Below are 111,873 nucleotides of genomic sequence, written 5' to 3' on the forward strand. Positions count from 1 at the left end.
GCATCCCCGCGTCCGCGTCCTCGCGCTCCACATCGATCGCGTACGTGTCCCGCATCCGGAACCACTTCCGGGAGATCCGCGCGAGCCGCTCCCCCTCGTACTCGATGTCGAACTCCTTGTCGACGATGTCCCCGCGGACCTCCAGCTCCTCCCCCGAGGCCAGCTCCGCCCGGAACACGTCCCGCAGCAGCGTCAGCCGCTTCTTCCGGATGGTGACCAGCACGTCCCCGCCGCGCTCCACCGTCATGGTGTCCCGCAGGCTCACCAGCTTCTTCCGGATCACCGCGACCTCGTCCCCCCGGGCGTCCCGCAGCTCCAGCGTCTCCCGGATCCGCAGGACCTTCCCGTCGACGTAGAACGCCCGATCGCCGCGTTCGTCCTCGATCCAGTAGTCGTCACCGATCGCGAACAGCTTCTCCCGCACGAGGTATTTCATGGAGGAATGTCTACCCCGGGCGTGCTGTTGGATGGGGGTATGACTGCACGTGCGCGCGTCCGGGCCCCAGAACTCATCGGCAAGGGCGGCTGGCTCAACACCGGTGATCACCAGCTGACCCTCGCTGACCTGCGAGGACGCATCGTCATTCTGGACTTCTGGACGTTCTGCTGTGTGAACTGCCTGCATGTGCTCGATGAGCTGCGGGAGCTCGAGGAGAAGCACCGGGACACCGTCGTGATCATCGGGGTGCACTCGCCGAAGTTCGTGCACGAGGCGGAGCACCAGGCGGTCGTGGACGCGGTGGAGCGGTACGAGGTGCATCATCCGGTGCTCGACGATCCGGAGCTCGGGACGTGGAAGCAGTACGCGGTACGGGCGTGGCCGACGCTGGTGGTGGTCGACCCCGAGGGGTACGTGGTCGCACAGCACGCGGGTGAGGGGCATGCGCACGCGCTGGAGGCGCTGGTCACGGAGCTGGAGGCGGAGCACGGCGCCAAGGGGACGCTGCGGCGGGGCGACGGGCCCTATGTGGCGCCGGAGCCGGTGGCGACGCATCTGCGGTTCCCGGGGAAGGCGCTGGCGCTCGCCGACGGCGGTTTTCTCGTCTCGGACACGACCCGGCACCAGCTCGTCGAACTGGGCGCGGACGGCGAGACCGTCGTGCGGCGGTTCGGCGACGGGGAGCGCGGGCTGGTGGACGGCGGTCCTGAGGTGGCGCGGTTCAGTGAGCCGCAGGGGCTGGCGCTGCTGCCGGACGGTTCCGTCGTCGTCGCGGACACCGTGAACCACGCGCTGCGGCGGCTGGATCCGGCGACCGGCGGCGTGACGACGCTCGCCGGGACCGGCGGCCAGTGGTGGCAGGGGTTCCCGACGGCGGGGCCGGCCCATGAGGTGGCGCTGTCGTCGCCGTGGGACGTCGCGTGGTTCGCCGGCCGGGTGTGGATCGCGATGGCGGGTGTGCACCAGCTGTGGGCGTACGACCCGGCGACCGGGACCGTCGAGGTGGCGGCCGGTACGACCAACGAGGGGCTGGTCGACGGGCCCGCCGACGAGGCGTGGTTCGCGCAGCCTTCGGGGCTGGCGGCCGCGGGGGACCGTTTGTGGGTCGCGGACTCGGAGACGTCGGCCGTGCGCTGGGTCGAGAGCGACGGTGCCGGCTTCGTGGTGCGGACCGCCGTCGGTACCGGGCTGTTCGACTTCGGGCACCGGGACGGCGCCGCGGAACAGGCGCTGCTGCAGCACCCGTTGGGCGTCACCGCACTGCCCGACGGATCGGTCGCGATCAGCGACACGTACAACAACGCGCTGCGCCGCTTCGACCCGGAGACCGGCGAGGTGACGACGCTCGCGACCGATCTGCGGGAGCCGTCCGACGCGGTGTTGGTGGGCGGGGACGTCATCGTGGTCGAGTCGGCCCGGCACCGGCTCACCCGGCTGAGGCTGCCCGAGGAGGCGGTGCGGGTGGAGTCGGCCGCGCACCGCACGCAGCGGCCGGCGACGGAGGTGGCCGCGGGGCCGTTCCGTCTCGACGTGGTCTTCACCGCGCCCGCCGGACAGAAGCGCGACGAGCGCTACGGCCCCTCGACGCGGCTGCTGGTCAGCTCGACCCCGCCGGAACTCCTGCTGGAGGGCGAGGGGAAGGGCACCGACCTGGGCCGGGACCTGGTGCTGAATCCCGAGGTCGCGGAGGGCGTCCTGCATGTGTCGGCGATGGCCGCCTCGTGCGACGACCCCGATGGGGGCACCTCCCAGTCGGAGACTGGGGGAGAGTACCCGGCCTGCCATATGCACCAGCAGGACTGGGGCGTCCCGGTCCGGCTGGCCGCCGCCGGCGCGGGCCGGCTGGCGCTCGTGCTGGCAGGGATGGACGAGCCGGGCGAGTGAGGGAGTGGCGTCGGCGGGGCCGGAGCACGGCCCCGCCGGTCGTCACTCGTAGTAGCGGCGCTCCTCGACCATCGGCTCCACGCCGCCCCGTACGGTCTGCAGCCGGCGCCGCTTGAAGATGCTCACGTAGGCCGCGACGCCGATCGCCCCGACGGCCATCATGATCAGGCCCACCAGGTCGACATTGACGCCCGACATGTGCCAGTCGGTCGCGAAAGTGAGGATCGCGCCGATCGCGATCAGTGCGATGCAGCCGCCGATGCCCATGATGTCCGCCTCCGTCGTGCGTTGGCCGTTCCGGTCGGTTCCGATCCGGTTGGTTCCGAGGGGGCGTCTACCCCCGACCGGAACGGCCATGCGCGGCAGCGGAGTTGGCGGGGCACCGCCGGACCCGCCGTCAGCTCTCGATGAAGGACTTCAGCGCGCTCGCCAGCAGGTGCGGGTCGTCCGCGCCGCTCAGCTCGCGGGCGGAGTGCATCGACAGGATCGCCACACCGACGTCGACCGTCGTGATGCCGTGCCGGGCCGCGGTGATCGGACCGATCGTCGTGCCGCACGGCATCGAGTTGTTGGACACGAAGTGCTGGAACGGCACCCCGACCCGCTCGCAGGCGGCGGTGAAGATGCCGCGCCCCGAACCGTCGGTGGCGTACCGCTGGTTGACGTTGGTCTTGAGGATCGGACCGCCGTTGGCCCGCGGGTGGTGCGTGGGGTCGTGGCGCTCGACGTAGTTGGGGTGCACCGCGTGACCGGAGTCGGACGAGACGCAGACCGTGCCGGCCAGCGCGCGCTGCCGGTGCTCGTAGTCGCCGCCGCGCGCGTGCACGGACCGCTCCAGGACGTTGCCGAGCAGGGGGCCCTGCGCGCCGGTGTCGGACTCGCTGCCGTTCTCCTCGTGGTCGAAGGCGGCGAGGACGGGGATGTACGCGAGGTCCTGGCCGGCGACGGCCGCCAGAGCGGACGTCGCGGCGTGCACGGACAGCAGGTTGTCCATCCGGGGCGACGCCAGCAGCTCGCGGTCGCGGCCCAGGTAGGCGGGCGGCTGCACGTCGTGCGCCATCACGTCCCAGCCGGTGACCTCGGACCCGGTCACCCCGGCCTCCTCCGCGAGGAAGTCGATCAGATCGCCGTCGGTCACCTTGCCGAGGCCCCAGACGGGCTGCATGTGCCGCTGCTTGTCCAGCGTGAGGCCGTTGTCGTTGACGCCCCGGTCCAGGTGGATGGCGAGCTGGGGGACGCGCAGCAGCGGCCGGTCGACGTTGACCAGCCGGGAGGTGCCGTCGCGCAGCGTCAGCCGGCCGGAGAGCCCGAGGTCCCGGTCGAGCCAGCTGTTCAGCAGCGGGCCGCCGTAGAGCTCCACGGCGATCTGCCGCCAGCCGGCCGAGCCCATGTCCGGGCGCGGCTTCACCCGCAGGTTCGGTGAGTCGGTGTGCGCACCCATGATCCGGAACGGTGTCTCGGGACGTGCACCCTCGGGGACGTACCAGGCGATGATCGCGCCGCCGCGCAGCACGTACTTGCCGCCCTTCGCACCGTCCCAGGACTCGGTCTCCTGGACCTGCCGGAACCCGGCCTTCTCCAGCCGTTCCGCAGCGCTCGCCACGGCGTGGTAGGGCGACGGGCTGGCCTGCACAAAGGCCACCAGGTCATCGGTGTGGGCACGGGTGAAGTGAGGGTGGACGCTCATGGGGCCAGCATAGAAGTCCGCCGTCGCGGGATGCCGTCGGCGGGGTGCCCGGGGCACTTTCAGGGGCCCCTACCTACCGGGACGTCCGGATCCGGCCCGGTCCCGACCGGATCCGGCCGAATCGGACCGGACCATGGCGCTACGGATGGATCCGGAACAGTACATTCCGGCGCAGCGGGCCTTCGGGGAAGTCCGGATCGTCGAAGTCGTCGGCCGGGTCGCTGGTCATGCCGATCCGGCGCATCACCGCCTGGGAGCGCACGTTGGTGGCGGTGGTCACCGCGAGGATCTCCGGCAGGGCGAGGGTCCTGAAGCCGAAGTCCAGGACGGCCAGGGCGGCTTCGGTGGCGTAGCCGTGGCCCCAGGCCTGCCGGGACAGCCGCCAGCCGATCTCCACCCCGGTGAAGGCGAAGCCCTCGTCGACCGGGTCCAGCCCGGCGAAACCGATGAACCGGCCGGTGTCCGCCACCTCGACCGCGAACCAGCCGTAGCCCCGCTCCTCGAACCCCTTCTCGAAGCGGGCCACCGAGGCCGCGCTCTGTTCGGGGGTGAGCAACTCGCCCAGGTGCTCCCGGACCTCGGGATCGGCGTTCATCTCCGCCCACGGCGCGAGGTCGGATTCCCGCCAGCGGCGGAGCAGGAGGCGGTCGGTACGCAGTTCAGGCATGGTGCGACGCTAACGCGGCGACGCCGGCGGAAGCGATCGGTTTTGACTCCGGTAGGTTACTCAAAGTGCGGTATCGATGACGGAAGGTAAGGATGGGCCTCGGTCGCTCCGGAACCCGTGGGCGACTCCCTTCCCTTCTCTCACAAAGGTGAGCTGATGAGCGAACGATCGAGGCACGCCATATCCAGTCGCGCACGTCGTCAACGGCTGTGGGGTCTGGCCGGCGGAGTGAGCATCGTGACCGTCCTCTTCGCGGGCACCGCGTCCGTCGGGTCGGCCAGCGCGGCGACCGGACACGGTCTGTCTTCCGCCGGGACCAAGGGGGCTGTCGCAGCGTGCGACAACAGCTACGGCTGCGACCACGAGGGCGGCCCTGAGACGGGTCCCCCCGGACCGCAGGGACCCCCCGGCCCGCAGGGACCGCAGGGTGACCCCGGTCAGCCCGGCCCCGCCGGCCCGCCCGGTGCTGACGGCGCTGCGGGCGCTGCGGGTGCTCCTGGCGCCCCCGGTGCTCCGGGTGCCACGGGTGCCGCGGGCGCTGACGGCGCTCCGGGTACCGCGGGTGCGCCGGGTGCCGCGGGCGCTCCGGGCCCGGCCGGTGCCGATGGCGCTCCGGGTGCCGCTGGTGCTCCGGGCGCCCCGGGTGCCGCTGGTGCCCCGGGTGCTCCGGGCCCGGCCGGCCCCGCCGGGCCGGTCACCAGTCACCAGGTCGTCGGCACGCCGGTGAACACCCTGCTGGGCTCGGTCACCGCGACCGCGACCTGCCCGGCGGGCACGGTGCTGCTGGGCGGCGGGTACCGCATCGGCGGCCTGGTCACGCTGCAGGTCCTCGACAACAGCCGCGACGCGACCAACACCAACCAGTGGAACGTCACCGCCTTCGGCGCTCTCGGCGACACCATCACGGCCGTCGCGGAGTGCGCTCCGTAACGCCGGATCACGGTGTGAACGGCCCTTGAGGCCCATTCGCCGGCCCAGGTCACGAAGCCTCCGCGCTTGGTGACCCGGGCCGGCTTCGCTGTGCGGCGGGCGGTCGTCCGCGACGGCGGAGAACGCGAGGAGAACGCGAAAGGCCGCGCCGCCCGCCCGGGGAATCGGGAACGGACGGCGCGGCCTGTCACAGGGTGCGGGCAGAACGGGACCCAGGGCGGGTCCCTGGCGTCAGAACGCCTCTTCCGGCAGGTCCATCACGTCGAGCGTGACGGTCTCGGCCAGCGACCGCTGGACGCCGACGTTCGGCAGGATGTTGGCGGCGAAGAACTTCGCGGCCGCGATCTTGCCGGTGTAGAAGGCGGTGTCCTTCGCGCCGGCGGACGGCAGCTTCTCGGCGGCCACGGCGGCACCGCGCAGCAGCAGGTAGCCGATGACGACGTCACCGGAGGCGAGCAGCAGGCGGGTGGAGTTCAGTCCGACCTTGTAGATGGACCGGACGTCCTTCTCGGTGCCGGCCAGGTCGGTCAGCATGGTGCCGACGATGGCCTCGAGGTCCACGGCGGACGTGGCGAGCTGCTCGCGGGCGGCGGCCAGCTCCTCGCCGCCGACGGCCTCGGCGAGGAACTTCTTGATCTCCTCGGACAGGGTGGTCAGCGCCTGGCCCTGGTCGCGGACGATCTTGCGGAAGAAGTAGTCCTGGCCCTGGATCGCGGTGGTGCCCTCGTAGAGGGTGTCGATCTTGGCGTCCCGGATGTACTGCTCGATCGGGTACTCCTGCAGGTAGCCGGAGCCACCGAAGGTCTGCAGGGACTGGGCGAGCTGCTCGTAGGACTTCTCGGAGCCGTAGCCCTTGACGATCGGCAGCAGCAGGTCATTGAGGCCGATGAGCGCCTTGGCGTCCTCGCCCGCCGCCTCCTGGACCGCGATCTGGTCCTGGACGGAGGCGGTGTAGAGCACCAGGGCGCGCATGCCCTCGGCGTACGCCTTCTGCGTCATGAGCGAGCGGCGCACGTCCGGGTGGTGCGTGATGGTGACCTTCGGCGCGGTCTTGTCCATGAACTGCGCGAGGTCCGGGCCCTGCACGCGCTCCTTGGCGTACTCCAGCGCGTTCAGGTAGCCGGTGGAGAGGGTCGCGATGGCCTTCGTGCCGACCATCATGCGGGCGAACTCGATGATGCGGAACATCTGGCGGATGCCGTCGTGCTTGTCACCGAGCAGCCAGCCCTTGGCGGGGTGCTGGTCGCCGAAGGTCATCTCGCAGGTGTTGGAGGCCTTGAGGCCCATCTTGTGCTCGACGTTCGTGGCGTAGGCGCCGTTGCGCTCGCCCAGCTCGCCGGTCTCCCAGTCGAAGTCGTACTTCGGCACGATGAAGAGCGACAGGCCCTTGGTGCCGGGGCCGGCGCCCTCGGGGCGGGCCAGCACCAGGTGGATGATGTTCTCGGACATGTCGTGCTCGCCCGAGGTGATGAAGCGCTTGACGCCCTCGATGTGCCAGGAGCCGTCCTCCTGCTCGACGGCCTTCGTGCGGCCCGCGCCGACGTCGGAACCCGCGTCGGGCTCGGTCAGCACCATCGTGGCGCCCCACTGGCGGTCCACCATGAGCTTGGCGACCTTGGCCTGCTCCTCGGTGCCCTCCTCGAAGACGACGCCGGCGAACGCCGGGCCGGAGGAGTACATCCAGATGGCCGGGTTGGAGCCGAGAATCAGCTCCGCGTACGACCAGATGAGGGAGGCGGGGGTCTTGGTGCCGCCGATCTCCTCGGGGATGCCCAGACGCCAGTACTCGGAGTCCATGTACGCCTGGTAGCTCTTCTTGAAGGTGTCCGGCACCGGCGCGGTGTTGTCCGACGGGTCGAAGACCGGCGGGTTGCGGTCGGCGTCGGTGAAGGACGCGGCCAGCTCGTTCTCCGCGAGGCGCGAGACCTCGCTGAGGATGGTCCTTGCGGTCTCCACGTCCATCTCGGCGAACGGGCCGGTGCCGTAGAGCTTGTCGCGGCCGAGCACCTCGAAGAGGTTGAACTCGATGTCGCGGAGGTTGGACTTGTAGTGGCCCATGACGACGGCTCCGTATCGCACTCGATCAGTTACGTGGCAGTACTACAGCAAGCAGTAATACAGAATGATGCTACCCGCCGGTAATAAGAAGCAACCCCTTCCCGCCCGGATGTGACGGGACACTCGCTAGTCTTGGGTACGTGTACGGCTACGACCAGACCTCGCATCCCGGCCCACCGCCCGGCGCTGCCCCGATGCCGGGGGTGTACCCCGAGCCGTCCCCACCCTCGCTCGCGGACGCCGTACGGGCCTTCACCACGGGTTCGCTCTCCGCCGAGGACTTCCAGGCGATCTTCTCGACGTCGAAGGTCTACTGCCCGCGCGGCGAGAACCCCGGATTCCTCGCGCTGCACGACACACAGCAGCCGGTGATCCCGATGTTCACCTCGCTCAAGGAGCTGCGGCGGTACGCGGGCAAGGAGTCCAAGTACTTCGTCATCACCGGCGCCGAGGTGCTCGACCTGCTGCCGACCGGCTACGGCTTCGTGCTCGACATCGACGGCCAGCACCGGATGGTCTTCGACGCCAAGGCCGTCGAACAGATGGTCGAATTCACGATGCGCCGCATGTATGGCTGACGCGAGCTGATTCCACCCGCTGAGCTGGGGGAATATCGCACGCCTTGCCGAATGTTCAGTATTCAACTAAGTTGGATCCAGAACACGAGGAGGACCGCCATGCCCGCCGTGACCGTCGAGAACCCGTTGACCCTGCCGCGCGTCTCCGCGCCCGCCGGTGCGGTGCCGCGTCCGGCGCTGGCCGTGTCCACCGCGCCGAGCGGTTTCGAGGGCGAGGGCTTCCCCGTCCGCCGCGCGTTCGCGGGCATCGACTACAAGAACCTCGACCCGTTCATCATGATGGACCAGATGGGTGAGGTGGAGTACGCGCCGGGCGAGGCGAAGGGCACCCCCTGGCACCCGCACCGCGGCTTCGAAACCGTCACCTACCTGATCGACGGCACCTTCGTGCACCAGGACTCGCACGGTGGCGGCGGCGTGATCAACGGCGGCGACACCCAGTGGATGACGGCGGGCAGCGGCCTGCTGCACATCGAGGCGCCGCCGGAGGAGCTGGTCGTCACCGGCGGGCTCTTCCACGGGCTGCAGCTGTGGGTCAACCTGCCGAAGAGCGACAAGATGATGCCGCCCAAGTACCAGGACATCGGCGGCGGCCAGGTCCGGCTGCTGACGTCCGCCGACGGCGGCGCGCTCATCCGGCTGATCGCGGGCGACCTCGACGGCCACGCCGGTCCCGGGGCGACCCACACCCCGATCACGATGATGCACGTCTCGCTGAACCCGGGCGCCGAGGTGACGCTGCCCTGGCGGCCGGACTTCAACGCTCTCGCCTACGCCCTCGCCGGGCGTGGCACCGCCGGCCCGTCGGGCCGCCCGTTCAGCACCGGGCAGACGGTCGTGTTCGGCAAGGGCGACTCGCTCACGATCAAGGCGGATGAGAAGCAGGAGTCGCGCAGCCCGAACTTCGAGTTCGTGCTGCTCGGCGGACAGCCGATCCGCGAGCCGATGATGCAGTACGGGCCGTTCGTGATGAACACCCACGCCGAACTGGCGCAGGCCTTCGACGACTTCCAGGCCGGCCGCCTCGGCCGGATCCCGGCGGGGGCCTGACCCCGGACCGGTGACGGCGGCCGGCCGACTACGGCCGGCGGCCGCCGGACGCCGCGGCCTCGTGGATCTCGAACCAGATCGCCTTGCCGTCGCCCCGGGGATCGACACCCCAGGCGTCCGCCAGCTCCTCGATCAGCAGCAGACCGCGCCCCGACGAGGCCATCTCGCCGGGGCTGCGGCGATGCGGCATGTCGTCGCTGCGGTCGCCCACGTCGATCCGCAGCCGGCGCTTGGCGGGCACCCCCATCAGGCGCGCGGTCAGCACCGCGTCCTCGTCGGTGTGCACCAGCACATTGGTGATCAGCTCCGAGACCAGCAGCACCGCCGCGTCCACCTGGTCCGGGACGGTCCAGTCGTGCAGCAGCGCGCGGATCTCGTGGCGGGCCTCGCGGATCTGCCGCGGCGCGCTCTGCGAGATGGTCAGCACCGTCCGGCGCACCGGAACGTCGCAGCTCGGCCCGTCCAGGTCGCGGCGCAGCAGCATCAGCGCGATGTCGTCCTCGCGGCGGTCGGCGAGCGGGCCGGTGGTGTGGTGCGACGCCGGCCCGTGCACCGCCCGCACCAGATGGTCGGCGAGCGCCTCCAGATCGTCCGACGGCGCGGTCTCCAGGGCGGCGCGCAGCCGCTGCCAGCCGGTGTCCAGGTCGTGGCCGCCGGTCTCGATCAGCCCGTCGGTGCAGATCAGCAGTACTTCGCCGGGTTCCAGCACCAGCCGGGTCGTGGGGTAGTCGCTGTCGGGGGCGATGCCCAGCGGCAGGCCGCCCGCGGTGCGGCGGATGATCGTGGTGCCGTCGCCCATCCGGATGGCGGGCTCCGGGTGCCCGGCCCTGACCACGTCCAGGGTGCCGGTCGCCGGGTCCGCCTCCAGGTACAGGCAGGTCGCGAACCGGTCGTCGTCGCCGTGGTCGGGGTCGCTGAGCCCGGCGAGGAACCGTGAGGTGCGCGACAGCACCGCGTCCGGGTGGTGGCCCTCGGCGGCGTAGGCGCGCAGCGCGATCCGCAGCTGGCCCATGAGGCCTGCGGCGCGTACGTCATGGCCCTGCACATCGCCGATGACCAGCGCGGTGCGGCCGGACGGCAGATCGATCGCGTCGTACCAGTCGCCGCCGACCTGCAGCCCGCCGCCGGTGGGCACGTAGCGGGCGGCGACCGTCATGCCCTCGATGCCGGGACCCCGGGTGGGGAGCATGGTGCGCTGCAGGCCGTCGGAGAGCTCCCGCTCGGATTCGTGCAGGTGGGCGCGGGAGAGCGCCTGGGCGAGCATCCGGGCGACGGTGGTGAGGACGGAGCGCTCGTCGGGGGTGAAGGCGACCGGTTCACGGAAGGCCGCCATCCATGCGCCGATCGTGTTGCCCGCGACCACCAGCGGCAGAAAGGCCCAGGAGGAGCGGCCGAAGGGCTTGGCGAGCGGCCAGGTCGCCGGGAAGCGCTGTTCGTACGCCTCGGGGGTCGGCAGATAGACGGCCCGGCCGGTGCGGACCACCAGCGTGGCCGGGTAGTCGGTGGCCATCGGCATGTCCGTGAACGGGCCGTCGGTGCCGACGGAGTGGCCGTGGTGCCCGATGATCGCCAGCCGGTCGCCCCGGACGCCGAAGACGGCCAGTCCGTCGGGTGAGAACCCCGGCATCGACAGCGTCGCGGCGACCCGCAGCACCTCGGCCGTGCTGTCCGCCTCCGCCAGCGCCCGTCCGGCGTCCAGCAGGAAGGCCTCCCGGGCCCGCCGCCAGTCCCCGGAGTGCACCGCACCGCCCGAGGTCGCGGCGCGCGCTTCGTGCAGCGTCCCGGCCATCGTGAGCCGGCCGGTCGGCCGCATCCGGATGCGTACGGTCCGCAGGATGCTGCCGTCGTCGCCGATCACCCGCATCAGGGACTCCACCACGGTGCCCTCGGCGCGGGCGAGGGCGAGCCCGCCGTTCAGCGCCACGAAGTCCTCGGCGTGCAGGCACGCGCGCACGGCGGACGACCGGGACGTGACCGGGTCCGCGGGAAGCCCCAGCAGCGCCGCCGCCGTCGCGTTCATCGCCACGGTGCCGGCGGTCTCGTCCCAGTGCCACAGCCCCGTGCCGACGGCTGCCAGAACGTCCTCGGTGCGCATTCGGACATTTTATGAGGGTTTGGCCGACTCATACGAATGGGGGTGGACGTCCTGGCGCCGGTAGGCTGTGACGGGCCCCTTCCGGGCTCCTTCACCGAAATCCGACGACTTGGATGAACGATGCATCGGTACCGGTCCCACACCTGCGGCGAGCTGCGCGCCACCGACGTCGACACCGACGTCCGCCTGTCCGGGTGGCTGCACAATCGCCGCGATCTGGGCGGCGTACTCTTCGTCGACCTCCGGGACCACTACGGCTTCGTCCAGCTGGTCGTCCGGCCGGGTTCGCCCGCGTACGAGCAGCTCAGCAGCCAGTCCAAGGAATCCGTCGTCCGCGTCGACGGCCGGGTGCTCGCGCGCAGCGCGGAGAACGTGAACCCGGACCTGCCGACCGGCGGGATCGAGATCGACGTCACCTCCTTCGAGGTGCTCGGCGCCGCGGACCCGCTGCCCTTCCCGGTCTTCCCGGAGGACAACGCCAACGAGGAGGCGCGGCTCACCAACCGCTTCCTGGACCTGCGCCGGCAGCGCATGCACAAGAACATCATGCTGCGCTCGGACGTCATCTCCTTCCTCCGCAAGGAGATGACCGCGCTCGGCTTCAACGAGCTGGCCACCCCGATCCTGTCGGCGACCTCCCCCGAGGGCGCCCGCGACTTCCTGGTGCCCTCGCGCGTGCACGCCGGCAAGTTCTACGCGCTCCCGCAGGCCCCGCAGCAGTTCAAGCAGCTGCTGATGATCGCCGGCTTCGACCGCTACTTCCAGATCGCGCCGTGCTTCCGCGACGAGGACTCCCGGGCCGACCGCTCGCCCGGGGAGTTCTACCAGCTCGACATCGAGATGAGCTTCGTCGAGCAGGAGGACGTCTTCGGCGTCATCGAGAAGGTCATGACCGACCTCTTCACCCAGTACGGCGGCGGCCGTGAGGTCACCTCGCCGTTCCCGCGCATCCCGCTGCGCGAGTCGATGCTCAAGTACGGAAACGACAAGCCGGACCTGCGCGCCAAGCTCGAACTCGTCGACGTCTCGGACGTCTTCGCCGGCTCCGGCTTCAAGGCCTTCGCCGACAAGCACGTCCGCGCGCTGGCCGTGCCGGACACCGCGGCCCAGCCGCGCAAGTTCTTCGACCAGATGGGCGAGTACGCGGTCGAGCAGGGCGCCAAGGGCCTGGCCTGGGTCCGCGTCGGCGAGGACAACGCCCTCACCGGCCCGATCGCCAAGTTCCTGACCGAGGACGACGTCAAGGCGCTGCTGGCCGCCGTCGACGCCAAGCCCGGCCACGCGATCTTCTTCGGCGCCGGCGAGTTCGCCGAGGTTTCCAAGATCATGGCGGCCGTCCGCGTCGAGGCCGCCAAGCGCGCCGGCCACTTCGAGGAGAACGTCTTCCGGTTCTGCTGGGTCGTCGACTTCCCGATGTTCGAGAAGAACGAGGACACCGGCGCGATCGAGTTCTCCCACAACCCGTTCTCCATGCCGCAGGGCGGCCTGGAGGCGCTGGAGACCAAGGACCCGCTCGACATCCTCGCCTGGCAGTACGACATCGTCTGCAACGGCATCGAGCTGTCGTCCGGCGCGATCCGGAACCACGAGCCCGCGGTCATGTACAAGGCGTTCGAGATCGCCGGCTACGACCAGGCGACCGTGGAGAAGGAATTCGGCGGCATGCTCCGCGCCTTCCACTTCGGCGCCCCGCCGCACGGCGGCATCGCCCCGGGCGTGGACCGCATGGTCATGCTGCTCGCGGACGAGCCGAACATCCGCGAGACGATCGCCTTCCCGCTCAACCAGCACGCCCAGGACCTGCTCATGGGCGCGCCGAGCGAGGTCGAGGAGAGCCGGCTGCGCGAGCTGCACATCCAGCTCCGCAAGCCGCAGCCGAAGGTCTGACCGGCGGCCCCCGGTCCCGGACGCGTTCCGTCCGGGACCGGGGGCAACCCGGAAGGAGTGCCATCGCGTTCCACTGATGTGGAAGGGACACGATGGCGAGCAGACGATGCTGACGCCCCCGGACTTCGAGGAGTTCGTGGCGGCGCGCGGCCCGAGGCTGCTGCGCGTCGTCTGGCTGCTGACCGGCGACGCCCATCTCGCGGAAGACCTGCTGCACGTGCCGACGGGGGTGGGCGCAGCCGTGGGCGGAGGAGCCGGGTACCGCGCGTCCGCTCCCGGGAACTCCCCGACCGGGCGGCCGGGCGGGACTACAGCGCCAGCTGACGGCGGAGGGCGTCGTCCAGCGATTTCAACGTCACGGACGGCACCGCTCCGAGACGTCGTACCAGCCGCTCCACGGCCACGGTCCGTACCTGCTCGCACTGGGCCTTGGCGTCCTTGACGAGTCCGGACCGCCCGGCATCCAGGAAGACTTGGAAGGCGTAGACCCGGTCGGTGTTGGAGGTGACCGGGACCATCGTGATCACGCCGCGGCCCTGGGTCTCCACGGACCGGTTCGCGGCGTCGTTGGAGACGATCACAGCGGGCCGAGCCTTGATCGCCTCGCTGCCGCGGACCGGATCCAGGTCCACGAGGTAGATGTCACCGCGCCTCATGGACCACCCCGTCGGCCGTGGCCGCCTCCCAGAGTCCGGCGTCCTCCGAGCCGTCCCACTCGTCCCAGGCGGCGGCCTATTCGTCTTCGAGGCGTGCCGTGCGCAGCATCTCGATCGCTGCGTGTATCACAGCGGACCGCGATTCGGCGGCGGTCGCCGACGCATACCCATCGACGAACGCCACATCTGCCTCGGGCAGGCTGACACTGATCTTCATGACCATCGGTACTACTCGGCGGTGTCCGGGTTGCCGCCGAAGCGCTCGCGGTAGGTGTCGAGGTCCTCATCGGTGATCTTGGCGAAGAGCACCGGCGGGACGGTGAACGGGATGCCGGGTGCCAGGAAGGACAGGGACTTGGCCTCGTCCTGGCTGACCCAGGTCCGGTTGTCGTCCGGAAGGGCGAAGGCGCTGCGCATCGCGGCGGACGAGGACGGGATGAACGGCTCGGAGACCACCGCGTACAGGTGGATGAGGTTCATCGCGGTGCGCAGGGTGAGCGCCGCGCCGTCCGGGTCCGTCTTGATCTCCATCCAGGGGGCCTTCTCCTCCAGGTAGGAGTTGCCCGCGCTCCACAGGGCGCGCAGCGCGGCCGCGGCCTTGCGGAACTGGAGGGTGTCCAGGTGGCCCTCGTACTCGGCCAGCAGTCCGGCGATCTGCTCACCGAGCTTCGCCTCGGCCTCGCCGGCCGCGCTGCCCGCCGGCACGTCGTCACCGAAGCGCTTGCGGGAGAAGGACAGGACGCGGTTGACGAAGTTGCCCAGGGTGTCGGCGAGGTCCTTGTTCACGGAGGAGGAGAAGACCTCCCAGGTGAACGAGGTGTCGTCGGACTCCGGGGCGTTGGCGATCAGGAAGTAGCGCCAGTAGTCGGCCGGCAGCAGGTCCAGCGCGGCATCGGTGAAGATGCCCCGGCGCTGGCTGGTGGAGAACTTCCCGCCGTAGTACGTCAGCCAGTTGAAGGCCTTGACGTAGTCGACCTTCTTCCACGGCTCGCGGGTGCCCAGCTGGGTGGCCGGGAACATCACCGTGTGGAACGGGACGTTGTCCTTGGCCATGAACTCGGTGTACCGGACGTCGTCCGCCTCGTACCACCAGGACTTCCAGTCCCGGGTCTCCCCGTCGGGAGCGGCGTCCGCCCATTCCTTGGTGGAACCGATGTACTCGATCGGGGCGTCGAACCAGACGTAGAAGACCTTGCCGTCCGCGGCCAGCTCCGGCCAGGTGTCGGCCGGGACCGGAACGCCCCACTCCAGGTCGCGGGTGATCGCGCGGTCCTGGAGGCCCTCGGTGAGCCACTTGCGGGCGATGGAGGAGGCGAGGGTGGGCCATTCGCCGCCCACCTCGTCGATCCACGCCTCGACCTCGCCGGCCAGCTTCGACTGCAGGAGGAACAGGTGCTTGGTCTCGCGGACCTCCAGCGCGCTGCTGCCGCTGATCGCGGAGCGCGGGTCGATCAGGTCCGTGGGGTCCAGCACCCGGGTGCAGTTCTCGCACTGGTCGCCGCGGGCCTTGTCGTAACCGCAGTGCGGGCACGTGCCGACGATGTAGCGGTCGGGCAGGAAGCGCTCGTCGGCGAGCGAGTAGACCTGGCGGATCGCGCGTTCCTCGATGAAGCCGTTGGCCTGGAGGCGGCGCGCGAAGTGCTGGGTCAGGTCGCGGTTCTCCGGGGAGGAGCTGCGGCCGAAGTAGTCGAAGCGCAGCGCGAAGCCGTCGTAGATCGCCTTCTGCGCCAGATGCTGCTCGGAGCAGAAGGTGTCGACCGGCAGCCCGGCTTCCTTGGCGGCGAGTTCGGCGGGGGTGCCGTGCTCGTCGGTGGCGCAGATGTAGAGGACGTCGTGCCCGGTCTGGCGCAGGTAGCGGGCGTAGACGTCGGCCGGGAGCATCGACCCCACCATGTTGCCCAGGTGCTTGATCCCGTTGATATAGGGCAGGGCGCTGGTGATGAGGTGTCGAGCCATTGCAGGCTGCTCCCAATTCGTTACGCGGGGTGAGTGATTGATCTACGGACCGTCAATATCGTATCCGACCCCCCGGGCACCCCTTCTTGTTTTCCTCTGGGGGCGGCATCGGGCGGGCAGGCGGCAGGCGCAGCCCGGGAGCACCGCGCGGGGGGACGGCCCGGAACATGCGGGGCCGGCGCCCCGTTGTTGATCACGGTGGGTGACTGCACGTGCGCATGCACGTGCACATGCACGTGCTGGTGCAACCGGTTATCATCTGGCTTACCCAGTAGGGCAGTTACGGGGAATTTGGGGAGCGTCTTATGAGCCGGACACACAATGGCATGGCCTCGACAGATCTCCAGGGAGTCGTCTGGCAGAAGAGTTTGCACAGCAACGCGAACGGTACGTGCGTTGAGCTGGCGCAGCTGCCCGGCGGTGAGGTGGCAGTACGCAATTCACGCTTTCCGGACGGACCGGCGTTGATATATACGCGGGCCGAGATCGAATCACTGATTCTCGGGGTCAAGGATGGCGAGTTCGACCACCTCATGTGACCGTATATGAACCTATAGCGACGGGTCTTCGGCCATTCCGATCGGTGAATGGAAGAGGGCCCAGACGACTTTTCCCGCCCCGGTGAGCGGATGCCAGCCCCAGGTCTCGCTGTAGGACTCCACCAGGTGCAGCCCCCGTCCGGACTCCGCGACGAAGTCGGGCGTCCTGGCCACCGGACCGATGGCGCTGGGGTCGCGTACGGCGCAGACCACCCGTGAGGTCCAGCGCACCAGACTGAGATGGACCGGGGCACCGCCGGTGCCGGGGGGTACGCCGTAACGCAGCGCGTTGGTGACGAGTTCCGAGGCGACCAGCTCGATGCTCTCGAAGAGTGGTGCCAGATCCCAGCGCTGAAGTGTCGCCCGGGTGAATCTCCGGGCGTCGCGGACGGCTTCGAAGCGTCCCGGCAGCTCGCACGTGGCGCCGCTGGACGCGGCCAGGCCCCCGGGGGCGAGCACTCCATCCCATAACGGCTCAAGCACAGTTGCGGCCTCAGTCCTCATGCGCGCCCACTGGGTATCTGCACGAACCCCATGGTCCCCAACGCCCACACGGTATGCAAGGGCGAATGCACGTGCAGATGCAAGGAATGATGCACGTGATGTTGCTGTGTGACCGGGTGAGTACTCAACGCAGCGCAACCGTGGCAGACTGCTGACGACCTAGGGGCGGAGCGTGACGTAAATGACCACAGGGCAGCCGGGAGGCGGGTCCATCGTGCGACGTATTCTGCTGGGAGCTCAGCTGCGGCGGCTTCGCGAAGCGGGAGGAATCACCCGTGAGGCCGCCGGTTATTCGATCCGCGCGTCCGAATCGAAGATCAGCCGCATGGAGTTGGGACGCGTGAGCTTCAAGGAACGGGATGTTGCCGACCTCCTGACCCTCTACAACGTGGTCGACGACGAGGACCGCGCGGCCCTCCTCGGGCTCGTACGCGAGGCGAACGTGGCCGGCTGGTGGCACGGGTACGGGGACGTCCTCCCGGCCTGGTTCCAGACGTATGTGGGTCTCGAGGAGTCCGCCTCACTGATCCGGACCTTCGAAGTGCAGTTCATCCACGGCCTGTTGCAGACCGAGGACTACTCCCGTGCGGTCGTCGAGCTCGGCCACCCCGGCGCGGCCGCGTCCGAGATCGAACGCCGGGTCGGCCTGCGGATGGAGCGGCAGAAGCTGCTGGTCTCGGAGCGGGCACCGCACTTCGTCGCCGTCATGGACGAGGGCGCGCTGTACCGGCCGTTCGGCGGACGGGACGTCATGCGCGGGCAGTTGAGCCATCTGATGGAAGTCGCGCAGCAGCCGAATGTGACGGTCCACGTCCTGCCGTTCGAAATCGGGGGCCATGCGGCGGGCGGCGGTGCGTTCACCCTGCTGCGATTCCCGGAGTCCGACCTGTCGGACCTCGTCTATCTGGAACAGCTCACCAGCGCGCTGTACATCGACAAGCGTGAGGAAGTGGACTTCTACGACAAGACCATGGAAAGGCTCTGCGTGGACAGTCTTTCCGCCGAGCGTTCGCTCGAGCGACTCCGCAAGATCCATCAACAGGCTTGATACGAAGGTAATATGACGCCGCATCACTAACGCGTGCCGCATCGGCCACCGCGAAAGGGATAAAGTGTCGTACTTCTCCGAGTTGGCTCTTCAGTACATCGACGGTGAGTGGCGCTCCGGCTCCGGCTCCTGGGACATCGTCGATTTCAATCCCTACAACGGGGACAAACTCGCCTCGATCACGGTGGCGACGAAGGCCGAGGTGGACCAGGCGTACCGGGCTGCGGAACGCGCTCAGACCGCCTGGGCCGAGACCAACCCGTACGCCCGCCGGCTGGTCTTCGAGCGCGCGCTGAAGGTCATCGAGGAGCGCGAGGCGGAGATCACCGAGGCGATCATCGCCGAGCTGGGCGGCACGTACCTCAAGGCCGGCTTCGAGCTCGCCCTCACCAAGGACATGCTGCGGCAGTCGATGCAGCTCGCGCTGCACCCCGAGGGGCGGATCCTGGCGTCCCCGGTGGACGGCAAGGAGAACCGCCTCTACCGGAAGCCGGTCGGCGTCGTCGGGGTGATCAGCCCGTTCAACTTCCCGCTCTTCCTCGGTCTGAAGTCCATAGCCCCGGCGCTGGCGCTCGGCAACGCCGTGGTGCTCAAGCCGCACCAGAACACCCCGGTGGTCGGCGGCACGCTGATCGCGAAGATATTCGAGGAGGCGGGCCTGCCGGCCGGTCTCTTCAACGTCGTCATCACGGACATCGCCGAGATCGGCGACAGCTTCATCGAGCACCCGGTGCCCAAGGTCATCTCCTTCACCGGTTCCGACCACGTGGGCCGGCACGTGGCCACGGTCGCCGCCTCGCACTTCAAGCGGACGGTGCTGGAGATGGGCGGCAACAGCGCGCTCGTCGTCCTGGACGACGCCGACCTGGACTACGCGGTCGACGCCGCGGTCTTCAGCCGCTTCGCCCACCAGGGCCAGGTGTGCATGGCGGCCAACCGGGTGCTGGTGGACCGCTCGGTGGAGCAGGAGTTCACCCGGAAGTTCGTCGCGAAGACCGCCTCGCTGATCGTCGGCGACCCGGCCGACCCGGCCACCCAGATCGGCCCGCTGATCAACACCCTCCAGGCCGAGCGCATCACGGCCGAGGTCGCACAGGCCGTCGAGGCGGGCGCCACGGCGCTGCTGCTCGGTGAGGCCGACGGCGCCGTCGTGTCACCGACCGTGCTCGGCGACATCCCCGCGGACGCCGCGATCCTGCGCCGTGAGCTGTTCGGCCCCGTGGTCCTGGTGGTGCCCTTCGATGGTGAGGAGGAGGCGGTCCGGATCGCCAACGACACCCCGTTCGGGCTCAGCGGCGCCGTCCACACCCGGGACATCGAGCGTGGTGTGCGCTTCGCCCAGCGCATCGACACCGGCATGATGCACGTCAACGACGGCACCATCGCGGACGAGCCGATCGTGCCCTTCGGCGGTGAGAAGGCGTCCGGTGTGGGGCGGCTCAACGGCGATGCCACCGTGGACGCGTTCACGACCGTGAAGTGGATCTCCATCCAGCACGGACGCAGCCGGTTCCCGTTCTGACCCGCGCTCCGATCGCTTTCTGACCAGCACTCCGACGTCCGGTAGCCCGGCTCATCACGGTCGTCAGATCGATCTTCACTCCAACGGGTGAAGATACGTATCTGTTCCGGGCTACCGCCTCCCGTGTGCGAATTCCCGCCGGATACGGTGACCGTAGGTCACCCAGGCCCCGGTGGTCGCTCGCACGGTCGACCGCGGGAGGGGACACCGGTGCAGGATGATGCCCGCAGTGATCCGCCGATCGGCCCGCCGAATCTGGTCCCCCCGGCCAATCGGTATGCGCGCACCTACCGGATCGACGCGTTCACCGTCGTGGAGCTGCGCGGTGAACTGGACATCGACACCGCGCGGTTCGTGGCTCCGCATCTGGATCTCGTCTCCGGCGGTCCGCCCCCGCTCCGGGTCGTCGTCGATCTGTGCCCGCTGGAATTCGTCGACTGCTACGGCCTGTCCCTGCTCTGCCGTGCCCGCCGCCGTGTCCAGGTCCGGGGCGGGGAGCTGAGAACGGTCTGCGACCGCCCGTCGACGCTGCGGCTGCTGCGGTTGACCGGACTGGCCGAGGCCTTCCACCCGGTGCCGAACCTCGCGCGCGCCATGGGGGGTTGAGCGCAGCTCGCCCCGGTAGCGGGTCCTGAGGAATGGTGTTTGCCTGAGATGGTCCGAATTGGACACCTTTCAGGAGGAAATGGCCATGTCCAAGCACACAGCCCGCAGCGCCCACTCCAAGGGCATGAGGCATACCGAGCAAGTGGATGCCGCGCAGGCGAAGCACCGCGCCAACGAGGTGCGGGAGAACCTGGACGCTTTCGAGTACACCGAGAGCCCCGAGGCGGAACGGCAGCACGCGCACGAGCCCCAGGAGTAGCGGCCGGTGCGTGAGGGGCGGGCCCGCGACAGGGCCCGCCCCTCATCCGGTCGGCGGACATCCGAGTGCGGGAGCGGACAAACCGGGTGATCCTGTGCCGGACAGCTCAGCGGGCGATCGGAGGGTCATCAGCATGGCGTCGATGGATGTTCCGGCCGGCGGGAGAGACGCGGCGAAAGCCGCTTCGCCGGCCACCAGCGCGGCGCGGGTGCCCGGCAAGCAGTACATGTCGTGGCTGACGCTGGCGTTCATGACCACCAGTTCGGTGGCGAGCCTGCGCGCGGCGCCGTCCATGGCCGTCTACGGCCTCGCCGCGGTCTTCCTCTACGTCGTGCCCGCGATCGTCTTCCTGATCCCGACGGCGCTGGTCTCGGCCGAGCTGGCGTCGGGCTGGAACGGCGGTGTGTACCGCTGGGTGAGCGAGGGGCTGTCGAAGCCGATGGGCTTCCTGGCGGTGTGGTGCCAGTTCGCGATGACGATCTTCTACTACCCGAGCCTGCTGGCCTATGTGGCGAGCACCTTCGCGTACATCATCGATCCGCGGCTGGCGAGCGACGGCCTCTATGTGGCCATCGTGATCGTGGTGCTGTTCTGGACCGGTGTCTGGGTCTCCTCGCGCGGCACGAAAGCCGTGGCGGGCCTGGCGAGCGGCGGCCTGATCATCGGCACCCTCATCCCGGGTGCGGTACTGGTGATCCTCGGCTTCGTCTTCCTCGGCCAGGGCAACCCCTCGGCCGCGCCGATGGACGCCTCGCACATCCTGCCGCAGTGGACCGGACTGGCGAGCCTCGTGCTGATCGTCAACAACTTCCTGTCGTACTCCGGCATGGAGATGAACGCGGTGCACGTCTCCTCGCTGCGGAACCCGGACAAGGAGTTCCCGAAGTCGATGTTCACCGCGATGGGCCTGGTCCTGCTGATCTTCATCCTGCCGGCCCTGGCGGTCAGCTGGGTCGTCCCGGCCCATGACCTGAGCCTGACAGCGGGGGTCATCCAGGCCTTCGACGCCTTCTTCTCCTACTTCAACGTCGGCTGGCTCACGCCGGTGTTCGGCGTGATGCTCGTCGCGGCGGCGCTCGGCGGCATGCTGACCTGGCTCGCCGGACCGTCCAAGGGGCTGCTGCTGATCTCCCGGCAGGAGGGCTATCTGCCGCCGTTCCTGCAGCAGCTCAACAGGTTCGGCGTCCAGCAGAACATCCTCGTCGCGCAGGGCCTGATCACCACCGTCATCGCGCTGCTCTACGCGTTCATCCCCAACGTGTCCAGCGCGTACTGGATCTTCTCCGTCATCACCACGCAGATCTACCTGATCGTCTATCTGCTGATGTTCGCGGCGGCGATCCGCTTGCGGAAGACCCAGCCGGACCATCCACGCGGCTACCGGGCGCCCGCGCTGCACGTGCTGTGCGTCGTCGGCCTGCTGTCGTCGCTCGCGGCGCTCGTCATCGGCTTCGTGCCCTCCTCGCAGTTCGGCGGCGGCAGCGTCCTCGCCTACGTGGGCATCGTCACGTCCGGGCTCCTCCTGCTGGGGCTGCTGGTGCCGTACCTGTTCTACACACTGCGCAAGCCCAGTTGGCGCCAGCACGTGGACGAGAACCCGGCAGAGGCGGGAGTCGACGCATGAAGCGCACCGCGGGGAACATGAAGCGCACCCTGATGGCGTCCGAGCACCGGTGGATCTACATCGGCTCGATCGTGCTGCTGGTGGTGTTCGCCGTCATCGGGATCATCCAGTACACGACCCTGCGCGAGACGGCCAAGGCCAACGACAAGGCCGACCAGCTCTCCAAGCAGCTCGCCGACGCCGGCTATCCGGTGCCCGACCACGACCTGATCGTCCGGACCCTGGGCGACGACGGCGCGTCGCTGTGCAGGGACCCGGGCAACGCCCTGGTCAAGGCCCAGGCGAAGGCGGCCCTCGTCAACGGCGCGAGCGGTCCCGGTACGCGCCCGGTCATCGCCGACAGCGAGGCGATCAGCGCGGCCTCGCTGGCCGTCTCCGTCTACTGCCCGGACAAGCTCGGTGAGTTCGAGAAGGCGTACGGCGGCCTCAAGTACGACGACACCGTCAAGAAGTGACCGCCGCCGCAACCCCGCACCCTCCAGGAGCCGTGTGATGTCCGACGACCTCAAACAGCGCATCAGCGGCCTGATGCCCCGCGCCAAGGCCGATCTGACGGAGCTGGTCGCCATGACCTCGGTGGCCGACCCCCGCCAGTACCCGGTGGAGGAGTGCCACCGCACCGCGCAGTGGGTAGCGGACGCCTTCACCGAGCTGGGCTTCACCGACATGCGGCTGGCCGACACCATCGACGGCAGCAAGGCCGTGCTCGGCCACCGGCCGGGCCCGCCCGGCGCGCCGACCGTGCTGCTCTACTGCCACTACGACGTGCAGCCGCCGCTCGACGACGCCGCCTGGACCAGCCCGCCCTTCCGGCTCACCGAGCGCGACGGGCGCTGGTACGGGCGAGGCACCGCGGACTGCAAGGGCAACATCGCCATGCACCTCACGGCGCTGCGGGCGCTCGGCGACGACATCCCCGTCACCCTGAAGTTCATCGCCGAGGGGTCGGAGGAGCAGGGCACCGGCGGCCTGGAGGACTTCGTCCCCAAGAACGCCGAGGAGCTGCGCGCCGACGCGATCCTGGTCTGCGACACGGGCAACGCGGCCGTCGGCGTCCCCGCCGCGACCGTCACGCTGCGCGGGCTCGCGAACGTCGTGGTCACCGTCACCGCGCTGGACTCCGAGATGCACTCCGGGATGTTCGGCGGTCCCGCCCCCGACGCGCTCGCCGCGCTCATCCACATGCTGGCGTCGCTGCGCGACAGCCGGGGCAACACCACCGTCGACGGCCTGGACAACACCAGGACGTGGACCGGCGAGGGGTACGACCCGGAGCAGTTCCGCACCGACGCGCACATGGTGGAGGGCACCGAGCTGCTCGGTGACGGCACCGTCTCCGACATGCTGTGGGCCCGCCCGGCCCTCACCGTCCTCGGTATCGACTGCCCGCCCGTCGTCGGCTCCTCCGCCGCGATCCAGGCCACCGCCGCCGCCCGCCTCAATCTGCGGGTGCCGCCGGGCACCGACCCGCGAACGGCGCAGGACGCGCTCGCCGCGCACCTGGAGAAGGCCGCGCCCTGGGGGGTGCGGGTGGAGATCGAGCGGGAGTCGTCCGGTGCCCCCTTCGAGGCCGTCACCACGGGGCCGGCCTACGCCGCGCTGGGCGCGGCCATGGAGGAGGCGTACGGCAAGCCCATGACGACCCTCGGGCAGGGCGGCTCGATCCCGCTGTGCAACGTCTTCGCGGACACCTACCCCGATGCCGAGATCATCCTGATGGGCGTCGAGGAACCGCTGTGCCTCATCCACGCGCCGAACGAGAGCGTCGACCCGACCGAGATCGCGAACATGGCGCTGTCCGAGGCGCTGTTCCTGCGGAGCTTCGGGAAGAAGAAGTAGCCGCGGCGGGAACGGATCACGCCGCGGAGCCGGCCACGGTCGGCGCTACCGGTGGGGCCGGGGTACCCAGCCGCCGGGCCACCGGCTCCTCCTGCGCGATCACATGGCCGACGCAGATACCGATCGTGATGACGGTGAAGAGCACGATCAGCCAGGACAGCAGGACGAAGAGCGACCCGAACGGGCCGAACTGCCGCAGGCTGCGGTCGACGGCCCCCGGCATGTAGATCGCCGACCACGCGACGACCCCCAGGACGCCCGCCGACACCAGCATCGCCCCCGGCAGCAGCGGCAGCCAGGGGATCCGGGAGCCCAGCAGGAAACGCTGGGTCCACCACCACAGGAGCGTCCCGGAGAGGAGCTGCAGCGGGACGCCGAGGGCCGTGCCCACGCCGAAGCCGTCGTGCAGCGGGCCCTGGAGCAGCAGGTCGACGAGCCAGACCACCCACCGCCACGCGACCAGCCGGGCGCCGGCCCTGGGCATCCGCCAGGCCCGTTCGCAGGTCCGCTGCAGGCCGTCGCCGAGAGGAGGGTGACGATGATGCCGACGATGCCGATGGAGTTGGTCTCGGTGGTGTCGTCGGCCGCGTAGACCTGCCGGACCTGGTCCAGCGCGTCGTGGTGCAGCCCGAGGACGGAGTGCAGCGAGGAGACGAGCTGGTCGCGGACGCCCTGGGGCGCGAACGCGGCGATCACGAAGAGAGCGGGCAGGGCCCCCAGGAAGGCCTGGGCGGCCAGCCGGGTGGCGCAGTCCAGGACGTTCACCGCGGTGAACTCGTGGACGAGCCGCCCGATGAAGGGGGCCCTGCGCAGTACCCGGTCGAGCACGGTCACGGGCGAGGGGGGTCCTCGTAGTACCGCTGCTCGTAGACGCGCTCGGATTCGTAGCGGCGGTCGGTACGCCGGCGGCGGCCGAAGGCCAGCAGCATGCCGATGAGAAGGCTCGCGGCTCCGCCGAGCATGCAGATGGTGCCCAGGACGCCGATGTCGATCCACCGGGTCTGCCAGGTGATCGCGTATCTCAGGATCGCCCCGATGATGATGAGGGCGAGCCCACCGGCTGCGGTCATGTCGAGGTCCCTTCCGGGGCATGGACGGCGTCGGTCGTCACCGGCTCTCCGCCCAGCCTGCGGGGCCCGGCCTCCGCTGTCCTGTCGGGAGCCGTCACGTTGGGCCGTTGGGGGACCGGAATGTCATAGTCTGAATGCAGACAAATACTCCCAAAGTTATGCTGGCGATCCGATTCCGGTAGCGGACTCGGACACCGCACCCAGGAGAGGACGGACCGTGGGAATCGGACCCGTCGAATACCTTGTCGTCGCATTTCCCGGCAGCCGGTTCACCGGCCGCATCGCACCCGCGCTCGCCGACATCGTCGCGTCCCGCACCGTACGGATCCTCGACATCACCTTCGTCCGGCGGGAGGAGGACGGGACGATCGAGTGTGTGGAGCTCCAGGACCTCGACCCCGACGACCTGGTCGCCTACGACCCGGTGGAGGGCACCATCGCCGGGCTCTTCAACGACGCGGACATCCAGGCGCTCGCCCGGAGCGTGCCGCCGGGCAGCTCGGCGGCGCTCATCGTCTGGGAGGACCTGTGGGCGGTACCGCTCACCGATGCCGTCCGCGGTGCCGGCGGGATCACCGTGGCCCACGAGCAGATCCCGGCGGAGATCGCGGAGCGGGCTCTCGCGGAGGCCCGCTGACCGTCCGCCCGCCGGTCCGACGACTCGGAAAGGACGTCCTGACATGCCGTTTCGCAGAGGAGCCATGAACCGCAGGGGGCCCGGGCTGCTGGGTGCCGTCGCGCGCACCGCCGTGGTGGCCGGCACCGCATCCGCCGTCAGCGGCCGGGTGCGGCAGCACCAGCAGGAGAAGTTCGCCGGGCAGGAGGCCGAGCAGGCCGCGCAGGCCCAGGCGGCGCAGCAGCAGCCCGCCGCGCCGGCGGCGCCCGGCGACGACACCATCAGCCGTCTGGAGCGGCTGGCGGGACTGAAGACCCAGGGAATCCTCACGGAAGAGGAGTTCGCCGCCGAGAAGGCGAAGATCCTGTCGGGTTGACCGGCGGGAAACGCGACACCCCGGAGTACGGATATGCCCGAACAGGACCGGCCGCCCGACGGCGGCGAGCTCCCGGGCACCGGCACGCCCCGTACCGGTCTGGCCGAACGCCTCGCCCTGAACCACATGGGCAGCTTCGACTGGGACCTCAGGATCGGCACCCTGGAGCTGGACCCGGCCGCCCTGGAGGTCTTCGACCTGCGGCCGGAGGAGTTCAACGGCCGGCCCAACTCCCTGTACAGCCGGGTGACGCCCGAGGACGGCGCCCGGCTCGACGCGGTACTCAACCGGGCCCTGCACGAGCGGGCGTCGTCGTACGGCATGTACTTCCAGGCGTTCCTCCGGGACGGCACACCGCGCTGGACGCACACCCAGGGCCGCATCCTGCGCGACGAGGACGGCAAGGCCGTGCGCGTCATCGGCATCGTCCGTGACGCCACCGCCGAACTCACGCACTCCACCTTGCTGCGGACCCTGGAGGAGGACCGCAAACGCCAGACGTCCATGGTGGAACGGACCACGCAGGCTCTGTCGCGCGCCGTCACCGTCGACGACGTCACCGCCGCGCTGACCGGCAGCGGCGGGCTGGAGCGGTTCGGGGCCGACGGCCTCGCGCTGGGGCTGGTCGACGGCAGCATGCTCAAGATCATCGCGCTCACCGGCCGGTCGATGGAGGTCCTGTCCGACCTGCGGCTCACCCGGATCGACGACGACCTCCCGCTGTCCGTTGCGATCCTGAAACAGCGCCCGCGGTTCGTCAGCTCGCTGTCGGAACTCGCCGACCGCTACCCCCGGCTGCGGCCCTACACAGGGGAGATGGAGATCGAGGCGGCGGCCTACCTGCCGCTGGTGGCCCAGGCGCGCTCCATCGGCGGCCTCTGCCTGTTCTACCGGGACCGCACCCACTTCACCGCCGAGGACCGCAACCTCTGCCTCGCCCTCGCGGGCATCGTCGCCCAGTCGCTGCAGCGCGCCATGCTCTTCGACCAGGAGCGCGAGTTCGCCACCGGGCTGCAGGCCTCGATGCTGCCGCGGCGGATCCCCGAGGTCACCGGTGGGGAGATCGCCGTGCGCTACCACGCGGCCTGGAGCGGCCGGGAGGTCGGCGGCGACTGGTACGACGTCATCCCGCTGCCGCAGGGCCGCATCGGTGTCGTCGTCGGCGACGTCGAGGGCCACGACACCCACGCCGCGGCCATGATGGGCCAGCTCCGGATCGTGCTGCGCGCCTACGCCGCCGAGGGCCACGCCCCTTCCACGGTGCTCGCGCGTGCCTCGCAGTTCCTCGCCGAGCTCGACACCGAACGCTTCGCCACCTGCACCTACGCCCAGGTCGACCTGGCCACCGGCGACGTACGCGTGGTGCGGGCCGGCCACCTCGGGCCGCTGATCCGGCACACCGACGGGCGGACCGGCTGGCCCAACGTCCGCGGCGGACTGCCGCTCGGCCTGGCCACCCACTTCGAGGACCACGAGTACCCGGAGACCCGGCTGGACCTGGTGCCGGGGGAGACCCTGCTGCTGTGCACCGACGGGCTCGTCGAGCAGCCGGGCAAGGACATCGGCGAGGGCATGGACGAGCTCGCCGACGCCGTACGGCACGGACCGCACGGCGCGGCCGCGCTCGCCGACCATCTCTCGGACGGCCTGTGGGCCCGGCCGGGCGCGGAGGACGACATGGCGCTGCTCCTGCTGCGCCGGGCGCCCGACCCGGGCACCGCCAAGGCCCCGCGCATCCACCAGTACGTCCACCAGGCCGACCCGGAGGGGTTGGCCGAAGCCCGCGCGGTGCTGCGCCAGGCGCTGTTGGACTGGGGTGCGGGCGAACTGGTCGACGATGTCGAGCTGGTGGCCGGCGAACTCCTCACCAACGTCCTGCTGCACACCGAGGGCGGTGCCGTGATGACGCTGGAGATCGTCCCCTCGGTACGGATCAAGGGGCCCCACCGGGTGCGGCTGGCCGTCCAGGACCGTTCCAGCGTCTGGCCGCGCCGCAGGACCCCGGGCGAGGCCGCGACCTCGGGCCGCGGTCTGCTGCTCATCGACTCCCTCGCCACCCGCTGGGGCGTGGAGCCGCGCGGGGAGGGCAAGTCGGTGTGGGCCGAGTTCCGGTGGCTCCCGGCGGAGGACCGGGGGGAGACGGGTTCCCCGGCACCCTGACCCCGGCGCGGTGGTTCCCGGCTGTCGGCGTCAGAAGGCCGTCGGCGTCAGAAGGGTTCGTGCACGCCGGGCGGCAGGCCCGGCAGTCCCGACGGGCCCGCCCGCTCCTGGAGGTACAGGGCGCGGAGCACGATCTCGGTCGCGAACCGGGCGTCGGGATCGGAGAGTTGGTCGCCGAAGGCACGGTCGAGGATCCGCATGCGGTAGCGCACGGTCTGCGGGTGCACTTCGAGGAGTTCGGCCATCTGGGCGGCGGTGCCGCGGGTGGTGAGCCACGTGCGCAGGGTGTCGACGAGCCGGGTGCGCTGGGTGGGGGTGAGGCCGACGAGCGGGCCGAGGTGCTTCTTGCTGAGCTGGTTGATCAGGGCGGGGTCTCCGAGGAGCCATAACGGCAATAAGTGGTCCTCGCACAGCACCACCGGCCGGTCGTCGATGATCCCGGCGTCGGCCAGTGCGAGGGTCTGCCGCGCCCAGCGCAGCGAGTCCGCCGCGTCCCCGAGCGGGGTGGTCAGCCCGACCGCCGCCCGGCTGCCGGTCAGCGCGGTGTCGAGGGCCGCGCGCCGGACGTCGTCGAGCGGGCCGGGGACCAGCAGATGGGGTTCGGGTCCCGACAGGTCGACGAGGATGTCGCGGTCCAGGGCCGCCCGCGTCAGCTTGGACTCCGGGCCCAGGGCGACGAGCGTCACCTCGTCCGGCAGCGGCCACGCGGCGTGCTCGGCGAGTTCGGCGATCGCGGCGAGCGAGACGGACGGGGTGGCCAGAATCAGCCGCAGCACCCGGCGGCGGCGGTTGTCCGGTTTCTCACCCAGCTCGGCCATGGCTTCCAGATAGCCCTCGCGGGAGAGCGACGCGAGCTCGCCGACATAGGCGAACAGCGAGTCGGCGAAGGTCATCATGACGGAGGGCGGGAGCTTGTAGCGCTCGGAGACCTTCATCGCCCGGCGCAGCCCGACCCGGGCGCCGATCCGGTACGCGGCCTGCAGGCTGTCCAGGCTGCGGCCCTCGTACGCCTCGAAGCGGCCGAACCTGCGGCACATGTCGTCGCGGAGCGTGGAGGTCGTGGAGGGGGCGGCGATCTGGTCGACGAAGGTGGCGATGTTCTGCTCGATCCCGATGCGTATCGCCTGCCCGTAGGGCCCGTCCAGAATGTGGGAGTACTCCGGTAACGCCCCGATGATCTCGGCGGACATCTCCTGGAAGAGGCTGGGCAGTTCGGGCCACATGATCGCCGCGAGCTCCTGCGGGATCGGTCGCAGCGGCTCGGCCGGTCCCGCGGCCCGTCTCGCTCCGGACACGCTCGTCCCCCCTCAACTAGGCGGCGCAGGGTGGGGCATCGGACATGCCGGGAGTGACGTACGACACGTCGTAGCTCGTCGAAACATAGACCAACGGCGGCCGGAGCGCAGCACCCAGGGGCCGTAAACGTGCACGGGGCATGTGACCGGCGGCCGGTCCCCGGGGTGCGTGCGTGCTCACTTCCGGACAGTTCTCAGCCGGAATCTATTGCTCCAGAGATAAGAAAATACTCGGGAGTAAGGTCGTTCTCCCAATCTCTGACTGGAGTATTGCGCCACCCTGTTACCGATGCGTAACGTGCCCATTCGCAAGGGCAGCCGAATTTATTCGGTGCCGCGTTCCAGGTATTGAGCCGCAGTCGCAATCCCCGCCTGAACAGCGTGGATCGCGGTTAATCAGGTACGCCAACTCCTTGAAAGGATCAGCCCGTGCGCAAGCTGACCAAGAGCACCATCGTCGTCGGTGCGGCCCTCGCCGCCGCCGTCGGATTCTCCACCTCTCCCGCCTCCGCGGCCGGCACCTGGACCGTGACCGGCGGTGGCTCGTTCACAGCGGTGGCGACCAGCCCGATCCTGACGGACACCAACACCGGCACCCAGCTCAAGTGCACCAAGTCCAACGCCGCCGGCAGCGCCGCGAACGGCACCGGGCTCTCCGGTACCGCCATCGCGAGCATCTCCTCCGTCACCTGGACCAGTTGCTCGGGTCCCGCCGGCATCTCCTTCACCGTCACCGCCCAGGGCCTGCCCTGGAAGCTCAACGCCGCGACGTACTCCGCGGGCGTCACCACCGGCACCATCACCGGCGTCAAGGCCCACATCAGCGGTCTGTGCAACGCGGACTTCAACGGCCCGACGGCCGGCAGCACCGCCACCCTCACCGGCAAGTACACCAACTCCACCCATGTGCTGACGGTCAGCGGCGGGAACCTGAAGGCGTACAACGTCTCGGGCATCTGCCTCGGTCTGATCAACAACGGCGACAGCGCCGTCTACAGCGCCAACTACGTCCTGAGCCCCGCCACCCTGCAGATCACCTCCCCGTGAGCCAACCCGCTGTGCGGACCCCGGCCCGGAGCCACGGGCCGGGGTCCGCACAGCGGAGCGCGCGCCCAGCGGCGCCCGGCTGCTCACCGGTACTCAATGGAATACAAAGCTCCGCTCCGCATTTATCACTCAGTGACAAAAAATCCGATGGCCGCGAGATCGCGGAACATTCCTGTGTTCGATCACTTGTCCTCGTTATTACCCGCACGTAGTGTCCTGCGTCCCGACCGAGTTCGTGATTCCCCGCAGGTATGCGCCGAGCCAGTCCGAGGAGTGCCGCAATGAGGGGTGCAGGTGTTCCACGCCGTACGGTGCGGCTGGCGGGCCTCGCGGCGGCGGCGCTCGTGGCGGGGCTGTTGTCCGGATCCGGCTCCGCGGCGGCCGGACGGGACGGACCGCTGACGATGGCCTACCGGTGCGCCTTCCCCGGCGGCGATCAGCCGGTGCACGTCGTCCTGACCCAGCTCTTCCCGGACACCGGGGCGGTCAACAGGCCGATCCAGCCCGGTGATCCGACCATGGCGGTGACGGTGCCCCGCGCCGCCGTCGACGGGCTCGTGCCGGACACCACCGGAACGCTGGCCGGCACCGGAAGTCTCACCGCCCGTGTCACCCAGGGCACTTCGGCCGCCGACGCCCCCTGGCCGGGACTGCGGGCCCCCGCCGTTGCGGTGGCCGGCAAGGACGACCTGGTGCTGACGTTCAAGGGCGAGGTGCCGCCGGTGACCGTCACCGCGGCGGGCGAGGTGAGCTTCGGCGCGGGTGCGCTGGCCCTGGAGCTCACACCGGGCAAGGCCGCCGCGACGGACGCGACGCCGTCGCCCGTACCGGCCACCGCCGCCCCCGTGAAGGTGGCGTGCACTCCGGAGGCCGGGCAGAACACGCTGCTGGGCGCGGTGCCGGTGCCCGTTCCGGACCCCACCCCGTCAGGCTCCCCTTCATCCTCACCCTCTTCATCGGCACCGGCCTCACCGTCCTCCCCCACGACGCCTTCCGCCCCCGGTACGTCACCGGGTACGTCGGCGGGTACGTCACCGGGTGCGTCGCCCAAGCCGGGCGCGCCGCACAACAGCACCATCAAGGTCGAACCGCCGGTGCATTCCGGCACGTACGACTGCGACGTACTGCCCAAGGGGAAGCTGGACTTCGATCACATTCCGCTGAAGGACGAGCAGGATGCCGGCGCGACGGTCACCGAGACCACGTTCGATCTCGGCTCGTGCGCCTACGCGACCGGATTCTCCAACGTCCACAAGCTCAGCGGCGCCGCCGTCATCAATGACGCGCACAGCGCCAAGGGCCCGTCCCTGACCTACATCAACATGAACGTGCGGATGGCGGTACAGCCGAATCCCCCGCAGTACTACGAGTTCGACTCGCTCGGTTCGATGACGCTGCCGGTCGCCGATTCCACGTTCCTGACCTACGGATTCGTGCCCACGACGGCGAAGATGGCGCTCACGCCCGACCCGGTGAAACCGCTGCTGACCATCGTCACGACGGGTACCAACTTCGTCGAGCAGAACGTCATCACCACGATCCACGGATATCAGTGGCTCCGGCTCTACGACGTCAGGATCAACGGCACACCGCTCGATGTGGGACCCAACTGCCGCACCAGAGCGCCGATCCAGCTGGCGCTCGTCGGGCTGCAGGACGCGCACATGCCCGGCGGCGGTGACGGCAAGCCGGACTACACCATCCTCGACGGCGGGCCGCTGCACCAGGAGAACCTGACGATCCCCGCCTTCACCGGCTGCGGGACCCACGGCGAGAACCTCGACGCGCTCTTCACCGCGGCGGTGTCCGGGCCGGGGAACTCGCTCAACCTCAACCAGGGCAGGCTCTGCGCGCCCTGGGCCGGACTCGGCTGCGACGCCTCGACCGGTACCGAGATCCAGATCCCGCCGCTGCCGCACCGCTGACCAGTCCGCCACCGGCGCCGCGGACGGCGCCGGCCAACCATCCCGGGAGGTGCAATGGGAATCGAAGTGGTCGTCGAAGGCCTCACCAAGTCGTTCGGCAGTCAGACCGTCTGGCAGGACGTGACGCTCACTCTGCCGCCCGGTGAGGTCAGCGTGATGCTGGGCCCCTCGGGTACCGGAAAGACCGTGTTCCTGAAGTCGGTGATCGGGCTGCTCAAGCCCGAGCGCGGGCGGGTCATGGTCAACGGCGTCGACATGGTGAACAGCCCGGAACGCGATGTGTACGAGGCGCGCAAGCTCTTCGGCCTGATGTTCCAGGACGGCGCGCTGTTCGGGTCGATGTCCCTCTTCGACAACATCGCCTTTCCGCTCCGCGAACACACCAAGAAGAAGGAATCCGAGATCCGCCGCGTCGTGATGGAGCGGATGGACATGGTCGGACTCCTGGGCGCCGAGGGGAAGTTACCCGGCGAGATATCCGGCGGCATGCGCAAGCGCGCCGGACTGGCCCGCGCGCTGGTGCTCGATCCGCAGATCATTCTCTGCGACGAGCCGGACTCCGGGCTCGATCCGGTCCGCACCGCGTACATCTCGCAGCTGCTCATCGATCTGAACGCGCAGCTCGACGCGACGATGCTGATCGTCACGCACAACATCGACATCGCCTCCACCGTGCCGGACAACATGGGCATGCTCTTCCGCCGCCGGCTCGTCGCCTTCGGCCCGCGCGAGGTGCTGCTGACCAGCCAGGAACCGGTGGTGGCGCAGTTCCTCGGCGGGCACCGGGCCGGTCCGATCGGGATGTCGGAGGAGAAGGACGAGGCCACGATGGCTTTGGAGGAGCGGCACGGCGTCACCGGGAGCAGTTCGGTGCCCCGCGCCATCGAGCCACAGCTGGAGCCGACCCCCGGGCTGCCGGTCCGGCGGGCGGTACTGCGCCGCAGGGAGCGGGTGCTCGGTCTGCTGGACACGCTGCCGCCGGCCGCGCGGCACGCGATCGAGTCCAGCTTCGACCGCACCGGGCACGTCGTCGCCGGGCAGGCCGCACCCGCCGGCCGCGCGGGCGGAGGGCCGTCATGACGGCTCCCCCGCTGGATCCGCCCCTGGATCCCGCACCCGCGCCGCAGCCGGCGGCGCCTCCCGTGCGGCGGCCGGTCCCGGGGCTGGGCGCGCTGCGCGAGACCGGCCGGCTCTTCTCGCTCGCCGTGACGACGGTCGGCGCGATGTTCCGCAGACCGTTCCAGGTCCGGGAGCTGATCGAGCAGTTCTGGTTCATCGCGAGCGTGACGATCCTGCCCGCCGCCCTCGTGTCGATCCCGTTCGGCGCGGTGATCGCGCTCCAGGTCGGATCGCTGACCCAGCAGCTCGGCGCCCAGTCGTTCACCGGCGGCGCCAGCGTGCTGGCCATCATCCAGCAGGCGAGCCCGCTGATCGTCGCCCTGCTGATCGCGGGCGCGGGCGGTTCCGCGATCTGCGCGGACCTCGGGTCGCGCAAGATCCGCGAGGAACTGGACGCGATGGAGGTCATGGGCGTCTCGCCGGTGCAGCGCCTCGTCGTCCCCCGGGTGCTGGCCGCGATGTTCGTGGCGGTGCTGCTCAACGGACTGGTCTCGGTCGTCGGCACGCTCGGCGGCTACTTCTTCAACGTGATCATGCAGCACGGCACGCCGGGCGCGTATCTCGCCAGCTTCTCGGCCCTCGCCCAGCTCCCCGACCTCTACATCAGCGAGCTGAAGGCGCTGATCTTCGGCTTCATCGCGGGCATCGTCGCCGCCTACCGGGGCCTCAATCCGCGCGGCGGTCCGAAGGGCGTCGGCGACGCGGTGAACCAGTCGGTGGTCATCACCTTCCTGCTGCTGTTCTTCGTGAACATGGTGCTCACGGGGATCTATCTGCAGATCGTCCCCGCGAAGGGATCCTGACCGATGGCCCTTCTCGACAAGGACGCGCCGCAGGACGCCCCCGTCCCGCCGGACCGGAGCGGACCGGCCGCGTACCGCCCCGGCGCCCGGTCCGACCGCTGGTTCGGCTGGCTGGACCGGCTCGGCGACCATCTGATCTTCCACATCACCGCGCTGCTGTGGATCCCCAAGACCCTGCGCCGCTACCTCAAGGAGATCCAGCGGCTGCTGGCCGAAGTGGCGTTCGGCAGCGGCGGGCTCGGGGTCATCGGCGGCACCGTCGGCGTGATGATCGCGATGACGCTCTTCACCGGCACGGTCGTCGGACTCCAGGGCCACGCGGCGCTCAACCAGGTCGGCGCCGCCGCGTTCACCGGCTTCGTCTCGGCGTACTTCAACACCCGGGAGATCGCACCCCTGGTGGCGGGCCTCGCCCTCTCGGCCACCGTGGGCGCCGGCTTCACCGCGCAGCTCGGCGCGATGCGCATCAATGAGGAGGTCGACGCCCTGGAGGGGATGGGCATCCGCAGCATGCCGTACCTGGTGACGACCCGGATCATCGCGGGCGTCGTCGCGATCATCCCGCTCTACGGCATCGGCCTGGTCAGCTCGTACCTCGCCTCACGGCTGGTCACGGTCTTCGTGAGCGGCCAGTCGTCGGGCACCTACGACCACTACTTCCACACGTTCCTGTCGCCCGACGACGTCCTGCTGTCGTTCCTCAAGGTGATCGTCTTCAGCGTGACGGTGATCCTCGCGCACTGCTACTACGGCTTCCACGCCGAGGGCGGCCCCGCCGGGGTCGGGGTGGCGGTCGGCCGGTCGGTGCGGAACGCGATCGTGGTGATCAGCGTGACCGACTTCTTCCTGAGCCTGGCCATCTGGGGCACCACGACGACGGTGCGGGTGGCCGGATGAACGCCCTCACCGTGCGACGCCGCTTCGCGGGAGTGGTCTTCCTGCTGGTCCCCGCGCTGCTCATCTGGCTCTCGGTGGCGGTCTACGACAAGGAGTTCTCCGACGACGCGACGGTGACCGTCAGGACCGGCAGCGTCGGCAACGCGATGCACCTGTACGCGGACGTGAAGCTGCGCGGGGTGGTCGTCGGCCAGGTGCGCGGCATCACCGCCGACGGCGACGGCGCCCGCGTCACGCTGGCCATCCAGCGGGACAAGCTGAAGGGCATACCGGCCGACGTCACCGTGCAGATGCTGCCGACGACGCTGTTCGGGGAGCGGTTCGTGGCCCTCGTACCGCCGGCGCGGACCACCTCGGGCCCGAAGCTGCTGGCCGGCAGCACCATCGCGCAGGACCGCTCCAGCAACGCCATCGAGCTGGAGCAGGTGCTCGACAACGTGCTGCCGCTGCTGACCGCGGTGCAGCCGGAGAAGCTCTCCGCCACCCTCAGTGCCGTCTCGCAGGCCCTGCAGGGCCGCGGTACCAAGCTGGGCGACAGCTTCGTCACCCTCGACGCCTATCTGGCGAAGCTCAACCCGAACCTGCCGACGCTCAACCGGGACATCCAGGAGTTGGTGAAGGTCAGCCGCGTCTACGGCGACGCCGCCCCCGACATCCTGCAGGCGCTCACCGACTTCACGACGACCAGCGGCACCATCGCCGAGCAGCGCGCCAACCTCAGCACCCTGTACGGGTCGACGACCAGCACCTCCCAGGACCTGACAGCGTTCCTGCGGCAGAACCAGGACACCATCATCCGGCTGTCGGCGGACAGCAGGGGAACGCTCCAGCTGCTCGGCGAGTACGCGCCCTCGTTTCCCTGCACCCTGCGCACGCTGGCCAACTTCGTGCCGGCGATGGACAAGGCGCTCGGCAAGGGCACGAGTGAGCCCGGACTGCATGTCACCGTGCGGACCGTGCCCTCCCGGGGCAAGTACCTGCCCGGCAAGGACAAGCCGTCGTTCACGGCGAGCACCGGGCCCAACTGCTACCCGGTGCCGTACCTCGGCCGGCCGACCCGGACGGACGACACGGTGGCGCCGGGGCTCACGGGCCCGTTGGCCACGGCGCCCCCGACAGCCACGACGGGCCTCACCGTCACCGGTGCGGGGAGCGGGAACGGCGGTCTGGGGCTGCCCAACTCGCCGCAGGAGAACGAACTCGTCAACGAACTGCTGGCACCGGCGATGAACGCCTCGCCGCAGTCCCTTCCCGACTGGAGCAGCCTGCTGGCCGGACCGGTCTTCCGCGGGGCGGAGGTGAGTCTCAAGTGAGGCGCCGGAGCATCGCGGGCCCGCTCATCAAGTCGATCGTCTTCATCCTCGTGACGGCCCTGGCCACCACGGTGCTGGCCTTCAGCATCGCCAACACCGGGATCGCGGACACCGTCGGCTACAAAGCGCGGTTCACCGACACCACCGGGCTGATCACCGGCGACAGCGTGCGGATCGCCGGGGTGAAGGTCGGCCAGGTCGAGGACATCCGGGTGGTGGACCGGCGGCTCGCCCAGGTGACGTTCTCGGTCGAGAAGGGCCGGGCGCTGCCCGCCTCGGTGACCGCGTCGATCAAGTACCTGAACATGGTCGGCCAGCGCTACATCGACCTGCAGCAGGGCACCGGGCCGATGGACCGGGCCTTCACACCCGGCTCCACCATCCCGCTGGACCGCACCTCGCCCGCCCTCGACCTCACCCAGTTGTTCAACGGGTTCCAGCCGCTCTTCGAGGGGCTGTCGCCCAAGGACGTCAACCAGCTCGCCGGGGAGATCATCCAGGTGCTCCAGGGCGAGGGCGGCACCGTCAACAGCCTGATCAGGAACGTGGGTTCGCTGACCACCACCCTCGCCGCCAAGGACAAGGTCATCGGCGAGGTGATCGACAACCTCACCACCGTCCTGACCAGCGTCAACACCCGTGAACAGGGCTTCAACGAGCTGGTGGGCACCCTCCAGACCCTCGTCACCGGCTTCGCGGGCGACCGGCAGCCGATCGGGGACGCGATCACCGCGATCTCCCAGCTCACCACCAGCACGGCGGGGCTGCTGGACGACGGCCGGGCGCCGTTGAAGGAGGACATCCACCAGCTCGGCCGGCTGTCGTCCAACCTGGCCGCGAGCACCCCGCAGATCGAGAACTTCCTGCAGAAGACGCCCGTCAAGATGCGGACGATCGCCCGCCTCGCGTCGTACGGGTCCTGGCTCAACCTCTACCTCTGCGAGGCCAAGGTGTCGGGCGTGACCACTTCGGACGGCAGCAAGGCGCCGACCGGTATCGCGATCACCGAAGCGCGGTGCAGGTCATGAGCGGGCGGGTGGCGCGGCTGCGCCGGCGGGCGGCGGGGCGGCGCCCGAAGCCGATGGCGGAGCGCAACCCCGTCACCGTCGGCATCGTCGGGCTGCTCGTCCTCGCCCTGCTGGGCGTGGTCGTCTACAACGCCGACGCGCTGCCGTTCATCGGCGGCGGCACCACGTACACGGCGGACTTCACCGAGGCGGCGGGGCTCGACCCCGGCAACGAGGTGCGGGTCGCCGGGGTGAAGGTCGGCAAGGTCACCGGCGTGGGACTCGACGGCGGCAAGGTGAAGGTGACCTTCAAGGTCAAGGACACCTGGATCGGCGACGCCAGCCGGGCCGCGATCGGCATCAAGACGCTGCTCGGCGAGAAGTACCTGGCCCTGGACCCGCTCGGCTCCGCCGCGCAGAACCCCGGCCGGCGCATCCCGGCCACCCGCACCACCTCCCCCTACGACGTGACGCAGGCGTTCAACGGGCTCGGGCAGACCTTCGGGGAGATCGACACCGCGCAGCTCGCCAAGAGCTTCGACACCATCTCCGCCACGTTCAAGGACACCGCGCCCCAGGTGCGCACCGCCGTCACCGGGCTCTCCGCCCTGTCGAAGACGATCTCCGACCGCGACAGCCAGCTGGCCAAGCTGCTGGCGGGCAGCAAGCAGATCACCGCGACGCTGGCCGGACAGCAGAGCAGGTTCGAGAAGCTGATCACGGACGGGAACCTGCTGCTGGGCGAGTTGCAGAAGCGGCGGGACGCCATCCACGGGCTGCTGACCGGCACCCAGGACCTCGGCACCCAGCTGACCGGCCTCGTCGAGGACAACAACAAGCAGCTGGAGCCCACCCTCAGCGCGCTGAGCCGCGTCACCACCGTGCTGCTGAAGAACCAGAAGAGCCTCGACGCCGCCCTCGCCGCGATCGGGCCCTACTACCGGCTGGTCGGCAACACGGTCGGCAACGGCCGTTGGTTCGACAGCTACCTCTGCGGGCTCGTCCCGCGGAACTACCTGCCCGCCGGCACGCCTCCCACCACCGGATGCATGCCACCCAAGTCCCAGGGCGGTCGCTGATGACGGCACACCTGTCCAGAAGGCGCCGGATCGCGCTCGGCACCGTCCTGCTGCTCGTCCTGGTCGCGGTCGCCGGTGGCGTGTACGTGTTCGGCGGCAGCGGCGGCAAGCGCATCACCGCCTACTTCGACCAGGCCGTCGGCGTGTACCCCGGCTCCGATCTGCGGGTCCTGGGCGTGAAGGTCGGCAGCATCGACTCGGTGACCCCCGAAGGCCGCCAGGTGCGGGTGAACCTCACGCTGGACAAGGGCGTGAAGGTGCCGGCCGACGCGGGCGCCGTCGTCGTGGCCCCCAGCATCGTCTCCGACCGTTACATCCAGCTGAGCCCCGCGTACACCGGCGGCGCGCAGATCGGCGACCGGGCGACGATCCCGTCGAGCCGCACCGCCGGCCCGGTGGAGGTCGACCAGCTCTACGAGAGCATCACCAGGATCAGTGACGCGCTCGGCCCCAAGGGCGCGAACTCCACGGGCTCGCTCTCCGCACTGCTCGACACCGGCGCCGCGAACCTCGGCGGCAACGGCAAGCTGCTCGGCGACACCATCGAGCAGCTCGGCAAGGTCACCAAGACGCTCTCGCTGAACAGCGGCACCTTCTTCGACACGATCACCTATCTGCAGTCCTTCACGACGATGCTGAAGAACAACGACGGCAACGTCCACCGGGCCGCGCAGCAGCTCTCCGAGGTCACCGGCTTCCTCGCCGAGGACAAGGAGAACCTCGCCGGTGCGCTGAAACAGCTCGCCACCGCTCTGGGCGAGGTGAAGGGCTTCATCCACGACAACAGGACCCGGCTCAAGTCGGTCGTCGACCAGCTCGCGCCGCTCACCCAGTCCCTCGTCGACCAGCGGGCCTCCATCGCGGAGGCGCTCGACACCGCGCCGCTCGCGGCCGACAACGTCCTCAACGCGTACGACCCGGCGCACCGGACGATCGACGGCCGGGCCGACATCAACGAGCTGAGTTTCCCGCTGCCGACCGTCGGCACCGTCTACGGCACGCAGGGAGCGACCCGGTGAGACGTACGGACCGGGCCGCCGCCGCGCTGGCCCTCACGCTCGTCCTGGCCGGCTGCTCGGCGCCGGGGCTCGGCGGGATCGACAGCCTGCCGCTGCCGGGCGGCGCCGACCTGGGCAGCCATCCGTACACCGTCACCGCCGAGTTCGCCGACGTCCTGAGCCTCGTCCCGCAGTCGGCGGTCAAGGTCAACGACGTGGCCGTGGGCCGGGTCACCGCCATCGACCTCGCGCCGAACGGCTGGACGGCGAAGGTCACGATGCGCGTCAACGGCAAGGTCGTGCTGCCGGCCAACGCGTACGCCCACCTCGAACAGTCCAGCCTGCTGGGCGAGAAGTTCATCCAGCTCGCCGCCCCGGACCGGCGGACGGGCGGGGAGACCGGCACCGGCCGGCTCGGCGACGGCGCCCGCATCCCGCTCGACCACACCAACCGCAACCCGGAGGTCGAGGAGGTGTTCGGCGCGCTGTCGATGCTGCTGAACGGCGGCGGCGTCAACCAGCTGAAGACGATCACCGTGGAGCTCAACAAGGCCCTGCAGGGCAACGAACCGCAGGTGCGTTCCATGCTGACCCGCGTCAACGCCCTCGTCACGGACCTGGACGGCCACAAGCAGGACATCACCGCGGCGCTCGACGGCGTCAACCACCTCTCCGCGACCCTCGCCACCCGCGATCGGCAGATCGGCACGGTGCTCACCGGGCTCAGCCCCGGCCTGAAGGTGCTGGAGGAGCAGCGCGGTTCGCTCGTGACGATGCTCCGCTCGCTCGGCACCCTGTCCGATGTCGCGGTCACCACCGTGAACAGGAGCAAGGACGACATGGTCGCCGACCTCAAGGCGCTCGCGCCCACCCTGCAGCGGCTCGCCGACTCGGGGAAGGCGCTGCCGGACTCGCTCCAGGTGCTGCTCACGTACCCGTTCACGGACGAGGTGCTCAGCGGTGTCAAGGGCGACTACCTCAACGTCTACCTGGACATGACGGCCGCGCCGGGCACGCAGATCGTCCCGGAACTCGACTTCGCCGACAATGTCTACCCGCCGCCGACCAGCGACCCGGGCGAGGACGTGGGAGGCACGGACGCGGGGACGGACGCGGGTACGGACGCCGGGACCGATGCGGGAACGGACGCGGGGACGGACGCGGGTACGGACGCCGGGACCGACGCCGGAACGGATGCGGGCACGGACGCCGGAACGGATGCGGGAACGGACGCCGGAACGGATGCGGGCACGGATGCGGGCACCGACGCAGGCACCGACGCCGGTACCGATACCGGCGGTACGGACGCGGGTGCCGACGTCGGCGGGACGGACGGCGCCAGGTCGTCGCTCTTCCCGCTGCCGTCCGTCGGACCGGTCAGGACCGTGCCGTCGCCCTCGGCGGGGGGGCACTCATGATCACCCTCGGCACCCGGCTGAAGAACGTCGCCTTCCTCGTGATCGCCGTCCTCGTCCTCGGCTTCATCGGCGCCCGGTACGCCGACCTCGGCCACTACTTCGGCATGCGCGGCTACTACGTCGTCAAGGTCCAACTTCCGGAGGCCGGCGGCCTGTTCACCCACTCCAACGTCACCTACCGCGGAGTCTCCGTCGGCCGGGTCGGACCGATCACGCTCACCGACGACGGTGTGGAGGCCGAGCTGCGGATCAACGACTCGGCGCCGCCCATCCCCTCCCGGCTGCAGGCCGTGGTCGCCAATCTGTCCGCGGTCGGCGAGCAGTACATCGACCTGCGCCCGACGGCGGACGGCGGGCCGTATCTGGCGGACGGCTCGCGCGTCCCGGTGTCCGACACCCGTACCCCCGCGCCGGTGACGAACCTGCTCACCAGCGTCGACACCCTCGCCTCCTCCGTGCCGCTGACATCGCTGAAGACCGTGGTCGACGAGTTCGGCAAGGCGTTCCAGGGCCAGGGGGACAACCTGCAGTCCCTCGTCGACAACAGCACCGACTTCATCCAGGCCGCGAACCGGGCCGAGCCCACCACCACCAAACTCATGATCGACGGGGCGACCGTGCTGGGCACCCAGGCGCAGGAGGGCGACGCGATCCGGTCGTTCGCCATCAGCGCCAAGGACCTCGCCGCCCAGCTGAGTGGCTCCGACGCCGATCTGCGGCGGCTGATCACGGCCGCGCCTGAAGCCGCGACGCAGATCAGCGCGCTGCTGCGGGACCTCGACCCCAGCCTCAGCGTGGTGCTCGCGAACCTGCTGACCACGTCGGACGTGGCCGTCACCCGCCAGCACGGCATCGAGGAGCTGCTGGTCCGGCTCCCGGCGGTGGCCGCGGCCGGTGCCACGGCCATCAACGGCAAGGGCGCCAACCTCGGGATGTCGGTGACGTTCTTCTCCCCGCTGCCCTGCACCGCCGGATACGGGGGGACCACGTACCGCAACGGCCTCGACCTCAGCACCGCGCCGGCCCTCAACACCGGGGCGCGCTGCACCGCTTCACCGGGCAGCGGCATCAACGTCCGCGGTTCCGCCAACGCCCCGAAGGGCGGCGTACCGGCCGCGACCCGGCCCGGTGCGCTGCTGCTGGGCACCGACGCGGGCGGCACCCTCCCCGCGGCCCTCGGCCTGCCGTCCCTGCCGGCCGCCGGCCCCTCCGGCATGAGCGGACTGCTCGGACTGGAGCCGCGCCCATGACCGGCCGACGGATGACCCTCCCCACTCCGCCGACGGTTCCTGCGGCGGTCAGAGGAGCCGTCGCCTGGGCGGTGGCGGCGGCGATCGTGGTGTTCTGCGCCTTCGCCGGCTGGTCGTACCGGCAGGCGCGGACGGACGAGTCGCTCGCCTACGCCAAGGCCCGCGACGCCGTCCTCGCCGACGGGCGGCAGAACATCGTCCGTCTCAACAGCATCGACGGCACCGATGCCCAGCACGTCCAGGCCGGTCTGCGGCAATGGCTCGACGCCACCACAGGGCCGCTGCACGACGAGATGGCCCGCACCAACGCCAAGAGCGACACCTCGCTGCAACAGGCCGGCACCAGCGCCCGCTGCACCGTCACCGACGCCGCCGTCACCGAACTCGACACCCGGTCGGGCACGGCCAGGCTCATCGCGACGGTGCAGGTGGCGGTGACCCCACGCGGCGGCGCGCCCACCACCGACCGCAAGCGCTTCGAGGCCGGGCTCGCCCGTACCTCCGGGGGCTGGCGGCTCACGGCGATCAACGCGGTACCCGTCGGTGCGGGCTGATCCGGAGAGAGGGCGGCGAACGTGAGCACCACAGAAGACACCAGGACCGAGCCCGCCGACGAGGCGGAAGAGACGGTCGGGAGGGCGGATGCGGTCGAGGAGCCCGAGGACGCGCCCACACCGGGCCTGCGGCGTCGCGTCACCCCGGCGGCCGCGATCGTCGCCGGGCTGCTCGCCGTACTGCTGCTGACGGGTGTCGGACTGCTGATCCGGACCTCCCAGCTGACGGACCCGGAGGCCACGTCCAACACGGCGCTCACCGACACGGGAGCCACCAGCCGGGTCATCGGCGATGTCAGCAACACCCTCGGCAAGGTCTTCTCGTACACGCCCGAGGACACCCAGGCCACCGAGCTGGCGGCGAGGGAACTGCTCGCCGGAACGGCGGCCGGACAGTACGAGGCGCTGTTCGGGCAGGTCAAGCAGCAGGTGGCCGCGCAGAAGCTGACACTCACCACCCATGTGGTGCGGGCCGGGGTCACCCGGCTCGACGGCGACAGCGCGCAGCTCCTCGTCTTCCTGGACCAGACGGCGGAGCGCAAGGGAAAGAAGGCCACCACCGCGGCGGCCCAGCTGTCGGTGACCGCCCGGTTCCACGACGGGCACTGGCAGATCACCGACATCACGTCCCGGTAGGGGAGAGGCAGATGGCAGGTACGAAGACGTGGAACCCGCTGCTGGTGGCAGCCGTCGCGCTGGCCGTCCTCGCGGCGGCCGCCGCCGGCTGGGGCGGTTGGGCCTGGTACGGGGCGGCGCACGACGACTCCGCCGGGTACGCGCAGACCCGTGAGCAGGTGCTGGCCGCCGGTCAACAGGGCGTGCAGAACATGAACACCCTCGACCACAAGAACCTGACCCAGGGCCTCGACACCTGGCAGAACTCGACCACCGGGGACCTGCGCACCCAACTGGTGCAGGGCAGGGCGGAGTTCGAGAAGCAGGTGCGGCAGGCGCAGACGGTGACCACGGCGAAGGTGCTGTCCGGCTCGGTGACCGAGCTGGACGTCCGGGCCGGAAAGGCGAGCGTGATGGTGGCGCTGCGGATCACGGTCACCGCGCCCAAGAGCCAGCCGTCGGCCAAGGAGAGCCGGCTGCTCGGCGAGCTGACCCGTACGCCTGATGGCTGGAAGCTCAGTGCCCTCGGCCAGGCGCCGGTCGGGGAGACCGCCCCCACTTCGCAGCCGTCCGCCGCCGGTTAGAGGACCCGAGAGGACCCGCGTACATGTCGACGACCCGCCACCTCATCAACCGGCAGCGCCGCCTGGCCGCCGCACCGCCCGCGAACCGGACGCGCCCGGGACCGCCGCCCGCGCCCGAGCAGGACAAGCCCGGACAGAAGCCGGAACAGAAGCAGAAACGGGATCGGAAGCCCGCGCAGAAACCGTCGGTCAAGAAGCCCGGCCGGGGCCGCGGCGGCAGCGTGCTCCACCGGGTCGTGGCGGCCCTGGGCCTGCTGACGGTGCTGCTCGGCGGGTTCGCCGGCTGGGCCGCTATGGAGGCGGCCACGCTCCACGACACCGCGGCCACCCGTAACACCGCCCTCACCGACACCGCCCGCACCAGCGAGGTCAAGGGCATGGTGACGCAGGCGGTGAACTCGGTCTTCTCCTACAACTACGCCGACACCGCACGGACGGACCAGGCGGCGAAGAAGCTGCTGACCGGCAAGGCGGTGCAGCAGTACGCGGACATGCTCGCCCAGGTGCGCAAGCAGGCGCCGGTGCAGAAGCTCGTCCTGACGACGACGGTCACCGACAGCGGGGTGGAGCTGATCGACGGCGACCGGGCCCGGGTGCTGATCTTCGCGGACCAGCGGAACACCCGTACCGCGCCGAAGGAGGAGACGACCTACGCGGCGGCCATGTTCGCCGTGGACGCCGTCCACCAGGACGGTGTCTGGAAGATCGGCAACATCGACACCTTCAACCGCTGACCGGCAGGCCGTCGGGGCCCGGCCGGTATCGTTGAGCGCGATGTCCCGTCGCGAAGTGGTGAACGAGCCCATCGACCCCGATGTCGATCTGCGCGTGCCGGCGCAGCGCGACGAGCTGGTGCGCCACCAGGTGTCGGTACTCGGCGTGATCTCGCTGGGCGGTGCGGCTGGCGCCTGCGCCCGGTACGGCGCCGCGCTGCTCTGGCCCACGCCCGTCGGCGGCTTCCCCTGGACGACGCTGCTGGTCAACACCGTCGGCTGCGCCGTGATCGGGGTGTTCATGGTGCTGATCAGCGAGGTGTGGACCGCGCACCGGCTGGTGCGGCCGTTCTTCGGGACCGGGGTGCTGGGCGGCTTCACCACCTTCTCCAGCTACGCCGTGGACATCCGAAACCTGCTGGAGCAGGGCGAGGCCGGGACCGGTCTGGCCTATCTGGCGGGGACGGCGCTCGCCGCCCTGGCGGCCGTGTGGACCGCCGCCGTGCTGACCCGCCGCCTGGCGGTCCGGGGTGAGGCGCGGTGAACTGGCTGCTCGTCATCGCCGGCGCCGCCGTCGGCGCCCCGCTGCGCTATCTGACCGACCGTTGCGTCCAGGCCCGGCACGAGACGGCCTTTCCCTGGGGAACGTTCACCGTCAATGTGGCCGGCTGCCTGGTGCTCGGCATCGTCGCCGGCGCGGTGACCGCCGGGGCCGCCTCGTCCTCCGTGCAGCTGCTGCTGGGCACCGGCTTGTGCGGGGCGCTGACGACGTACTCGACGTTCTCCTTCGAGACGCTGCGGCTGGCCGAGGACGGGGCCCGGTTCTTCGCCGCCGCGAACGTGGTGGTGAGCATCACCGCCGGGCTGGGCGCCGTCTACACCGGTGTGGCCGTCGCCCAGACGCTCTGGGCATGAAGCGCGGCGTCGTCCCTCACAGCCAGTTGCGCCGCTTGAAGACCATGTACAGCCCGACGCAGACCACGCCCATCAGCCCGATGGCGAACGGGTAGCCGAAGACCCACTTCAGCTCGGGCATGGTCTCGAAGTTCATGCCGTAGACCGTGCCGATCAGGGTCGGGGCGAAGAGGATGGCCGCCCAGGACGAGATCTTCTTGATCTCGTCGTTCTGGGCGTTGCTGGCTTCGGCGAGCTGCTTCATCTCCTCGTTCTGCGCCTGGGTGACCAGGGTGGCGTTGACGGCGAGGATGTCCGCGATCATCTGCCGGAAGCCGTCCACCCGCTCGACGACGGTGGTGGCGTGGTCGTCGACGTCCCGCAGATAGCGCCGCAGCTCCTCGTCGGTGCCGTACTTCTCGAATCCGGCGGTCAGCGCCGAGAGGATGTTGAGCAGCGGGCGGGTGGCGCGCTGGAACTCGACGACCTCGCGGGACAGCTCGTAGATACGGCGGGAGACCTTCGGGTCGCCGCCGAAGACCTCGGTCTCGATCTCGTCGATGTCGTTCTGCAGGCCCGCGATGACCGGCGCGTACCCGTCGACGACGGAGTCGAGCACGGCGTAGAGCACCGCCTCGGGCCCCAGCCGCAGCAGCTCGGGATCGGCCTCCAGCCGGGCGCGCACGGTCGACAGGTCGGGCGACTGGCTGTGCCGGACGGTGAGGACGAAGTCCGGGCCGACGAAGAGGTGCAGCTCGCCGAAGTCGACCTCCTCGGCGTCGTCGAGGTAGCGGGCGGCGCGCAGCACGACGAAGAGGGTGTCGCCGTAGCGCTCCAGCTTCGGCCGCTGATGGGCGACGACGGCGTCCTCGACCGCCAGCTCGTGCAGTCCGAACGCGGCCGCCGCGGCCAGCAGCTGGTCCTCCGCCGGCCGGTAGAGGCCGATCCAGGCCATGGCGTCCGGGGTGTCGGGCAGCTTCCGGTAGGCCTCGGTGAGGGTGGCAGGGGTGTCGATCCGGTGGCCGTCGCGGTAGAGCGCCGCGTCGATCACGCTGTTCTCCACGGGACCGGCCTCCGCCGTCTCGTCCGCCGGGTGCCGGGGCTCCATGGAGCGCTCGGGGGCCGCGTCCGCGGCCTGGTTGCGCTGGTCTCGCTTGTGCGGGCGCAGTGCCCGGGGACGCCGGTCCGACATGGCGGGCTCTTTCCTGGCGGAGCGGATCTGCTCGGACGGGCATCACGCTACGGCGGTCCGTCGCGGATCCACGGTAGCCCGGGGCGCGGGCCCCGGAGCGGGGCCGTTGGCCCGTCCGAGTGGTGTTCATACGAAAAGCGGCGCGGATCCCGAGATCGCCGTGCCCCGTCCACATGATGAGGGACATACGCAGACCAACCGATCGAAAGCGAGGGGCCGTGGCCACCACAGCAAGCACCGCAACCGCCGCAACTGCCACAACCACCAGGGTCGCGCAGTTCTGGACCGTCCTCCTCGGCGTTCTCGCCGGGATCCTCACCGCGCTGCGGCTCACCGCCCCGGCCCGTGCCGCCCGTCGCGAGGTCGTGGCGTCCGAGCGGACCGCGCCGGCCGTCCCGCTGTCGCCCCTCGCGGCCTTCGCCGGGAGCGCGCCCCGCGGCGAACGGTCCCTGCCGCCCACCATCAAGCAGCGCATCCGTGCCGAGGCCCACGGCGCCTCACCCGTCTCCCGGACGCGCACCGCGGGCCTCGGCGACACGCACCTCACGCCCGCCGCGGACGCCCCCGCCCTGGTCCCGGCGGACGACGACCGCTTCGACCGCCTCCCCTGCGCGGCCTGATCCACCGCAGGACCGACACCGTTCGACCGTCTCCACCCGTACGTCCGAACCGACCCTCCTGAGCCACCGCACCACTTGTCGTGTCGAGACCGCCTCTCCGGAGCGCGGGAATCTCCACGACGGAGAACCCAGGACCTTGATATTCCGAGCCCAGCCCCACCCGGCCTGCCGGACGAGGGTGCGTGCCTGGTAGGCATGGCCCGTGCGATTCGAGACAGTGCCGATGCCGTCGACCGTCCGGGCCAGGCCGCGTGACCTCCGCGGCTATCCCGTTCCGGCCATCACCCCGTGGGACGGGGACGAGCCGCAGTTCGCGCTGACGGACTACGGCCGCAGCGCCGACTGCGCCCGCATGCGGCGGTGTTCGGTCTGCGACACGCTGATGCCACCAGGACCGGTGTGGCGTGTGGTGGGTGCCGCGGAGAGCGCCGCGATCGCCGACGCGCTGGCCGCCGGGCGCCCGTACCGCAATCTCGCCCCCACCCTGGAGGGCCCGGGGCACCGCGCCTGCATGCTCTACGCCTCGATGGTCTGCCCCTACCTGGCCCGTCCGAACGCGCGCCGCGGGTTGTCGGCACAGCGGCCGGACGAGCTGACCGGACATGTCGTCCGGGGCGCGGTACGGGGTGCGACGGGCGCGGTGGTGGGCTTCGGCGACTACGAGTTCGCCGTCACCGGCACCCAGGTGCTGTTCCGCTTCCTCGACATCGTCGAGTTCCTGCCGCACGACACGTCCGACGCGCACCTCGAAGAGCTGCGCGCCGAACTCGCCGCCCGGGACCGGCCCGGAGCACCCGGGGATCAGCCGCGGTAGGACGGCAGCCCGGTGTAGGTGGACACCAGCTTCGGCGCGGCGGAGCTCTTCGTGGAGAGCGTGACGATGCCGGCCGGCGTCCTGGCGGCGATGGTGCTGCCGTCCGGGGCCCAGGCGGGCTCGGTGTAGTCCGTGGTGGCGTACGGCGTCAGGTCCTTGAAGACCGGGCCGGCGTCCGTCGGGTTCTCCAGGAACAGGTGGTCGTGACCGCCGACCGAGCGGACGAAGACGACCTCCTCGTGCTCGGAGTGCGACATCGCCGGCTGCGAGCCGTGCGTGAGCGCGGATCCCTGCTGGCGGACGTAGTCGTCACGGATGAAGACCTCGCCGGTGCCGGAGTTCGCGTACACGGCGCTGCCGTGGGTGCCGCCCGCGCTCGGCCAGACGTTGCCGGTCTGCGGGACGGGCTTCACCTCGTCGCCGGCCTCCCAGCCCAGACCGAGCTTCTTCGGCGTCCCGTTGACGGCGCTGGAGGGGACGCTGTCCAGCTCGGAGACGCCGCTCTTCCGGACCGCGAAGAGGATGTTGCTCCGCCCGGACAGCTCCGGAATCGAGTCGTACGCCGTCACCTGCCACGTCGGGTGCGACCAGTTCTGCCCGCCCGGGTTCCGGGCGACGGTGACGCGTCCGGTGCCGTTCGGGTTGGCGAGGGCGAGGTTGCCGGCGCCGTCGATGAACGCGGCCTTGCGGCCGTCCGGCGACCAGGCCAGGTCCCTGACGGCGGTGCCGAAGTCCACCCTGGTGCCGTTCATGACCACGTACCGGGTGCCGTCGCTGATGGTCAGTTTGCTGTTCGCCGTGCCGTTCAGGACCGGCGCGCGCGTGCTGCCCGCCGTGGTGGGCGTGCCCGTGGGGGTGGAGCCGCCGGCCGGAGTGGTGGAGGCACTGGCGCTCGGAGCGGTGCCGGCCGACGGGGTCGCACCGCCGGCCGGAGCGGCGGAACTGCCACTGCTCGGGGTGTTGGTGGCGGCCGGCGGAGTGGTGACCGCCCGCGCGCCCGACGTCGGGCCGCAGCCGGTGAGCAGTGCCGCGGTGGCGGCGGTGAGGGTGGCGGTGAGAGCGACGGCGACGGCGGTGCTGCCACGGGTACGAGCGGACATGAGCGGTTCCCCCCAGGGACGTTGATAGGAGAAGAGTGGCGATTCAACGTCCGTGACGTGTGTGACCGGTGTCACGGACGTGCAACAGCGATTCCGGGATTCATGGGTGTGGGACCGATGGACCCGGGTAGGCGGGTGCCATTGCCGGTTGCTCCTGGGAGGATGAGGAACATGACAGCGCTAGTGAACTCGGACGACACAGCTGTGGTCGATGTCCAGGCCACGGGCGGCTGTGCCTCGTCGATGACGGAACTGCCGTGGATCGAGGAGGCGGGCAAGGTCGCGCCGAAGGATGCGCGGGCCCTGTCGAAGCTCTTCTTCGACCGCCTGCAGAGCCTGGAGGAGGGGACGCGCGACCACCAGTACGCGCGGAACACCCTCATCGAGCTGAACCTGTCCCTGGTCCGGTTCGCCGCCGGCCGGTTCCGCAACCGGTCGGAGGACATGGAGGACATCGTCCAGGTCGGGACGATCGGCCTGATCAAGGCGATCGACCGGTTCGACCTGTCGCGCGAGGTCGAGTTCACCACGTTCGCCATTCCGTACATCACCGGCGAGATCAAGCGCTTCTTCCGGGACACCAGCTGGGCCGTCCATGTACCGCGCAGCCTCCAGGAGCGCCGGATCGCGCTGGCGCAGGCCAAGGACGCGCTCTCCCAGCGGATGGACCGCTCCCCGACCACCGCGGAGCTGGCCGAATACCTGGACCTGACCCCGGCCGAGGTGAACGAGGGGCTGGTGGCCAGCAACGGCTACACCGCCGGCTCCCTGGACCTCCCCGCGGGGGAGAACAACGAGGAGGCCGCGGGCAGTTCGTTCGTCGACCGGCTCGGCGAGGACGACCCGGGCATGGAGGCGGTGGAGAACCTGCAGGCTCTCAAGCCGCTGATGGCGGAACTCGGCGAGCGGGACCGCGCGATCCTGCGGATGCGCTTCGGCCAGGAGATGACGCAGTCCGAGATCGGCGCCGAGCTCGGGGTCTCCCAGATGCATGTGTCCCGGCTGCTGACCCGGACGCTCACCCGGCTGCGTACCGGGCTGCTCACCCAGGCGTAACACGTCGGAACGTCAGCACGAAGGTCCCCGCCGGCACTGTCCGGCGGGGACCTTCGCGCTGTGACGGCCGGGGCGGTCAGCCCTGGAGGGAGCCGATCGGGACGAAGCAGTGCGCGGACCCGGCCAGCATGGTCTCGTCGCCCACGAAGGACTTGAGCACCTCTTCGCTGACCGGCTTCCCCGGTGCCGCCTCCGGCCACGGCCGGGTGGCGAACATGAAATACACCATGCCGCGGTCGCGGGCCGCGTCCACCCACTGCTCGGGAACGGGGCAGGCAGCGTGCAGGTACGGCATGGTCAGGACGGCCTGGCCGCCCTCGACGAGGAGCTTCACGGGGGCCTTGGGCACCTGGGCGATGTCCAGGATGGTCCCGCCGATCGGCAGGCCGACCTCCTCGATCGCCGCGGTGATGGCCGCCTCCGCGGCCTCGGGGCCGCCCTCGACATCGCCGAGGGAGTAGGCCAGGAGGAACGCGATGTCCCGTTCGTCCTCGATGTGCTCGCCGGCCCAGGGGATCACCGCGAGGGTGCCCATCTGGCTCTGCCGGGTGATGTCCGGAGCGGTGCTGGTCTGACTCATGGCAACGGACTGTAACGGCGGGCCGCGCCCGACCGGGCCCGCATGTCACCTGAGAGAGCGAGTCCTGACCGCTAAACCCACCGAACGAGGTCGTGTCGATCGCACATGCGATACGACGGTATGTCCGTGGAAGGGGTGCGATGCACCGCCCCCGGCCGTGACCGGTGGGGCCCGTGGTCGTTGGACAGGGCGCATCACCCCCGCGCGAAGGCTCCGGAGCGTCCAAGCTTCGGAGCCTTTGGTGTCGGGGCCGTCCTCACCGGCGGTGACGTTCACCAGTTCGGCTCAACCTGCGTGACTATGCGGCATACATACGCGTTGCGCAGGGCGTCAATGCCGCAGGTCCTGCGGTTTGGGTTTCACCATCAAGGAGATTTCGATGTCGCGTATTGCCAAGGCAGCCGCCATCACCGCCGCGGCCGGTGCCGTTCTGGCTGCGGGCGCCGGCATGGCTGCCGCCGACGCCGGTGCCCAGGGTGCTGCGGTCGGTTCCCCCGGCGTTCTGTCCGGCAACCAGGCCCAGATCCCCGTTCACGTGCCCGTCAACGTCTGCGGTAACTCCGTCAACGTGATCGGTCTCCTGAACCCGGCGTTCGGCAACCACTGCGAGAACGTCTCGGGCGGCTGGTAGTCCCGGTTCTCAACAGTTGTAGGGCCACTGGACCGGACGACGACCGGCCCGGCACAGCGGGCCGGCGGGACGCAGACCGACCGTCCCGTCACCTGTCCGTCCGGCGGCCCGGGGCGAACACCCCCATCCCACTGGTGCGGCCCCCCGCGATGCCTTCGCGGGGGGCCGCACTCGTGCGTTCGCCCGCCGGTCCGGGTGCGGGTCAGTTCTCCTCGTACCGGTAGATGTTCTGCAGGTTCATGACCTCGGACGGCTTCGTGTTCCACGGCGGCATGGGCTCGTTCAGACTGACGACGCGGCCGTGCTGCGGGTCGGAGGCGGCCAGCGGCCGGGCCGGCAGATAGCCCGACTTCGGGTACTTGCGCTGCCAGCGCAGCCAGATGAGGTCGATGAAGGCGTGGTGCAGCCAGAAGACCGGGTCGTTGGGCGAGGTGGCGCCCGTCATATGGCCGCCGACCCACTGGTGGACCCGGTTGTGGAGGAGTCCGCCCTGCGTCTCGCTGACCGTCCACCCCTCGATCCTGTTGCGGAAGCCCTTGGTGGTGGCGGTGGAGTTCCACGGGGAGGTGTCGTAGACCGATTCCGCGATCGCCTTGTCGAGGTCCGCCTTGGTGGGCAGCCCGATCGGACGGTCCGGGCGGCCGAACTGCCGGGTCAGATACTTCTCGTCCGTGACGGCGACGGTGATCGGCCAGTTGCCGTTGACGTAGGCGAAGGGGCCGGTCATGACCTGGCCGTCGGACCGCCGGCCGTCACCGCCCAGGAAGTCGGACGCCCAGATCGAGGAGGTCTTCGCGTTGTCCCGCGTCCAGTCCCAGTAGGGCAGGGTGACGCTGGAGTCCACGGACTGCAGCTTGCGCTCGAACTCCAGGATCAGCCGGCGGTGCCACGGGAAGAACGAGGGCGTCATGTGGCCGACCCGGAGCCCGGTGTCGCCGTCGGAGACGTAGTACTGACCGTGTATGCGGACGAAGTCGTCGTAGATGCCCTTGCTCTTGAGTTTCAGGACCGCGCGGACGAACTTCGCCCGCTGGGCGCTGGTCATGTTCTTCTGGTTCTGGCGGGTGTACACCGTGTCGGCCCTTCTGCGGTCAGTGGTGGTAGGCGCCGCCGGCGAGCGACAGCTTGGCTCCGCCGATCACGTCGACCGCGCCGCGGGCCGTGTCGAGCGGGGTGGCGTACGGCTGGTAGTGGTTGGCCACACTCAGGTAGGTGCCGTCCGCGCGCCGCATGACATGGAGCTGCCGGCCGTCGATGAGGATGACGACAGGGGACCCCTCGGTCGTGGCGGCGTCGGCCGTGCCGGTGGGCACACCCTGGATGCGGCGGCCCCGGTAGACCTCGTCGAAGGCTCCGGCGGCCGCAGCCGGGGCGGACCCCGCCCGGTCGCTGCCGGCGTCGGACCGGCCGGACCCGGTCTTCCCCGCGTCGGACTCCCCGGCCGTGATGATCGGGTGCAGTACCGCCGTCGTGCCGGTGACGGCGACGGCTGCGGTGAACGCCGCCCGGAGCACCCGGCGGCGCGTGTGGGCGGACGGTGACGCTTTCCCGCCGCCGTTTTCCTTGGCTTCGCTCATGCTCAGCTCTCCTCGATATCGGCCGACAGGGCCGGACCTGTGAGGAGCGGCGGTATCGCGCCGCATTCGCCCGGACGGGCGGCGCCGACTGTCCGTCAGCTATGCACCATCATCCTGCTCCCGGCGTGAGGCGCTCGCTCATCCCGGCAGCCGGAGTACAGAACTCCATTCGTGCGGGTGGCGTTTGCCTCCGACCCGTGACGAACGTAAATCCGATATACGGCGGCGGAAGTCAACCAGGGACCCGGTATTCACCCGATCTGACGATCCGACGGATTCACCGGCGGTTCTGACCGGCGCACGTTTCCTAATGGACTATCAGAAGAGGCCCGCTCGCCCGGCTGCTCATACTTTCTGAATTACCGTCCGGAGAAAGTGCTCCGTGTCGGTAACGTCGCAGGAGGAGCAAACATGGCCCACCGACGCCAGAGGCTGACTGGTGCATGTGTCGGAGCGGCCACCGCCGGCCTGCTCATGCTCGGGATGACCCACACCGCCGTCGACGACATGCGCGTCGCGGCGGACGCCACGGATCCGGCACCGCCGTCACCGGCCGCCGGACCGCCGGGTCCCGGGCCGGCCGGGGCCCTGCGCCCCGCGTCGACCGCCGGATACACGCCGATGGGGGCGTTCACGTCCTCCGGTGCCGACGGTGTGCAGCGGATCGCCGATCTGCAGCAGTGGCTGGGCGGTACCCATCTCACGGTGGGTCACACCTATCTCCCCGGCGAGAGCTGGGACAACATCGAGGGCGAGCCCGAGCTGCTGCAGCCGTGGGCGCAGTGGAGGAAGGCGGAGCCGGACCGGCTCTTCGTCCTCAACGTGCCGATGCAGGAGCGCAACGAGCAGCACATCTCCGACAGCCAGGTGCGGTCGCTGCTGCGCTCCGGCGCGGCGGGCCGGTTCGACAGCCACTTCACGGAGCTGGCGCGGCGACTGGTCGCGCTGGGTGTGCCCGACACGGTCGTCGTGCTGGGCTGGGAGATGAACGGCACCACGTACACCCACCGCTGCGGTCCGGATCCGGAGTCCTGGAAGACGTACTGGAACCGCATCGTGACGGCGATGCGCGCCGTTCCCGGCCAGCGGTTCCGGTTCGACTTCACGCCGAACCGCGGCCAGGACGCCATCGGCTGGACGTCGTGCTACCCGGGTGACTCCACCGTGGACATCATCGGCATGGACTCCTACGACCAGCCGCCGGGCGACTCCTTCTACGACCAGGTCGAGGAGCCGTTCGGTCTCCAGGCGCAGGTGGACTTCGCGGCCGCGCACAACAAGGCGATCTCCTATCCGGAGTGGGGACTCTTCCGCAACGGCGACAACGCGGACTACATGCGGATGATGCTGCAGTGGATCAACGATCACCGGCCGGTCTACCAGACGCTCACCGACTACTGTCCGCACGGCGTGTGGCAGTGCACGGACAACCCCAAGTCGTCGAAGGTCTTCCGGTCGACGAACTTCGCCCGCGTCGAGCCGACGCCGACGCCGGTACCGACCCCTGTTCCGACGCCGACGACAACGCCTGCACCCACGCCGTCGACCACGCCTACGCCGAGCGGGACGCCGACGCCGGGCGGGACAACGAGTGTGCCGCTGACGTCCACGCCCGCGGACGTGCCGTCGCCGTCGCCGACGGACGGCGCGACCCCGGCGGAGTCCCCGACCGTTCCGGTGAGCCCCGCGCCGGGTGACGCCACGACGCCACCCGCGACGGTGACGCCGCCCGCGACCGTGACCCCGACCGTCACCCCGGCCGCGACTCCGGATCCGGCCGTGGCGGAGACCCCGTCCGCCGCACCGGTTCCGGCCGACGCGACGGCGCCGGTGGTCGCTCCGGCGGCCCCGCCGACCGCCGATCCGGTGGTGGCGCCGGAGCCCGCGCCCGGGCTGAGCCCGGCGCCCGCGCCGAGTCCCGCCGCGACGCTCACCCCCCTGCCGGCTCCGGGTCCCGATCCGGCCGCCACCGGCGCCACGGCACCCGCGCCTGCTCCGACCGTCATGGTTCCGGTGCCGGTGACCCTCCCGACGATCGGTGCGCCCTGCACACCGACGCCGGATCCCGGCTTCAGCCCCGCCCCCAGCCTGTCGCCCGCACCGGTTCCGACGTCTCCTGTTCCGACGTCTCCCGCTCCTGCGCCGACTGCGTCGCCGACGTCGCCCGCGACGCCGGGGCCGGTCGTCCAGGTGGCCGGACCCGTGTGCACGGCGGTTCCGGTGGGGCCCTTCAAGCCCGCTCCGACGCTCAGTTCACCCCCGGCGCCCGCCGAGGTGTGCCTGCCACTCGACATGGGAGACGAATTCAAGCGCCAGTTCGGCACCGGAAAGCTGTGCTTCCGCGTCGAATGGCAGACCCCCAAGAAGAGCTGACCGTAACGCGACGCGCCCGGCGGCCTGCCGCCGGGCGCACGCATGGAAAATCGGTTGGGCTAGTGGAGTGAAATCGCGGAACCAAACCGGAGATGGGCAGTTGATCAGTTCGCTTCAATGACAGGAACATAGTTTCAAGAAGGGCGAACCGTGCTGAAGAAGTTCATGGCCAGTGCAGCAGTTGCCGTTTCCATCGTCGGTCTCTCCGCCATGGCTGCCCCGCAGGCGCTGGCCATCGGTAACGACGAGGGAGCCTCCACCACGAACGGTAACGGGGCGGAGCAGAGCTACGGCAACACCCACACCGACGGTGTGATGAGCCCCCAGGTCGGCCTCGTCCAGGGCACGCTCAACAAGCCGTGTGTCGGCCTGCCGCTCAAGGCGAACATCGGCTCGCTCGTCGGCCTCGTGCCGATCACGGCCCAGGACATCAACGTTCTGTCGTCGCCGCAGAACCAGCAGTGCACGGAGAACTCCTCGCAGATCAAGGGCGACGAGCCGCTGTCGCACATCCTGAGCCAGATCCCGGTGCTCTCGGGCAACGGCGTCGGCAACGGCTGACAGCTGACACCTCATCGCATGGCGGTGGCCGCGTACTCCGTACGCGGCCACCGTCGCGTTCTCCGGCGCTTCCGATTTTCCCGGGGCACCCGGTTGGCTCACGTGGCCGCCGACAATCCCTTCGCGGCGGCCCCGGACGCCGAATGCACTGTGTCCAGGGGCTGTTCACGGCCGGTCCCGGCCGGAGGGGGAGCGCGACACGCCGGGTGCCGGTAGTTGACAGGTTGCGGGGCCGCCGTTCGCTTTCGACGGTTGTGGAGTACACCCGTCTGTTCAGCGAAGGGAAAACATCTTCATGCGCACCCACCGGACGACCGGCGTGATCGTCTCCACCGCCCTCGTCGGCGCACTCGCATTCGGCACTGCCGGAACGGCATTCGCGTCCCCCGACGTCGCTCCCACCGGTACCTTCACCGGTCGCACCGCCCCGGCGGCTCCTGATCCCGCCGCACTACTCGCCCAGGTCACAGCCCTCGGCAATGTCGGCGCCGTCCTGACGCCGGTGACGGACCTGGTCAAGGCCGTGCTCGCGGCCCCCGGCAACAAGCTGTCGGCGGAGGACGCCACGAAGCACGCCGACGCGGTCAAGGCCGCGATCGCCGCGGCCAAGGTCCCCGCGGCGCCGGCTGTCCCGGCCGCGCCCGCAGCGCCCGCCGTCCCCGCCGCTCCGGCCGCCCCGGCCGTTCCTGCGGTTCCCGCCGTGCCGGCCGTGCCGGCCGTCCCCGCGCTGCCGGCCACCCCCGCGCTGCCCGGAGTTCCGGCGCTGTCCGGTGTGTCGATGCACGGCGTCAGTGCTGCGGACCGCTCCGCACCGCGTGCGGCCGACGTCGCGGGTGACGCGCTGGCCGGTCTGCAGACGGCCGTCGACAACCTGCTGAAGGCGGCCACGTCGGGTGACGTGGCGGGTGTCCTGACCAGCGCGCTCGCGACCGTCACCGGCCTGGTCAACTTCCTGGTCGCCACGGTCCTCGGCGGTGCGCTGCCGGCGCCGGACCTGCCCGGCCTGCCGAAGCTCCCGGCGCTGCCGACCCTCCCGGTCCCGCTCCCGCCGCTGCCGCTCAACGACCTCCCCGGCTGACGCGTTCAGGACCCCGACGACCTGCGGCACGCGGATGGACGCGCGCCGCAGGTCGTGGTCTTTTCCGGGGCGGGTGCCGGCGGAAGGGCGCCTCAGACCCGCTTCGCCCGCCAGGTGTTCAGCCGCGACCGCCAGCTGCGCACCACCGGCAGATAGCGGCGCACCGCCGCGGCCGCCCGGTCCCGGAGTGCGGCCCGTGCGACCTGGAGCCGGAGGGCGGGCGCGAACAGCGGCGACGTCATCAGCAGCCGCTGGTTGGCCACGAGGTCGGGGCACCAGGGCAGCTTGTTCGCCTCGTTGCCGCGCAGCAGGCTCAGCGCTCCGCCGCCGCCCGATGCGGTGGCGTGACCGGCGCCGTTCCTGATCAGCATGGTGGTGAGATCGGCCTTGGTGGCGCGCAGCCGGGGGTCGGCGCCGAAGAGATAGCCGCCGACCAGTTGCGGGGAGAGCATCTTGAGGTCCGCCGCCAGCACTTCGCCGTCCAGCCGGTACTCGGTGATGACGGCGTCGCCGCCGGCCACCATGTGCTGCCCGGCCCGCTTGAGGTGCGCGGCGAAGCGCGGCCTGGCGTGCTCCGGGGTCACCCCGCGTCCCTCCCACTGCAGGATGTGGAGGCGCAGCAGGTTCTCGACGGCCGTGGGCACCTCGTGCTCGGGGACGACGCGCTCCTCGATGCCCAGGGCGTCGAGTTTGCGTACGTAGGCCCGGGTGCGCTGGCCGCGGGAGGTGGACATCCGGGTGATCAGCTCGGCCAGCGGGACACCGGGCAGCTCCATGCAGACGGAGTCCGCCAGCCGCCGCTTCGGTCCCTGCCAGCACTCGTGGAGCCGTTCGGCGGCGGCGCCCGGCCGTACCTCGCGCAGGTCGATCAGCGCGCCGCGGGCCGCGCGGCGCAGTCCGGTGGCCATCGCGGTGACGGCGGCGTCGGTGGCGTTGTCGTCGAGCAGCACGTCGGAGAAGTCGGTGATGCTGCCGCCCAGCGGCACCAGGACGGGCAGCGGCCGGTGGGTGAGCATCAGCGGGGCGGCGCCGATGAGCTCCCCGTCCTGCCGGACGAGCAGCACCCGCAACCGGCGGGGCCGCCCGTACGACGTCCACCAGGAGTGCAGCCAGGAGTGGCTCTGGAACGGGGTGGCGGTCCGGCAGTGCCGGTGCAGGCGTCCCCACTCCTCGCGCAGCGCGGCGAACTGCAGCGGGTCGCGGCACATCGTCACCGAGCGGACGGCTGCGGTGTCGCCCCCGGTCATCACGCCATTTCCTTGACCGGCGGACGGCTGCCGTGGGCCGGGGCGGGAACAGCGGCGTGCGCGGCCGCCCGGCGGCCGCGGTTGCCGGGCCGGACCAGTAGGACCAGCGCGCCGACCAGGCCGCCGGCGCTGGCGCCGACGGCGCCGGACAGCGCCGTCGAGGGCGACGCGGCCGCGGCGGGGACGGCGGCCGGGGAGAACATCAGCAACCGCACCCCGGTGTTGGCGGCGTTCCGGTTGCCGGTGGCCGTCAGGGAGTTCGCCACGGCGTTCGCGATGTCCGAGGCGTCGCGGGCGCGGGACCCGGTGCCGGTGATCGCGATCATCGGCGCGTCGGGCGAGGTGGCCACCTGCACGTTCTCGCGCAGCCGCGCGAGAGGTACGCCCGCGTCCTCCTGCGCGTCGGCCAGCACCGTGGAACCGGTGATGACGCGGCCGTAGGCCTGTGCGAACCCGAGGGCGGTGGCCGGGTCGGAGTGCTGCGGCACGACGATGACGTAGCTGGTCGCGGAGTACTGCGGCGGGGTGGCCAGGCCGTAGCCCAGGCCGCCGGCCAGCCCGATGCCGATGCACAGCGGCAGCGGCCACCAGCGCGGCAGCCGCCGCGACGCGTCCCGCAGCCGGGTCGGCGCGCCGGGGGCGTGGGTGGGGGTCTCGTCCATGGGATCGCTCTTTCTGTGGGCTCTGGTCAGGGCCGGGCGGGCCGGGCGGCGGCGAGCGCGTACAGCTCGGCCAGCCGGCCGGCGGTGCCGGCGATGTCGTAGTGGCCGACGGCGGACGGCACCGGGAAGCGGTGTTGTCCGGCCTCCTGGTGCTGCCGCAGGGCGGCGGCGAGCGCGTCGGCACCGGCGCCGATACGCCGTGCGCCGGGTGCGTCCGCGGCGGGCAGGTCGTCGATGGCCGGGCAGGTGACGTACAGGACGGGCAGCCCGGCCGCGAGGGCCTCCAGCACGGCGAGCCCGAAGGTCTCCTCGCGCGAGGCGGAGACGAAGAGGTCGACGGTGGCGAGCAGCGCGGGGAGGGCCGGCGCCGGGTCGCGGCCGTCCCCGCCGCCGGTTTCGCCCAGCAGATGGATCCGGTCGGCCGCGCCCAGCCCGGCGGCCAGCCTCAGCAGGGCGTCGCGCTCGGGTCCCGCGCCGGCCAGCAGCAGCTGGGCGCCGGGGCGGCCGGCGACCGCGCGCACCAGCAGGTCGAACCGCTTGCCGGCCACCAGCCGCCCCACGCCGCCCACCACGAAGGCGTCCTGCGGGAGCCCGAGGCGGGTCCTGGTGGCCGCCCGGACCGCGGCGTCGAAGCGGAACGCCCCGGCGTCGATGCCGTTGGGCACCGTATGGATCCGCGGCCCCGGGATGCCCCAGGCGCGCAGCCGTTCGGCGACGGTGTCCGAGACCGCGACGGTCGCGCTGCCGAGTTTCTCGGTGCCCCGGTACAGGGCGCGGGTGCCGCGGGTGAGGGGGCGGCCCTCGATCGTGGTGGTCCCCAGGGAGTGCTCGGTGGCGACCACGGTGCGCACCCCGGCCAGCCGGGCGGCGATCCGGCCGTAGACGCAGGCCCGGTAGAGGTGGGTGTGGACGAGGTCGTAGCGCCCGGCGCGGATCAGCCGGGTGAGCCGGGGCAGCGCGGTGAGGTCCCGGTTCCCGGTCATCCCCAGATGGGTGACGGGTGTGCCGTCGGCGCGGATGCCCTCGGCGACCGGACCCGGGTGGGTGAGGGTGATGACCTCGCAGGACAGCGGCAGATGCCGCAGCAGCAGCCGCAACTGCTGTTCGGCCCCGCCGATGCCGAGCCCGGTGATGATGTGCAGGACCTTCATCGGCCGTCCTGCTCGACCCGGGGTTCCGAGGGGACCGGCGAGCCCTCGGCGACACGCGCGTCCGGCACTTCAGGGGCGTCCGGCACGTCAGGGGCGTCCGCGGAATCCCGAGGGCCGGCGGTGCGGGCGTACGGCAGCGCGGCGTAACCGCCCTCGAACGGCAGCGGGCGGCGGCGCAGCAGGTGTTGCAGCCGCTTGAGGTGGAGGTGCCCGGCGGTGTCCCGCTCCCCTACATAGGCGCGGGGCAGCGCGTGCGTCCCGGTCAGCGGCCCCGCTCCGACGGCGCAGCCGTACGCGTAGCCGGCCGCGCGTACGGCGTTGACGACGCGGGCGTCCAGCTTGCCGTACGGATAACAGAAGCCCTCGGGGGCCTTCCCGGTGATCTCCTGGAGCCGGTCGCGGCTGCCGCGCACCTCTGCGGCCAGCACGTCGTCGGCGGTGGCCGTCAGGTCCAGATGGACGAGGCCGTGGGAGCCGACCTCCATACCGGCGGCGGCCGCGGCGCGGATGCCGTCCTCGGTCAGCAGTGGTTTGCGCGGCCCCAGTTCGTCCCAGTCGTTGCTCCCGCCGAGCCTGCCGGGCAGGACGAAGACCGTGGCGGAGTGCTCGTACCGGCGCAGCAGCGGTACCGCGTGTTCCACGAAGTCGGCGTAGCCGTCGTCGAAGGTCAGCCCGACGAGCCGCTTCCCGCGCCCGTCCGCGCGGGCGCGCAGCAGCTCCGCCACGCCCACCCCGGTCAGGCCGCGGCCGTTCAGCCACCGCAGCTGCCGTTCCAGCCGGTCGGGGCTGACGGTGACCAGGTACGGATCGTCGGCGCACTCCCCGACGGAGTGGTACATCAGCACCCACGGCGCTGTCCGGCGGCCTCGTCCGGACAGCGTGTCGGAGGCGGCGGAGCGGCGCGGAGGGACGTGGACGGGGGAGATCTCAGCGGACATGGGGCAGCTTCCGTTTCACGGTGGCGAGCAGGTGCGGGACTTCCGGCACCCGTACGGCGGCGGCGGCCGCGGTGAAAATGGCCGGTACCACGAGACAGCAGACGGTGGTGGACAGGAGTGGTCCCGGCAGCAGGCGGGCGGTCGCCCAGCCGGCCGTAGTGGCGGCCGCGGCGGCCACCACGAGCCGGCCGAGACCCGCCGCGACCGTGCGGGCCCTGATGGCGATCACCTGCGCGCCGAGGCCGCGCAGCAGCAGCACGGCGGTGGCCGTGATGCCCGCGGCGTTGGCGCCGGCGATGCCGTAGATGCCCCAGTACCCGACGGTGACGGCTCCCGCGGTGATGGTGATCAGCAGTCCGGCACCCATGGCGGCGGCCGGGTACCAGGTGGGCCGGGCGGCCGAGAAGAACGGCCGGACCAGGGCTCCCACCATGCTCTGGCCCAGCAGGCCCAGCGCGTAGACCCGCATGACGGACGCCGTCGCGGCGGTGTCGGCCGCGTCGAAGGCGCCGCGCTGGAAGAGCAGTTGGACGATCTGCGGCGCACAGGCGATGACGAAGGCGGTGCCGAGCAGCACCACGATGCCGGCCAGCGTGAGATCGCGTTCCACCCGGCGCCGCGCCTTGTCCGGCTCACCGTCGGCCAGCGCCTGCGCGACCACCGGGAAGGTGACCGTGACGATCATCAACGAGAGCACCATCGGCAGTTGGGCGACCTTCTGCGCGTAGTTCAGATGCGAGATGGCGCCCGCGGGGAGCGAGGCGGCGAGGAACCGTTCGATCAGCACCTGCGCCTGGCGGCAGAGGCTGAAGATGATGACGGGAGCCAGCAGCGCGATCCCGAGGGGCGCGGCGCCCGCGTCCCCGGCGGCCCGTGCGGCGGCCCGCACCGAGCGCCGCGGGCGCGGGCCGCGCGGCGGCAGCCGGCGCAGGAACGACGGGAGTTGGACGAGCACCATCAGCAGGCCGCCGACCGCGACACCGGCCGCGGCGGCGCGCACTCCCCAGCGGGCGTGGAGCAGCAGCAGGGTGGCGATGATGCCGACGTTGTAGACGACGTAGATGGCCGCCGGCGGGACGAACCGGCGGTGCGCGCGCAGCGCGGCGCTGAAGTAGCCGGTGAGGCCGAACGTCAGGACGGTGGCGGCGGTGAGCCGGGTGCAGTCGACCGCGAGGGCGGGGTCCTTCAGACCGGGCGCCAGGATCCCCACGAGCACGGGCGCGCCCAGTTCGAGCAGCACCATCGCCGCGCCCAGGGCGAGCAGCAGCCGGGGCAGCGTGGCCGCCAGCAGCGTCCGTACGGGGTCCGGCCCTTGCCCCGCTCCGCGGCGCCGGGCCAGGGCGAGGCTGAAGGCCGGGATCAGCAGCAGGGCCATCGCGTCCTCGATGAGGACGGTGGAGGAGAGTTCCGGCACGGTCCAGGCGACCAGGAACGCGTCGGTGGCGGGTCCCGCGCCGAAGAGGTGGGCGATCGTCTGGTCGCGGAGCAGGCCCAGCAGCGAGCCGAGCGCGGTGAGCGCGGCGGTGAGGGCCGCGGCCCGCGCCAGTACCCGTCCCAGGCCGGACGGTTGGGGCTGTTCCCTCGCCGCTCCCCCGCCGTCCGGCGCGGGGGAAGGAGCGGGGACGACAGCCGGGGCTACGCCTTCGAGGACGCCGGATCGCGGTGGCTGCGCGGGAGGTTCGGGTGGCGCCGTGGTGTCCGTCATCGGACGGCCTCCGGGCGCAGTGCCCAGGCGGCGGCCAGTCCGAAGAGCATGGCGGTCAGCACGGTCGAGGGCCCGCCGATGTCCGCGTACAGGAAGTCGACGCACTGCCAGAGCAGCAGCCCGGTCGCGATCAGCCCGCACTCGGTGCCGCGGCCCGCGCGCCGGGCTCCCGCCAGCCGGCTCAGCCCGACGGCCAGCAGCGCCGCCCAGCTGCCGACGATCAGGGTGATCCCGATCAGCCCCTGCTCGCTGAGGATGAGCAGATACATGTTGTGCGGGGACAACAGGGGTTCGCGCGCGAACCCCTGGCCCGCGCCGTCGGTGTCGCTGCCGGACGACAGGTCGAGCGCGGCGTGCCCGTCGCGGTGGGCGGGGAAGCCCTTGAGGCCGACGCCGGTGGCCGGCCGCTCGCGCCACATGTCGGTGGCGGCGGCCCACAGGCTGTACCGGTCGGTGACCGACGAGTCGGGCGCGTCCGTCACCTGCGTGATGCTGGCGAGCCGGTCGCTGATCAGCTGGGAGCCCACCCCGGCGCCGCCGACCAGCACCACGCCCGCCGCGGCCGTCACCGCGAGGATCCGTACCGCCTGGCGCCAGCCGGCCAGCACGGTCATCACCGAGCACGCCAGCACGGTGGCGATCCAGGTGCCGCGGCTGAAGGACAGCACCAGCGGGACCACGAGCGCCGCGGCGCAGCCCAGCGCGACCGGCCGCAGCCGGCGGGGGGAGCCGGGCGCGGCCGGCGCGAGGGCCAGCCCGACGGAGATCATCAGCCCGTAGGCGACCACGGTGGCCATGCCCATCACGTCCGACGGCCCGAACGTGCCGACGGCGCGGATGTTCTCGCCGACGTACGAGGCGCCGGTTCCCGTCGCGTACTGGTAGACCCCGAACGCGCCCTGCACCAGGGCGAGCAGTACGACGGAGCCGGCCACCACCAGGAAGTCGCGGGTGGTGCGCAGCAGCAGCACCAGCGCGGTCGGCACGAGGACGAAGACCTGTAGGTACCGCACGAATCCGGCGACACCGGCGGCCGGATCGGCGGCGGCGAGGGTGGCCACCGCGATCGCGACGACGGGCGCGCCCAGGACGAGGGCGGCCGCCGCGGTCAGCGGACGCGTCCGCGCCCGCAGCGCCCGGACGGCGCAGAAGGCGACCAGCACTCCCGAGGCCGCGTCGGCGGGGGTCATCTTCCCGGAGGCGCTCACATCCCCGGCGCCGACCGGGGCCGCGAGCAGCAGCACGGTCGCGACCGCGGGCAGCAGCGGCCCCAGCCAGGCCCATCGGTCGACTGCGTGGCGGGCCGGGGGACGGGCGGCCGGCGCGTGCCGTACGGGGCGGGGGGCGGTGTCCGGGAGGACGGCCACGCTCAGCTCCCCCCGAACCGGAAGAGCGCCGTCGCGGTGCGCAGCAGGATGCGGATGTCCTGCCACAGCGACCAGCTCTCGATGTAGTGGTTGTCGAAGCGGGCCCGGTCCTCGATGGAGGTGTCGCCGCGCAGCCCGTGGATCTGCGCGAGGCCCGTGATGCCGACGGGCATCCGGTGCCGCTCCTGGTATCCGGGGTACGTCTGGCTGAACTGGCGGACGAAGTAGGGCCGTTCCGGCCGGGGGCCGACCAGGCTCATGTCACCGCGCAGCACGTTCCACAGCTGCGGCAGCTCGTCCAGCGAGGTACGGCGCAGGAAGTGGCCGACGGCGCTCATCCGCCGGTCGTGGGAGACGTTCCACCGGGTGGCCGACTCCCGCTCGTCGCTCGGCCGCAGGGTGCGGAACTTCAGCAGGACGAACGGCCGGCCGTCCAGGCCGACGCGCTCCTGCCGGAAGAGCACCCCGGGGCCGTCGGAGAGCCGGACGGCCAGCGCGCTGAGTGCCAGGATCGGGGCCGCGGGCAGCAGCGCCAGGAAGGCGAGCAGGGCGTCCAGCACCCGCTTGGCGATCAGGCCGGCGCCGGGGCGCGGGTAAGGGTCGAGGCGGGCGCAGGCGAAGCCCCACAGATGGCCGGCCGCCGGCCGGCCGGCGGTCCTGGAGCCGGGCCCCGACGTGACCTGCCACAGACAGCAGCCCCGGGCGGCGAGCAGTCGGACCAGGTTCGCGGCCGCCGGATTGCCCGCCGGGGGGCCGGCGAACACGGCGTAGCGCACCGAGTTCTGGATGATCGCCCGGTGGATGTCGCCGACGGAGCCGAGCACGGGCAGCGGTGAGTCCGTGCCCGGCGTGTTGTACGGGTGCACCACGCCGACCGGCCGCATGCCGTACTCGGGGTGCGCGTACAGCACGTCGGCCACCTGCTGGACGACGGGACCGGCCCCGACGAGCAGCGTCGAGCGCGGATGGCGCCGCGCCGACCAGCGCTGGAACCGGTAGACGACCGCGCGTGCGGCGCAGGCCAGCAGGCTGGTCGCGGCGATCGTGGTGAGCAGCACCGGCCAGCCGGGGGAGTGCGCCGGGCGGACGGCGGCGAGGGTGGTGGCGGACGCGCACCAGGCGAGGGCCGAGCAGCCGAGCAGCGCGGGCAACTCGTCGAGTGCCGCCGGGTCGAGGCCGGTTCGGTACAGCCCGGCGTAGGTGTGCAGGAGCGTCAGGCACACCAGGAGCGGTCCGAGCAGCAGCACCGGGGAACCCGGGCGGACGGCCAGCACGCCGGCGGCGGCCAGGCAGTCGGTGGCGACGAGCGGGACGACCGCGCGGTGGCGGACGGCGACCCGTGCGTGGGGGCGCCGCTGCACGGCGGCGTCGGACGGTCCCCGGGGTGGCGAGATCGGGGCGGTGGTGGCGGGCGCGACCTTGGTCTGCCGCACGTGCCGGGCTGGGTGGGGCGCGCTTGCGCTCTCCGTCGTCATCGCGTGATGCGTTCCCTGCACTCGGGTCGCGACGGATCGAGCATGTCGCGGTAGAGGTCCGCGACCGATGCCGTCGTCCGCCGCACGTCGTATGTCGTGCGCACGTGGTTGAGGGCCCGGCGGGCCGCGGTTGCGCACACGCCGGGGTTGGTCAGCAGGCCGAGCAGCGCCTGGGCGAGGGCGTCGGGATCCTCCGGCGGCACCAGGCAGAAGCGCTCCTGGCCGGGTGGCAGGCTCTCCCGCGCGCCGTCGACGTCGGTCATCACCACGGGGCGGCCGCAGGCCATCGCCTCCAGCGGGGCCAGCGCCATCCCCTCCCACCGGGACGGCTGGACGACCACGTCGGCGGCCCGGTACCAGGGGACGGCGTCGCGGGTGGCCCCGGCGAACAGCACCCCTTCGGGGGCGTCCCGGAGCAGCCGGTCGCGGTCGGGTCCTTCGCCCACCAGGACCAGCCGGGCGTCGGGCAGCCGGGCGGTGACCTCGGGCCAGGCCCGCAGGAGCAGGTCCTGGCCCTTCTGCGGACACAGCCGGCCCACGCAGACCACGAGGCGGTCGGCGGGACCCAGGTCGGTGAGGGCGGGCATCGAGGCGCGCAGTCCGCGGGCCGCGTCCGGCGGCCCGCCGTCGGGAGTGAATCGCTCGAGGTCGACGCCGTTGGGAACGACCGCCCAGCGGGCGTCGATCCCGGCACGTTCCCCTGTCAGCCGTTCGCTCTCGCTGACACAGAGCACCCGGGTGGCCCAGCGCGCGGCCCACCGCTCCCAGCGCAGAGCGGCGTACGCGGTCGCCCCGCCGACCGCTTCGAAGGACCAGGCGTGCGGCTGGAACACCGTCGGGACCCGGCCGCGTACCGCCAGCCGTCCGGCCAGTCCGGCCTTGGCGCTGTGGGCGTGCAGCAGGTCGGGACGCACCTCGCGGACCACCCGGCGGGCGCGGGCGGTCTCGCCGGGAAGGCCTGGGCCGGGGGAACGGCCGGCCGCCCAGGGCACGACCTCGGCGCCCGCCTCGGCCGCGTCGGCGGCCAGGACGCCGCCGGGAGGGCAGGCCACGACCGCGCGGACCCCGTCACCGACCTGGGCCCGCACCAGGTCGGTGACGACGCGGGCGACCCCGCCGTCGACCGGCTGAACGAGGTGGAGCACCGTCAGCCGGCCCGGGTCCTGCTGGTGTTGCGGCATCGCGCGCCGTTCTCTCTCTCTCCGCGACATGAAGAATCGGATGTGTGCTGCCTGCCCTGTCCCGCCACATCAGTGGTCTGTCCCGCTAACAACGAGGGGTCTGCCGGGCAGGTAATCCTTGTTCGGCGCGCCGGCGCGAAATCGGAGCTCAGTGCCGCCGCCGGCCGACGGCGGAACCTGGTTCACCGACCGGCGCCCGCAGGTCGATCGGCGAACTCCTGTTCGTCCGCTCGCAAATGCCGGCGGAATGCTGGTTGCTCTCCACAGTCAACCATCAGAACAGGAATGCACCGTGACAGAGCGCGGATTGAAAATCACGCAGGACGCGCTGACCACGGCTCCTAGCACATTCTTACGACCAACTGATCAATCAGCGCGGTGTGTTGACGTACCGGCGTTTGTCGAACGGGGTCGCGAAAGAAACGATGCGGCTATTCGGCAACCCGTACACATGCGCGGGATTTCACCTTCCGGGGGAGGTACCCCCGGGCGTGCCGGTGCGTTGATAGTTCCGTTGGCCCATCCGGGCCAACGCCGCTTTCCAGCTCTCCAGTAGAAAAAGGTGCTCCCTTGTCACGCTTCGCCAAGGCAACCGTTCTGACCGCTTTCGCCGGTGCCGCTGTCGCCGGTGCGTCCGGTATCGCTTTCGCGGACTCCGGTGCCCAGGGTGCCGCTGTGGAGTCGCCCGGTGTCGGTTCCGGCAACCAGATCCAGGTTCCGGTGCACGTGCCCGTCAACCTGTGCGGCAACTCCGTCAGCGTGATCGGCCTGCTCAACCCGGTATTCGGCAACGTCTGCGTGAACCGCTGACCGCACGGCTCGTTGTCCGGGCCGGGGTCGTCACCATTCGGGTGAAGGGCCATAACTAAACCTGGGATGGACAGTTGATCAGTCCGACCCGGTACCGGGGCAATCTCGCACAAGAAGGAATAATCGTGATCAAGAAGTTCCTCGCCACGGCTGCGGTGGCTGTCTCCGTCGTCGGCGCCACCGCCGCGATGGCCGCGCCCGCGATGGCGATCGGCGACGACAGCGGTGCCAGCACCACCAACGGCAACGGTTCCGAGCAGTCGTACGGCAACACTTACACCAGCGGCTACATGAGCCCCTCGTTCGCGCTCGTCCAGGGTTCCCTGAACAAGCCGTGCATCGCCCTCCCGGCGAAGGCCAACGTCGGTTCGCTGGTCGGCCTGGTTCCGATCACGGTCCAGGACATCAACGTCCTGTCGTCGCCGCAGAACCAGCAGTGCACCGAGAACTCCTCGCAGATCAAGGGCGACGAGCCGCTGTCGCACATCCTGGACCAGATCCCGGTCCTCTCCGGCAACGGCGCGGGCAACCACTGATCCGCATTGCCTGAAGGCCCTGGCCGCCGGTGATCACCACCGGCGGCCAGGGCTGTTCTGCGTTGACCGCAATTCGTACCTGGAATCGTATTCAGCACGGCAATTCGTGAATTGCGGAAGCCGAAGTTACGGCATTCGGGTGGATGATCACGGCAGCGGCACGTGAAGGGTTTCTCCAGCCATCGGCAGTCGTTACCCCGGATGGTAGCGGCGTCACGGGCGGCAAGAAATTCCCCCGGGCAGCACGACGGTCGTGACTGTGATCGACGCCCCTACGGAAAGGGAGCTCAACGTGAAATACTCGAAGGTTGCCGCAATCGCCGCAGGAACGCTGATGGTCATGGGTGGCGCTGCCCCCGCATTCGCCGACGCCGGCGCCCAGGCCGAGGTCTCGCACTCCCCGGGTGTGCTGTCGGGCAACAGCCTTCAGGTCCCGATCCACATCCCGGTCAACGTGTGCGGCAACACGGTCAACGTCATCGCCCTGCTCAACCCGGCGTTCGGCAACGCCTGCACCAACAAGTGACGTTGGTCCCCAGCCCGTGAGGGCGACCCGTTGCGGCCCCGGAGCGCTCGCCTGTGCTCCGGGGCCGCTTCGGTTGCGGCGTGCGGGAGACCTTCCCGCGCGCTTCGTGAAACACCCATGGCAGGGAAGAGAGTCGATGCGACAGGCCTTGAGCAGGAGTCTGATCACCGTCGCCGCGGCGAGCGGAGTGCTCGCCATGACCGGCGGCTACGCACACGCCGATACGGAGGCGCAGGCGACCACCTCGAACTCGCCGGGCGTGCTGTCCGGCGACAGCGTCCAGGTCCCGGTGGACGCGCCGGTGAACCTGTGCGGCAACTCGGTGGACGTCGTGGCGCTGTTGAACCCGTCGATGGGCAACGGCTGCGGCAACGAGTCGGCCCCGGCGCACGAGCGGCACGCGGCGGTACCCGCGCAGCACACCGGGGCACCCTCGCACGGGAGCGCCCAGCACGGCGGCCGGCACCACAAGGAGCACAGCGGCCACCACGGCATGCGGCACGACGAAGGGAACACCACGTCGGGCTCGCCCGGTGTGGGCTCGGGCAACAGCATCCGGGTGCCGGTCCAGGCCCCGGTCACCGTGTGCGGCGACTCGGTGAACGTCGTGGCGCTGCTGAACCCGGCCATGGGTACGGACTGCGGTGGGGACGAGTGGACCCCGCCGCCGACGCACCCCATGCCGCCGCCGGTCCGGCACACCCCGCCGCCGACGCACGTCACCCCGCCGCCGGTCGAGCAGGTCACGCCGCCGAAGCACGCGGCCGCGACCCGGCCCGTCGTTCCGGTGCGCGCGCAGCTCGCTCAGACGGGTTCCGGGGATCTCGGTACGGCCGGAGCGGTCAGTGCGGGGCTGCTGCTGAGTGGAGCAATGCTCTACCGCCGAACGCGCGCCGCACGGGTCTGATCGAATTGATCTGTTGACGCGATGGGGAAACGGCCTGCCCCGGTGTCCCGCGACAGGAGAGATTCGCGAGGTGCCCGAATCGGCGAATTCGCCGGCGGCTGGGGGCCCACCGCGGGCAGGCCGTGCGCAGGAATCTGCGGACTCCTCGTGCGTCTTCGATAGTACGGGCCGGACGCCGTGGTCCCCCCGGCCGAACCGCGACTTCACGCGAACGAGAATATGTCATTTCGCTTGTTTCACATGCGTTCGGCTGTTTCCGGTACTCCTGGCCGGAATCCGGAGAACTCAATTGATACTAGAATTGCATGAGTTCTTCACTTTCGAGTGATTGCCAAGAAGGATCTTTCCTCATGGTTTCCGTTGCGCGGCGGGGTCGTTAGCCAGGGGGACTACGGCGTCGTGAGCCACCAGCCGCTCACCCGGCCACCACCTCTGTGGCCGACCCGGGCGCCGCTACTGAAAGGGTTGACAGTGAAGTTCTCCAAGGTTGCTGTGGTCGTCGCCGGTTCCGTGATGGCCGTGGGTGCCGCCGCGCCGGCGTTCGCCGCCGACGGGGCCCCGATGCCGACCAGCATCAACGGCGGCCTCGACCAGGCCTTCGCGGCGCAGCCGGTGCAGCAGGCGGGCGACGCCAGCCTCGGACCCGTGGTGGGCGCGGTCTCCAAGACCACCGACAAGCTGCGGTCGGACACCTCCACGGACTCGCTCCTGGGCCAGACGACCGACGCCGCCAAGAACCTGACGCCGGCGCTGGCCGGCGCCGCGAAGGCCACGTCGCTGCTCGGCGGCCTGCCCCTCGGCGGCTGACTTCACTGTGCGGGGCAATTTCCGCCAATGGAATGAAGCTCCGGAACCAAACCCGTTCTGAACGGTTGATCTCTTCGCCCCGACGTAGGGCATCCCCCCGCAGACAAAGGACTGATCATGATCAAGAAGTTCCTGGCCGGCGCTGCCCTGGCGGCCTCCGTCGTCGCCGTCGGTGCCGCCTCGGCCGCGCCCGCGATGGCCATCGGTGATGAGTCGGGTCTCAACACCGTGAACGGCAACGGGGCGGAGCAGTCCTACGGCAACACCCACACCGACGGCATGCAGAGCCCGCAGATCGGCCTCGTGCAGGGCTCGCTCAACAAGCTCTGCGCGGGCGTCCCGGTCAAGGCCAACGTCGGCTCGCTCGTCGGCATCCTGGTGCCGGTCACGGCCCAGGACATCAACGTCCTGGCGTCGCCGCAGAACCAGCAGTGCGCCGAGAACTCCACCCAGGGCAAGGGCGACGAGGCCGCGTCGCACATCCTGAACCAGATCCCGGTGCTCTCCGGCAACGGCGCCCACAACGGCTGACGCCCGCCACGCACCACTCCGGGTCGCCGGCCCATCTCCTCCGGCGACCCGGCCCCCTCACCCGCGCGTGGTCAGCGGCGGGCTGCCGGTGAGTGCTCAGCGGTGAGTGGTCAGCGGCGGGTGAACTCCATGATCCAGTTGGTCACCCAGGTCTGCTCCCCGTCCACCGAGAACGCCTGCTCCCAGCGCGCGGAGTCCTCCGTGATCCCCGACCAGATGAAGCGGGCCCTGATCTGCTGCCCCGCATGCGTGTCGTCCCCGTAGAACTCGCCGACGCCGTCGGTGAAGGTTCCGGTGACCGGTGGGAACAGCGTCCCGGTGCGCCTGCTGGCCCAGTACAGCGACCACTCCTTGCGCTCGGTGTCGAACAGCCGCAGGGTCAGCCCGGCGAACTCCTTGGTCGGGAAGACGATCTCGTCGAAGTTCGCGCCCCCCTCGAAGTGCCCCGACGCGTGGCTGACGGCCGGGAACTCCTCCCACTCGCTGGTCTCGTCGAGGAAGTCGGTGCGCCACCGGTTGGCGACGTCCCAGCTGCCGGTGAGGAAGTCGAAGTCGTTCATGAGCGGTCTCCTGTAGTGCCCTCGGCGAGCGAGTCGGCGAGATAGGCGGCAAGGTCGGGGCGGTCGGGCGCGAGCATGTGGCGTACCCATGCGTCCCGTTCATGGAGGATCGGCGGCAGCTCCCAGACGCAGCCGATCAGCGTCGGCTCCAGCCGGACGAAGTGCGTGGGGTCCTGGTCGGGACAGCCCAGCACCGGCTGGCCGCCCGCCGCCCCGGCGAAGTGCAGGGCGTTGTCCCAGGCCCAGCTGTACGCGTTGAGATACGCTCCGTCGTCCCCTCCCCTGTGGAGGACGATGAAGGTGGCCTGCGGCGTACCGTCCGGCTCGGGCAGCAGCTCCGGGAGGATCGCGTACGCGGCCTTCTCGACCTCGGGCTCGATCCCCGCCGGGTCGGCGGTGACGTGGTAGCGCTTGATGGAACGGCCCCCCACCTCGACCGGTGGCAGCACCCGCAGCAGTTTCTCCGTGAAAGCCATGGCTGGACCGTAGAGCCCCTTCACTGACATCTTGTGTCAGTGAAGTCCAGCCGTCTGCTCTCCGTTCTGCTGCTGCTCCAGACCCGGGGCCGGATGACCGCCGCCCAGCTCGCGCAGGAGCTGGAGGTGTCGGTGCGGACCGTCTACCGGGACGTCGACGCGCTGCACGCGGCGGGCGTCCCGCTGTACGGCGACGCCGGGCACTCCGGCGGCTACCAGCTCCTCGCCGGCTACCGCACCCGGCTGACCGGACTGAGCGCGGGCGAGGCGGAGGCGCTCTTCCTGTCCGGCATCCCGGGCCCCGCCGCCGAGCTGGGACTCGGCTCCGCCCTCGCGAACGCCCAGCTCAAACTGCGCGCGGCGCTCCCGCCCGAACTGCGCGCCCAGGCCGAACGCATGCAGTCCAGATTCCATCTCGACGCGCCCGGCTGGTACGCGGAGGACGATGACGTCCCGCATCTGCCGAAGGTCGCGGACGCGGTGTGGCACAGCCGGGTGCTCGACGTCCGCTACCGCCGCTGGAAGGCGCCGACCGATGTCGACCGGCGCCTGGAGCCGTACGGGCTGGTCCTCAAGGCGGGCCGCTGGTACCTCGTCGCCGGGCCGGGACCGTACACCTACCGCGTCGACCAGATCCTCGAACTCACCGTGCTCGACGAGGAGTTCCAGCCACCCGAGGACTTCGGCCTGGTCGGCTACTGGCAGCGCTACCAGGTGGACTTCCACGCCCGGCTCCACCAGGGCGAGGCTCTGGTCCGGCTCGCGCCGGGCGCCGCGTCCCGGCTCACCGGAGCCGCCGCCCGCGCCCTGGCCGCCACCGGAACCCCGGAACCGGACGGCTGGACCCGCGCGACGCTCCCCATCGAGTCCCTCGACCACGCCCACGGCGCGTTCCTCGCCCTCGGCACGGACATCGAAGTCCTCGGCCCCCCGGAACTGCGCTCCCGGCTGGCCGGGACCGCCCGGACGCTGGCGGACCGGTACGCCTCCGCGTGACAGCGGCGCCAGTCCGGGGACGAACCCGGGCACGGGCACAATGACACTGTGCTGCATGTGCGAGTGATCAGTCCAGTGGAACGCACCGACGAGGTGCTGAGGATCGCCACCGACTGCCCCGCGGTGGTCAACGTGATCAGACTGCCCGGCGCCGCGTACGCGCCGCCGGGCGACTTCGTCGAGTTCGACGTGGCCAGGGAAGCGGCCAACGGCGTGCTCGCGCAGTTGCGCGCGCTGGGGTTGAAGGACAGCGGCGGGATCACCGTCGAGGAGCTGTACCTGTCGATCTCCACCGCCGCCGAGAAGGCCGAGGAGCTGGCACCGGGGGAGCCCGACGACGCCGTCGTCTGGGAGGAACTGGCCGCGCGCACCGCCGCCGAGACCCGCCTCACCTGGGCGTTCCTGGCCTTTCTCGCGCTCGCGACACAGATCGCGGCGATCGGCGCGCTGCTGGACCAGCCGATCCTGATCGTCGGCGCGATGGTGCTGGGCCCCGAGTTCGGTCCGGTGGCGGCGGCCTGCTTCGGGGTGCTGCGGGGCGATCTGCGGCTGATCGGCGCGGCCGTGCGCACGCTCGTCATCGGCTTCGCCGTGGCGATCGCGATCACGACGGCCTGCGCGGTCATCAGCCGGCTGCTGGGCTGGATCACTCCATCGATGCTGGACAACAGGCCGACCACCGACTTCATCATCCATCCGGACAAGTGGTCGTTCATCGTGGCGTTGCTGGCCGGGGTCGCGGGAATCCTGTCGATGACCGCGGGCAAGTCCGCTGCCCTGGTGGGCGTCTTCATCTCGGTCACCACCGTCCCGGCGGCGGGCAACATCGCCGTGGCGGTCGCCCTCGCCCACTGGCACGAGGTCGCCGCCTCGTTCCAGCAACTCGGCGTGAACCTCGCCGGGATGCTCCTGGCCGGCACCGTCACCCTCTTCCTCCAGCGCTTCCTGTGGAACCGCTACGGCCTGCACATCACCACGGGCCACCGCCCGGACGGCACCGATGCAATGAATCAAGGAAGTTGACGCAAGACTTTGATGGACTGCCGTATTTAGAAGGCAAGTCGGCGGAATTCTTCGGTAGGAACCTTGTGGAACCGGGAGTGGGGTCCTACTGTCACCTCACCCTCATGGCGGCCGCTTCGCCGTGCGGGTCCCAGGCGTTCGTCCTCCCGAGAGAAACGAGCAGGCGATGTCACGGAGCATCACAGGTGCTGTGGCGAAATGGCCGGACGGACCGCGGCGAAGAGCCGCGATGGCTGTCGCGTCGCTGACGGCGGCGGCCGTCGGGCTCAGCGTTCTGGCCGGTGGGACGGCGTCGGCGGGACCTGCCGCGGTCGGCGGTGCCGGTCCGGTGGTGACACGCGCCGCGCTCGATCCGGCGCTCGTCGCGGGCCGGGGCGCGAGCGTGGGATTCGCCGAGCAGGAGGCGGAGAACGCCGCGACGAACGGCACGGTCATCGGCCCGGGCCGCACCGCGTACACGCTGCCGGCGGAGGCGTCCGGGCGCCGGGCGGTCTCACTGGCGCCGGGTCAGTACGTCGAGTTCACGCTGCCGGCCGCGGCCGACGCGATCACCGTGCGCTACAGCATTCCGGACGCACCGGGCGGCGGCGGAATCACCGCACCGCTCGACGTCACCGTGAACGGAAAGAACCGGACCACCGCGACCCTGACGTCGCGGTACTCCTGGCTGTACAACCAGTATCCGTTCTCGAACGACCCGAACGCCGGGCTGCTGCACCCCGATTACTGGGTCACCGAGTGCGCCTGCGTGCCCGCCGCCACGACGCCCGCCCCGCAGTTCGCGACGCCGTTCCGCCCCAACCACTTCTACGACGAGCAGCGCCTGACGCTCGGCAGGAAGTACCGCGCGGGCGACAAGGTGCGGCTCACCGTTCCCGCCGGGAGCAAGGCCTCGGCCACCACCATCGACCTGCTCGACTCCCAGCTCGTGGGCGCGCCGCACGTCGCCGTCGTCGCGGCGAACGTCCTGGCGTTCGGCGCCGACCCGTCGGGCCGGCGCGACTCGGCCGACGCGATCGACCGGGCGATCGCCTTCGCGCAGCGGACGCACCTCAAGGTCTACATCCCGCCGGGCACGTACCAGGTCAACCGGCACATCGTCGTCGACAACGTGACGATCGAGGGCGCCGGCAGCTGGTACACGATCATCAAGGGTCACCAGGTCACCCTCGCCACTCCACTGCCTGACGGGTCGGTGCACACCGGTGTCGGCTTCTACGGCAAGGACGCGGCGGCCGGCGGCAGCAACAACGTCCACCTGTCCGGTTTCGCCGTCGAGGGCGATGTGCGCGACCGGGTCGACACCGACCAGGTGAACGGGATCGGCGGGGCACTCAACAACTCGACGATCGACGGCCTCTACCTCCACCACACCAAGGTGGGCCTGTGGTTCGACGGGCCGATGACCAACCTGCGGATCACGAACAACGTCATCACCGACCAGATCGCCGACGGCCTCAACTTCCACACGGGTGTCACGCACTCGCTCGTGTCGAACAACTTCGTCCGCAACTCGGGTGACGACGGTCTCGCCATGTGGTCGGAGAAGACCGGGAACGCGGGCAACACCTTCGACCACAACACCGTGCAGACGCCGGTGCTCGCCAACGGCATCGCGATCTACGGTGGCACCGACAACACGGTCTCGAACAACCTGATCGCGGACCCGATCCGGGAGGGCAGCGCCATCCAGGTCGGCTCCCGCTTCGGCTCGGAGGCGTTCACCGGACATCTGTGGATCACCGACAACACCACGGTCCGCGCCGGCACGTACGAGCTGAACTGGAACATCGGGCTCGGGGCGATCTGGTTCTTCGCGCTGGAGAAGAACATCGACGCGGACATCCGGGTGACCGGTGACCACTTCCTCGACAACACCTACAACGCGATCATGCTGGTCTCCGACTGGCCGGTGAAGGACCTGTACTCGATCACGAACGTCCACTTCAAGGACATCAGGGTCGACGGCACGGGCACCTCGGTGGTCAGCGGCCGGGCCGCGGGATCCTCGTCCTTCGAGAACGTGGACGCCCGCAACGTCGGTGCGGTCGGGGTCAACAACTGCGGCTCGTTCCACTTCACGCCCGCCGGCTCGGAGTTCGCCCTGACCGATCTCGGCGGCAACGACGGCGGCGGTACGACCGGTCCCTGGCTCGCGCCCTGGGAGCTGCCGAACACCATCACCTGCGACGACCGTCCGGCGGTCGTCGCACCGCCGGCTCCGTCCGCGTGGTGACGTCCAACTGAGCGGGTGCTGAGCGGAATTCACCGGTTCAGCGCGGGGTCGGCCGTCCGGGAAGCCTTCCGGGCGGCCGGCCCCGCGGTCGTGGGGGCGCTCGACGGGGCGGGGCGCTCGCGAAGCAGCAGCCCGGCGGTCACCGCGACCGCCGCGGCGGTGAAGCCGTGCACCCCGTACGCGGTGCCGGCGGAACCGTCGTTGCTCAACACGATCACCATGTCCCCGGCGGGGACGAAGGTGATCGCCAGCATCGCCCAGCCCAGCGCCTTCCGGTGTCCGGTCAGGAGAAGCGCGAAGATGACCAGTCCGGTCGCGATGTCACGCACGCCCTTGACGGCGAGGAAGGCCTTGCCGTCCTGCTGCGGCCAGCTCGGGAGACCGAATCCGGACGCGGTCGTCCGGGGGGCGAACAGATAGCTGAGGCCGACGTAGATGATGAACGCGCCGCCGATGACGGCGAGGGCGGTGGTGACGTTCTTCCAGGTCATGACAGGTCTCCTGTGCGTGAAGGGGTAGGGCTCGGAGGGCGGTGAGGTGTGCGGGGTTCTCAGCGGGGATTCAGCGGGTCCCGTTGCGGATGCGGCGGACCCTGCGGTGGTACGCGGGGCTGCCGACGACGTACCAGAGCAGCCGGGCCGGGAGCGGCAGCTCGCCGAGGATCTTCGCGCGCTCGGTCCTGTCGGCCTCTTCGAGGACCATGCCGAGGAAGAACAGCAGTTTGGGCTTGGGCGTGGTCGCCATGAAGTGATCGCCGAGCGCGTTCCACTCCTTTACGGACAGGTGCCGTTCGGCGAGCGGGAGCAGATTCTGCTCCTCGTCGTCCAGGTGCTCCACGAGGACGGCGCGGTGCTCGGTGAGCGCGGCCACCAGCACGTCGCGTTCCGCCTCGCCGGCCGTGGCCTCCCAGCCGGGCAGCGCCGCTTCGGCCCGGGCCAGCGTCGCGGCGATCCCTTCGTGCTGGGCCTCCATCCGCAGCACCAGATCGGCTTCGATGTCGACCCGGGCCAGGAGCGGCGGCCAGAGGTGGTCGTCCTCGCCGTGGTGGTGGTTGGTCAGCCCGAGCAGGTAGTCGCGGAAGTGGGCGGCGAGCACGCCGGCCCGTGCGGTGTCGCCCGGGGCGACGGCTGCGATCAGCTCCGTGAGGAGCCGGGACTCCCTGCGGAGTCCGCGGTGGATGACCACCATCTCGTGGGTGTCGGGGCGGGCGTCGGCCTGGGGTGCTGCGTTCTTCGTCGTCATGTGTGAAGCCTCGTCGGCGGGTCCTGGAAGGGACTTGGAACGGACTTGGAATCAGGGCTTGGAATGCGGACCGGGAACTGTCGCCCGGGAACTGTGGCCCGGTGCTGGGAAATTCGGGCCCGACAAGATCCTTGGCCGCTTACGATGTGCGGCGACATGGTGTGCGTACGCGTGCTCGGTTCCTTCGGAGCCGAGCGGGACGGGGAGCCCGTTCCGCTCGGCGGCCGTCGGCAGCGGTCGGTGCTCGCCCTGCTGGTGGCGGCGCGCGGCCAGGTCGTCCCCGTCGACCGGATGGTCGAGGACCTCTGGCAGGACGCGGCGCCCGCCCAGGCGGTGACCTCGCTGCAGGCCTACGTGTCGAACCTGCGCCGGCTCCTGGAGCCCGGCCGGGCTCCGCGTACCCCGGCGAAACTGCTGGTCAGCGCGCCGCCCGGCTATGCGTTGCGGCTGCCGGAGGACGCGGTCGACGCCTGGCGCTTCGAGCGGCTGCTGCACGACGCCCGTGAACTCCTCACCACCCGGCCGCAGGCCGCGGGCCGGCTGCTGGAGGAGGCGCTGTCGCTGTGGCAGGGCCCGGCGTACGCGGAGACGGCCGACGAACCGTGGGCCCGCGCCGAGACCGCGCGCCTGGAGGAGCTCCGGAGGGTCGCCCGTGAACTGCGCGTCGCGGTGGGGCTGCGCTCCGGCGACGTCTCCGGGACCGTTCCCGAGGCCGAACTGCTCACCCGCGACGAGCCGTTGCGTGAGGAGGGCTGGCGCCTGCACGCGCTGGCGCTCTGGGCGGTGGGCCGGCAGGCCGACGCCCTGGCCACCCTCCGGCGGGCCCGCGCGGTCCTCGCCGCCGAGGTCGGCCTCGATCCAGGCCCCGCCCTGACCGAACTCGAAGAGGCGGTCCTCGCCCAGCGCGCGGAGGTCCTCCGGGCCGCGACGGACGCACCGGCGGATCCGACGACGGGTCCGATACCGGGTCCGATACCGGGTCCGACAGGCCTGACGGCCCCGACGGGTCCGACGAGCCCGCTCCGTACGACCGCTCCCGTACAACAGCCCGCCGAAGCGGACCTGTTCGTCGGCCGTGAGGCCGAACTGGAGCTCCTCGCGGCCGCCGCGGGCCGGGCGCGCGCCACCGGTCCGGGCGTCGCGCTCGTGACCGGCGAGGCGGGGCTGGGCAAGTCGGCGCTGCTGGAGCGGTTCGGCCACCGGCTGCGCCGTGACGGCTGGCTCGTCGCGATGGGCCGCACCACCGACGCCGAGGGCGCGCCGCCCGCCTGGGCCTGGGTCGAGGCACTGCGGTCCGTCGCCGTGGAGTTCCCGCCGCCGGCCGGGTCGACCGCCGTGCTGGCGCCGCTGTTGTCCGACGGGACCACGGACTCCGCCGGCTCCGCCACCGGCTCCGTCCCTCAGGAGGACGCGGCCGCCGGCCGGTTCCGGCTGCACCGGGCGGTCCGGCAGTGGCTGGAGGCGGCGGCGGGCGAGCGGCCGGTGGCCGTTCTGCTGGACGACCTGCACTGGGCCGACGCCGAGACGCTCGCGATGCTGGCGGGCCTGGTCGATCTGCCGCAGGGCACCCCCGTCCTGTTCGTGGCCGCGTACCGGCCGGACGAGATCGGGGGCCCGCTCACCGACGGACTCGCCGGTCTGGCGCGGCGGTCCCCGCTGCGCGTGCCGCTGCGGGGACTGTCCGAGTCGGCCGTCGCGGAAGTGATCGGAGCGGTGACCGGTGCGGCGGGCGAGGCGCCGGTGGACGCCGGGACGGTGGCCGCGCTCGCCGAACGCACCGGAGGCAATCCCTTCTACGTCCGCGAGAGCGCCCTGTTGCTGGGGAGCGAGGGCGCGCTGGTGGCGCTGTCCGATGTGCCGGAAGGGGTGCGCGACGTGCTGCGCCGCCGGCTCGGCCGTCTTCCCGACGCGGCCGTGGCCCTGCTGCGGCTGGCCGCGGTGGCGGGGCGCGAGGCGGACGTCGAGGTACTGGTCGGTGCCGCGGACACCGGCGAGGACGGCGTGCTGGGCGCGCTGGAGACCGGGCTCGTCGCGGGGCTGCTCACCGAGCCCGCGCCGGGCCGCGTCCGGTTCGTGCACGCGCTGGTCAGGGACACCCTGCTGGCCGACCTGAGCCGGCTGCGCGCCACCCGTATGCACGGCCGGATCGCGGCGGCCCTGGAGCGGCTCGCCCCGTACGACGTCTCCGCGCTGGCCCATCACTACGCCGGAGCTGCGTCCTCGGCCACCGCGGCCAAGGCCGTGGACTACTGCGTGCGAGCGGCCGCACTCGCCGAGGGCCGTTACGCGCACGACGTCGCCGCCGCTCTGCTCGCGCAGGCGCTGGAGTGCTTCGACCGCCTGCGCGCCCCCGCGGGCGGTGTCGGAGTCCCCGCGGACGGTGTCGGGGTTCCCGCGGGCGGCACCGGAGTCCCCGCGGGCGGTACCGGAGACCGGGACGACGAGCGGATCGAGCTGCTCGGGAGGCTGCTGCGGGCCCAGGTACGGGCCGGGGCCGTCATGGAAGCGCGGGCGACACGGCAGACGGCGATCGATCTCGCGACCGCCGCGGCCCGGGACGATCTGCTGATCCGCGCGTTCACCGCCTGGACCGAGCCGACGCCCTGGCAGACCCGGCCGTACGGCATGGTCGACGAGCCCGTCGTCGCCGGACTCGGCCGCCTGCTGGAGCTGCCGGATCTGGAGCCCGCCGTGCGCTGCCGGCTGTTGGACGCGTACTCCGCCGAGCTCTCCGACGGTCAGGACCCGCGGGCGCGGGCCGCGGCCGAGGAGGCCGTCGTGATCGCGGAAGGCCTGGGGGATCCCGTGCTGCGGGCGCTGGCGCTCGCGACGCTTGCCCGCGAGCTCGACACCGAGCTGGAATGGCGTGAACGGGCGGAGCTGGGGGAGCGGATCGACCGCCTCGGCAGCGCGCACGACCTGCCGATCTACCGCTGGTACGGGCTGTTCATCCGGTCGACCGCCCTGGCCGTCGAGGGCGACGTCACCGGCGTGTACCGGCTCACCGCCGAGTGCCTGGAGCTCGCCCGCGCCTACCGGATGCCCGGTCCCGCCGCGGTCGGCGAGAGCATGCTCGCGACGTTCGCGCACATCGAGGGCAGGGTGGCGGACGCCGAGCGGCTCTACGCCGAAGCGGCCGCCCGAATGGGCCGCCAGGGCTCCCCGCACGCCGCCGGCTATCTGCTGATCGCCACCGCGACGATCAGGGCGGGCCAGGGACGGCTCGGCGAGTTCGTACCGCCGGCCCGGCAGGCGTTCGACGCCTACGGCCCGATCGCCTGCGATCTGCTCTCCGCGGCCCTGGCCGCCGCCGGGCAGCCGGCCGAGGCCCGGCAGGTGCTGGCGCAGGCACTGCCGATCCGCCCTGACTACTTCTTCAAGGTCTTCGCGACCTTCCGTGCGATGACCATGGTCGCGCTCGGCGAGAAGGAGGGCGCCGAGGAGCTGTACGCGGCGCTGCTCCCCTACCGCCACGCACCGCCGCCCAGCTCGGGCTCCACCGTGGCGATCCGGCCGGTCGCGTACACCCTCGGCGAACTCGCGCGGCTCCTCGGCCGCGACGACGAGGCCACCGCGCACTTCGCCCGCTCGGACGCCATCGCCGAACAGTGGAACACCGCCCTGGGGCGATTTCCCGGCCGTCCACAAGGCGTGAGCTATGTTGAGCAGGAGCGGCATGAATAAGGAGGCGCACCGGTGCCATCGGGGCAGCAGGCACGGGCACAGGCGGCTGCGATCACCCCGGGTGGGCAGCCCCTGGAGCTGGAGCGTGCCCCCGCGGACCGCGTCCACGCCCTGTTCAACGGCCATCGCCTGTCCCCCGGGCAGCGCCGTATCGCCCAGTACCTGATCGACCACCTCACCGAGGCCGCCTTCCTCTCGATCACGGAGCTCGCCGAGCGGGTGGGCGTCAGCCAGCCGTCCGTGACCCGTTTCGCCGCCTCCCTCGGCTTCAGCGGCTATCCCGCCCTGCGGGACGTGCTGCAGCCGATCGCGCTGAGTGCGGTCGCGGGGTCGCCGGAGAGCCGGGAGCAGGTCCGCCGCAACGAGCTGCAGGCGGCGGTCGACGCGGAGATCGAGAACCTGGAGAACGTGCGGCGGCTGCTCGCCGACACCGACCAGGTGCTGGACATCGGCCGTGAGCTGGCCCATTCCGTGCCCCTGACGGTTCTCGGCCTGCGGATCTCGGCGCCGCTCGTGGAGTACTTCGCCTATGCCGCCCGCCGGATCCACCCCGATGTGCGGGTGGTGACCCGCGGCGGCAGCGTCGCCTTCGACGCGCTGCTGCAGTCCCGGGCGGCCGGCGGGGCGTGGGTGCTGGCGTTCGCCATGCCCCGGCACGCCAAGGAGACCCTGGCCGCGCTGCGGGCCGCCCGCAGCGCCGGACTGCGCATCGCGCTGATCACGGATCTCACCCTGGGCCCGCTGGTGGACGAGGCGGACGTCGTCCTGACCGCCGGCACCGGCTCGCGGCTGGTCTTCGACTCGTACGCGGCCCCGGGCATGCTGTCCGCGGCCCTGCTGCAGGCCATGGCCGACGCCGATCCGGAGCGGACGCAGGCGCGGCTCGAGGGGTACGAGCAGGTCGCCGATCAGCACGGTTTCTTCCTCTGAGAACCCTCTGGAAACCGTTTTCACCGTCCGCCCGGCTCCGCCTTGCCCGGAATGTATGAATTTTTTCATACCCTTGCGTACTCGACGGTATATATGTTTACTGCAATCGGCGCCTGGGCCCACCGGACGCCATTGGAGAGCGTGACCCGCCCTCCCGACGGAACACCCGGGCCGACGCTCCCTCCTCGTGGCGCGCCCGGGGTGTTCACACCGGGCGCTCGCATCCCGCGGAGCGCCCACGGCAGCCTCGGTCAACCCCTGGGCCGAGGCAGCCAACAAACCTCTTGATCAGAGTTCGGCACTCTTCGGAAGCGACGAGAATGTCCCAGACGACCCTCACCACGCTCAGCCCGGACTGGCCCTGCCAGGTCAAATCCCCCGGGAACCCCGACTGGGAACGCACCGCCACCCGCTGGCTGCGTGACCTGCTGCCGGCCCGCTACGCCGGATACTCCACGCTCACCCGCCACCCGGCCCTCCTCGCCCGCCACGCACAGCTCCAGCTGCAGTACGAGATGCGCGCGGTCCAGGTGGCGATGACCACCAGCCGGGCCGAGCTGCCCACCATGGGCATGGTCGAGGCCGTCATCGAGAACACGATCCGCCTCTACGCCGTCGAGCTGGAACAGCTGAGCCGCCTCGCCCGCGGCGTCCGCCTCGTCACCGAGGCCCTGGTGGCGACCACCGCCACGGCCCCACGCCGCCGCTGACCGTTCCCAGGGAGTCCCCACCAGGGGACGGACCGAGCCCTCGGGCCCGGCCACCGCTCCTGCGGTGCGCCGGGCCCGAGGGCGGGCGGGTTCCGGCTACCGGGTGTAGCCGTAGTAGTAGCCCGAGAGGTCGACGACCAGATCGACCGGGGAACTGCTGCCGTTGTAGAACTCGATCGCGCCGTCCGTGCCGGTGGGCATGACCGAGGCGTTGGCCACGGTCTGTCCGGCGCTGAAGTTGATGTTGGATGCGGTGGGCCGAGCCGTCCCGGCGGGATAGGCGGTGATGAAGCCGCCGCCGACGTTGTTCGTGACGGTCATGTTCAGTTCCGCCGCCGTCATACCGGTGGCCGGCACCCCGTTGCGATTGGCGATCTGCAGTCGGACGGTCTGGTGGGGACCGAGCTTCGCGGCACCGCCGCCGGTACCGGTTCCGGTGCGGGTGTCGAGGACCCTGGTCAGCGAGGTCGGCACGACGACCGAGGCGGTGCCCGGGTAGTCGTAGTAACCGACCACGTCGGCGACGAAACTCACGGTTCCACCGCTCCCGTTGTAGAGCACGACCTTGCCGTCCTTGACGGGGACGAGGACCAGGTTGGACACGGTCTGCCCCGGGGTCCAGTTGGAGTTCGAGGTCCCGGGGTTGTCGTCACCGTGACCGTAGGCGGTCAGAAAGCCCCCCGCCTTGGTGTCGGTCGTGGCCACGTTGAGCAGTACCGCCGAAGCGTCCGACGGCACCCCCTTGCGCCCGGCGACGGTCAGGACCACCCCACCGTGCGGTGCCACAGGGGCTTTCGGCGCGCCGGTGCCGTCGCGGGTGTCCAGGACCCGGGCGGGGCCGGCGGCGGAGTAGGTGACGCCGATCTGGGAGCTCCGGCTGGCCGGGTCGCCGCCGACCTCAACACCGAAGGAGTCGATGATCAGGTCGACCAGGGCGCTGCTGCCGTTGTAGAAGTCGACCAGGCCGTCCTCGCCGGGGACGGCCATCATGATGTTCGGAACGGTCTGCCCGGGGCCGAAGTTGAGCAGGGAGACGCTCGGCCGGGCTGTGCCGTCCGGATAGACGGTGAGGAAGCCACCGGCTTTCGTGTTGGTGACCGTCACCGTGAGACAGGCGGCTTGCACACCGGTGGAGTCGGCGTGCAGTTGGGCCCTCGACAACTGGACGGTCCCATGGGCCGGGACCCTGCTCCCGTAGCGACTGTCGTAGATCCGCTTCGGGGTCAGGGGAAGGATCTCGTTGCCGACAGTGATCGTGGCCGAGGCGGTCGACGTCCGCCCGAGCAGGTCGTTGGCGGTGACCGTCGCGGTGTAGGTGCCTGCGTGGGGGTAGATGTGGTGCGTGGGAGCAGAGGTGGACAGCTCGGCCGACGTGCCGTCACCGAAGGTGAGCGTCCCGCTCTGGAGTTGCCAGGTGTCGGCTCCGGCGGTGGTGGTGAAGGCGGCCATGCCGGGAGTGACCGTATTCTGCGGGGGCGCGGAGATCAGCGGAGCAGCGGTGAGTACCACCTGCGGAGCGTCAACCGTCGCTGCCTTCACCTGCGTCGTTCTGGTCACGGCCAGGCCGTCGGTGTTGGTCGCCGTCGTGCGCGCCGTGTAGATGCCGGGGGTGGGGTAGACGTGCGAGGCCACGCCGCCGCTGACCGCCACGGGGCCGCCGCCGTCGCCGAAGTCCACGACCGTGCTGACCGTTTCGCCCCAGCTGTCGGTCGGGGCGGCGGTGACGGCGAGGGTGAACGGTACGGTGCCGGCCGCCGAGGCGGGGCTGTACGACGGAGCCAGGGTCAGAGTGCTCTGACGCTCGAAGGCTCCCCGGTCCATGGCCCCGGCCCCGGTACCCGTGTTCGCCGTGTTCGGGTCGTCGACGGGCTGAGGGTGCCCGGAGCAGTCCGTACTGGTCACGCCCGGGGCGTGGGAGTCACCCGAGTCGATCAGCGGGGACCCCTCCGGCTGCGCAGAGGTGGAGATGTCGGTTGCGGGTACGTCGAGGTCCTGGCCGGCCTGGCCGGGTACGGCGGCCGCTAGGTCCGCCGCCTTGGTGTAGTCGGTGCCGCCCCAGGTGTAGTCGAAACGGGGAGCCGCGGCGGCGAGCGCGTTGTAGGCCGTCTTCACGGTGTTCGTCGAGGAGGTCGCGACCGTGATCAGCGGGGCCGCTGTGCACGGCGGTGTTCCGGACGGTGCCATCGCCTTCACCGCGTTGTTCTCCACCGTCCCGGACGACGTCCCGGTAATAGACAGGCCGGGGGAGCAACTGCCGGCGATGATGGTGTTACCGGTCACCGTGAGCCCGGAGACATCGGTCGCGCCTATCCCACCGGCTTGGTCGGTGCTGAGCAGGTTGGATGCGACGGTGACGCGCTCTGCCCCGGAGGCGATGGACACGCCGTGTCCGAGGCTCCCCCGCGTTTCGTTCCTGGTGATCGACACGTCGGACGAGGTGTGGTCGACGGAGATCCCGTCCGGGGTCTCGGGGGCGGTCTCCCACACCTGCCCGACAGCGTTCGTGTCGAGGGCGATGCGGGTGGAGCCCACCACGGCAAGGCCGTCACCGCGTGCGTGCTCGACGATGATCCCGGCAATGCGGATGTCGTGTGCTCCGGACACCGTCACCGCGGCCGCGGTGCTGTTGTCAGGCCGCCAAAGAATGGGGTTGGTGGTTCTGGTGTGACTGGTGAAGGCGGGGCTCTTGAAGGTGATGGGCGCCGTCGGTGTGCCCGAGCGGGTGATGGTGACCGAGCCGGTGTACCTACCCACGCCGATAGTGACGGTCTGCCCGGGATTCACGACATCTGCCGCCGCCTGAACGGTGCAGAACGGGAGTGCCTGCGTCCCCACCCCGGTGTCGCTGCAATGCGTGGGACTCACGTACAGATTGGCGACCGGCTCATCCGCCAGCGCGGACAGCGGGAACAGACCACCGCTGCTCAGCAGCGCGGCCGTGGATACGACAATTTGACGCCGATAGCGCATAACGCGCATAAATCCCCCACCGCTTACCCAGGACCCACCAGAACGCTGATTCACAGAGGCTCGCCGGATAGTACTGCGCCTCTGCGGAAGGTCCTGCCCCGGGCGGTCGCTCCCGTTCCCGACCCCGATCCCGGTCCCCATCCCATTGCAGGGAGCCGTTCTGCGAACAACCATGGCCGTCATGGAGCGACCGAGGCAGATCATCGAGTGCGGAGACTTCGTCCTGCGAAGCTGGCGGGGACAGCGCGACTTCGCTGCGGCGTTCACGTTGATCGAGGAGTCCGTGGACCACCTGCGCCCCTGGGAGGCGTGGGTCACCCGGCACAGCGAGGAGAGCACCCGCGACTTCCTCGCGAAGTCCGAGTCGAAGTGGGCGAGCGGTGACGTGTACAACTACGCCATCGCCCAGGACGGCACCCTCATCGGCATGTGCCAGACCTACCGCGGAGCCGAACCCCAGGGCCGACGCATCGGGTACTGGCTGCACCCTGCGGCCACCGGCCAGGGCATCGCCACCAGAGCGGCCACCGCCATCGTCACCGAGATGTTCACCCTGCCGGACGTCGAATACCTGGAGATCACCCACGACCTGGCCAACACCTCGAGCGCCGCCATCCCGCGCCGGTTGGGCTTCACCGAAGTCCGCCGCGAACAGGCAACACCGCCCGCAGCTCCCGCCGGCAGCGGGATAGAAGTGGTCTGGCGGCTGCACCGCCCTGCCCCGCCCGTTAACGGCAGTCGGGAATGACAGGGAATTCAGGACCGGGCACGATCGCACGCGGCCGCATAACAAGGCATCCAATAACAACGTGTCCGCTGACAACGTGTCCGTACAACAAAGAAGCCCCGGGCCGTGAGGCCTGGGGCTTTGAATGGAGCGAGTGACGGGAATCGAACCCGCGCTCTGAGCTTGGGAATCACTCGACACTTGGACATCAGTATGTTCGCTGACCTGCGGGAGCAGACTGGTGCGCGCTTGAACTGAGTGCTGTTTCGGCACCTGTCTTGACCGCCCTTTACCGGCCCTACTGGGACGTTCTGGCACGGCCCCAGCGGTGCGGCCAACAGCATCGAAGCCAGGCAGTTCTGCCCTCGCGACGGTCTGGACACATGTCCTTTGCTTTGGGGCACGTCTACGAGGGCGCCTGGCCTCGTATCTACCGGGCCTGTGACATGGATGCAGAAGGTCCGCGTCCCGGCTCCGGGACGCGCCAAACGATTCGGACCTGTTCCTCCAGGGGTAGCGAGGGTCCGCCGACGTAGATGCGGTGGATCAGGTAGAGGACGGCAAGCCGGAATGCCCCTGGATCGATATCGTCCTCCGTGGGCACTGTTGCCCGGCTCAGCTTGTTCACCTGGCGGACGAAGCGTGGCTCGGTTTCCAAGGAACCAAGCTCGGCGATGACGGCTGGTTGCAACGTGATGTCCTTGCGCATGGCCAGAATCGAGCGCTGCACGAGGTCCGGCTCGGCTTCGATGCGGTTGAGCATGCATGCCAGTACGTAGGCATGAATGACGTCTGCTTCGATCCTGCCGTGCTCTACGAAATCCTCACCCGTGCAGCTGGGGCACCCCTCGCACTCGTCGGGTTCGATGAGGTCGCTCTCGGGGCCTTCATCAGCCTGCCGGGTGGACATGAAGCATGCGGCCACCCACATGATCTCGGACTGGCTCAGCTCAAGTTCCTCGGCGGTCCACAGATCGGGGTCGGTGGGTTTGGTGGTATCGCCGTCCTGTAGGAGAGGAGGTGTGGAGCGCATCAGCGACTCCAGGGTGACCCAAGCCGTATTCCAGCCCTGGGTACTGAGCAGCAGTGTTGCCACCGCAGCCCCCGGGGACTTCCAGAAGATGAGGTCCTCGTCATCGCCGTTGACGAAGTGCAGAACGTGATCTGACGGGTCGAATTCCGTCCCGGACATTTCCCCGAGGTGGGTGAGGACGGCCTGGCGGCCTCGATAGCGTCCGACATAGCGCCGCGCCTGAGAGACGAAGGAGTCCATGGTGGCGTCGTCAAGCACCGCGTTGGGGCTGACGCCGATGTAGCGGGGCGGATCGTGAGGGCCGAAGCGGCGGAGCTGTTGGGTGGCGTTCGCCCAGTACAGCTCCTTCGTATTTGGGTCGTACACCACACAGTAGACGGGGATGTTGCCGTCCGCCCAGGTGTCGCCGTGTAGGTTGACGGGCACCGCGTAGCCGTTCCCACGGCGCCAGCTGTCCCCACCTTTGACTTGGACCTTAACCGTGTCGCTGGTGACGTCCCCGCCATCGGTGAAGGTGACGTAGAAGTCCTCGCCGAAGTCGTTCCGTCCGGATATTTCTTGAACGATGTGATCGTGTTCCTCGAGCAGTGTGCGTACGGCGTTTACTGCGGTTTGGCCCACGCGCCGCCCTCTTGGGATCTTCGGCATGCCACTCTCTCCGGGGTTCCTCATGTGCCCAGGCGGACCGAGACGGTGCCGCCACCCGTCACCTTGCACCACGGCTCTGACATCGCGACTCGGGCAGATCCGTATTGCAGGTCAGGACAGTGAGGTGCGCCTGCGAGGCGGTGATGCGGCTCAGAGCAGTTTCCGCAGACGCTGCCGGGTTGAGGCCAGTTGGGCGAAGAAGTGGCGATCGACGAGGTGGGGGTGCTGGGACTCAGGGAAGTCGATTTGGACGCGGGCGCGCTTCACAGCGAGTCGTCGAAATCTGCGTGGACTTGCTCCCTCGCCCTCCGGCTCGGGATGCTAGGTTGACGACCGAGCCGACTGAATACGCCGTTTCGGAATCCATTGCCGACGGCCCCCAGCCGACCACAGAATGGGGGATGGGTAGCTTGTCGCATGCTGACAGATATTGGAAGACGCGGTTGCTGATTTTACTCCTGTTTGTCGCCTTGTAGTTCCGCTAGTCGCTGCGCGGCATCGGGAATTCCGGCGTCTTGCGCACGCCTCAACATGATTTCGGCTCCTGCAACGTCGCCCCGCTGTTCACGGATTCGCGCCAAGGGCAGAAGCAGGTTCGAGCGTCCTTGCGCAATGGCTTTGAGTAGTAACTGTTCGGCAGATTCATATTCGCCTCGGGCTGCCCGAGCCCGCGCCAAGGGTTCGACGAGTTCCTTCGAGTCGGCTGCCAGTTGCTCGGCCAGCCGCACCTTTCCCCTGATCTCCAAGATCCGTACTAGGTCGTGGGCTGCGCTTGGCTGTCCCTCCTCAATGGCACGCCAGTAGAGCTTCTCGGCTCGTCTCAGGTTGCCCTCTTCTTCTCGTAGGCGAGCCAGCTCGAGCAGCACGTACGTCAGACCCAGATTGTAAGCTCTCCAGAAGAGAGCCGAAGCAGACTGGTAGTTACCTTTACTGCGACGGATCATTCCCAGGCCGCGAAGGGTGTTCGTCTCACCGAGGCGGACGGCGATCTCACAGAAACGATCTGCTCCGTCGCAGTCTCCTTCTCTCTCCAAAACCCAGGCGAGTTCTCGCGGTGCATTTATGTCTCCTGCGTCCATGGCGAACCTGAACACTTGAATAGCTCGAGAAGTATCTTTGTACATGTAGGTCCAGGCCAAGCCTGCAAATGCCTCAGTGTTTCCAGCGTTGAAGGAATATTTTGTCAGGATCAGTGCAAGTTCGTGCTGGCCTTGATCGGCCAGCCAGCGTGCCTGGTACTCAACTGCCCGGGCGCCGAAAAATCCGCCGTCAAGTGCCTGGTTGTACAATTCGACAGCGCGTGCGGTATCCCCGAGTTGAGATGTGACGGAGGCCAATCCTACGACGGCGTCCCATCGGCGCCCGTCCCGATCCACAGCTTTGCGATACCAGTGCTCTGATTTCTCAAGTTGGCCCTCTTCCTCCGCGCGGGAAGCGAGTGCGATCTGCGCGGTGACGTCTCCGAGTTCGGCTGCCAACTCGTAGTAGACGTGTGGATCCTCGCCCTTGCGATTTTCGCGGATCCATCCAGCCAGATGGGTCAGGGCGGCACCGTCCCCGTCTTGCGCTGCCGCTAGCGCCAGTGCTTCCGCGTGGGTCTCCCTGCCTCGTTCAAGAGCAGCCCGGGAAAGGGCAACTTTGTCGCGCGCGCTGGCGGCTTGCTCTGTCGCTGCCTCCCAGAAATCGTTTTCAGGGCAGAGAAATTGTCTGTTCCGGCGACCATGCAATTCGACGTAGTCGGCTAGGCGGTAGCTGCTGGGATTCTCTGCCCCGTTCGTGGAGAAGCCCCGGACCGGTGCCAGCGGCCCGCGAACCCCCCGGCACGGAGTTGACAAGTACTGCAGGGCGCGAGAAAACCAGTCATGTTCCGCCAGATCCCGCTGGAGCGTGGTCAGGTAGCTAGTAGCCGCAGACCGGAGGAAACCGGGAGGCAGATCCATGCCGTGACCAAGCCGCCGGGCGTCCATGGCGGCATGCAGGATTGCCTGTGAGGTCGGGGATCCGTTCGCGTACCGTTCCAATTGCGCTGGCCCACCTGCCAGGTACTGGATGACGTGGCCGCCCTCGGCCTCGCGAGCAGCCTTCAGCATTCTCCGATCGGTGGGCCGATCCATGTCGAGGAGAGCGGCCACCTCGTCGTTGCTGAACCTCTCCGGAACTGGGAGGGCGCACCTGAACAACAGGGCTCGAGTCTTCGCGCGCTCGTCTGCCGGCGCGGTGGTCATGGTGGCCCAGTGGACATGCCAGGTTGTCCCCAGCACCAGGACGGGGGCCCGGTGGGGATCGCGCAGCAGCTCCGTGAGTCGAGCAGCCACGTGTTCATTTCTGTCCGAGCCGTCGCAGAGCAGATAGCGATTGATCTCGTTGAGCCACACGACCGTGCGCGGTCTCACCGCCCCCAGCGAGGCGAGTAGGTCCTCCTGGTCGGCCGGATGCCACAGCCGCCACTCCTTGCCGAGGCGCTGAATCGCTTCCCAGGCAGCACGAGTCTTTCCCGTGGAGGAATCCGCGAGAAGGACTTTCATGCCACTGTTCCCGGCGAGAGCCATGTTGACGAGAGCGTCGAGTTCGTCGTCGAACGACCTTCGAAAGTATGTAGGCAGAGCAGGCTGATCAGGGTCTGTGACCTCATCGACCGAGATAGCCTCGTGAACCTCCAGACCGATCGGGTCAGCGTCGCGCACAAGACAGCCAACCTCGCCCCTGCGCCCAGCTCTGGAGAACGCCTCCAGGGAATCCGCGTCGCAGAAGCGTCGTGCTACATGATCCCCGAAGTACCGGGCCACGATCCGTGGCTGGATACGCAAATGGGATGTCAAGTGCTCGCCGTCCCAGAACTCGAGCAACAGATCTGGATGTTGGGCTTGGTAATGATGAACCAGATCACGCACCTGAGCCCGGGTTGTCTTGCATGACGTGACGATGACGAGCCGTGTTGCTGCATAGGGCCGCGGTCCGCTGAGGAAGAGATCCAGGGCCTTCTTTGTATCCGCCTCAGTGAACTGGGCTACGTGTTTGACCTGGAATGCGGACCATTGGCCGCCCTCCGACAGCCCTGCGATGTCGATACCGCCCTGCGCTTGACCAGGCGATCCGTATCGGTGGCAGGGCGACAACCGTTCGTGCACTTGGACGAATTCGCACACAAGCTTCTCGAACTGACTCCACGAAGTCAGTTCATGGAAGGGCAGAGAGGTGATCTTGCCATCGACCACCAAGGGGTGCTTCGAAAACTCGGCCACGCTGCCTCGCTCGGTCTGCACTGGATGCTCAACAAGCACTTTACGCGGGGTGGCTGACAGTCCGGAGGGCGTGGGATCAGTCCTGAGACCTCACGCCAGCCATGCGGGATGCTCCGCAGCAGCCGATTCGCTCGTTTCCCGGAGTTGAGGCACGCGGAGGGCACAACAGGCCCAAAGTGGTCTGGACAACAAAGAAGCCCCGGGCCGTGAGGCCTGGGGCTTTGAATGGAGCGAGTGACGGGAATCGAACCCGCGCTCTGAGCTTGGGAATCAACGAGTGCTGCGGGGCTGATGTGTTGTCTGACCTGCGAAAACGGGGGCTCGGATGGCTCCTGGGGCGGTCCGGGTTGCACCGTTGTTGACCGGGGTTTTCCGCTCAGGAGGGCACGGCTGGGGCACGCGGTGGCCGAGGCGGCCTGTCGGATCTGCTCCGTGGCCTGTGCACGCCGTGTGACGGGACAGCCAGGTTGTGGGAGCAAGGGCGCTCGGGAATGGGCCTTTTCCTTCGTGGCATGGTTCGGCCCTGCCACGCTGGTCGTCGTGACGGCCTGCTGTGCCCGACATGCTGACCGCCGACGTGACGACGCCGGAGCAGGCGGTGGAGAAGTCGGAGCGGCTGTCCGCAGCGGTAGAGAACAAAGGCACTGGCAGCGCGTTCGGCGCGGCGGCCTCGGCCGCCCTGGAGCAGCGGCGGGTGCTGATCGGCAAGCATGCCGATCGTCGGCCTCAGGACGCGGTCCCTGTGGGCCGGCACGGGTGGACACACGGTGATGTCCAGTACCGGAACCTGCTGTGGAAGGAAGGGGAGTTGGCCGCCGTCCTCGACTGGGACCGCGTCGGCGTCCGTCCGTACGCCGAAGAGGGCGTTCGGACCGCCCAGGTGCAGTTCGGCGTGGATGGAGTGTTCGACCTCGCTCGGGTGGCGGCCTTCGTGTGCGGCTACCGGTCCGTGGTGCCGCTGGAGGCAGCCGCGCTGTCAGATGGTGTGCGCCGACTCTGGTGGAAGCGGATGACGGACTTCTGGCAGCTGCCTCCGGGTCGGCCCCTCCGCTCACGTAGCTGTCGCGAAGTGAAAATCGGTAGTGCGGAGCTGTGGCCCGCGAGCTGTCAGTCGGTGAGGCCGGGGACTACCAGGCCGGACTCGTAGGCGATGACCACCGCGTGTGTCCTGTTCTGTGCGCCGAGCTTGGTCAGCACGTTTCCCACGTGGGTCTTCACCGTCTCCAGGCTCACCGTGAGCGCCCTCGCGATCTCCGGATTGGACAGGCCCGTGGCCATGCTCCGCAGCACTTCTTCCTCCCGGTCCGTCAGTGCCGCTTTCGGTAGCGCCTCGGCGGAGTCCAGGGGGCGGGCGGTGACCATGCGGCGCAGTGCTGAGGGGAAGAGGATCGCTTCTCCCGACGCCACCACCCGTACCGTCTCCGCGATCTGGCGGACCGGGAGTCGCTTGAGCACGAACCCGGCGGCGCCCGCGCTGAGTGCCGCGGTGACGTAGTCGTCGTTCTCGAAGGTGGTGATCACCACGACCTTCGGCGGTGCGGTGGCCGGGTCGGCGAGGAGTTGCCGGGTGGCCTCGATGCCGTTGCAGCGCGGCATGCGTACGTCCATCAGGACCACGTCCGGACGCAGTCGCCGTGCCTGTTCGACCGCGTCGATGCCGTCGGCGGCTTCTCCGACCACCGCGATTCCCGGTTGCGCCGCGAGCAGCATGCGCAGACCGATGCGGGTCACTTCGTCGTCGTCCGCGATCAGGAGGGTGATGGGGTTGTCGGCGGGACCAGCGGCCGTGCTCGTGTCGGGGCCGGTCATGCCGATGCCGGTATCGGCAGGCGGACCACCAGGCGCCAGTGCCGTGTCCCCTGCGGGCCCGCCTCGATCTCGCCGTGCAGCAGCCGCACGCGTTCGGCGAGACCGGGCATGCCGTGCCCGGACGTCGGGAAGGGGCCCGCGCCCGTCCCCGGCCCGGTCCTGTTGACCACGCCCAGCTCAAGACTGTCCGGGGTGGCCGCCACGCGGAGCTCGATCGGACCGCCCGCTCCGTGCCGCAGCGCGTTCGTCAGGCCCTCCTGCAGGATCCGGTACGCCGCTCGGGAGAGCGTCCCCTGCACCTGCGCCCAGTCGCCCGACAGTTCCGGCTCCACCGTCGCGCCCGCGTGCCGCAGCCGGTCGACCAGCTCGGGCAGGTTGGCCAGGGTGCGGGTCGGTGCCGTCTCCGCCCGCTGATCGCGCAGCACACCCAGTACGTAGTCCAGGTCCTCCAGCGCGGCCCGGGACGACTCCTCGATGCTGCGCAGCGCGGCTCGCGCCGTCGCCGGGTCGGTGGCGAGCACCTGGCTCGCCACCGCCGCCTGGATTGTGGTCGCCGTCAGTGTGTGACCGATCGAGTCGTGCAACTCGTGAGCCAGCCGGTTGCGTTCGGCCAGCGCTTGTTCCCGCTCGGCTGCCAGCGCGAGCCGCTCGGCCGCCGAGGGCCCCAGCAGCCTGGGCGCCAGCCGGCGTAGGGCTCCTGTCACCACCACGCACACCACCGCGGCCAGCAGCAGGCAGCACAGCCCCCGCGTCCAGTTCTGCCGGCCGCCCTCCGCACGCAGTGACCAGCCGAACAGACTCAGCTCCGCCTCACCACGGAGCCAGCCGAACGGAAGGCTCACCCCCATGATCAGCAGCACCCCACTGACCAGTGCCCCCGTCCACCCCAGCGTCACGTGCAGCAGCAGCCACAGCGGAGTCCGCCAGCGGTCGCCGCCCGATGCCGCAGGATCCGGCAACGGCACCCCCAGCAGCCTGCGGACGAACGCGATCAGCGCCCGCCGCGTGGTGCGGGCCAGACCGATCGTACCGATCAGCGCCGCCCAGACCAGGAGAGTCAGAACGGCTTTCACGCCATAGGGAGCGGACGGCCACACCAGGGTCGGCAGCATGGCGAAAGGCAGCAGCGGAATGCTCGCCAGGGCACCGCAATAGGCGAGGAACATACCCGTATACGTGGAGCCGCGCAGCAGCGGCCGGATTCCCCAGATCATGATCCGACCAGTATGACCGGCCGGAGGGCCCGGGCCCTCCCCCGATCGGGGGAGGAAATCCTCCCGCCTTTACGCGATGTGCGGTCACGTCCCCCGAAACCAGAATCGGCCCCCTGAGCACTCGACCGGAGGATGGCTGATGAACACACAAGGGACCCAGATGTCGCCGTACGACACGGCACCGGCCAGGACCGGCGGGACGGTCCCATACCGCCCCCACCCTCAGGGCCCCAAGAACCGGCCGGCCGGAGCCGCCATGGTGTTGGGCGTCACCGGCCTGGGCACCTCGGTCTTCATCTTCGGCGGCCTGCTCGGTGTTGTCGGCCTGGTCCTCGGCATCGTCGCCCTGGTGAGAAGCGGGCCGACACGGAGCGGCCGGGGCAAGGCCATCACCGGCGTGGTGGCGTCGGCCGTCGCGATCGTGGTAGCCGTCCTGGTTGCTTTCTTCATGGTCTGGTACGCGAACGAGACGCAGGAGTGCTACCAGCCCGGCAGTTTCCAGCAGTACAAGCAGTGCGTCAGCCAGCAACTCACGGGGAACTGATCCTGATGCGGAACTCACGAATAGCGTCTGTGCTGGCTTCCGGTGCCGCGGCGGCTCTTCTTTCGCTGTCGATTCCCGAAACGGCCTTCAGCGCATCCGAGCCCACCGCAGCGCAGCACAAGCCCCGATGGCAGTGGTGCGATGCGGGCAGCCCCGCCTCCTTTCAGTGCGCGACTCTCCAAGTGCCACTGGATTACAGCGATCCCGGCGGCAGGACGCTCGACATCGCGATATCCCGGATCAAGGCGGGCAGCGGGAAGGAGCGGCGCGGAGTTCTGCTCCTCAACCCCGGCGGACCCGGCGGACCCGGCCTGGGCATGCCCGTGGACCCGGCACTGCGCCTCTCGCGGAAGGTGAGGAGGCAGTACGACCTCATCGGGTTCGACCCCAGGGGTGTCGGGCACAGCTCTCCCGTCAGCTGCGGGCTGACCGTCGACGACCGGGACACCGAACGCCCGTACAAGGCCAGGACCTTCGCGAGGGATGTGGAGCGGGCCCGTACCGTAGCCGCCAAGTGCCAGGCTGCGGCGGGCGGCACACTGCGCCACCTCACCACCCGCAACACCGCGCGCGACATGGACGCGATCCGTGCCGCGCTGGGCGAGAAGAAGATCTCGTACCTGGGGATGTCCTACGGCACCTATCTCGGCGCCGTCTACACGCAGTTGTTCCCCCGGCGGACCGACCGGTTCGTGCTGGACAGCGCGGCCGACCCCGCGGGCTACGGGCGCGGCATGTTCACCGCGATGGCCGAGAGGGCCGAGCCCGCGTTCACACGGTGGACCCGGTGGACGGCCCGGCGGCACACGGCGTACGGCCTGGGCCGCACACCGGCCGAGGTCCGCAAGACCTTCTGGGACCTCGTCGACAGGGCCGACCGCACCCCCATCGAGGATCGCGGGGCGCTGTTGACCGGTGACGGCATCCGCGCTCAGCGCGCCGTGTTCGCCCGCGTCCAGCAGGCCGCCGCCTGGGTCGCCGGACTGAAGGAGACGGCCGACGGCAAGAAGCCCAGGACCTCCGGGCAGGCACCGGGCACCGTCCCTCCGGTGTCCACTCGCGACGTTCCCCCGGACAACGATGACGCGAGCGCCTGGGCCGTGCTGTGCGCCGACACCCGGGCGTCATGGCCGAGCGATCCGCAGCAATACCGCCACGACGCGATCCGCGACAGGACCCGGTATCCGCTGTCCGGCGATTTCGACGCCAACATCAAGCCGTGTGCCTTCTGGAAGCCGGGCAGCGAGCCCAGAACGACGGTGAACAACAAGGTCCCCGCGCTCATCGTGCAGAGCGAGTGGGACCCCCTGACGCCCCTGGCCGGAGGCCGGGCGATGCACCGGGCACTGCACGGCTCCCGGATGGTCACCGTCGCCGGCGGGGAGGGGCACATCGTCAACGGCAGCAATCCCTGCGCGGACACGAGTGCCATGGCCTACCTGGCCACGGGCAGGCTCCCGGGCAAGGACCTGACCTGCCGGGTCGGCTGAACCTCGTTCGTGAGCAACAGGCCGAGCAGCGAGTTCACGAACTCCGATCCCCGAGAACCTTGCAGGTCAACGCGGTCAACCCACACCTGGCGCCAGAACGCTTTTCGTGCCGGAAGATCGACATCAGGTGGGGTGAAGAGGTCTAGACAATAGAGAAGCCCCGGGCCGCCGGCCTGGGGCTTTGAATGGAGCGAGTGACGGGAATCGAACCCGCGCTCTGAGCTTGGGAATCAAAGGATCTTGGTAGCTCGACAGGGCTACTGACCTGCAAAAACGCCACCTCTGAGCACTGCTGTGGGTCGATATCTATGCCCGCCGCTGACCCCGTTGTACCGCCCGTTGGGGCACGGATAGGGCATGCCCCCGGATACGCGGCAGTCGCTTCGGCTGAGCCGGTGGGTGTGTCAGAGGCGGATGAGTCGCACACTGCCGCCGCAGAACTTCGTCATGTCGTCGATGTCGGAAGTCAGCACCGCTACTGGACTTGGCTGACGCAGAGCAGCCTCCGCCACGGTGGCGTCGATCGCGTACTTGTGACCGTGCAATCCCGCTCCTTTGAGCAGTTCTGCCGACGCTTTGGCCGCCTGCTCGGTGACCGGCTCGACCTTGACCCGGGACAGGGCCCAGTTCAGACGTGGGAGGTTCACCCGGGAGTGGCTGACTTCCACGATGGTGTTGGCGCCGACGACCAGGTCGGCTCCCATCTCGTGAAACACCTGCAGCATTGCGAGGACCTTCCGATCCTGCGCGATCCACGCTGACAGTCCTTCCGAGTCCAGGACAACGGTCTCGAAGTGCGTGCTCACGCGGCGTCCGTGCGGTTGGCGGACGCGTCTGAGCCGAGGATTTTGGCGCGAGCCTCGGCCAGCTCTTCGTCTGTGAAGGCGCCGTGTTCCTCTTGATGGCGTCGCAGGTCATGGCCGAGCAGTTCATGTCTGATCTGGCGAGCCACTGCCTCGGCCACGTAGCCGGAGACGTTGTCGGTCAGCTTTCTGAGTTCAGCCACCTGCTCGGTGGGCAGGGTGACCGTGATGCGCGTGGTGGCAGACATAGGGGAAGCATACTGCAGTATGCGCCATCTGATGCGGATGATCACAGAGCTGGGCCTGCCCCCGCGCACGGTGACACCGGCAGCGTGCGGGAAACCCTTCTGCCCGAGGCCCGGAGACCCGGATGCTGTCACGTCATCGCGTGTCGAGCTGAAGAGGACGGAGACAGTGAATGCCGGGTCAGCCCCGTGATGATGAACGCGAGCAACGCATCGTGAATGAGGTCATCGTTGATGCCTATGGCCCTGAGGAGCAGGCCATGGGGTGGTACTACTACCTGGAAGAGGCTCTTGCTTTCCCCTTCATTGCCCGCTGCACGACGAAGCGGATCATTTCGCCAACGCGTGTCGACGAGGAGGTTGAGGTGATGGGCATGGCGCCGGAGGAGGAGTGTGAGCGTGAGATCTTCGTGCGGGTCCAATGGCAAGGCCACGATCTCGGCATCCCGCTCTCCCAACTGGAGCCCGTGGACGCCGAGGGCCTGACGCGGCAAGGGGTCGCAGACTGGCGTTACTGGGTGGCTCGGGGCTATGCGTTCTGATTCCGTAGCCGCGCCCGATGACAACAAAGAAGCCCCGGGCCGTTGGCCTGGGGCTTTGTGTGGAGCGAGTGACGGGAATCGAACCCGCGCTCTGAGCTTGGGAAGCTCATGTTCTACCATTAAACTACACTCGCGCGGCACGCCGGTTTGGGGCGTAGCACCGTCGCACACTGTACCGCATGGTCGGCCCTGGGCGTGTTTTCGTCCGGGGCCTTCGTGTTGTCGTGGGGCGGGGTGGGGGGTCGGGATGTGGCTGCGGGGGGCGGGGGTTGGGGCGTAGCGTGGGCGTCGGAGCGGCGCGTGGAAGATGGCCCGGCTCATCCCCTAATGTGGCTTTTGTCGTCCACGGAAGTTGGGGAAGGGAAGCGATGGATCGCACCGTCGTTCGTTGTGCCGAGGGGCACGTGTTCAGCACCGCGTCGTTCCCGATGCAGAATCTGGGTGTCGGCCGGCTGGGTCCCGGGCGGTTGTTGAGGTGTCCGCGCTGTGCGCGGTTGCGGCATGCGGTGCCGGTGGAGAACGGAAAGTAGCGCAAGTGATGCCGCGCGGCTCCGGTCAGGATTGGGCCGGGGCCGCGTCGTCCGCGTAACCTTCGGGACGTGCTTCTCTCAGACAAGGACATCAGGGCCGAGATCGACAGCGGACGGGTGCGGGTCGACCCCTTCGACGAGTCGATGGTGCAGCCGTCGAGTATCGATGTGCGGCTGGACCGGCTCTTCCGCGTGTTCGAGAACCACCGGTACCCGCATATCGACCCGGCGGTGGAGCAGAGCGATCTGACCCGGCTGGTCGAGCCGGAGGGCGACGAGCCGTTCATCCTGCATCCGGGTGAGTTCGTGCTCGCGTCGACCTACGAGGTCATCTCGCTCCCCGACGACCTCGCGTCGCGGCTGGAGGGGAAGAGCTCGCTGGGCCGGCTGGGGCTGGTCACGCACTCGACGGCCGGCTTCATCGACCCCGGGTTCTCCGGGCACGTGACGCTGGAGCTGTCGAATCTGGCGACGCTGCCGATCAAGCTGTGGCCGGGGATGAAGATCGGTCAGCTGTGCCTCTTCCGGCTGACCTCACCGGCCGAGCACCCGTACGGCTCGGAGCGGTACGGATCGCGCTACCAGGGGCAGCGGGGGCCGACGGCCTCGCGGTCGTTCATGAACTTCCACCGGACGCAGGTCTGACATGGCGGCCGTGCGGGAGAACCTGACGTACGAGGGCTTCGGGCATGCCGTGCGCCAGCTGGCGCAGACGATCGCGGACGACGGCTACGAGCCCGACGTCGTGCTGTCGATCGCGCGCGGCGGGGTCTTCGTGGCGGGCGGTCTGGCCTACGCGCTGGACTGCAAGAACATCCACCTGGTGAACGTCGAGTTCTACACCGGTGTGGGCACCACGCTGGAGATGCCGGTGATGCTCGCCCCGGTGCCCGACGCCATCGACTTCAGCAACAAGCGCGTGCTGATCGCCGACGACGTCGCCGACACCGGCAAGACGCTGAAGCTGGTGCACGACTTCTGCGTCGGGCATGTCGCCGAGGTCCGCAGCGCGGTGATCTACGAGAAGACGCAGTCGCTCGTGAAGTGCGAGTACGTGTGGAAGCGCACCGACGACTGGATCAACTTTCCCTGGTCCGTCGACGAGCCCGTGGTGAAGCGGGCGGGGCAGGTTCGGGACGCCTGAGGCCTGGCCGATGTGATGCACGTAAGGGGCGGCTCCCAGGGGAGCCGCCCCTTACTGCTAGATCACCGGGAGCTTGAAGAGGACCAGCAGCGCGATCAGTTGGATCGAGGCCGCGCCGAGTGCCTTGGGCCAGGGCAGGTCGTGGGACTTGCTCACCATGGAGGTGAGCAGGGCCGCGCAGGCCAGCCAGGTGACCCAGCCGAGGATCTGGACGAGTCCGTTGGCGCTGCCGAGGAACATCGCGAAGAGCAGGCGGGGCGCGTCGGTGAGCGAGGTGACGAGCATCGCCAGGCCGATGGTGGGGGCCCAGGAGCCGTCGCCGCCGAGCTGGCGGGCCAGCGCGTGCGTCACGGTGCCCAGCATCAGGCCGCTGAGCGTGACGGCGACCGCGGTGCTGATCACCCACGGGGCGCTGGACGACACGGTCGCGTTGAGGACGTCCTCGCGGGCCGCGTCGAAGCCGAAGACCGCCAGCAGGCCGTAGAGGAACGTGACGGTCAGGGCCGGGCCCCAGACCGCGTAGTCCCGCATCTGCCAGAAGGTGTGGCCGGGGCGCAGCGCGATACCGCTGATCAGCTGCTTCCAGTGCAGCCGGGGCCCGGAGGGCGGTGCGGTGGTCTGACCCGCGCGGTACGTGGCGATGTTGTCGTTGCCGGGGCCGCCCTGGTCCGGGCCGGCGTACGGCGCGAACTGGTCGGGGGAGCCGGGGAGGGTGAAGGCGCGGGTGTGGCCCGGGTTGTCGTTGTACGCCGGTGCCGGCGCCTGGCCCGGAGCGGGCTCGCCGAAGTATTCGGGCTCGCCCGACGGGGCGCCGGCGTGCCCGCCTCCGTAGCCCTGCGGATAACCCTGCGGTTGTCCGTAGTTCTGAGGCCCACCGTGCTGGGGCGCCTGCTGCCCGCCGTGGTCCCGTCCGCGTCGATTCCTGAATCCAGCCACGTCATCGAACGTACCGGTTCCCGCTGGGCGCCGGGCCAGGAGGCCGGTTCTCCGGGGGGCTTTGCTGCCAACCTGTGACACGTCACGACAGGGCCTTTGGGGGACCTTTGGCCCTGATTCATGTGACTTATGTCGGGGCTGGTGGGGCTGGTGGGAACTTAGCTTCGTTAGACGGTAGGACATCTCGGGACTTCCGGGACGCAGCAGTCACATCAGAAGGAGCCGTTCCATGGCCGTACGTACCGCCCGTAACGTCAGAACCGCGGGAATCGCGGCCGTCGCCGCCGCGGTGGTCGCGATGACGGCGGCCGGCTGCGGGTCATCAGGGTCGGGATCCGGGTCGGCAAAGGGATCCGGCTCCGATTCCACCGCATCCGCGAAGTCCGGGGCGAAGTCCGGGGCGCAGGCCGGCGCCAACGACGACGGCGGTGCCAAGGGCGCCGTCGACCCGGCCACGCTCTCGCAACTCCCCGCCCGGATGGCCGCGGACGGTACGGCGATCGTCGTCGGCGACCCGAAGGCGCCCAACACGGTGAAGGTCTACGAGGACCCGCGCTGCCCGTACTGCATGCACTTCGAGCAGGGCGGCGGCTCGGCGCTCGCGAAGCTGGTGAAGGACGGCAAGGTCAAGGTCGAGTACACGATCGCGTCCTTCCTCGACGCGAACTTCGGCGGCAGCAGCTCGAAGAAGGCGGCCAACGCGATGCGCGCGGCCGTCGACGCGGGGAAGTTCCCCGAGTTCCACTCCGCGGTCTTCGAGAACCAGCCCGAGGAGCCCGCCGACGGCTTCACCGACGCCTTCCTGCTGAAGATCGCCGACACCGTGAAGGGCCTGAATACCACGGCCTTCCAGAAGGCGGTCAAGGACCAGACCCACAAGGACTGGGTGGCGACGTCCGAGAAGGCCTTCGAGGCCTCCGGCTCCCAGGGCACCCCGACGGTCCTGGTGAACGGCAAGAAGGTCACGCCGGAGAAGGCCGTCTACGACGCCACCGCGTTCGCCACAGCGCTCAAGGCGCTCGGCATCAGCTAGTACTGCAACCGCATGTGGGGGTGGTGGCCTCGGCGTTGGTAGTGGCATCTGCGGGCGCGGGCTTGGCTGCGGCGTCGGAAGCGTGACCAGTGCAGATGATGGTCGTTGTCCAGGTGTCGGGGCGTGAAGACGAGGTGCCCGATCATCCGGCGGATCTCGGGGACGCTGAGAGGTATGAGGTCGTGCTCGTCGCCGGCGCTGCCCCTTTTGTGGTTTCTGTGGCGCGGATGGCGGTCAGGTAGGCGAGCGCGGCCATCGCCAGGGTGATGTGCCGGTACCAGGCCCGGAACAGCCGTACCTGGTAGTGGTCCAGGCCGCATTCGCCCTTCGCGATCTGGAAGCATTCCTCCACCTGCCAGCGCGCGCCGGCCGTGATGACCAGGTCCTTCAACCGGGTCGCGGCGGGCCCGTAACAGATGTAGTAGGCGATCTTGGCCGGATCGGTCGGACTGCGGCGGGCCAGCACCCAGTGTCCGAACCCATCAGCCCAGTCGGGCCGGATCGCGATGCGGGCCCAGTGGTAGATCCTCTGGCCGTGGGCGCCGGCCCCGGCCGAGATCCGCTTCCACCCCTGCGCGGGCAGCGCGGCCACCAGATCATCGACCCGCACTTGCCAGCCGTCGGTCGTGGTCACGGTGTCGTTGAGCTTGGTGGCCAGCACATGCGCCACCTTGCGTTCCTCCAGCCACATCCTGAAGTCCTTGACCTGCCCGTATGCCTCGTCCGCGGTGACCCAGGCGAAGGGCACCGCCGCATCGATGGCACGTTGGAGCATCCACTTGAGGTGCTCGGTCTTCGTGGCGAACGGCACCTCGTCGCCGATCCCGGCCGCCCGGCACCGTGCCCGGTCGCCCGTCCAGGACTGCGGAACATAAAGCTCCCGGTCGATCAACGCCCGCCCCCTGGCTGAGGCGTAGGCCAAAAACGTCCCGATCTGGCAATTTTCGGTGCGGCCCGCGGTGCCGGAGTATTGCCGCTGCACGCCCGCTGACCTGGTGCCTTTCTTCAGGAAGCCGGTGTCGTCACCGATCAGCACCCCGTCCGGGGACCCGATGCTCTCCACGACGAAGTCCCGCACGTCATCACGGACCGCGTCCTGGTCCCACTCGGAGTGATTCAACAGACGCTGCACACCGTCGGGGCGCAGCTGGCCGACCTGCTCGGCCAGCGTCCACCCATTCTTCTTCTCCAACGGAGCCAGCAAGCCCATCAGATAGTCCAAAGCCCGCTCACGCGGCTCCGACCTGCCAAAACGCCCTGCGAACCGGGCATGCAACTCTTCTACGCCCTCGGACCACGACTCGACCTGCTCCACCGTCAACGATTCGTCACACAGTCGGACCAACGAGCCACACCGCCAACAGTCACACCACATGCGGTTGCAGTACTAGTGCTGAATTCCTCAACTTATGGGTATACACGGTGTGTTGAGGAGTGCGCTGGGGGTGGATGGTGCCGACATTGCTGCGGGCTCGGCCTGCTTCGGGTCCGGATGAGGCGTTGATGATCGACCGGCTGACGAGGGCTCGGAAGGCACCGGCTGACCTGGTGCTCAGAGCACAGATCATTGTTCTGAGCTGGGACGGTCTGCGGGTGGCGGCGATCGCCGTGGAGCTGGGGTGTCATGCGAAGACGGTGCGGTGGTGGCTGCACCGTTTCAATGAGCTGGGGTGGAAGGGCTGGAGGACCGGCCGGTCGCGGGGGCCGCGCCGGATCACCGAGGCCGAGAGGTCCCGGATCATCGCGCTGGTCAGACAGGAGCCACCGGGACGTCTGACCAGGCACGAGGACGGCGAACTGGCGGCGCAGGACGAGTCAGGGGCACCGCAGTGGACACTCGACGCCCTGGCTGAGGCTGCCCGCCGCGGCGGCATCGAAGTGGGCCGGTCCCAAGTCCGCAGAATCCTGGTGGCCGAAGGCGTCCGATGGCGCCGCACCCGTTCCTGGATCCGCTCAAAGGACCGGGATTTCGAGGGAAAAGGACGCGGGTCGTCGGCCTCTACACCTGCCCGCCCGAAGACGCGACGGTCATCTGCGTCGACGAGCTCGGACCGGTAATCCCGCGCACCTTCCCGTAAGCGCCGGGCTGGTCGCCGGATGGACATCGCATCAAAGCAGAACTCGACTACGGCCGCGGCCCGGAGAAAACCTGGGTCTACGGCGGCCTCCGCATCCGCGACGGACAGCAGGTCACCATGACCGCTCCGTCTCGCAATAGTGCCTTCTACCAGCAGTTCCTCCAACGCATCGAGGAAGCCAACCCTGCAGGCGACATCTATGTGGTGACCGACAACCTGTCCTCGCACAACAGCCTCTCGACCCGAACCTGGCTCGAGGACCACCCCCGCATTCACCACGTCTTCATACCCGTCAGCGCTTGCTGGCTCAACCTCCAAGAAGGCTGGTGGCGCATCTTCCGCAAAGTCGCACTCGCCGGCCACAGCTTCGCCGGACCCGACGAAATCACCCACGCCACCGAACTCGCGACAACCCAACTCAACGCCCGCGCCAAACCCTGGATCTGGGGCAGACCCGCCCCACCCACCCGACACCTACGCCGACGCTACGTCTACTGCCTTTGAGGAATTCAGCACTAGGGCACGGGAACGGGAAACAGAGCGGGGACGGCACGCCCCTCAAGGCATGCCGTCCCCGCTGCGTGTCACGTCAGGAGTTGCTGGCCGCCTCCGCGGGCTCCTCCACCGAGCCCTCGTCGTCCGGGCCCTCGACGTCAGGCTCCACAGGCGTCTTGACCGACTGCAGCAGCAGCTGCGAGACGTCCACGACCTGCAGGTTCTCCTTCGCCTTGCCGTCGTTCTTCTTGCCGTTGATCGAGTCGGAGAGCATCACCAGGCAGAACGGGCAGGCGGTGGAGACGATGTCCGGGTTGAGGGACAGCGCCTCGTCCACGCGCTCGTTGTTGATGCGCTTGCCGATGCGCTCCTCCATCCACATGCGCGCGCCGCCGGCGCCGCAGCAGAAGCCGCGCTCCTTGTGCCGGTGCATCTCCTCGTTGCGGAGACCGGGCACCGCCTTGATGATGTCGCGCGGCGGTGTGTAGACCTTGTTGTGCCGGCCCAGGTAGCAGGGGTCGTGGTACGTGATCAGGCCCTCGACCGGGGTGACCGGGACGAGCTTGCCCTCGTCCACCAGGTGCTGCAGCAGCTGGGTGTGGTGGATGACCTCGTACTCGCCGCCGAGCTGCGGGTACTCGTTCGCGATGGTGTTGAAGCAGTGCGGGCAGGTCGCGACGATCTTCTTCTTGGTCTTCTCGACGACGATGCCCTCTTCGGCGTCCTCACCGAAGGCCATGTTCAGCATCTCGACGTTCTGCTGGCCGAGCTGCTGGAAGAGGAACTCGTTGCCCAGGCGGCGGGCGGAGTCGCCCGTGCAGTTCTCCTCACCGCCCATGATGGCGAAGGAGACCCCGGCGATGTGCAGGAGCTCGGCGAAGGCCTTGGTGGTCTTCTTCGCGCGGTCCTCCAGGGAGCCCGCGCAGCCGACCCAGTACAGGTACTCGGTCTCCGAGAGGTCCTCGATGTCCTGGCCCACGACCGGGACCTCGAAGTCGACCTCCTTGACCCAGGCCAGGCGCTGCTTCTTCGCCAGGCCCCAGGGGTTGCCCTTCTTCTCCAGGTTCTTGAGCATCGTCCCGGCCTCGCTCGGGAACGCGGACTCGATCATCACCTGGTAGCGCCGCATGTCGACGATGTGGTCGATGTGCTCGATGTCGACCGGGCACTGCTCGACGCAGGCGCCGCAGGTGGTGCAGGACCACAGGACGTCCGGGTCGATGACGCCGTTCTCCTCGGCGGTGCCGATGAGCGGACGCTCGGCCTCGGCCAGGGCGGCGGCGGGTACGTTCGCCAGCTGCTCGGGCGTGGCCTTCTCGTTGCCCTCGGCGTCCTTGCCGCCACCCGCGAGCAGGTACGGCGCCTTGGCGTGCGCGTGGTCGCGCAGCGACATGATCAGGAGCTTGGGGGAGAGCGGCTTGCCGGTGTTCCAGGCGGGGCACTGCGACTGGCAGCGGCCGCACTCGGTGCAGGTGGAGAAGTCGAGCAGGCCCTTCCAGGAGAAGTGCTCGATCTGGGAGACGCCGAACTGGTCGTCCTCGCCCGGGTCCTCGAAGTTGATCGGCACGCCGCCCGAGGCCATCGGCTGCAGCGCGCCGAGCGCGACCGCGCCGGACTCCTCGCGCTTGAACCAGATGTTGGGGAAGGCCAGGAAGCGGTGCCAGGCGACGCTCATGTCGGTGTTGAGGCCGACGGTGATCGCCCAGGTCATCGTCACGCCGAGCTTGATCATCGCCGTGAGGTAGACCGCGTTCTGCAGCGCCCCGGTGCTGAGCCCCTTGAAGGCCGCGACGATCGGGTACGAGGCGAAGTACGCGGCCTCGTAGTGGTCCACGCCGTGCAGCGCGCCCTCCAGTCCGCGCAGCGTCAGGATCGCGAGGCCGATGACGAGGATGACGTACTCGACGAAGTACGCCTGCCAGGACGTCGAGCCGGCGAAGCGCGACTTGCGGCCGGCCCGCGAGGGCAGGTTCAGCAGCCGGATCGCCATCAGGACCAGGATGCCGACGGTCGTCGCGAGCGCGATGAACTCGGTGTACATCTCGTACGGCAGGAAGCCGCCCAGCACCGGCAGCGTCCAGTCGGCCTTGAAGAGCTGGCCGTACGCGGTGAGGATCGTCAGCCCGAGGGTCAGGAAGCCGACGGCCACGAACCAGTGCGCGACGCCGACGACGCCCCACTTGTTCATACGGGTGTGGCCGACGAACTCCACGCCCAGGGTCTTGGAGCGCTGCACCGGGTTGCCCGTGCGGGAGCCCTCAGGGGTGGGCTGGCCGAGCTTGATGAACCGGTAGATCTGCGCGACGGCGCGGCTGATGAGCGCAACGCCGACCGCGGTGAGGACCAGCGACACAATGATCGCGGCGAGTTGCATGGAGGGCTCCTCGGGCCTGCGCGAGCGGGGATTACTAAGCGGTAACTTATCCGGTCTCCCGCTGAGATTACCCGGGATACCCGGCCTCATACAGCCGCCCAGCCGGTGATCTGTGTCGCTGTGTGACCGATCGAACGACGAGTCCGGTTCGACGGGCCCGCATCCGTTCGTGGGAAATACGACTATAGGCGCACGAAAGCTCAGCAATACGGCAATGCAGTACGGCATGAAGTGTGCCGTGACGACGCCGCGGACCCGCAGGATGCTGCGGGTCCTGGGCCTGGGGATGGCCCTGCTGCTGGGGGTGTCGGCGGCGCTCGGCTGGATGGCCTACCGCAGGCTCAACGGCAACATCCGCACCGACGAGGTCGCCGCCCGGGTGCTCGCGGAGCACCCGGAGGAACGTCCCCCGGTGCTCGTTCCCAAGGCGCGCAACGTCCTGGTGATGGGCGAACGGTCGGCGTCGGTGACCCTGCTCCATGTGTCCGCCGACGCCCGGCGGACGGCGGCCGCCGTCACCCTGCCCGGCGACCTGATGGCGCGCACCCCCGGCTGTACGGGGTGCACGATCCGCGCCTTCGAGGCGCTCACCGGCATCCGGGTCGATCACCACGTGGTGATCGACCTCAAGGGCGGCAGGGGAACCGGGGGTCAGTTGCGGACCTTCGCGACCGCGACCGTCACCGCCGACGCCGGACTGGACTCGATCCCCGAGCTCTATCCGCTCGTCGAGCTGTACCCGCTCGACCCGCTCTCCCCCCTCGTGGACGGGGTCCGCGGGCGGCCCGGGCACCGGCTCAGATCGGTGACGGTGCCGCACGGACCGGCCGCGGGTGCGCTCTTCCGGGCGCTGCGTGAAGATCGGTTCTGATGCCGAAACCAGCAAGAAACCAAAGGTCACAGCCCTGCAACCGAAGCTGTGAGCGATCGAACAGTCGAAGAGTTGAGTCGCCTCCACTCAGCTCTGTTGACAGGTTTCGCTCTCTGATGCACCCTTGAGCCAGTTCCACTCAAGTCGGTCAGCTGGAGGATTTACCATGGCACGTGCGGTCGGCATCGACCTGGGCACGACTAATTCCGTCGTCAGCGTTCTCGAAGGCGGCGAGCCCACCGTCATCACCAACGCCGAAGGCGCCAGGACCACGCCGTCCGTCGTCGCCTTCGCCAAGAACGGCGAGGTGCTCGTCGGAGAGGTCGCTAAGCGCCAGGCAGTCACGAACGTCGACAGGACCGTCCGGTCGGTCAAGCGCCACATGGGCACCGACTGGAAGATCAACGTCGACGGCAAGGACTTCAACCCGCAGCAGATGAGCGCCTTCATCCTGCAGAAGCTGAAGCGTGACGCCGAGGCCTACCTGGGCGAGAAGGTCCAGGACGCGGTCATCACCGTCCCGGCGTACTTCAACGACTCCGAGCGCCAGGCGACCAAGGAAGCCGGCGAGATCGCGGGCCTCAACGTCCTGCGCATCGTCAACGAGCCGACGGCCGCCGCTCTGGCCTACGGCCTCGACAAGGACGACCAGACCATCCTCGTCTTCGACCTCGGTGGCGGCACCTTCGACGTCTCGCTGCTGGAGATCGGCGACGGCGTCGTCGAGGTGAAGGCCACCAACGGTGACAACCACCTCGGTGGTGACGACTGGGACCAGCGGGTCGTCGACTACCTGGTGAAGCAGTTCGCCAACGGTCACGGCGTGGACCTGTCCAAGGACAAGATGGCCCTCCAGCGCCTCCGTGAGGCCGCTGAGAAGGCGAAGATCGAGCTGTCCTCGTCCACCGAGACCTCGATCAACCTGCCCTACATCACGGCCTCCGCCGAGGGCCCGCTGCACCTGGACGAGAAGCTCACCCGCGCCCAGTTCCAGCAGCTCACCGCGGACCTCCTGGACCGCTGCAAGAACCCGTTCAACAACGTCATCAAGGACGCCGGCATCCAGCTGTCCGAGATCGACCACGTGGTTCTGGTCGGCGGCTCGACCCGTATGCCCGCCGTCGCCGAGCTCGTCAAGGAGCTGACCGGCGGTCAGGACGCCAACAAGGGCGTGAACCCGGACGAGGTCGTCGCCATCGGCGCCGCACTGCAGGCCGGTGTCCTGAAGGGCGAGGTCAAGGACGTCCTGCTGCTCGACGTCACCCCGCTGTCCCTCGGTATCGAGACCAAGGGAGGGATCATGACGAAGCTCATCGAGCGCAACACCACGATCCCGACCAAGCGCTCCGAGATCTTCACGACGGCCGAGGACAACCAGCCGTCCGTCCAGATCCAGGTCTACCAGGGCGAGCGCGAGATCGCGGCGTACAACAAGAAGCTCGGGATGTTCGAGCTGACCGGTCTGCCGCCGGCCCCGCGCGGGATGCCGCAGATCGAGGTCACCTTCGACATCGACGCGAACGGCATCATGCACGTCGGCGCCAAGGACCTCGGCACCGGCAAGGAGCAGCGCATGACCGTCACCGGTGGCTCCGCGCTGCCGAAGGACGACATCGACCGCATGATGCGCGAGTCCGAGCAGTACGCCGAAGAGGACCACAAGCGCCGCGAGGCCGCCGAGACCCGTAACCAGGCAGAACAGCTCGTCTACCAGACGGAGAAGTTCATCGCCGACAACACGGACAAGCTCCCGGCGGACGTGAAGGAAGAGGTCGAGACGACCGTCGCGGACCTCAAGGAGAAGCTCAAGGGCGAGGACGTCGCCGCGATCCGCGAGGCCACCGAGAAGGTCGCCGCCACGAGCCAGAAGCTCGGCACGGCGCTCTACGCCAACGCCCAGGCCGAAGGTGCCGGCGCCGCCGGTCCCGAGGACGCCGCGGGTGCCGGCCAGGCCCAGGCCGACGACGATGTCGTCGACGCCGAGATCGTGGACGAGGACAAGCCGAAGGACGGTGCCGCGTGACGGAGGAGTCGAAGGGCTTCGACAAGGAGCCCGACGTCCCCTCCGATGCCGCGGAGTCCGAGAGCGCGACGCCCGACAACGAAGCGGCGAAGGCCGCCGGTTCCGCCGATGAGGCGGAGCCGGCGGCCCCGGCCGGGGACGCGAATCAGATCACAGCGCTGAAGGCCCAGCTGGACCAGTCCCGCAGCGCGCTCACCGAGCGCACCGCGGACCTCCAGCGGCTCCAGGCCGAGTACCAGAACTACCGGCGCCGGGTGGACCGGGACCGCATCGCGGTCAAGGAGGTCGCGGTCGCGAACCTGCTGACCGAACTGCTCCCGGTACTCGACGACATCGGCCGCGCGCGGGATCATGGCGAGCTGGTCGGCGGTTTCAAGTCCGTCGGCGAGTCGCTGGAGACCGTGGTGGCCAAGCTGGGTCTGCAGCAGTTCGGCAAGGAGGGCGAGCCCTTCGACCCGCTGGTGCACGAGGCCCTCATGCACAGCTACTCGCCGGATGTCACGCAGACCACCTGCGTGCAGATCCTGCAGCCCGGGTACCGGATCGGTGAGCGGACCATCCGCCCGGCCCGCGTCGCCGTCGCCGAGCCCCAGCCGGGCGCGGCGGGCAAGGGTGAGGACGAGGCTGACGAGGAGAGCGGTGGCCCGGACGAGGGCTGACGCGACACACGGGAAGGAGGGACGGCGAGGATGAGCATCAGCAGGGACTTGTACGAGAAGGACCTCTACAAGGTTCTCGGCGTCCCGAAGGACGCGACCGAGGCGGAGATCAAGAAGGCGTACCGGAAGCTCGCCCGCGAGTTCCACCCGGACGCCAACAAGGGCGACGCCAAGGCCGAGGAGCGCTTCAAGGAGATCTCCGAGGCCAACGACGTCCTGTCCGACGCCAAGCGCCGCAAGGAGTACGACGACGGCCGCGCGCTGTTCGGCAACGGCGGACTGCGCAGCGGTCCCGGCGGTGCCGGCGGCCAGGGCGGTTTCGGCTTCGACCTCGGCGACCTCTTCGGAGGGGCCCAGGGCGGCGGCACGCAGACCGGCCAGGCCGGCGGGTTCGGCGGCGGTCTCGGCGATGTCTTCGGCGGTCTGTTCAACCGGGGCGCCGGCGGCACCGGCACCCGCGTCCAGCCGCGTCGCGGCCAGGACATCGAGTCCGAGGTGACGCTCAGCTTCACCGAGGCGGTGGACGGGGCCACGGTCCCGCTCCGGATGTCCAGCCAGGCCCCCTGCAAGGTCTGCTCCGGCACCGGCGACAAGAACGGCACCCCCCGGGTCTGCCCGACCTGCGTCGGCACCGGCCAGGTGTCGCGCGGCGGCGGTGGCGGCTTCTCGCTCACCGACCCGTGTGTGGACTGCAAGGGCCGCGGCCTCATCGCCCAGGACCCCTGCGACGTCTGCAAGGGCAGCGGGCGCGCCCGCAGCTCCCGCACCATGCAGGTCAGGATTCCCGCGGGTGTCACCGACAACCAGCGGATCCGGCTGCGCGGCAAGGGCGCACCGGGCGAGCGCGGCGGCCCGGCCGGCGATCTGTACGTCGTCGTCCATGTCGCCAAGCACCCCGTGTTCGGACGCAAGGACGACAACCTCACCGTCACCGTGCCGGTCTCCTACCCGGAGGCGACACTCGGCGGCGAGATCAAGGTACCGACCCTCGGCGGTCCGCCGGTCACCCTGAAGCTGCCCCCGGGCACGCCCAACGGGCGTACTCTGCGGGCCCGCGGTAAGGGCGCGCTCCGCAAGGACGGCAGCCGTGGTGACCTGCTGGTCACCGTGGAGGTCGCGGTACCGGAGAAGACCGAGGGCAAGGCGCTCGACGCGCTGGAGTCCTACCGGGAGGCCACAGCGGAGTTCGACCCGCGGGCGGAACTCTTCAAGGCCGCGAAGGGAGCATGACATGGACGGCATGCGGGGCGGTCGGATGCGTAACCCGTATCAGCTGACCGAGGAGTCACCGGTCTACGTCATCTCGGTGGCGGCCCAGCTTTCCGGGCTGCACCCGCAGACGTTGCGCCAGTACGACCGGCTCGGCCTGGTCTCCCCGGACCGCACCGCCGGCCGTGGCCGCCGTTACTCGGCCCGCGACATCGAGCTGCTCCGCGAGGTGCAGCGGCTGTCGCAGGACGAGGGCATCAACCTCGCCGGCATCAAGCGCATCATCGAGCTGGAGAACCAGGTGACCGCGCTCCAGGCGCGCATCGCCGAGCTCGCGGCGGCCGCCGAAGGCATGTCGGCCGCCATCCAGCAGCGTGAGGCCGCCGTGCATGCCTCCTACCGCCGCGACCT

General features: G+C 69.9%; 106 protein-coding genes, 1 tRNA gene and 3 pseudogenes (2 of these 110 cut by a window edge). 69 read left to right on the forward strand and 41 right to left on the reverse strand.

All coding sequences use genetic code 11. From position 1 onward, the window contains the following. Nucleotides 1–436, reverse strand: the 5' portion of a protein-coding gene (locus C8250_RS22910) for an LURP-one-related family protein (protein WP_138351247.1). Its footprint begins 59 nt before the window's first position; the window shows 436 of its 495 coding nt (coding positions 1–436); it begins with the start codon at nt 434–436; its stop codon lies off the left edge, out of view. Nucleotides 437–475: 39 nt separating this feature from the next. Here C8250_RS22910 and C8250_RS22915 point away from each other — a divergent pair, with 39 nt between their 5' ends. Next, the gene (locus C8250_RS22915) at nt 476–2,323 is read left to right on the forward strand and encodes an NHL domain-containing thioredoxin family protein (RefSeq protein ID WP_138351248.1); all 1,848 of its coding nucleotides are present in this window, start codon (nt 476–478) and stop codon (nt 2,321–2,323) included. A gap of 42 nt (nt 2,324–2,365) precedes the next feature. Here the strand turns inward: C8250_RS22915 and C8250_RS22920 are convergent, their stop codons facing one another. The 3 genes from C8250_RS22920 to C8250_RS22930 form a co-directional block, all read right to left on the reverse strand. Beyond that, on the reverse strand, nt 2,366–2,590 hold the full coding sequence (locus C8250_RS22920) for a DUF6458 family protein (RefSeq protein ID WP_138351249.1): 225 nt from the start codon (nt 2,588–2,590) through the stop codon (nt 2,366–2,368). A gap of 130 nt (nt 2,591–2,720) precedes the next feature. Next, on the reverse strand, nt 2,721–4,010 hold the full coding sequence (locus C8250_RS22925; RefSeq protein ID WP_138351250.1) for a M18 family aminopeptidase: 1,290 nt from the start codon (nt 4,008–4,010) through the stop codon (nt 2,721–2,723). A 139-nt stretch (nt 4,011–4,149) separates the two neighbouring features. Next, nucleotides 4,150–4,677, reverse strand: coding sequence for a GNAT family N-acetyltransferase (locus C8250_RS22930; RefSeq protein ID WP_138351251.1), 528 nt, complete (start codon nt 4,675–4,677; stop codon nt 4,150–4,152). Between the two features lie 427 nt (nt 4,678–5,104). Here C8250_RS22930 and C8250_RS43635 point away from each other — a divergent pair, with 427 nt between their 5' ends. Continuing rightward, entirely contained in the window at nt 5,105–5,404 is a 300-nt protein-coding gene (locus C8250_RS43635; protein ID WP_244809298.1) for a hypothetical protein, read from the forward strand. Continuing rightward, nucleotides 5,401–5,607, forward strand: coding sequence for a hypothetical protein (locus C8250_RS43640; RefSeq protein ID WP_164608034.1), 207 nt, complete (start codon nt 5,401–5,403; stop codon nt 5,605–5,607). Before C8250_RS43635 ends, C8250_RS43640 begins: the two co-directional genes overlap by 4 nt. A gap of 231 nt (nt 5,608–5,838) precedes the next feature. On the opposite strand, the gene C8250_RS22940 is transcribed toward C8250_RS43640, so the two are convergent. Next, nucleotides 5,839–7,665 (reverse strand): acyl-CoA dehydrogenase, encoded by a 1,827-nt coding sequence (locus tag C8250_RS22940; protein WP_138351253.1) that lies wholly within the window; start codon nt 7,663–7,665, stop codon nt 5,839–5,841. A 194-nt stretch (nt 7,666–7,859) separates the two neighbouring features. Between C8250_RS22940 and C8250_RS22945 the strand changes: the two genes are divergently transcribed. Beyond that, nucleotides 7,860–8,243, forward strand: a complete 384-nt coding sequence (locus C8250_RS22945) for an SseB family protein (RefSeq protein WP_203674324.1) — start codon at nt 7,860–7,862, stop codon at nt 8,241–8,243. A 99-nt stretch (nt 8,244–8,342) separates the two neighbouring features. Next, nucleotides 8,343–9,293, forward strand: coding sequence for a pirin family protein (locus C8250_RS22950; protein WP_138351255.1), 951 nt, complete (start codon nt 8,343–8,345; stop codon nt 9,291–9,293). Nucleotides 9,294–9,321: 28 nt separating this feature from the next. Here the strand turns inward: C8250_RS22950 and C8250_RS22955 are convergent, their stop codons facing one another. Beyond that, entirely contained in the window at nt 9,322–11,388 is a 2,067-nt protein-coding gene (locus C8250_RS22955) for a SpoIIE family protein phosphatase (RefSeq protein ID WP_138351256.1), read from the reverse strand. A 120-nt stretch (nt 11,389–11,508) separates the two neighbouring features. On the opposite strand from C8250_RS22955, the gene aspS reads away from it, so the two are divergent. Both aspS and C8250_RS43645 read left to right on the forward strand, forming a co-directional pair. Beyond that, entirely contained in the window at nt 11,509–13,275 is a 1,767-nt protein-coding gene (aspS, locus tag C8250_RS22960) for an aspartate--tRNA ligase (protein ID WP_138351257.1), read from the forward strand. Nucleotides 13,276–13,381: 106 nt separating this feature from the next. Next, nucleotides 13,382–13,489: pseudogene (locus C8250_RS43645) on the forward strand (SigE family RNA polymerase sigma factor); the annotation flags it as partial. Between the two features lie 94 nt (nt 13,490–13,583). On the opposite strand, the gene C8250_RS22965 reads toward C8250_RS43645, so the two are convergent. The 3 genes from C8250_RS22965 to metG all read right to left on the reverse strand — a co-directional run bounded on the left by C8250_RS22965 (nt 13,584) and on the right by metG (nt 15,887). Then, on the reverse strand, nt 13,584–13,931 hold the full coding sequence (locus C8250_RS22965) for a type II toxin-antitoxin system PemK/MazF family toxin (RefSeq protein ID WP_138351258.1): 348 nt from the start codon (nt 13,929–13,931) through the stop codon (nt 13,584–13,586). 76 nt (nt 13,932–14,007) lie between these two features. Further along, a complete protein-coding gene (locus tag C8250_RS44895; RefSeq protein WP_346268770.1) occupies nt 14,008–14,148 on the reverse strand; it encodes a hypothetical protein in 141 nt (46 codons plus the stop codon). 11 nt (nt 14,149–14,159) lie between these two features. Then, a complete protein-coding gene (metG, locus tag C8250_RS22975) occupies nt 14,160–15,887 on the reverse strand; it encodes a methionine--tRNA ligase (RefSeq protein ID WP_138351259.1) in 1,728 nt (575 codons plus the stop codon). A 305-nt stretch (nt 15,888–16,192) separates the two neighbouring features. On the opposite strand from metG, the gene C8250_RS22980 reads away from it, so the two are divergent. Further along, complete coding sequence (locus C8250_RS22980; RefSeq protein WP_138351260.1) at nt 16,193–16,426, forward strand: DUF397 domain-containing protein; 234 nt, start codon at nt 16,193–16,195, stop codon at nt 16,424–16,426. 12 nt (nt 16,427–16,438) lie between these two features. Here C8250_RS22980 and C8250_RS22985 read toward each other — a convergent pair whose 3' ends face one another. Continuing rightward, entirely contained in the window at nt 16,439–16,930 is a 492-nt protein-coding gene (locus C8250_RS22985) for an ATP-binding protein (protein ID WP_138351261.1), read from the reverse strand. Nucleotides 16,931–17,111: 181 nt separating this feature from the next. On the opposite strand from C8250_RS22985, the gene C8250_RS22990 reads away from it, so the two are divergent. The 7 genes from C8250_RS22990 (at nt 17,112) to C8250_RS23020 (ending at nt 23,828) form a co-directional block, all read left to right on the forward strand. Then, a complete protein-coding gene (locus tag C8250_RS22990; RefSeq protein WP_138351262.1) occupies nt 17,112–17,978 on the forward strand; it encodes a helix-turn-helix transcriptional regulator in 867 nt (288 codons plus the stop codon). A gap of 64 nt (nt 17,979–18,042) precedes the next feature. Next, nucleotides 18,043–19,500: an aldehyde dehydrogenase family protein gene (locus tag C8250_RS22995; protein WP_138351263.1), complete on the forward strand. Its 1,458-nt coding sequence runs from the start codon at nt 18,043–18,045 to the stop codon at nt 19,498–19,500. A 210-nt stretch (nt 19,501–19,710) separates the two neighbouring features. Continuing rightward, nucleotides 19,711–20,106, forward strand: coding sequence for an anti-sigma factor antagonist (locus C8250_RS23000; RefSeq protein WP_244809299.1), 396 nt, complete (start codon nt 19,711–19,713; stop codon nt 20,104–20,106). 85 nt (nt 20,107–20,191) lie between these two features. Then, complete coding sequence (locus C8250_RS23005) at nt 20,192–20,365, forward strand: hypothetical protein (RefSeq protein WP_164294656.1); 174 nt, start codon at nt 20,192–20,194, stop codon at nt 20,363–20,365. A gap of 133 nt (nt 20,366–20,498) precedes the next feature. Next, complete coding sequence (locus C8250_RS23010; protein ID WP_138351264.1) at nt 20,499–21,989, forward strand: APC family permease; 1,491 nt, start codon at nt 20,499–20,501, stop codon at nt 21,987–21,989. Then, on the forward strand, nt 21,986–22,444 hold the full coding sequence (locus tag C8250_RS23015; protein ID WP_232484885.1) for a hypothetical protein: 459 nt from the start codon (nt 21,986–21,988) through the stop codon (nt 22,442–22,444). Before C8250_RS23010 ends, C8250_RS23015 begins: the two co-directional genes overlap by 4 nt. Before the next feature lie 37 nt (nt 22,445–22,481). Next, entirely contained in the window at nt 22,482–23,828 is a 1,347-nt protein-coding gene (locus C8250_RS23020) for a dipeptidase (protein ID WP_187144952.1), read from the forward strand. A gap of 16 nt (nt 23,829–23,844) precedes the next feature. Here C8250_RS23020 and C8250_RS43650 read toward each other — a convergent pair whose 3' ends face one another. Further along, on the reverse strand, nt 23,845–24,312 hold the full coding sequence (locus C8250_RS43650; protein ID WP_232484886.1) for a hypothetical protein: 468 nt from the start codon (nt 24,310–24,312) through the stop codon (nt 23,845–23,847). A 346-nt stretch (nt 24,313–24,658) separates the two neighbouring features. Next, nucleotides 24,659–24,898, reverse strand: a complete 240-nt coding sequence (locus tag C8250_RS23030) for a hypothetical protein (protein ID WP_138351266.1) — start codon at nt 24,896–24,898, stop codon at nt 24,659–24,661. Between the two features lie 217 nt (nt 24,899–25,115). Between C8250_RS23030 and C8250_RS23035 the strand changes: the two genes are divergently transcribed. From C8250_RS23035 to C8250_RS23045, 3 genes are all read left to right on the forward strand, one after another. Next, nucleotides 25,116–25,535: a DUF6325 family protein gene (locus C8250_RS23035; protein WP_187144953.1), complete on the forward strand. Its 420-nt coding sequence runs from the start codon at nt 25,116–25,118 to the stop codon at nt 25,533–25,535. Between the two features lie 64 nt (nt 25,536–25,599). Then, entirely contained in the window at nt 25,600–25,890 is a 291-nt protein-coding gene (locus tag C8250_RS23040) for an SHOCT domain-containing protein (protein ID WP_138351267.1), read from the forward strand. 33 nt (nt 25,891–25,923) lie between these two features. Next, nucleotides 25,924–28,050, forward strand: coding sequence for a SpoIIE family protein phosphatase (locus C8250_RS23045; RefSeq protein WP_138351268.1), 2,127 nt, complete (start codon nt 25,924–25,926; stop codon nt 28,048–28,050). A 47-nt stretch (nt 28,051–28,097) separates the two neighbouring features. Here the strand turns inward: C8250_RS23045 and C8250_RS23050 are convergent, their stop codons facing one another. Continuing rightward, a complete protein-coding gene (locus tag C8250_RS23050; RefSeq protein WP_244809300.1) occupies nt 28,098–29,345 on the reverse strand; it encodes a helix-turn-helix domain-containing protein in 1,248 nt (415 codons plus the stop codon). A gap of 429 nt (nt 29,346–29,774) precedes the next feature. Here C8250_RS23050 and C8250_RS23055 point away from each other — a divergent pair, with 429 nt between their 5' ends. The 17 genes from C8250_RS23055 (at nt 29,775) to crcB (ending at nt 45,582) form a co-directional block, all read left to right on the forward strand. Next, the gene (locus C8250_RS23055) at nt 29,775–30,392 is read left to right on the forward strand and encodes a hypothetical protein (protein ID WP_138351269.1); all 618 of its coding nucleotides are present in this window, start codon (nt 29,775–29,777) and stop codon (nt 30,390–30,392) included. Nucleotides 30,393–30,673: 281 nt separating this feature from the next. Beyond that, nucleotides 30,674–32,317, forward strand: a complete 1,644-nt coding sequence (locus tag C8250_RS23060) for a DUF6801 domain-containing protein (protein ID WP_187144954.1) — start codon at nt 30,674–30,676, stop codon at nt 32,315–32,317. Nucleotides 32,318–32,371: 54 nt separating this feature from the next. Beyond that, the gene (locus C8250_RS23065) at nt 32,372–33,397 is read left to right on the forward strand and encodes an ATP-binding cassette domain-containing protein (RefSeq protein WP_138351270.1); all 1,026 of its coding nucleotides are present in this window, start codon (nt 32,372–32,374) and stop codon (nt 33,395–33,397) included. Beyond that, a complete protein-coding gene (locus C8250_RS23070; protein ID WP_138351271.1) occupies nt 33,394–34,239 on the forward strand; it encodes an ABC transporter permease in 846 nt (281 codons plus the stop codon). Before C8250_RS23065 ends, C8250_RS23070 begins: the two co-directional genes overlap by 4 nt. A gap of 3 nt (nt 34,240–34,242) precedes the next feature. Then, entirely contained in the window at nt 34,243–35,136 is an 894-nt protein-coding gene (locus C8250_RS23075; protein ID WP_138351272.1) for an ABC transporter permease, read from the forward strand. Next, entirely contained in the window at nt 35,133–36,449 is a 1,317-nt protein-coding gene (locus C8250_RS23080) for an MCE family protein (RefSeq protein ID WP_138351273.1), read from the forward strand. The genes C8250_RS23075 and C8250_RS23080 overlap by 4 nt, the downstream gene beginning before the upstream one ends. Further along, nucleotides 36,446–37,477 (forward strand): MCE family protein, encoded by a 1,032-nt coding sequence (locus C8250_RS23085; RefSeq protein WP_138351274.1) that lies wholly within the window; start codon nt 36,446–36,448, stop codon nt 37,475–37,477. Before C8250_RS23080 ends, C8250_RS23085 begins: the two co-directional genes overlap by 4 nt. Continuing rightward, on the forward strand, nt 37,474–38,535 hold the full coding sequence (locus tag C8250_RS23090; RefSeq protein WP_138351275.1) for an MCE family protein: 1,062 nt from the start codon (nt 37,474–37,476) through the stop codon (nt 38,533–38,535). Before C8250_RS23085 ends, C8250_RS23090 begins: the two co-directional genes overlap by 4 nt. Continuing rightward, entirely contained in the window at nt 38,535–39,554 is a 1,020-nt protein-coding gene (locus C8250_RS23095) for an MCE family protein (RefSeq protein WP_232484888.1), read from the forward strand. The genes C8250_RS23090 and C8250_RS23095 overlap by 1 nt, the downstream gene beginning before the upstream one ends. Nucleotides 39,555–39,580: 26 nt before the next feature. Then, entirely contained in the window at nt 39,581–40,951 is a 1,371-nt protein-coding gene (locus tag C8250_RS23100) for an MCE family protein (protein WP_232484937.1), read from the forward strand. Next, nucleotides 40,948–42,201 (forward strand): MlaD family protein, encoded by a 1,254-nt coding sequence (locus tag C8250_RS23105; protein ID WP_138351277.1) that lies wholly within the window; start codon nt 40,948–40,950, stop codon nt 42,199–42,201. Before C8250_RS23100 ends, C8250_RS23105 begins: the two co-directional genes overlap by 4 nt. Then, nucleotides 42,198–42,755: a hypothetical protein gene (locus C8250_RS23110; protein ID WP_232484889.1), complete on the forward strand. Its 558-nt coding sequence runs from the start codon at nt 42,198–42,200 to the stop codon at nt 42,753–42,755. The genes C8250_RS23105 and C8250_RS23110 overlap by 4 nt, the downstream gene beginning before the upstream one ends. Before the next feature lie 21 nt (nt 42,756–42,776). Next, nucleotides 42,777–43,391 carry a hypothetical protein gene (locus C8250_RS23115; RefSeq protein WP_138351278.1) on the forward strand — a complete coding sequence of 205 codons (615 nt, stop codon included), beginning with the start codon at nt 42,777–42,779 and terminating at the stop codon, nt 43,389–43,391. An 11-nt stretch (nt 43,392–43,402) separates the two neighbouring features. Continuing rightward, nucleotides 43,403–43,954, forward strand: a complete 552-nt coding sequence (locus tag C8250_RS23120; RefSeq protein ID WP_138351279.1) for a hypothetical protein — start codon at nt 43,403–43,405, stop codon at nt 43,952–43,954. A gap of 23 nt (nt 43,955–43,977) precedes the next feature. Beyond that, nucleotides 43,978–44,688, forward strand: coding sequence for a hypothetical protein (locus C8250_RS23125; RefSeq protein WP_138351280.1), 711 nt, complete (start codon nt 43,978–43,980; stop codon nt 44,686–44,688). Between the two features lie 40 nt (nt 44,689–44,728). After that, nucleotides 44,729–45,211, forward strand: a complete 483-nt coding sequence (locus C8250_RS23130; protein ID WP_138351281.1) for a CrcB family protein — start codon at nt 44,729–44,731, stop codon at nt 45,209–45,211. Then, nucleotides 45,208–45,582, forward strand: coding sequence for a fluoride efflux transporter CrcB (crcB, locus tag C8250_RS23135; protein ID WP_138351282.1), 375 nt, complete (start codon nt 45,208–45,210; stop codon nt 45,580–45,582). Before C8250_RS23130 ends, crcB begins: the two co-directional genes overlap by 4 nt. 16 nt (nt 45,583–45,598) lie before the next feature. On the opposite strand, the gene C8250_RS23140 is transcribed toward crcB, so the two are convergent. Next, nucleotides 45,599–46,753, reverse strand: coding sequence for a magnesium and cobalt transport protein CorA (locus tag C8250_RS23140; RefSeq protein ID WP_138351283.1), 1,155 nt, complete (start codon nt 46,751–46,753; stop codon nt 45,599–45,601). A gap of 218 nt (nt 46,754–46,971) precedes the next feature. On the opposite strand from C8250_RS23140, the gene C8250_RS23145 reads away from it, so the two are divergent. Continuing rightward, entirely contained in the window at nt 46,972–47,373 is a 402-nt protein-coding gene (locus tag C8250_RS23145) for a DUF6344 domain-containing protein (RefSeq protein ID WP_138351284.1), read from the forward strand. 202 nt (nt 47,374–47,575) lie between these two features. After that, on the forward strand, nt 47,576–48,187 hold the full coding sequence (locus C8250_RS23150; protein WP_244809302.1) for a hypothetical protein: 612 nt from the start codon (nt 47,576–47,578) through the stop codon (nt 48,185–48,187). On the opposite strand, the gene C8250_RS23155 is transcribed toward C8250_RS23150, so the two are convergent. Next, the gene (locus C8250_RS23155) at nt 48,175–49,287 is read right to left on the reverse strand and encodes a PD40 domain-containing protein (protein WP_138351285.1); all 1,113 of its coding nucleotides are present in this window, start codon (nt 49,285–49,287) and stop codon (nt 48,175–48,177) included. The two genes, C8250_RS23150 and C8250_RS23155, sit on opposite strands and share 13 nt — an antisense overlap. A gap of 243 nt (nt 49,288–49,530) precedes the next feature. Between C8250_RS23155 and C8250_RS23160 the strand changes: the two genes are divergently transcribed. Then, nucleotides 49,531–50,343, forward strand: coding sequence for a SigB/SigF/SigG family RNA polymerase sigma factor (locus tag C8250_RS23160; protein ID WP_232484939.1), 813 nt, complete (start codon nt 49,531–49,533; stop codon nt 50,341–50,343). 76 nt (nt 50,344–50,419) lie between these two features. Here the strand turns inward: C8250_RS23160 and C8250_RS23165 are convergent, their stop codons facing one another. Then, nucleotides 50,420–50,923, reverse strand: coding sequence for a DUF5949 family protein (locus C8250_RS23165; RefSeq protein WP_138351287.1), 504 nt, complete (start codon nt 50,921–50,923; stop codon nt 50,420–50,422). Between the two features lie 379 nt (nt 50,924–51,302). Between C8250_RS23165 and C8250_RS23170 the strand changes: the two genes are divergently transcribed. Further along, nucleotides 51,303–51,554, forward strand: a complete 252-nt coding sequence (locus tag C8250_RS23170) for a chaplin (protein ID WP_138351288.1) — start codon at nt 51,303–51,305, stop codon at nt 51,552–51,554. 202 nt (nt 51,555–51,756) lie between these two features. On the opposite strand, the gene C8250_RS23175 is transcribed toward C8250_RS23170, so the two are convergent. After that, on the reverse strand, nt 51,757–52,626 hold the full coding sequence (locus tag C8250_RS23175) for a tyrosinase family protein (protein ID WP_138351289.1): 870 nt from the start codon (nt 52,624–52,626) through the stop codon (nt 51,757–51,759). Between the two features lie 19 nt (nt 52,627–52,645). Continuing rightward, on the reverse strand, nt 52,646–53,131 hold the full coding sequence (locus tag C8250_RS23180) for a tyrosinase family oxidase copper chaperone (RefSeq protein ID WP_138351290.1): 486 nt from the start codon (nt 53,129–53,131) through the stop codon (nt 52,646–52,648). A gap of 621 nt (nt 53,132–53,752) precedes the next feature. Between C8250_RS23180 and C8250_RS43655 the strand changes: the two are divergent. The 3 genes and pseudogenes from C8250_RS43655 to C8250_RS43660 all read left to right on the forward strand — a co-directional run. Then, nucleotides 53,753–54,709: pseudogene (locus tag C8250_RS43655) on the forward strand (glycosyl hydrolase); the annotation flags it as partial. 945 nt (nt 54,710–55,654) lie between these two features. After that, entirely contained in the window at nt 55,655–56,065 is a 411-nt protein-coding gene (locus C8250_RS23190) for a rodlin (RefSeq protein ID WP_138351292.1), read from the forward strand. Nucleotides 56,066–56,360: 295 nt separating this feature from the next. After that, nucleotides 56,361–57,143 (forward strand): hypothetical protein, encoded by a 783-nt coding sequence (locus C8250_RS43660; RefSeq protein WP_244809304.1) that lies wholly within the window; start codon nt 56,361–56,363, stop codon nt 57,141–57,143. A gap of 92 nt (nt 57,144–57,235) precedes the next feature. Here the strand turns inward: C8250_RS43660 and C8250_RS23205 are convergent, their stop codons facing one another. From C8250_RS23205 to C8250_RS23240, 8 genes and pseudogenes are all read right to left on the reverse strand, one after another. Continuing rightward, on the reverse strand, nt 57,236–58,390 hold the full coding sequence (locus C8250_RS23205; protein WP_138351293.1) for a GNAT family N-acetyltransferase: 1,155 nt from the start codon (nt 58,388–58,390) through the stop codon (nt 57,236–57,238). Further along, nucleotides 58,390–59,052, reverse strand: coding sequence for a lipopolysaccharide biosynthesis protein (locus C8250_RS23210; protein WP_138351294.1), 663 nt, complete (start codon nt 59,050–59,052; stop codon nt 58,390–58,392). The genes C8250_RS23205 and C8250_RS23210 overlap by 1 nt, the downstream gene beginning before the upstream one ends. A gap of 26 nt (nt 59,053–59,078) precedes the next feature. Further along, a complete protein-coding gene (locus tag C8250_RS23215; protein ID WP_138351295.1) occupies nt 59,079–60,203 on the reverse strand; it encodes a glycosyltransferase in 1,125 nt (374 codons plus the stop codon). Nucleotides 60,204–60,364: 161 nt separating this feature from the next. Continuing rightward, nucleotides 60,365–61,042: pseudogene (locus C8250_RS23220) on the reverse strand (polysaccharide deacetylase family protein); the annotation flags it as partial. 88 nt (nt 61,043–61,130) lie between these two features. Then, the gene (locus C8250_RS23225) at nt 61,131–62,846 is read right to left on the reverse strand and encodes a lipid II flippase MurJ (protein ID WP_138351296.1); all 1,716 of its coding nucleotides are present in this window, start codon (nt 62,844–62,846) and stop codon (nt 61,131–61,133) included. Beyond that, nucleotides 62,843–64,120: an O-antigen ligase family protein gene (locus C8250_RS23230; protein ID WP_232484941.1), complete on the reverse strand. Its 1,278-nt coding sequence runs from the start codon at nt 64,118–64,120 to the stop codon at nt 62,843–62,845. The genes C8250_RS23225 and C8250_RS23230 overlap by 4 nt, the downstream gene beginning before the upstream one ends. A gap of 95 nt (nt 64,121–64,215) precedes the next feature. Continuing rightward, complete coding sequence (locus C8250_RS23235; protein WP_138351297.1) at nt 64,216–65,688, reverse strand: sugar transferase; 1,473 nt, start codon at nt 65,686–65,688, stop codon at nt 64,216–64,218. Then, a complete protein-coding gene (locus C8250_RS23240) occupies nt 65,685–66,869 on the reverse strand; it encodes a glycosyltransferase family 4 protein (RefSeq protein WP_138351298.1) in 1,185 nt (394 codons plus the stop codon). The genes C8250_RS23235 and C8250_RS23240 overlap by 4 nt, the downstream gene beginning before the upstream one ends. 570 nt (nt 66,870–67,439) lie before the next feature. Here C8250_RS23240 and C8250_RS23245 point away from each other — a divergent pair. From C8250_RS23245 to C8250_RS23270, 6 genes are all read left to right on the forward strand, one after another. Then, on the forward strand, nt 67,440–67,679 hold the full coding sequence (locus C8250_RS23245; protein WP_138351299.1) for a chaplin: 240 nt from the start codon (nt 67,440–67,442) through the stop codon (nt 67,677–67,679). 125 nt (nt 67,680–67,804) lie between these two features. After that, a complete protein-coding gene (locus C8250_RS23250) occupies nt 67,805–68,215 on the forward strand; it encodes a rodlin (protein WP_138351300.1) in 411 nt (136 codons plus the stop codon). 292 nt (nt 68,216–68,507) lie between these two features. After that, the gene (locus C8250_RS23255; RefSeq protein WP_138351301.1) at nt 68,508–68,741 is read left to right on the forward strand and encodes a chaplin; all 234 of its coding nucleotides are present in this window, start codon (nt 68,508–68,510) and stop codon (nt 68,739–68,741) included. A 136-nt stretch (nt 68,742–68,877) separates the two neighbouring features. Continuing rightward, nucleotides 68,878–69,648 (forward strand): chaplin, encoded by a 771-nt coding sequence (locus C8250_RS23260; protein WP_138351302.1) that lies wholly within the window; start codon nt 68,878–68,880, stop codon nt 69,646–69,648. Nucleotides 69,649–70,119: 471 nt separating this feature from the next. Next, the gene (locus tag C8250_RS23265) at nt 70,120–70,455 is read left to right on the forward strand and encodes a hypothetical protein (protein WP_138351303.1); all 336 of its coding nucleotides are present in this window, start codon (nt 70,120–70,122) and stop codon (nt 70,453–70,455) included. A gap of 117 nt (nt 70,456–70,572) precedes the next feature. Next, entirely contained in the window at nt 70,573–70,986 is a 414-nt protein-coding gene (locus C8250_RS23270; RefSeq protein ID WP_138351304.1) for a rodlin, read from the forward strand. A 110-nt stretch (nt 70,987–71,096) separates the two neighbouring features. Here the strand turns inward: C8250_RS23270 and C8250_RS23275 are convergent, their stop codons facing one another. Then, nucleotides 71,097–71,546, reverse strand: a complete 450-nt coding sequence (locus C8250_RS23275) for a hypothetical protein (protein WP_138351305.1) — start codon at nt 71,544–71,546, stop codon at nt 71,097–71,099. Continuing rightward, nucleotides 71,543–72,022 carry a hypothetical protein gene (locus tag C8250_RS23280; RefSeq protein WP_138351306.1) on the reverse strand — a complete coding sequence of 160 codons (480 nt, stop codon included), beginning with the start codon at nt 72,020–72,022 and terminating at the stop codon, nt 71,543–71,545. The genes C8250_RS23275 and C8250_RS23280 overlap by 4 nt, the downstream gene beginning before the upstream one ends. A gap of 39 nt (nt 72,023–72,061) precedes the next feature. Between C8250_RS23280 and C8250_RS23285 the strand changes: the two genes are divergently transcribed. From C8250_RS23285 to C8250_RS23295, 3 genes are all read left to right on the forward strand, one after another. After that, complete coding sequence (locus C8250_RS23285) at nt 72,062–73,018, forward strand: YafY family protein (protein WP_138351307.1); 957 nt, start codon at nt 72,062–72,064, stop codon at nt 73,016–73,018. A 63-nt stretch (nt 73,019–73,081) separates the two neighbouring features. Then, nucleotides 73,082–74,041: a DUF389 domain-containing protein gene (locus tag C8250_RS23290; protein WP_244809306.1), complete on the forward strand. Its 960-nt coding sequence runs from the start codon at nt 73,082–73,084 to the stop codon at nt 74,039–74,041. Nucleotides 74,042–74,270: 229 nt separating this feature from the next. Then, the gene (locus tag C8250_RS23295; protein ID WP_244809308.1) at nt 74,271–76,277 is read left to right on the forward strand and encodes a glycosyl hydrolase family 28-related protein; all 2,007 of its coding nucleotides are present in this window, start codon (nt 74,271–74,273) and stop codon (nt 76,275–76,277) included. A gap of 29 nt (nt 76,278–76,306) precedes the next feature. Here the strand turns inward: C8250_RS23295 and C8250_RS23300 are convergent, their stop codons facing one another. Beyond that, nucleotides 76,307–76,768, reverse strand: coding sequence for a DUF4267 domain-containing protein (locus C8250_RS23300; protein ID WP_138351310.1), 462 nt, complete (start codon nt 76,766–76,768; stop codon nt 76,307–76,309). A gap of 70 nt (nt 76,769–76,838) precedes the next feature. Then, nucleotides 76,839–77,519: a hemerythrin domain-containing protein gene (locus C8250_RS23305; RefSeq protein WP_198357286.1), complete on the reverse strand. Its 681-nt coding sequence runs from the start codon at nt 77,517–77,519 to the stop codon at nt 76,839–76,841. 156 nt (nt 77,520–77,675) lie between these two features. Between C8250_RS23305 and C8250_RS23310 the strand changes: the two genes are divergently transcribed. The 3 genes from C8250_RS23310 to C8250_RS23320 all read left to right on the forward strand — a co-directional run bounded on the left by C8250_RS23310 (nt 77,676) and on the right by C8250_RS23320 (nt 82,843). After that, nucleotides 77,676–81,203, forward strand: a complete 3,528-nt coding sequence (locus C8250_RS23310; protein ID WP_138351311.1) for a BTAD domain-containing putative transcriptional regulator — start codon at nt 77,676–77,678, stop codon at nt 81,201–81,203. Nucleotides 81,204–81,215: 12 nt separating this feature from the next. Further along, nucleotides 81,216–82,133, forward strand: coding sequence for a MurR/RpiR family transcriptional regulator (locus C8250_RS23315; RefSeq protein ID WP_138351312.1), 918 nt, complete (start codon nt 81,216–81,218; stop codon nt 82,131–82,133). A gap of 320 nt (nt 82,134–82,453) precedes the next feature. Continuing rightward, nucleotides 82,454–82,843 (forward strand): hypothetical protein, encoded by a 390-nt coding sequence (locus tag C8250_RS23320; RefSeq protein WP_138351313.1) that lies wholly within the window; start codon nt 82,454–82,456, stop codon nt 82,841–82,843. 96 nt (nt 82,844–82,939) lie between these two features. Here the strand turns inward: C8250_RS23320 and C8250_RS43665 are convergent, their stop codons facing one another. Then, complete coding sequence (locus C8250_RS43665) at nt 82,940–85,813, reverse strand: PKD domain-containing protein (RefSeq protein WP_187144958.1); 2,874 nt, start codon at nt 85,811–85,813, stop codon at nt 82,940–82,942. A 181-nt stretch (nt 85,814–85,994) separates the two neighbouring features. On the opposite strand from C8250_RS43665, the gene C8250_RS23330 reads away from it, so the two are divergent. Then, nucleotides 85,995–86,561 carry a GNAT family N-acetyltransferase gene (locus C8250_RS23330; RefSeq protein ID WP_244809310.1) on the forward strand — a complete coding sequence of 189 codons (567 nt, stop codon included), beginning with the start codon at nt 85,995–85,997 and terminating at the stop codon, nt 86,559–86,561. Nucleotides 86,562–86,970: 409 nt separating this feature from the next. Here C8250_RS23330 and C8250_RS23335 read toward each other — a convergent pair whose 3' ends face one another. Then, nucleotides 86,971–88,221, reverse strand: coding sequence for a DUF4365 domain-containing protein (locus C8250_RS23335; protein WP_138351316.1), 1,251 nt, complete (start codon nt 88,219–88,221; stop codon nt 86,971–86,973). A 452-nt stretch (nt 88,222–88,673) separates the two neighbouring features. Next, nucleotides 88,674–91,484: a hypothetical protein gene (locus tag C8250_RS23340; protein WP_244809312.1), complete on the reverse strand. Its 2,811-nt coding sequence runs from the start codon at nt 91,482–91,484 to the stop codon at nt 88,674–88,676. 541 nt (nt 91,485–92,025) lie between these two features. Between C8250_RS23340 and C8250_RS23345 the strand changes: the two genes are divergently transcribed. Next, entirely contained in the window at nt 92,026–92,610 is a 585-nt protein-coding gene (locus tag C8250_RS23345) for a phosphotransferase (RefSeq protein ID WP_138351317.1), read from the forward strand. Here C8250_RS23345 and C8250_RS23350 read toward each other — a convergent pair. Next, nucleotides 92,571–93,272, reverse strand: a complete 702-nt coding sequence (locus tag C8250_RS23350; protein ID WP_138351318.1) for a response regulator transcription factor — start codon at nt 93,270–93,272, stop codon at nt 92,571–92,573. The two genes, C8250_RS23345 and C8250_RS23350, sit on opposite strands and share 40 nt — an antisense overlap. Continuing rightward, complete coding sequence (locus C8250_RS23355) at nt 93,269–94,486, reverse strand: histidine kinase (protein ID WP_138351319.1); 1,218 nt, start codon at nt 94,484–94,486, stop codon at nt 93,269–93,271. The genes C8250_RS23350 and C8250_RS23355 overlap by 4 nt, the downstream gene beginning before the upstream one ends. Before the next feature lie 139 nt (nt 94,487–94,625). Here C8250_RS23355 and C8250_RS23360 point away from each other — a divergent pair, with 139 nt between their 5' ends. Both C8250_RS23360 and C8250_RS23365 read left to right on the forward strand, forming a co-directional pair. Then, the gene (locus C8250_RS23360; RefSeq protein ID WP_232484894.1) at nt 94,626–95,030 is read left to right on the forward strand and encodes a DUF4190 domain-containing protein; all 405 of its coding nucleotides are present in this window, start codon (nt 94,626–94,628) and stop codon (nt 95,028–95,030) included. Between the two features lie 182 nt (nt 95,031–95,212). Further along, on the forward strand, nt 95,213–96,520 hold the full coding sequence (locus C8250_RS23365) for an alpha/beta hydrolase (RefSeq protein ID WP_307811275.1): 1,308 nt from the start codon (nt 95,213–95,215) through the stop codon (nt 96,518–96,520). A 404-nt stretch (nt 96,521–96,924) separates the two neighbouring features. Here C8250_RS23365 and C8250_RS23370 read toward each other — a convergent pair whose 3' ends face one another. Together C8250_RS23370 and C8250_RS23375 are read right to left on the reverse strand one after the other, a co-directional pair. Next, the gene (locus C8250_RS23370; RefSeq protein WP_138351321.1) at nt 96,925–97,326 is read right to left on the reverse strand and encodes a DNA-binding protein; all 402 of its coding nucleotides are present in this window, start codon (nt 97,324–97,326) and stop codon (nt 96,925–96,927) included. After that, nucleotides 97,323–97,571 (reverse strand): type II toxin-antitoxin system CcdA family antitoxin, encoded by a 249-nt coding sequence (locus C8250_RS23375; RefSeq protein ID WP_138351322.1) that lies wholly within the window; start codon nt 97,569–97,571, stop codon nt 97,323–97,325. Before C8250_RS23375 ends, C8250_RS23370 begins: the two co-directional genes overlap by 4 nt. A gap of 170 nt (nt 97,572–97,741) precedes the next feature. Here C8250_RS23375 and C8250_RS23380 point away from each other — a divergent pair, with 170 nt between their 5' ends. Beyond that, entirely contained in the window at nt 97,742–98,110 is a 369-nt protein-coding gene (locus C8250_RS23380; RefSeq protein WP_138351323.1) for a calcium-binding protein, read from the forward strand. Between the two features lie 60 nt (nt 98,111–98,170). On the opposite strand, the gene C8250_RS23385 is transcribed toward C8250_RS23380, so the two are convergent. Next, nucleotides 98,171–98,244: transfer RNA gene (locus tag C8250_RS23385), tRNA-Gly, on the reverse strand. Between the two features lie 465 nt (nt 98,245–98,709). Between C8250_RS23385 and dcd the strand changes: the two genes are divergently transcribed. Both dcd and C8250_RS23395 read left to right on the forward strand, forming a co-directional pair. Next, nucleotides 98,710–99,285, forward strand: a complete 576-nt coding sequence (gene dcd / locus C8250_RS23390) for a dCTP deaminase (RefSeq protein WP_138351324.1) — start codon at nt 98,710–98,712, stop codon at nt 99,283–99,285. A gap of 1 nt (nt 99,286) precedes the next feature. Further along, the gene (locus C8250_RS23395; RefSeq protein ID WP_138351325.1) at nt 99,287–99,784 is read left to right on the forward strand and encodes a phosphoribosyltransferase; all 498 of its coding nucleotides are present in this window, start codon (nt 99,287–99,289) and stop codon (nt 99,782–99,784) included. A gap of 57 nt (nt 99,785–99,841) precedes the next feature. Here the strand turns inward: C8250_RS23395 and C8250_RS23400 are convergent, their stop codons facing one another. Then, nucleotides 99,842–100,801: a Yip1 family protein gene (locus tag C8250_RS23400; protein ID WP_244809314.1), complete on the reverse strand. Its 960-nt coding sequence runs from the start codon at nt 100,799–100,801 to the stop codon at nt 99,842–99,844. A 148-nt stretch (nt 100,802–100,949) separates the two neighbouring features. On the opposite strand from C8250_RS23400, the gene C8250_RS23405 reads away from it, so the two are divergent. Beyond that, complete coding sequence (locus tag C8250_RS23405; protein ID WP_138351327.1) at nt 100,950–101,753, forward strand: thioredoxin domain-containing protein; 804 nt, start codon at nt 100,950–100,952, stop codon at nt 101,751–101,753. 142 nt (nt 101,754–101,895) lie between these two features. Here C8250_RS23405 and C8250_RS23410 read toward each other — a convergent pair whose 3' ends face one another. Continuing rightward, complete coding sequence (locus tag C8250_RS23410) at nt 101,896–103,068, reverse strand: IS701 family transposase (protein ID WP_138351328.1); 1,173 nt, start codon at nt 103,066–103,068, stop codon at nt 101,896–101,898. 188 nt (nt 103,069–103,256) lie between these two features. Here C8250_RS23410 and C8250_RS23415 point away from each other — a divergent pair, with 188 nt between their 5' ends. Next, complete coding sequence (locus C8250_RS23415) at nt 103,257–103,811, forward strand: helix-turn-helix domain-containing protein (RefSeq protein WP_244809316.1); 555 nt, start codon at nt 103,257–103,259, stop codon at nt 103,809–103,811. A gap of 50 nt (nt 103,812–103,861) precedes the next feature. Beyond that, complete coding sequence (locus C8250_RS23420) at nt 103,862–104,335, forward strand: transposase (RefSeq protein ID WP_187145309.1); 474 nt, start codon at nt 103,862–103,864, stop codon at nt 104,333–104,335. 85 nt (nt 104,336–104,420) lie between these two features. Here C8250_RS23420 and C8250_RS23425 read toward each other — a convergent pair whose 3' ends face one another. Beyond that, the gene (locus C8250_RS23425; RefSeq protein WP_138358866.1) at nt 104,421–106,700 is read right to left on the reverse strand and encodes a (Fe-S)-binding protein; all 2,280 of its coding nucleotides are present in this window, start codon (nt 106,698–106,700) and stop codon (nt 104,421–104,423) included. A 238-nt stretch (nt 106,701–106,938) separates the two neighbouring features. Here C8250_RS23425 and C8250_RS23430 point away from each other — a divergent pair, with 238 nt between their 5' ends. From C8250_RS23430 to C8250_RS23450, 5 genes are all read left to right on the forward strand, one after another. Further along, complete coding sequence (locus C8250_RS23430) at nt 106,939–107,571, forward strand: hypothetical protein (protein ID WP_138358864.1); 633 nt, start codon at nt 106,939–106,941, stop codon at nt 107,569–107,571. A 166-nt stretch (nt 107,572–107,737) separates the two neighbouring features. Next, nucleotides 107,738–109,594: a molecular chaperone DnaK gene (gene dnaK / locus C8250_RS23435; RefSeq protein WP_138358862.1), complete on the forward strand. Its 1,857-nt coding sequence runs from the start codon at nt 107,738–107,740 to the stop codon at nt 109,592–109,594. Next, a complete protein-coding gene (grpE, locus tag C8250_RS23440) occupies nt 109,591–110,253 on the forward strand; it encodes a nucleotide exchange factor GrpE (protein WP_138358860.1) in 663 nt (220 codons plus the stop codon). Before dnaK ends, grpE begins: the two co-directional genes overlap by 4 nt. 30 nt (nt 110,254–110,283) lie before the next feature. Beyond that, entirely contained in the window at nt 110,284–111,483 is a 1,200-nt protein-coding gene (gene dnaJ, locus C8250_RS23445; RefSeq protein ID WP_138358858.1) for a molecular chaperone DnaJ, read from the forward strand. A gap of 1 nt (nt 111,484) precedes the next feature. Beyond that, nucleotides 111,485–111,873 carry the 5' portion of a helix-turn-helix transcriptional regulator gene (locus C8250_RS23450; protein WP_138358856.1) on the forward strand. The gene runs 64 nt beyond the window's last position, so only the first 389 of its 453 coding nucleotides appear in the window; it begins with the start codon at nt 111,485–111,487; its stop codon lies beyond the right edge, outside the window.

The organism is Streptomyces sp. So13.3 (assembly GCF_005860785.2).
In the GTDB taxonomy this organism is placed as follows: domain Bacteria; phylum Actinomycetota; class Actinomycetes; order Streptomycetales; family Streptomycetaceae; genus Actinacidiphila; species Actinacidiphila fildesensis.

What these genes read in the sequence shown, in the direction of transcription:
- C8250_RS23090 (WP_138351275.1), top strand. Translation starts at nt 37,474, where the DNA reads ATGAGCGGGCGGGTGGCGCGGCTGCGCCGGCGGGCGGCGGGGCGGCGC.
- C8250_RS23305 (WP_198357286.1), bottom strand. Translation starts at nt 77,519, where the DNA reads ATGACGACGAAGAACGCAGCACCCCAGGCCGACGCCCGCCCCGACACC.
- C8250_RS22955 (WP_138351256.1), bottom strand. Translation starts at nt 11,388, where the DNA reads ATGCGCACCGAGGACGTTCTGGCAGCCGTCGGCACGGGGCTGTGGCAC.
- C8250_RS23330 (WP_244809310.1), top strand. Translation starts at nt 85,995, where the DNA reads ATGGAGCGACCGAGGCAGATCATCGAGTGCGGAGACTTCGTCCTGCGA.
- C8250_RS23260 (WP_138351302.1), top strand. Translation starts at nt 68,878, where the DNA reads ATGCGACAGGCCTTGAGCAGGAGTCTGATCACCGTCGCCGCGGCGAGC.
- C8250_RS23215 (WP_138351295.1), bottom strand. Translation starts at nt 60,203, where the DNA reads ATGAAGGTCCTGCACATCATCACCGGGCTCGGCATCGGCGGGGCCGAA.
- C8250_RS23360 (WP_232484894.1), top strand. Translation starts at nt 94,626, where the DNA reads ATGAACACACAAGGGACCCAGATGTCGCCGTACGACACGGCACCGGCC.
- C8250_RS23040 (WP_138351267.1), top strand. Translation starts at nt 25,600, where the DNA reads ATGAACCGCAGGGGGCCCGGGCTGCTGGGTGCCGTCGCGCGCACCGCC.
- C8250_RS23380 (WP_138351323.1), top strand. Translation starts at nt 97,742, where the DNA reads ATGCCGGGTCAGCCCCGTGATGATGAACGCGAGCAACGCATCGTGAAT.
- C8250_RS23045 (WP_138351268.1), top strand. Translation starts at nt 25,924, where the DNA reads ATGCCCGAACAGGACCGGCCGCCCGACGGCGGCGAGCTCCCGGGCACC.
- C8250_RS22920 (WP_138351249.1), bottom strand. Translation starts at nt 2,590, where the DNA reads ATGGGCATCGGCGGCTGCATCGCACTGATCGCGATCGGCGCGATCCTC.
- C8250_RS23270 (WP_138351304.1), top strand. Translation starts at nt 70,573, where the DNA reads ATGATCAAGAAGTTCCTGGCCGGCGCTGCCCTGGCGGCCTCCGTCGTC.
- C8250_RS23300 (WP_138351310.1), bottom strand. Translation starts at nt 76,768, where the DNA reads ATGACCTGGAAGAACGTCACCACCGCCCTCGCCGTCATCGGCGGCGCG.
- C8250_RS23415 (WP_244809316.1), top strand. Translation starts at nt 103,257, where the DNA reads ATGATCGACCGGCTGACGAGGGCTCGGAAGGCACCGGCTGACCTGGTG.
- C8250_RS23225 (WP_138351296.1), bottom strand. Translation starts at nt 62,846, where the DNA reads ATGACGGACACCACGGCGCCACCCGAACCTCCCGCGCAGCCACCGCGA.
- C8250_RS22985 (WP_138351261.1), bottom strand. Translation starts at nt 16,930, where the DNA reads ATGAGGACTGAGGCCGCAACTGTGCTTGAGCCGTTATGGGATGGAGTG.
- C8250_RS23125 (WP_138351280.1), top strand. Translation starts at nt 43,978, where the DNA reads ATGTCGACGACCCGCCACCTCATCAACCGGCAGCGCCGCCTGGCCGCC.
- C8250_RS22950 (WP_138351255.1), top strand. Translation starts at nt 8,343, where the DNA reads ATGCCCGCCGTGACCGTCGAGAACCCGTTGACCCTGCCGCGCGTCTCC.
- C8250_RS23235 (WP_138351297.1), bottom strand. Translation starts at nt 65,688, where the DNA reads ATGACGACGGAGAGCGCAAGCGCGCCCCACCCAGCCCGGCACGTGCGG.
- C8250_RS23335 (WP_138351316.1), bottom strand. Translation starts at nt 88,221, where the DNA reads ATGCCGAAGATCCCAAGAGGGCGGCGCGTGGGCCAAACCGCAGTAAAC.
- C8250_RS23405 (WP_138351327.1), top strand. Translation starts at nt 100,950, where the DNA reads ATGGCCGTACGTACCGCCCGTAACGTCAGAACCGCGGGAATCGCGGCC.
- C8250_RS23240 (WP_138351298.1), bottom strand. Translation starts at nt 66,869, where the DNA reads ATGCCGCAACACCAGCAGGACCCGGGCCGGCTGACGGTGCTCCACCTC.
- C8250_RS23095 (WP_232484888.1), top strand. Translation starts at nt 38,535, where the DNA reads ATGACGGCACACCTGTCCAGAAGGCGCCGGATCGCGCTCGGCACCGTC.
- C8250_RS23280 (WP_138351306.1), bottom strand. Translation starts at nt 72,022, where the DNA reads ATGGCTTTCACGGAGAAACTGCTGCGGGTGCTGCCACCGGTCGAGGTG.
- C8250_RS23205 (WP_138351293.1), bottom strand. Translation starts at nt 58,390, where the DNA reads ATGACCGGGGGCGACACCGCAGCCGTCCGCTCGGTGACGATGTGCCGC.
- C8250_RS22965 (WP_138351258.1), bottom strand. Translation starts at nt 13,931, where the DNA reads ATGAGGCGCGGTGACATCTACCTCGTGGACCTGGATCCGGTCCGCGGC.
- dnaK (WP_138358862.1), top strand. Translation starts at nt 107,738, where the DNA reads ATGGCACGTGCGGTCGGCATCGACCTGGGCACGACTAATTCCGTCGTC.
- C8250_RS23165 (WP_138351287.1), bottom strand. Translation starts at nt 50,923, where the DNA reads ATGAGTCAGACCAGCACCGCTCCGGACATCACCCGGCAGAGCCAGATG.
- C8250_RS44895 (WP_346268770.1), bottom strand. Translation starts at nt 14,148, where the DNA reads ATGAAGATCAGTGTCAGCCTGCCCGAGGCAGATGTGGCGTTCGTCGAT.
- C8250_RS22925 (WP_138351250.1), bottom strand. Translation starts at nt 4,010, where the DNA reads ATGAGCGTCCACCCTCACTTCACCCGTGCCCACACCGATGACCTGGTG.
- C8250_RS23375 (WP_138351322.1), bottom strand. Translation starts at nt 97,571, where the DNA reads ATGTCTGCCACCACGCGCATCACGGTCACCCTGCCCACCGAGCAGGTG.
- C8250_RS23075 (WP_138351272.1), top strand. Translation starts at nt 34,243, where the DNA reads ATGGCCCTTCTCGACAAGGACGCGCCGCAGGACGCCCCCGTCCCGCCG.
- C8250_RS23140 (WP_138351283.1), bottom strand. Translation starts at nt 46,753, where the DNA reads ATGTCGGACCGGCGTCCCCGGGCACTGCGCCCGCACAAGCGAGACCAG.
- C8250_RS23210 (WP_138351294.1), bottom strand. Translation starts at nt 59,052, where the DNA reads ATGGACGAGACCCCCACCCACGCCCCCGGCGCGCCGACCCGGCTGCGG.
- C8250_RS43665 (WP_187144958.1), bottom strand. Translation starts at nt 85,813, where the DNA reads ATGCGCTATCGGCGTCAAATTGTCGTATCCACGGCCGCGCTGCTGAGC.
- C8250_RS23015 (WP_232484885.1), top strand. Translation starts at nt 21,986, where the DNA reads ATGAAGCGCACCGCGGGGAACATGAAGCGCACCCTGATGGCGTCCGAG.
- C8250_RS23310 (WP_138351311.1), top strand. Translation starts at nt 77,676, where the DNA reads ATGGTGTGCGTACGCGTGCTCGGTTCCTTCGGAGCCGAGCGGGACGGG.
- C8250_RS23060 (WP_187144954.1), top strand. Translation starts at nt 30,674, where the DNA reads ATGAGGGGTGCAGGTGTTCCACGCCGTACGGTGCGGCTGGCGGGCCTC.
- C8250_RS22915 (WP_138351248.1), top strand. Translation starts at nt 476, where the DNA reads ATGACTGCACGTGCGCGCGTCCGGGCCCCAGAACTCATCGGCAAGGGC.
- C8250_RS23320 (WP_138351313.1), top strand. Translation starts at nt 82,454, where the DNA reads ATGTCCCAGACGACCCTCACCACGCTCAGCCCGGACTGGCCCTGCCAG.
- C8250_RS23155 (WP_138351285.1), bottom strand. Translation starts at nt 49,287, where the DNA reads ATGTCCGCTCGTACCCGTGGCAGCACCGCCGTCGCCGTCGCTCTCACC.
- C8250_RS23295 (WP_244809308.1), top strand. Translation starts at nt 74,271, where the DNA reads ATGGCTGTCGCGTCGCTGACGGCGGCGGCCGTCGGGCTCAGCGTTCTG.
- C8250_RS23170 (WP_138351288.1), top strand. Translation starts at nt 51,303, where the DNA reads ATGTCGCGTATTGCCAAGGCAGCCGCCATCACCGCCGCGGCCGGTGCC.
- C8250_RS23120 (WP_138351279.1), top strand. Translation starts at nt 43,403, where the DNA reads ATGGCAGGTACGAAGACGTGGAACCCGCTGCTGGTGGCAGCCGTCGCG.
- C8250_RS23350 (WP_138351318.1), bottom strand. Translation starts at nt 93,272, where the DNA reads ATGACCGGCCCCGACACGAGCACGGCCGCTGGTCCCGCCGACAACCCC.
- C8250_RS23030 (WP_138351266.1), bottom strand. Translation starts at nt 24,898, where the DNA reads ATGACCGCAGCCGGTGGGCTCGCCCTCATCATCATCGGGGCGATCCTG.
- C8250_RS23080 (WP_138351273.1), top strand. Translation starts at nt 35,133, where the DNA reads ATGAACGCCCTCACCGTGCGACGCCGCTTCGCGGGAGTGGTCTTCCTG.
- dnaJ (WP_138358858.1), top strand. Translation starts at nt 110,284, where the DNA reads ATGAGCATCAGCAGGGACTTGTACGAGAAGGACCTCTACAAGGTTCTC.
- C8250_RS23345 (WP_138351317.1), top strand. Translation starts at nt 92,026, where the DNA reads ATGCTGACCGCCGACGTGACGACGCCGGAGCAGGCGGTGGAGAAGTCG.
- C8250_RS22940 (WP_138351253.1), bottom strand. Translation starts at nt 7,665, where the DNA reads ATGGGCCACTACAAGTCCAACCTCCGCGACATCGAGTTCAACCTCTTC.
- C8250_RS23180 (WP_138351290.1), bottom strand. Translation starts at nt 53,131, where the DNA reads ATGAGCGAAGCCAAGGAAAACGGCGGCGGGAAAGCGTCACCGTCCGCC.
- C8250_RS23010 (WP_138351264.1), top strand. Translation starts at nt 20,499, where the DNA reads ATGGCGTCGATGGATGTTCCGGCCGGCGGGAGAGACGCGGCGAAAGCC.
- C8250_RS22990 (WP_138351262.1), top strand. Translation starts at nt 17,112, where the DNA reads ATGACCACAGGGCAGCCGGGAGGCGGGTCCATCGTGCGACGTATTCTG.
- C8250_RS22945 (WP_203674324.1), top strand. Translation starts at nt 7,860, where the DNA reads ATGCCGGGGGTGTACCCCGAGCCGTCCCCACCCTCGCTCGCGGACGCC.
- C8250_RS23020 (WP_187144952.1), top strand. Translation starts at nt 22,482, where the DNA reads ATGTCCGACGACCTCAAACAGCGCATCAGCGGCCTGATGCCCCGCGCC.
- C8250_RS23275 (WP_138351305.1), bottom strand. Translation starts at nt 71,546, where the DNA reads ATGAACGACTTCGACTTCCTCACCGGCAGCTGGGACGTCGCCAACCGG.
- C8250_RS23425 (WP_138358866.1), bottom strand. Translation starts at nt 106,700, where the DNA reads ATGCAACTCGCCGCGATCATTGTGTCGCTGGTCCTCACCGCGGTCGGC.
- C8250_RS43660 (WP_244809304.1), top strand. Translation starts at nt 56,361, where the DNA reads ATGCGCACCCACCGGACGACCGGCGTGATCGTCTCCACCGCCCTCGTC.
- aspS (WP_138351257.1), top strand. Translation starts at nt 11,509, where the DNA reads ATGCATCGGTACCGGTCCCACACCTGCGGCGAGCTGCGCGCCACCGAC.
- C8250_RS23105 (WP_138351277.1), top strand. Translation starts at nt 40,948, where the DNA reads ATGATCACCCTCGGCACCCGGCTGAAGAACGTCGCCTTCCTCGTGATC.
- C8250_RS23355 (WP_138351319.1), bottom strand. Translation starts at nt 94,486, where the DNA reads ATGATCTGGGGAATCCGGCCGCTGCTGCGCGGCTCCACGTATACGGGT.
- C8250_RS23160 (WP_232484939.1), top strand. Translation starts at nt 49,531, where the DNA reads ATGACGGAACTGCCGTGGATCGAGGAGGCGGGCAAGGTCGCGCCGAAG.
- C8250_RS23130 (WP_138351281.1), top strand. Translation starts at nt 44,729, where the DNA reads ATGTCCCGTCGCGAAGTGGTGAACGAGCCCATCGACCCCGATGTCGAT.
- metG (WP_138351259.1), bottom strand. Translation starts at nt 15,887, where the DNA reads ATGGCTCGACACCTCATCACCAGCGCCCTGCCCTATATCAACGGGATC.
- C8250_RS23110 (WP_232484889.1), top strand. Translation starts at nt 42,198, where the DNA reads ATGACCGGCCGACGGATGACCCTCCCCACTCCGCCGACGGTTCCTGCG.
- C8250_RS23065 (WP_138351270.1), top strand. Translation starts at nt 32,372, where the DNA reads ATGGGAATCGAAGTGGTCGTCGAAGGCCTCACCAAGTCGTTCGGCAGT.
- C8250_RS22980 (WP_138351260.1), top strand. Translation starts at nt 16,193, where the DNA reads ATGAGCCGGACACACAATGGCATGGCCTCGACAGATCTCCAGGGAGTC.
- C8250_RS43650 (WP_232484886.1), bottom strand. Translation starts at nt 24,312, where the DNA reads ATGCCCAGGGCCGGCGCCCGGCTGGTCGCGTGGCGGTGGGTGGTCTGG.
- C8250_RS23070 (WP_138351271.1), top strand. Translation starts at nt 33,394, where the DNA reads ATGACGGCTCCCCCGCTGGATCCGCCCCTGGATCCCGCACCCGCGCCG.
- C8250_RS23005 (WP_164294656.1), top strand. Translation starts at nt 20,192, where the DNA reads ATGTCCAAGCACACAGCCCGCAGCGCCCACTCCAAGGGCATGAGGCAT.
- C8250_RS23395 (WP_138351325.1), top strand. Translation starts at nt 99,287, where the DNA reads ATGGCGGCCGTGCGGGAGAACCTGACGTACGAGGGCTTCGGGCATGCC.
- C8250_RS22930 (WP_138351251.1), bottom strand. Translation starts at nt 4,677, where the DNA reads ATGCCTGAACTGCGTACCGACCGCCTCCTGCTCCGCCGCTGGCGGGAA.